General features: G+C 65.2%; 120 protein-coding genes, 3 tRNA genes and 1 pseudogene (2 of these 124 only partly in view). 49 read left to right on the top strand and 75 right to left on the bottom strand.

What is annotated here, in order from left to right; all coding sequences use genetic code 11:
* Positions 1–36, bottom strand: the 5' end (the start) of a protein-coding gene (locus tag NDI85_RS09545; protein ID WP_310915617.1) for a hypothetical protein. The gene continues 690 nt to the left of window position 1, outside the view; the window shows 36 of its 726 coding nt (coding positions 1–36); its start codon is at positions 34–36; its stop codon lies off the left edge, out of view.
* Positions 33–248 carry a hypothetical protein gene (locus NDI85_RS09540; RefSeq protein ID WP_310915616.1) on the bottom strand — a complete coding sequence of 72 codons (216 nt, stop codon included), beginning with the start codon at positions 246–248 and terminating at the stop codon, positions 33–35. Before NDI85_RS09540 ends, NDI85_RS09545 begins: the two co-directional genes overlap by 4 nt.
* 237 nt (positions 249–485) lie before the next feature.
* Between NDI85_RS09540 and NDI85_RS09535 the strand changes: the two genes are divergently transcribed.
* The 3 genes from NDI85_RS09535 (at position 486) to NDI85_RS09525 (ending at position 4,586) form a co-directional block, all read left to right on the top strand.
* Positions 486–558: transfer RNA gene (locus NDI85_RS09535), tRNA-Asp, on the top strand.
* A 230-nt stretch (positions 559–788) separates the two neighbouring features.
* Complete coding sequence (locus NDI85_RS09530) at positions 789–2,690, top strand: hypothetical protein (RefSeq protein WP_310915615.1); 1,902 nt, start codon at positions 789–791, stop codon at positions 2,688–2,690.
* A gap of 90 nt (positions 2,691–2,780) precedes the next feature.
* Positions 2,781–4,586: a DNA methyltransferase gene (locus NDI85_RS09525; RefSeq protein WP_310915614.1), complete on the top strand. Its 1,806-nt coding sequence runs from the start codon at positions 2,781–2,783 to the stop codon at positions 4,584–4,586.
* 60 nt (positions 4,587–4,646) lie between these two features.
* Here the strand turns inward: NDI85_RS09525 and NDI85_RS09520 are convergent, their stop codons facing one another.
* From NDI85_RS09520 to NDI85_RS09390, 27 genes are all read right to left on the bottom strand, one after another.
* On the bottom strand, positions 4,647–5,801 hold the full coding sequence (locus tag NDI85_RS09520) for a site-specific integrase (RefSeq protein WP_310915613.1): 1,155 nt from the start codon (positions 5,799–5,801) through the stop codon (positions 4,647–4,649).
* Positions 5,773–6,456, bottom strand: a complete 684-nt coding sequence (locus NDI85_RS09515) for a hypothetical protein (protein ID WP_310915612.1) — start codon at positions 6,454–6,456, stop codon at positions 5,773–5,775. The genes NDI85_RS09520 and NDI85_RS09515 overlap by 29 nt, the downstream gene beginning before the upstream one ends.
* A 138-nt stretch (positions 6,457–6,594) precedes the next feature.
* Positions 6,595–8,061 carry a preprotein translocase subunit SecY gene (gene secY / locus NDI85_RS09510; RefSeq protein ID WP_188998626.1) on the bottom strand — a complete coding sequence of 489 codons (1,467 nt, stop codon included), beginning with the start codon at positions 8,059–8,061 and terminating at the stop codon, positions 6,595–6,597.
* Positions 8,062–8,067: 6 nt separating this feature from the next.
* Positions 8,068–8,568, bottom strand: a complete 501-nt coding sequence (locus NDI85_RS09505) for an uL15m family ribosomal protein (protein WP_188998623.1) — start codon at positions 8,566–8,568, stop codon at positions 8,068–8,070.
* Positions 8,568–9,032 (bottom strand): 50S ribosomal protein L30, encoded by a 465-nt coding sequence (gene rpmD, locus NDI85_RS09500; protein ID WP_188998620.1) that lies wholly within the window; start codon positions 9,030–9,032, stop codon positions 8,568–8,570. Before rpmD ends, NDI85_RS09505 begins: the two co-directional genes overlap by 1 nt.
* Positions 9,032–9,670: a 30S ribosomal protein S5 gene (locus NDI85_RS09495; RefSeq protein ID WP_166971568.1), complete on the bottom strand. Its 639-nt coding sequence runs from the start codon at positions 9,668–9,670 to the stop codon at positions 9,032–9,034. The genes rpmD and NDI85_RS09495 overlap by 1 nt, the downstream gene beginning before the upstream one ends.
* A complete protein-coding gene (locus NDI85_RS09490; protein WP_188998617.1) occupies positions 9,667–10,230 on the bottom strand; it encodes a 50S ribosomal protein L18 in 564 nt (187 codons plus the stop codon). Before NDI85_RS09490 ends, NDI85_RS09495 begins: the two co-directional genes overlap by 4 nt.
* Complete coding sequence (locus NDI85_RS09485; RefSeq protein ID WP_166971566.1) at positions 10,230–10,679, bottom strand: 50S ribosomal protein L19e; 450 nt, start codon at positions 10,677–10,679, stop codon at positions 10,230–10,232. Before NDI85_RS09485 ends, NDI85_RS09490 begins: the two co-directional genes overlap by 1 nt.
* A complete protein-coding gene (locus tag NDI85_RS09480) occupies positions 10,679–11,530 on the bottom strand; it encodes a 50S ribosomal protein L32e (RefSeq protein WP_188998615.1) in 852 nt (283 codons plus the stop codon). Before NDI85_RS09480 ends, NDI85_RS09485 begins: the two co-directional genes overlap by 1 nt.
* Positions 11,530–12,066 (bottom strand): 50S ribosomal protein L6, encoded by a 537-nt coding sequence (locus tag NDI85_RS09475; protein ID WP_188998611.1) that lies wholly within the window; start codon positions 12,064–12,066, stop codon positions 11,530–11,532. Before NDI85_RS09475 ends, NDI85_RS09480 begins: the two co-directional genes overlap by 1 nt.
* A 2-nt stretch (positions 12,067–12,068) precedes the next feature.
* Positions 12,069–12,461, bottom strand: a complete 393-nt coding sequence (locus tag NDI85_RS09470; protein ID WP_166971560.1) for a 30S ribosomal protein S8 — start codon at positions 12,459–12,461, stop codon at positions 12,069–12,071.
* A 2-nt stretch (positions 12,462–12,463) separates the two neighbouring features.
* Positions 12,464–12,643, bottom strand: coding sequence for a 30S ribosomal protein S14 (locus NDI85_RS09465; protein WP_166971557.1), 180 nt, complete (start codon positions 12,641–12,643; stop codon positions 12,464–12,466).
* Positions 12,640–13,170: a 50S ribosomal protein L5 gene (locus tag NDI85_RS09460; RefSeq protein WP_310915611.1), complete on the bottom strand. Its 531-nt coding sequence runs from the start codon at positions 13,168–13,170 to the stop codon at positions 12,640–12,642. Before NDI85_RS09460 ends, NDI85_RS09465 begins: the two co-directional genes overlap by 4 nt.
* Positions 13,167–13,907: a 30S ribosomal protein S4e gene (locus tag NDI85_RS09455; RefSeq protein WP_188998604.1), complete on the bottom strand. Its 741-nt coding sequence runs from the start codon at positions 13,905–13,907 to the stop codon at positions 13,167–13,169. Before NDI85_RS09455 ends, NDI85_RS09460 begins: the two co-directional genes overlap by 4 nt.
* Positions 13,904–14,266, bottom strand: coding sequence for a 50S ribosomal protein L24 (rplX, locus tag NDI85_RS09450; protein ID WP_166971551.1), 363 nt, complete (start codon positions 14,264–14,266; stop codon positions 13,904–13,906). The genes NDI85_RS09455 and rplX overlap by 4 nt, the downstream gene beginning before the upstream one ends.
* A gap of 4 nt (positions 14,267–14,270) precedes the next feature.
* Complete coding sequence (locus tag NDI85_RS09445; RefSeq protein WP_166971550.1) at positions 14,271–14,669, bottom strand: 50S ribosomal protein L14; 399 nt, start codon at positions 14,667–14,669, stop codon at positions 14,271–14,273.
* Positions 14,669–14,995, bottom strand: a complete 327-nt coding sequence (locus NDI85_RS09440) for a 30S ribosomal protein S17 (protein ID WP_166971548.1) — start codon at positions 14,993–14,995, stop codon at positions 14,669–14,671. Before NDI85_RS09440 ends, NDI85_RS09445 begins: the two co-directional genes overlap by 1 nt.
* Positions 14,986–15,273, bottom strand: a complete 288-nt coding sequence (locus NDI85_RS09435) for a ribonuclease P protein component 1 (protein ID WP_166971546.1) — start codon at positions 15,271–15,273, stop codon at positions 14,986–14,988. The genes NDI85_RS09440 and NDI85_RS09435 overlap by 10 nt, the downstream gene beginning before the upstream one ends.
* Positions 15,273–15,491 carry a 50S ribosomal protein L29 gene (gene rpmC, locus NDI85_RS09430; protein WP_166971544.1) on the bottom strand — a complete coding sequence of 73 codons (219 nt, stop codon included), beginning with the start codon at positions 15,489–15,491 and terminating at the stop codon, positions 15,273–15,275. Before rpmC ends, NDI85_RS09435 begins: the two co-directional genes overlap by 1 nt.
* Entirely contained in the window at positions 15,488–16,399 is a 912-nt protein-coding gene (locus NDI85_RS09425) for a 30S ribosomal protein S3 (protein ID WP_188998596.1), read from the bottom strand. The genes rpmC and NDI85_RS09425 overlap by 4 nt, the downstream gene beginning before the upstream one ends.
* On the bottom strand, positions 16,399–16,860 hold the full coding sequence (locus NDI85_RS09420; RefSeq protein WP_188998591.1) for a 50S ribosomal protein L22: 462 nt from the start codon (positions 16,858–16,860) through the stop codon (positions 16,399–16,401). The genes NDI85_RS09425 and NDI85_RS09420 overlap by 1 nt, the downstream gene beginning before the upstream one ends.
* A 2-nt stretch (positions 16,861–16,862) precedes the next feature.
* Positions 16,863–17,285, bottom strand: a complete 423-nt coding sequence (locus tag NDI85_RS09415; protein WP_188998587.1) for a 30S ribosomal protein S19 — start codon at positions 17,283–17,285, stop codon at positions 16,863–16,865.
* Entirely contained in the window at positions 17,282–18,004 is a 723-nt protein-coding gene (locus NDI85_RS09410) for a 50S ribosomal protein L2 (protein WP_188998581.1), read from the bottom strand. Before NDI85_RS09410 ends, NDI85_RS09415 begins: the two co-directional genes overlap by 4 nt.
* Before the next feature lie 2 nt (positions 18,005–18,006).
* Entirely contained in the window at positions 18,007–18,264 is a 258-nt protein-coding gene (locus NDI85_RS09405) for a 50S ribosomal protein L23 (protein WP_166971534.1), read from the bottom strand.
* The gene (rpl4p, locus tag NDI85_RS09400; protein ID WP_188998578.1) at positions 18,261–19,001 is read right to left on the bottom strand and encodes a 50S ribosomal protein L4; all 741 of its coding nucleotides are present in this window, start codon (positions 18,999–19,001) and stop codon (positions 18,261–18,263) included. Before rpl4p ends, NDI85_RS09405 begins: the two co-directional genes overlap by 4 nt.
* A 3-nt stretch (positions 19,002–19,004) precedes the next feature.
* Complete coding sequence (gene rpl3p / locus NDI85_RS09395) at positions 19,005–20,021, bottom strand: 50S ribosomal protein L3 (RefSeq protein ID WP_188998575.1); 1,017 nt, start codon at positions 20,019–20,021, stop codon at positions 19,005–19,007.
* Between the two features lie 4 nt (positions 20,022–20,025).
* On the bottom strand, positions 20,026–20,871 hold the full coding sequence (locus tag NDI85_RS09390; RefSeq protein ID WP_188998572.1) for a putative RNA uridine N3 methyltransferase: 846 nt from the start codon (positions 20,869–20,871) through the stop codon (positions 20,026–20,028).
* 298 nt (positions 20,872–21,169) lie between these two features.
* Between NDI85_RS09390 and NDI85_RS09385 the strand changes: the two genes are divergently transcribed.
* Positions 21,170–21,241, top strand: a tRNA-Gly gene (locus NDI85_RS09385).
* A 211-nt stretch (positions 21,242–21,452) separates the two neighbouring features.
* On the opposite strand, the gene NDI85_RS09380 is transcribed toward NDI85_RS09385, so the two are convergent.
* On the bottom strand, positions 21,453–22,004 hold the full coding sequence (locus NDI85_RS09380; RefSeq protein WP_188998569.1) for a response regulator: 552 nt from the start codon (positions 22,002–22,004) through the stop codon (positions 21,453–21,455).
* Positions 22,005–22,094: 90 nt separating this feature from the next.
* On the opposite strand from NDI85_RS09380, the gene NDI85_RS09375 reads away from it, so the two are divergent.
* The 3 genes from NDI85_RS09375 to NDI85_RS09365 are packed head-to-tail and all read left to right on the top strand — an operon-like array spanning position 22,095 to position 23,860.
* Positions 22,095–22,427 carry an MTH1187 family thiamine-binding protein gene (locus NDI85_RS09375; protein ID WP_188998564.1) on the top strand — a complete coding sequence of 111 codons (333 nt, stop codon included), beginning with the start codon at positions 22,095–22,097 and terminating at the stop codon, positions 22,425–22,427.
* Between the two features lie 24 nt (positions 22,428–22,451).
* The gene (mch, locus tag NDI85_RS09370) at positions 22,452–23,384 is read left to right on the top strand and encodes a methenyltetrahydromethanopterin cyclohydrolase (RefSeq protein WP_188998561.1); all 933 of its coding nucleotides are present in this window, start codon (positions 22,452–22,454) and stop codon (positions 23,382–23,384) included.
* Positions 23,384–23,860 carry a hypothetical protein gene (locus tag NDI85_RS09365; protein WP_310915610.1) on the top strand — a complete coding sequence of 159 codons (477 nt, stop codon included), beginning with the start codon at positions 23,384–23,386 and terminating at the stop codon, positions 23,858–23,860. The genes mch and NDI85_RS09365 overlap by 1 nt, the downstream gene beginning before the upstream one ends.
* Before the next feature lie 112 nt (positions 23,861–23,972).
* Here NDI85_RS09365 and NDI85_RS09360 read toward each other — a convergent pair whose 3' ends face one another.
* From NDI85_RS09360 to NDI85_RS09350, 3 genes are all read right to left on the bottom strand, one after another.
* Positions 23,973–25,610, bottom strand: coding sequence for a GTPBP1 family GTP-binding protein (locus NDI85_RS09360; protein ID WP_188998553.1), 1,638 nt, complete (start codon positions 25,608–25,610; stop codon positions 23,973–23,975).
* 263 nt (positions 25,611–25,873) lie between these two features.
* On the bottom strand, positions 25,874–26,554 hold the full coding sequence (locus NDI85_RS09355) for a phosphoglycolate phosphatase (RefSeq protein ID WP_188998550.1): 681 nt from the start codon (positions 26,552–26,554) through the stop codon (positions 25,874–25,876).
* Positions 26,555–26,675: 121 nt separating this feature from the next.
* A complete protein-coding gene (locus NDI85_RS09350; RefSeq protein WP_166971514.1) occupies positions 26,676–27,230 on the bottom strand; it encodes a J domain-containing protein in 555 nt (184 codons plus the stop codon).
* Positions 27,231–27,314: 84 nt separating this feature from the next.
* Between NDI85_RS09350 and NDI85_RS09345 the strand changes: the two genes are divergently transcribed.
* Positions 27,315–27,515, top strand: a complete 201-nt coding sequence (locus tag NDI85_RS09345) for a hypothetical protein (RefSeq protein WP_166971512.1) — start codon at positions 27,315–27,317, stop codon at positions 27,513–27,515.
* Position 27,516: 1 nt separating this feature from the next.
* Here the strand turns inward: NDI85_RS09345 and pyrF are convergent, their stop codons facing one another.
* A complete protein-coding gene (gene pyrF / locus NDI85_RS09340) occupies positions 27,517–28,392 on the bottom strand; it encodes an orotidine-5'-phosphate decarboxylase (RefSeq protein ID WP_188998547.1) in 876 nt (291 codons plus the stop codon).
* A gap of 123 nt (positions 28,393–28,515) precedes the next feature.
* On the opposite strand from pyrF, the gene NDI85_RS09335 reads away from it, so the two are divergent.
* Positions 28,516–28,998: a hypothetical protein gene (locus tag NDI85_RS09335; RefSeq protein WP_310915609.1), complete on the top strand. Its 483-nt coding sequence runs from the start codon at positions 28,516–28,518 to the stop codon at positions 28,996–28,998.
* Here the strand turns inward: NDI85_RS09335 and NDI85_RS09330 are convergent, their stop codons facing one another.
* Positions 28,999–29,352 (bottom strand): hypothetical protein, encoded by a 354-nt coding sequence (locus NDI85_RS09330; protein WP_310915608.1) that lies wholly within the window; start codon positions 29,350–29,352, stop codon positions 28,999–29,001.
* The gene (locus tag NDI85_RS09325; RefSeq protein ID WP_310915607.1) at positions 29,352–29,792 is read right to left on the bottom strand and encodes a DUF2240 family protein; all 441 of its coding nucleotides are present in this window, start codon (positions 29,790–29,792) and stop codon (positions 29,352–29,354) included. Before NDI85_RS09325 ends, NDI85_RS09330 begins: the two co-directional genes overlap by 1 nt.
* A 248-nt stretch (positions 29,793–30,040) precedes the next feature.
* Between NDI85_RS09325 and NDI85_RS09320 the strand changes: the two genes are divergently transcribed.
* The 3 genes from NDI85_RS09320 to ppk1 all read left to right on the top strand — a co-directional run bounded on the left by NDI85_RS09320 (position 30,041) and on the right by ppk1 (position 33,920).
* Positions 30,041–30,412, top strand: a complete 372-nt coding sequence (locus NDI85_RS09320; RefSeq protein WP_188998534.1) for a 30S ribosomal protein S8e — start codon at positions 30,041–30,043, stop codon at positions 30,410–30,412.
* 344 nt (positions 30,413–30,756) lie between these two features.
* The gene (locus NDI85_RS09315; protein WP_310915606.1) at positions 30,757–31,467 is read left to right on the top strand and encodes a metallophosphoesterase family protein; all 711 of its coding nucleotides are present in this window, start codon (positions 30,757–30,759) and stop codon (positions 31,465–31,467) included.
* A complete protein-coding gene (gene ppk1, locus NDI85_RS09310) occupies positions 31,464–33,920 on the top strand; it encodes a polyphosphate kinase 1 (protein WP_310915605.1) in 2,457 nt (818 codons plus the stop codon). Before NDI85_RS09315 ends, ppk1 begins: the two co-directional genes overlap by 4 nt.
* On the opposite strand, the gene NDI85_RS09305 is transcribed toward ppk1, so the two are convergent.
* Positions 33,917–34,915, bottom strand: coding sequence for a phosphate uptake regulator PhoU (locus NDI85_RS09305; protein WP_166971495.1), 999 nt, complete (start codon positions 34,913–34,915; stop codon positions 33,917–33,919). The genes ppk1 and NDI85_RS09305 overlap by 4 nt on opposite strands.
* 308 nt (positions 34,916–35,223) lie before the next feature.
* On the opposite strand from NDI85_RS09305, the gene NDI85_RS09300 reads away from it, so the two are divergent.
* The 4 genes from NDI85_RS09300 (at position 35,224) to pstB (ending at position 39,883) form a co-directional block, all read left to right on the top strand.
* Entirely contained in the window at positions 35,224–36,249 is a 1,026-nt protein-coding gene (locus NDI85_RS09300; protein WP_396275527.1) for a phosphate ABC transporter substrate-binding protein PstS family protein, read from the top strand.
* Between the two features lie 92 nt (positions 36,250–36,341).
* Complete coding sequence (gene pstC / locus NDI85_RS09295; protein ID WP_188998521.1) at positions 36,342–37,349, top strand: phosphate ABC transporter permease subunit PstC; 1,008 nt, start codon at positions 36,342–36,344, stop codon at positions 37,347–37,349.
* Positions 37,350–39,002, top strand: a complete 1,653-nt coding sequence (gene pstA / locus NDI85_RS09290) for a phosphate ABC transporter permease PstA (RefSeq protein ID WP_310915604.1) — start codon at positions 37,350–37,352, stop codon at positions 39,000–39,002.
* Positions 39,002–39,883 carry a phosphate ABC transporter ATP-binding protein PstB gene (pstB, locus tag NDI85_RS09285; RefSeq protein ID WP_310915603.1) on the top strand — a complete coding sequence of 294 codons (882 nt, stop codon included), beginning with the start codon at positions 39,002–39,004 and terminating at the stop codon, positions 39,881–39,883. The genes pstA and pstB overlap by 1 nt, the downstream gene beginning before the upstream one ends.
* A gap of 24 nt (positions 39,884–39,907) precedes the next feature.
* On the opposite strand, the gene NDI85_RS09280 is transcribed toward pstB, so the two are convergent.
* Positions 39,908–40,753: a TatD family hydrolase gene (locus tag NDI85_RS09280; protein WP_188998512.1), complete on the bottom strand. Its 846-nt coding sequence runs from the start codon at positions 40,751–40,753 to the stop codon at positions 39,908–39,910.
* Positions 40,754–40,789: 36 nt separating this feature from the next.
* Complete coding sequence (locus tag NDI85_RS09275) at positions 40,790–41,254, bottom strand: NYN domain-containing protein (protein WP_166971483.1); 465 nt, start codon at positions 41,252–41,254, stop codon at positions 40,790–40,792.
* Positions 41,255–41,398: 144 nt separating this feature from the next.
* On the opposite strand from NDI85_RS09275, the gene NDI85_RS09270 reads away from it, so the two are divergent.
* From NDI85_RS09270 to NDI85_RS09245, 6 genes are all read left to right on the top strand, one after another.
* Positions 41,399–42,097 carry a DUF2071 domain-containing protein gene (locus tag NDI85_RS09270; protein ID WP_310915602.1) on the top strand — a complete coding sequence of 233 codons (699 nt, stop codon included), beginning with the start codon at positions 41,399–41,401 and terminating at the stop codon, positions 42,095–42,097.
* A 377-nt stretch (positions 42,098–42,474) separates the two neighbouring features.
* Positions 42,475–43,566 (top strand): glycine cleavage system aminomethyltransferase GcvT, encoded by a 1,092-nt coding sequence (gene gcvT, locus NDI85_RS09265; protein WP_188998505.1) that lies wholly within the window; start codon positions 42,475–42,477, stop codon positions 43,564–43,566.
* Positions 43,563–43,946, top strand: a complete 384-nt coding sequence (gene gcvH, locus NDI85_RS09260; RefSeq protein ID WP_188998502.1) for a glycine cleavage system protein GcvH — start codon at positions 43,563–43,565, stop codon at positions 43,944–43,946. Before gcvT ends, gcvH begins: the two co-directional genes overlap by 4 nt.
* Before the next feature lie 118 nt (positions 43,947–44,064).
* Positions 44,065–45,408 carry an aminomethyl-transferring glycine dehydrogenase subunit GcvPA gene (gene gcvPA / locus NDI85_RS09255; RefSeq protein WP_310915601.1) on the top strand — a complete coding sequence of 448 codons (1,344 nt, stop codon included), beginning with the start codon at positions 44,065–44,067 and terminating at the stop codon, positions 45,406–45,408.
* Positions 45,405–46,829: an aminomethyl-transferring glycine dehydrogenase subunit GcvPB gene (gene gcvPB / locus NDI85_RS09250; protein ID WP_310915600.1), complete on the top strand. Its 1,425-nt coding sequence runs from the start codon at positions 45,405–45,407 to the stop codon at positions 46,827–46,829. Before gcvPA ends, gcvPB begins: the two co-directional genes overlap by 4 nt.
* 54 nt (positions 46,830–46,883) lie before the next feature.
* Positions 46,884–50,360 (top strand): PAS domain S-box protein, encoded by a 3,477-nt coding sequence (locus NDI85_RS09245; protein WP_310915599.1) that lies wholly within the window; start codon positions 46,884–46,886, stop codon positions 50,358–50,360.
* On the opposite strand, the gene NDI85_RS09240 is transcribed toward NDI85_RS09245, so the two are convergent.
* From NDI85_RS09240 to NDI85_RS09230, 3 genes are all read right to left on the bottom strand, one after another.
* Positions 50,357–50,725, bottom strand: coding sequence for a response regulator (locus NDI85_RS09240; protein WP_310915598.1), 369 nt, complete (start codon positions 50,723–50,725; stop codon positions 50,357–50,359). The two genes, NDI85_RS09245 and NDI85_RS09240, sit on opposite strands and share 4 nt — an antisense overlap.
* 38 nt (positions 50,726–50,763) lie before the next feature.
* The gene (locus NDI85_RS09235; protein WP_188998487.1) at positions 50,764–50,970 is read right to left on the bottom strand and encodes a hypothetical protein; all 207 of its coding nucleotides are present in this window, start codon (positions 50,968–50,970) and stop codon (positions 50,764–50,766) included.
* Between the two features lie 73 nt (positions 50,971–51,043).
* Positions 51,044–51,214, bottom strand: a complete 171-nt coding sequence (locus NDI85_RS09230; protein WP_166971461.1) for a hypothetical protein — start codon at positions 51,212–51,214, stop codon at positions 51,044–51,046.
* Between the two features lie 105 nt (positions 51,215–51,319).
* Here NDI85_RS09230 and msrA point away from each other — a divergent pair, with 105 nt between their 5' ends.
* The 6 genes and pseudogenes from msrA (at position 51,320) to NDI85_RS09200 (ending at position 56,060) form a co-directional block, all read left to right on the top strand.
* The gene (gene msrA / locus NDI85_RS09225; RefSeq protein ID WP_310915597.1) at positions 51,320–51,988 is read left to right on the top strand and encodes a peptide-methionine (S)-S-oxide reductase MsrA; all 669 of its coding nucleotides are present in this window, start codon (positions 51,320–51,322) and stop codon (positions 51,986–51,988) included.
* 80 nt (positions 51,989–52,068) lie between these two features.
* A complete protein-coding gene (locus tag NDI85_RS09220) occupies positions 52,069–52,605 on the top strand; it encodes a cob(I)yrinic acid a,c-diamide adenosyltransferase (RefSeq protein WP_188998471.1) in 537 nt (178 codons plus the stop codon).
* A 47-nt stretch (positions 52,606–52,652) separates the two neighbouring features.
* The gene (locus tag NDI85_RS09215) at positions 52,653–53,507 is read left to right on the top strand and encodes a succinylglutamate desuccinylase/aspartoacylase family protein (RefSeq protein ID WP_188998468.1); all 855 of its coding nucleotides are present in this window, start codon (positions 52,653–52,655) and stop codon (positions 53,505–53,507) included.
* Positions 53,508–53,603: 96 nt separating this feature from the next.
* Positions 53,604–53,777: pseudogene (locus NDI85_RS09210) on the top strand (HVO_2922 family protein); the annotation flags it as partial.
* Between the two features lie 51 nt (positions 53,778–53,828).
* The gene (mvaD, locus tag NDI85_RS09205; protein ID WP_188998462.1) at positions 53,829–54,803 is read left to right on the top strand and encodes a phosphomevalonate decarboxylase MvaD; all 975 of its coding nucleotides are present in this window, start codon (positions 53,829–53,831) and stop codon (positions 54,801–54,803) included.
* A 60-nt stretch (positions 54,804–54,863) separates the two neighbouring features.
* Complete coding sequence (locus NDI85_RS09200; RefSeq protein WP_310915596.1) at positions 54,864–56,060, top strand: FAD-dependent oxidoreductase; 1,197 nt, start codon at positions 54,864–54,866, stop codon at positions 56,058–56,060.
* 6 nt (positions 56,061–56,066) lie between these two features.
* Here the strand turns inward: NDI85_RS09200 and NDI85_RS09195 are convergent, their stop codons facing one another.
* Together NDI85_RS09195 and NDI85_RS09190 are read right to left on the bottom strand one after the other, a co-directional pair.
* Positions 56,067–57,011: a chemotaxis protein CheW gene (locus NDI85_RS09195; protein ID WP_310915595.1), complete on the bottom strand. Its 945-nt coding sequence runs from the start codon at positions 57,009–57,011 to the stop codon at positions 56,067–56,069.
* A complete protein-coding gene (locus NDI85_RS09190; protein WP_310915594.1) occupies positions 57,008–57,901 on the bottom strand; it encodes a ParA family protein in 894 nt (297 codons plus the stop codon). Before NDI85_RS09190 ends, NDI85_RS09195 begins: the two co-directional genes overlap by 4 nt.
* A gap of 172 nt (positions 57,902–58,073) precedes the next feature.
* Between NDI85_RS09190 and NDI85_RS09185 the strand changes: the two genes are divergently transcribed.
* Both NDI85_RS09185 and NDI85_RS09180 read left to right on the top strand, forming a co-directional pair.
* Positions 58,074–58,571 (top strand): FlaD/FlaE family flagellar protein, encoded by a 498-nt coding sequence (locus NDI85_RS09185; RefSeq protein WP_188998447.1) that lies wholly within the window; start codon positions 58,074–58,076, stop codon positions 58,569–58,571.
* A 72-nt stretch (positions 58,572–58,643) separates the two neighbouring features.
* Entirely contained in the window at positions 58,644–59,708 is a 1,065-nt protein-coding gene (locus tag NDI85_RS09180; RefSeq protein WP_166971443.1) for a rod shape-determining protein, read from the top strand.
* On the opposite strand, the gene NDI85_RS09175 is transcribed toward NDI85_RS09180, so the two are convergent.
* Entirely contained in the window at positions 59,709–59,885 is a 177-nt protein-coding gene (locus NDI85_RS09175; protein WP_310915593.1) for a hypothetical protein, read from the bottom strand. It lies immediately after the preceding gene.
* Between the two features lie 205 nt (positions 59,886–60,090).
* Here NDI85_RS09175 and NDI85_RS09170 point away from each other — a divergent pair, with 205 nt between their 5' ends.
* Together NDI85_RS09170 and NDI85_RS09165 are read left to right on the top strand one after the other, a co-directional pair.
* Positions 60,091–61,977: a hypothetical protein gene (locus NDI85_RS09170; RefSeq protein ID WP_310915592.1), complete on the top strand. Its 1,887-nt coding sequence runs from the start codon at positions 60,091–60,093 to the stop codon at positions 61,975–61,977.
* 483 nt (positions 61,978–62,460) lie between these two features.
* Positions 62,461–64,626, top strand: a complete 2,166-nt coding sequence (locus tag NDI85_RS09165) for a GH32 C-terminal domain-containing protein (RefSeq protein ID WP_310915591.1) — start codon at positions 62,461–62,463, stop codon at positions 64,624–64,626.
* Between the two features lies 1 nt (position 64,627).
* Here the strand turns inward: NDI85_RS09165 and NDI85_RS09160 are convergent, their stop codons facing one another.
* From NDI85_RS09160 to NDI85_RS09150, 3 genes are all read right to left on the bottom strand, one after another.
* The gene (locus NDI85_RS09160; RefSeq protein ID WP_310915590.1) at positions 64,628–65,947 is read right to left on the bottom strand and encodes a glycoside hydrolase family 68 protein; all 1,320 of its coding nucleotides are present in this window, start codon (positions 65,945–65,947) and stop codon (positions 64,628–64,630) included.
* Between the two features lie 89 nt (positions 65,948–66,036).
* On the bottom strand, positions 66,037–68,346 hold the full coding sequence (locus NDI85_RS09155) for a cation-translocating P-type ATPase (RefSeq protein WP_310915589.1): 2,310 nt from the start codon (positions 68,344–68,346) through the stop codon (positions 66,037–66,039).
* A gap of 91 nt (positions 68,347–68,437) precedes the next feature.
* Positions 68,438–68,677 (bottom strand): hypothetical protein, encoded by a 240-nt coding sequence (locus NDI85_RS09150; protein WP_188998429.1) that lies wholly within the window; start codon positions 68,675–68,677, stop codon positions 68,438–68,440.
* Between the two features lie 162 nt (positions 68,678–68,839).
* On the opposite strand from NDI85_RS09150, the gene NDI85_RS09145 reads away from it, so the two are divergent.
* From NDI85_RS09145 to NDI85_RS09135, 3 genes are all read left to right on the top strand, one after another.
* Positions 68,840–69,886 carry a phytoene/squalene synthase family protein gene (locus NDI85_RS09145; protein ID WP_188998426.1) on the top strand — a complete coding sequence of 349 codons (1,047 nt, stop codon included), beginning with the start codon at positions 68,840–68,842 and terminating at the stop codon, positions 69,884–69,886.
* A 91-nt stretch (positions 69,887–69,977) separates the two neighbouring features.
* On the top strand, positions 69,978–70,355 hold the full coding sequence (locus tag NDI85_RS09140) for a hypothetical protein (protein WP_188998423.1): 378 nt from the start codon (positions 69,978–69,980) through the stop codon (positions 70,353–70,355).
* Positions 70,356–70,434: 79 nt separating this feature from the next.
* Positions 70,435–70,785 carry a TRAM domain-containing protein gene (locus NDI85_RS09135; protein ID WP_188998421.1) on the top strand — a complete coding sequence of 117 codons (351 nt, stop codon included), beginning with the start codon at positions 70,435–70,437 and terminating at the stop codon, positions 70,783–70,785.
* On the opposite strand, the gene NDI85_RS09130 is transcribed toward NDI85_RS09135, so the two are convergent.
* Positions 70,746–71,360, bottom strand: coding sequence for a hypothetical protein (locus NDI85_RS09130; RefSeq protein WP_310915588.1), 615 nt, complete (start codon positions 71,358–71,360; stop codon positions 70,746–70,748). The two genes, NDI85_RS09135 and NDI85_RS09130, sit on opposite strands and share 40 nt — an antisense overlap.
* A 134-nt stretch (positions 71,361–71,494) precedes the next feature.
* Here NDI85_RS09130 and NDI85_RS09125 point away from each other — a divergent pair, with 134 nt between their 5' ends.
* A complete protein-coding gene (locus NDI85_RS09125) occupies positions 71,495–71,776 on the top strand; it encodes a hypothetical protein (RefSeq protein WP_310915587.1) in 282 nt (93 codons plus the stop codon).
* 239 nt (positions 71,777–72,015) lie between these two features.
* Here the strand turns inward: NDI85_RS09125 and NDI85_RS09120 are convergent.
* A tRNA-Val gene (locus NDI85_RS09120) sits at positions 72,016–72,090 on the bottom strand.
* 50 nt (positions 72,091–72,140) lie between these two features.
* Entirely contained in the window at positions 72,141–72,410 is a 270-nt protein-coding gene (locus NDI85_RS09115; protein WP_188998412.1) for a hypothetical protein, read from the bottom strand.
* Between the two features lie 89 nt (positions 72,411–72,499).
* Between NDI85_RS09115 and NDI85_RS09110 the strand changes: the two genes are divergently transcribed.
* Positions 72,500–73,450 (top strand): MBL fold metallo-hydrolase, encoded by a 951-nt coding sequence (locus tag NDI85_RS09110; RefSeq protein ID WP_188998408.1) that lies wholly within the window; start codon positions 72,500–72,502, stop codon positions 73,448–73,450.
* On the opposite strand, the gene NDI85_RS09105 is transcribed toward NDI85_RS09110, so the two are convergent.
* The 14 genes from NDI85_RS09105 to NDI85_RS09040 all read right to left on the bottom strand — a co-directional run bounded on the left by NDI85_RS09105 (position 73,442) and on the right by NDI85_RS09040 (position 86,935).
* Positions 73,442–75,007, bottom strand: a complete 1,566-nt coding sequence (locus tag NDI85_RS09105; protein ID WP_310915586.1) for an NADH-quinone oxidoreductase subunit N — start codon at positions 75,005–75,007, stop codon at positions 73,442–73,444. The genes NDI85_RS09110 and NDI85_RS09105 overlap by 9 nt on opposite strands.
* The gene (locus tag NDI85_RS09100) at positions 75,008–76,537 is read right to left on the bottom strand and encodes a NuoM family protein (protein WP_310915585.1); all 1,530 of its coding nucleotides are present in this window, start codon (positions 76,535–76,537) and stop codon (positions 75,008–75,010) included. It abuts the gene before it with no gap.
* A complete protein-coding gene (nuoL, locus tag NDI85_RS09095; RefSeq protein ID WP_188998397.1) occupies positions 76,538–78,631 on the bottom strand; it encodes an NADH-quinone oxidoreductase subunit L in 2,094 nt (697 codons plus the stop codon).
* Between the two features lie 3 nt (positions 78,632–78,634).
* Positions 78,635–78,937 carry an NADH-quinone oxidoreductase subunit NuoK gene (gene nuoK, locus NDI85_RS09090; protein ID WP_188998394.1) on the bottom strand — a complete coding sequence of 101 codons (303 nt, stop codon included), beginning with the start codon at positions 78,935–78,937 and terminating at the stop codon, positions 78,635–78,637.
* Entirely contained in the window at positions 78,934–79,350 is a 417-nt protein-coding gene (locus NDI85_RS09085; protein WP_310915584.1) for a proton-conducting membrane transporter, read from the bottom strand. Before NDI85_RS09085 ends, nuoK begins: the two co-directional genes overlap by 4 nt.
* The gene (locus tag NDI85_RS09080; protein ID WP_188998387.1) at positions 79,347–79,616 is read right to left on the bottom strand and encodes an NADH-quinone oxidoreductase subunit J; all 270 of its coding nucleotides are present in this window, start codon (positions 79,614–79,616) and stop codon (positions 79,347–79,349) included. Before NDI85_RS09080 ends, NDI85_RS09085 begins: the two co-directional genes overlap by 4 nt.
* A 127-nt stretch (positions 79,617–79,743) precedes the next feature.
* Entirely contained in the window at positions 79,744–80,205 is a 462-nt protein-coding gene (locus NDI85_RS09075) for an NADH-quinone oxidoreductase subunit I (protein WP_166971403.1), read from the bottom strand.
* Between the two features lie 40 nt (positions 80,206–80,245).
* Positions 80,246–81,292 (bottom strand): complex I subunit 1 family protein, encoded by a 1,047-nt coding sequence (locus tag NDI85_RS09070; RefSeq protein WP_188998384.1) that lies wholly within the window; start codon positions 81,290–81,292, stop codon positions 80,246–80,248.
* On the bottom strand, positions 81,292–82,974 hold the full coding sequence (locus tag NDI85_RS09065; RefSeq protein ID WP_310915583.1) for an NADH-quinone oxidoreductase subunit D: 1,683 nt from the start codon (positions 82,972–82,974) through the stop codon (positions 81,292–81,294). Before NDI85_RS09065 ends, NDI85_RS09070 begins: the two co-directional genes overlap by 1 nt.
* Positions 82,975–82,976: 2 nt before the next feature.
* The gene (locus tag NDI85_RS09060; protein ID WP_166971396.1) at positions 82,977–83,669 is read right to left on the bottom strand and encodes an NADH-quinone oxidoreductase subunit B; all 693 of its coding nucleotides are present in this window, start codon (positions 83,667–83,669) and stop codon (positions 82,977–82,979) included.
* A complete protein-coding gene (locus NDI85_RS09055) occupies positions 83,662–84,075 on the bottom strand; it encodes an NADH-quinone oxidoreductase subunit A (protein WP_188998378.1) in 414 nt (137 codons plus the stop codon). Before NDI85_RS09055 ends, NDI85_RS09060 begins: the two co-directional genes overlap by 8 nt.
* A 117-nt stretch (positions 84,076–84,192) precedes the next feature.
* Complete coding sequence (locus tag NDI85_RS09050; protein WP_188998374.1) at positions 84,193–84,840, bottom strand: AIR carboxylase family protein; 648 nt, start codon at positions 84,838–84,840, stop codon at positions 84,193–84,195.
* Between the two features lie 49 nt (positions 84,841–84,889).
* Positions 84,890–85,282 carry a hypothetical protein gene (locus NDI85_RS09045; RefSeq protein ID WP_188998371.1) on the bottom strand — a complete coding sequence of 131 codons (393 nt, stop codon included), beginning with the start codon at positions 85,280–85,282 and terminating at the stop codon, positions 84,890–84,892.
* Between the two features lie 6 nt (positions 85,283–85,288).
* Positions 85,289–86,935: a solute carrier family 23 protein gene (locus NDI85_RS09040; protein ID WP_310915582.1), complete on the bottom strand. Its 1,647-nt coding sequence runs from the start codon at positions 86,933–86,935 to the stop codon at positions 85,289–85,291.
* A gap of 133 nt (positions 86,936–87,068) precedes the next feature.
* Here NDI85_RS09040 and NDI85_RS09035 point away from each other — a divergent pair, with 133 nt between their 5' ends.
* Both NDI85_RS09035 and NDI85_RS09030 read left to right on the top strand, forming a co-directional pair.
* Positions 87,069–88,331, top strand: coding sequence for a HEAT repeat domain-containing protein (locus NDI85_RS09035; protein ID WP_310915581.1), 1,263 nt, complete (start codon positions 87,069–87,071; stop codon positions 88,329–88,331).
* A 39-nt stretch (positions 88,332–88,370) separates the two neighbouring features.
* Positions 88,371–90,041, top strand: coding sequence for a phospholipase D-like domain-containing protein (locus NDI85_RS09030; protein ID WP_310915580.1), 1,671 nt, complete (start codon positions 88,371–88,373; stop codon positions 90,039–90,041).
* Between the two features lie 27 nt (positions 90,042–90,068).
* Here the strand turns inward: NDI85_RS09030 and NDI85_RS09025 are convergent, their stop codons facing one another.
* On the bottom strand, positions 90,069–91,982 hold the full coding sequence (locus tag NDI85_RS09025) for an OB-fold nucleic acid binding domain-containing protein (RefSeq protein ID WP_310915579.1): 1,914 nt from the start codon (positions 91,980–91,982) through the stop codon (positions 90,069–90,071).
* Between the two features lie 153 nt (positions 91,983–92,135).
* Between NDI85_RS09025 and NDI85_RS09020 the strand changes: the two genes are divergently transcribed.
* From NDI85_RS09020 to NDI85_RS09005, 4 genes are all read left to right on the top strand, one after another.
* Positions 92,136–92,633, top strand: a complete 498-nt coding sequence (locus NDI85_RS09020) for a Mov34/MPN/PAD-1 family protein (RefSeq protein WP_188998356.1) — start codon at positions 92,136–92,138, stop codon at positions 92,631–92,633.
* Positions 92,630–93,058 (top strand): adenylyltransferase/cytidyltransferase family protein, encoded by a 429-nt coding sequence (locus tag NDI85_RS09015; protein WP_220639388.1) that lies wholly within the window; start codon positions 92,630–92,632, stop codon positions 93,056–93,058. The genes NDI85_RS09020 and NDI85_RS09015 overlap by 4 nt, the downstream gene beginning before the upstream one ends.
* 94 nt (positions 93,059–93,152) lie before the next feature.
* The gene (locus NDI85_RS09010; RefSeq protein WP_188998350.1) at positions 93,153–93,866 is read left to right on the top strand and encodes a hypothetical protein; all 714 of its coding nucleotides are present in this window, start codon (positions 93,153–93,155) and stop codon (positions 93,864–93,866) included.
* A gap of 46 nt (positions 93,867–93,912) precedes the next feature.
* On the top strand, positions 93,913–95,199 hold the full coding sequence (locus NDI85_RS09005) for a PGF-CTERM sorting domain-containing protein (RefSeq protein ID WP_310915578.1): 1,287 nt from the start codon (positions 93,913–93,915) through the stop codon (positions 95,197–95,199).
* Here the strand turns inward: NDI85_RS09005 and NDI85_RS09000 are convergent.
* Positions 95,196–96,356, bottom strand: coding sequence for a pyridoxal phosphate-dependent aminotransferase (locus NDI85_RS09000; RefSeq protein WP_310915577.1), 1,161 nt, complete (start codon positions 96,354–96,356; stop codon positions 95,196–95,198). The two genes, NDI85_RS09005 and NDI85_RS09000, sit on opposite strands and share 4 nt — an antisense overlap.
* Entirely contained in the window at positions 96,353–96,757 is a 405-nt protein-coding gene (gene ribH, locus NDI85_RS08995; protein WP_188998345.1) for a 6,7-dimethyl-8-ribityllumazine synthase, read from the bottom strand. The genes NDI85_RS09000 and ribH overlap by 4 nt, the downstream gene beginning before the upstream one ends.
* A gap of 92 nt (positions 96,758–96,849) precedes the next feature.
* Here ribH and NDI85_RS08990 point away from each other — a divergent pair, with 92 nt between their 5' ends.
* The 3 genes from NDI85_RS08990 to NDI85_RS08980 all read left to right on the top strand — a co-directional run bounded on the left by NDI85_RS08990 (position 96,850) and on the right by NDI85_RS08980 (position 100,634).
* Entirely contained in the window at positions 96,850–98,787 is a 1,938-nt protein-coding gene (locus tag NDI85_RS08990) for a flippase activity-associated protein Agl23 (protein WP_188998343.1), read from the top strand.
* A gap of 66 nt (positions 98,788–98,853) precedes the next feature.
* On the top strand, positions 98,854–100,011 hold the full coding sequence (locus tag NDI85_RS08985; RefSeq protein ID WP_310915576.1) for a 5-(carboxyamino)imidazole ribonucleotide synthase: 1,158 nt from the start codon (positions 98,854–98,856) through the stop codon (positions 100,009–100,011).
* Positions 100,012–100,196: 185 nt separating this feature from the next.
* Positions 100,197–100,634 (top strand): plastocyanin/azurin family copper-binding protein, encoded by a 438-nt coding sequence (locus tag NDI85_RS08980; protein ID WP_188998338.1) that lies wholly within the window; start codon positions 100,197–100,199, stop codon positions 100,632–100,634.
* 21 nt (positions 100,635–100,655) lie between these two features.
* Here NDI85_RS08980 and NDI85_RS08975 read toward each other — a convergent pair whose 3' ends face one another.
* From NDI85_RS08975 to NDI85_RS08960, 4 genes are read right to left on the bottom strand one after another with little or no spacing between them, the layout of a single operon-like run.
* Complete coding sequence (locus tag NDI85_RS08975) at positions 100,656–101,300, bottom strand: 30S ribosomal protein S3ae (RefSeq protein ID WP_166971362.1); 645 nt, start codon at positions 101,298–101,300, stop codon at positions 100,656–100,658.
* Positions 101,293–101,532, bottom strand: coding sequence for a KEOPS complex subunit Pcc1 (locus NDI85_RS08970; protein WP_310915575.1), 240 nt, complete (start codon positions 101,530–101,532; stop codon positions 101,293–101,295). Before NDI85_RS08970 ends, NDI85_RS08975 begins: the two co-directional genes overlap by 8 nt.
* Entirely contained in the window at positions 101,529–102,647 is a 1,119-nt protein-coding gene (locus tag NDI85_RS08965) for a hypothetical protein (protein WP_310915574.1), read from the bottom strand. Before NDI85_RS08965 ends, NDI85_RS08970 begins: the two co-directional genes overlap by 4 nt.
* On the bottom strand, positions 102,647–103,117 hold the full coding sequence (locus NDI85_RS08960) for a 30S ribosomal protein S15 (protein WP_166971356.1): 471 nt from the start codon (positions 103,115–103,117) through the stop codon (positions 102,647–102,649). The genes NDI85_RS08965 and NDI85_RS08960 overlap by 1 nt, the downstream gene beginning before the upstream one ends.
* Positions 103,118–103,344: 227 nt before the next feature.
* Here NDI85_RS08960 and NDI85_RS08955 point away from each other — a divergent pair, with 227 nt between their 5' ends.
* The 3 genes from NDI85_RS08955 (at position 103,345) to NDI85_RS08945 (ending at position 107,646) form a co-directional block, all read left to right on the top strand.
* Complete coding sequence (locus NDI85_RS08955; RefSeq protein WP_310915573.1) at positions 103,345–103,890, top strand: DUF4382 domain-containing protein; 546 nt, start codon at positions 103,345–103,347, stop codon at positions 103,888–103,890.
* Between the two features lie 70 nt (positions 103,891–103,960).
* Entirely contained in the window at positions 103,961–105,670 is a 1,710-nt protein-coding gene (locus tag NDI85_RS08950; RefSeq protein WP_310915572.1) for a hypothetical protein, read from the top strand.
* A gap of 131 nt (positions 105,671–105,801) precedes the next feature.
* Positions 105,802–107,646 carry a hypothetical protein gene (locus NDI85_RS08945; protein ID WP_310915571.1) on the top strand — a complete coding sequence of 615 codons (1,845 nt, stop codon included), beginning with the start codon at positions 105,802–105,804 and terminating at the stop codon, positions 107,644–107,646.
* Here the strand turns inward: NDI85_RS08945 and NDI85_RS08940 are convergent, their stop codons facing one another.
* The 3 genes in view from NDI85_RS08940 to NDI85_RS08930 are tightly spaced (each overlapping or abutting the next) and all read right to left on the bottom strand, a layout consistent with a single transcriptional unit that may run on beyond the window.
* The gene (locus NDI85_RS08940) at positions 107,647–108,402 is read right to left on the bottom strand and encodes a hypothetical protein (protein WP_310915570.1); all 756 of its coding nucleotides are present in this window, start codon (positions 108,400–108,402) and stop codon (positions 107,647–107,649) included. It abuts the gene before it with no gap.
* Entirely contained in the window at positions 108,395–108,838 is a 444-nt protein-coding gene (locus NDI85_RS08935; RefSeq protein WP_310915569.1) for a hypothetical protein, read from the bottom strand. Before NDI85_RS08935 ends, NDI85_RS08940 begins: the two co-directional genes overlap by 8 nt.
* Positions 108,831–109,079: the 3' end of a hypothetical protein gene (locus NDI85_RS08930; protein WP_188998321.1), read on the bottom strand. 807 nt of this gene lie beyond the right edge of the window; 249 of the gene's 1,056 nt are visible here — the last part of the coding sequence; its start codon lies off the right edge, out of view — the gene reads right to left on this strand; its stop codon occupies positions 108,831–108,833. The genes NDI85_RS08935 and NDI85_RS08930 overlap by 8 nt, the downstream gene beginning before the upstream one ends.

Genomic DNA, 109,079 nt, shown 5'->3' with positions numbered 1-109,079 from the left:
TTGCGACGACCGGGCGACCCAGATAGCCCGGGTCATCGGTCAACACCAGAGTCACCCCCTCGGATGATTTCGAGTTCGATTTTGTTGCTGGACGAGCCCATTCCCCAGTCGAACTCGTCGCCCTGTTTGAGGCCGAAGAATTCGCGGATGTCTTTCGGGACGGTTGTCCGAGCTTGCTCAACGGTACGCGCGTCACCATCGTCGGTTTCGACCTCATTTGAGGTCACAGAAACTGTCGTTCTGGGCATATTGCGTTTAGTACTATCTTATAGGATACAAAATATGTTATCTCAGTGGGTAGTAGATGTGGTCACTTCTCGAACGCGTTCCGCCTATCGAGAAATTTGAAACAGACATTTTTCATTCATTCACACCTGTCAAATATCTGTTGACAACAGCAACTATGCTTTGTTTTCACAGGGCCACTACATTTGGGAACTCTTATGAACCTCATCCAGAAAAGGTTAATCGCATCAAGGCACGGTGCCCGGATGGTGTAGTGGCCCATCATACAACCCTGTCACGGTTGTGACGCGGGTTCAAATCCCGCTCCGGGCGTCTTCTGCTACTCGTCTGTGTCAAGCGCGGGTGTATGTTCTTTCGACATCGAGGTTTGAGCGTTCAGAATAAATCGTTCTGCTCCACAAATATGAGCAGATTCCATCTTGTGCTTGACTGTCCGCTTTCGAGTAGTACGCTGGTCAAGTACGGCAGAGAGGGCTATCTCACTGCAATAGATGCCTCATATTTGCGAAAGTCTTACCACCATCTCATGTTTGGTCCAGTCTATGGACAATTACTTTGACCGGAAGATTATTTCAATCCACGATGAAGACGAATTAACAGAGGCCGAGTTGATTTTGAAGCAGACCCTCCACACCACCGTTCGCAAGCTCCCGCTGGCGACGTTCCGACAACACGAAAAGCAGGGCGGCGAGGATGACGACGACGAAGCAACCGACCAGTTGACGAATCAGAGTGTCGGCGGGGTCCAGCGAGCGCGGCAACTAGCTGAACAGAATAGCGATGACACCCTCCCAGCAGTGTATGGAGGTCTGTTCACGGTCGCGGAGTATTTCACCCGGTCATTTGACGCAATCAAGGGCAAGTTCTTTGAGAAGGTCATCGCGGCTGAAGACCCGTCACATCGCCTTGACGTGGACCGAAATCTCGGGAAGCTCCCCCAATATCTTCTAGAACCCGAACTCTGCTGGAAGAGTCTCAGCTACACCCGCGAGACGCTAACGGATGAGGAAGAAGCTCGCCTCGAAGGCCTCTCCTCACTGACGCTTGACCTCGCACAAAACAACAAGCAGGCGAACGCTGACGCAACTTTGTTCAGAGGAGATACACTCGTATTCGGAGAACACCGAACGAGCGTCGTCTCCGGCGGGACGACCGCACGTCCCTCGTTGATGAGGAAGCCCCGGGCGCTGGTCAAGGAATTGGCAAAATCGAACGATGTGGTTACCATCGAGCGAGATGTGGCCGACGAATACGGACTCGAAGCGCGTTCGTACAGCCTCTCCTCGCTTCTGAAAGACATCGGCGTTGATAACATCCACATCCACATCGGGATTCTCTTCGACGAGGAGCGCCGTCCCGCAACTTGGGAGAATGACCCGCAACAGAGTACCAGTCATCGACTCATCGAGGAATTTGAAGACGACTTTCTCGGACAAGAGACGGGACATGTTCAAAACGTCAATCTCGACTCTGACAACCTTCGTCTGGAGTTCGACGTTCCGGTTGAGTCTGGGAGCGAGGAGAGCATCCATATCCACCTCTCGTTCCTCTATGGCGACAACTACCTGAATACCCTATATACGGGTTCACTGGACGCCGTTGGGAGGAACGGTTCTCCCGACGCGTTTGAGGACGCGACTGGCCTCAGAGAGATAATCAGTGACAACGAAGCGGACGACCTCTGGCTCGGGTTCAGTGTGGCCGAGCGCGAGAATAAAGCGTTCGAGATGAGTGCCGACGGGAGTAACAACGCGATGGAAATTGCGGACATGATATTAGATGATGAGGACCTTTCTCATCGACTCATCCGATTCCGTAAGATGTGTCGCAACGGGCCACGTGAGGCCATCGACAACGAACTCATCTCATTCGCAACCGACCTCGCCGAACGGTACTACAAAGAGCGTGACAATCAGTGGGCTGAGTGGGTGTACGGTGCCGACGCCGAACACTATCTTCGAGACGTGGCGCTACAAGTCCTCGTATATGATAATATCTCACTCCCAATCTTCCTCCGCCGCTTCCCCGAGGCGTCACCTCCAGAGCCTGTCGAAGACGAGGAAGACGAGACTGACCCGACACTCTCCGATGCCCGTTACACGTTCGAACAGTACCTATTCGACATCGATACTGACACGACAAAGAAGAAGAATATCTACCGTGTTGTGCGAAACAAAACGATGTATCACGGTAGTGGTACGAACATCCCCAGCAATACTGACGACGAGATTGACTGGGCGAATGCGCCAACGAAATCTGAAATCGGAAATATACTTGACATACGCACACCGACGCGAACCCTGAGGTCCATGTCTGAAGGCGTTTCGAGTACGAAGGGGGGAGTTCTCGTACAACGGGGCGATAAGTTTGCTGTGCCTGTCTCGGTCGCTCACACGATGGGTGAGTTCATGCGCGAACTACCTGAACACGCTCAGCCTGACTAATCCGGTGAAAATAGCCTCCTCATATTCTGAGCAGTGAAGAGCGCCTATTTCCATACTTTAAAACGGGATGGCGGGCCTATCATCGGGTAGATGAGCAACGAGGAACCATCAGGGCTATCTAGTTCCCAATATACCCAGCATGGCGACGTAGAAATGAAACGAGAAGGAGAAATTATGTATCCTGACTTCAGATTTGAGGAGAACCCGGGGATGAACGGGATACCCGATGAGGACATCGGCTACCCACTTGGCCCTGTTCCAAAAGGGGAAGGGGTTGAGTACTCTTTCCCGGGCGAACCGGAAGAGTATCCAGAGATGGATTTCCGGCAACTCGCCAACGAATTAGGGGATGGACGTACGATTCCGAACACAACGTATCTTACGCATGCGATTCATAAGCATCCTGCAATCTTTATCCCCCATATTCCGAGCTACATTATTCGCCAGTTCACGACGGCAGAGAATGAAGACGGAGACCGGCCTCTTATACTGGACCCATTCTCTGGGAGTGGCACATCGGGTCTAGAAGCTAAAATCAACGGTCGGGATTACCTCGGTGTCGAAATCAATCCCCTGTCACGACTCGTCTCGGAGGTTTCGACATCACCTATCCCGCCGACGACGCTTGATAACGCAGAGGAGCAGTATGTACGATTCCTCGAAGACACCGAGGACGAACTATACGAGGAGTACGACGCGGAATTCCTCGACCGGACCGGCAAGGAGCACTGGTTCGAGCCGGTAGCGATTCGCGGTCTTACCCGCGTGCGCAAGGCACTCGCAGAGTTCAAGACCAGCGATTTCAACCCGTTAGATGGCCTCTCGGATGGAGAGCGGGCGGCGGTAGAAGACCTCGAACTCGACGAGAACGAACTTCGTAACCGGGTGAATCGATGGCTCACGCTCCTCATCGCGAACACCGTGTTCGAGGTCTCGAATGCGGACCCCGGCGTCTCGAAGGCGTACAAGTCAAAGAAGATGCGGCGGAAAATAGAAGAGGGCGAACACCCGCCGGACGTACCCGAGACTCACAGTGAGCAGATAGCAGAGACGAAGGGGATGCTCGTAGAACTCTGGAATGACATCTACGGAACGAGCTACAGCGGTGGCACGGTTCAGCGCACACTGGGAGGGTACGCGGGCAACGACCACTCACAAGGGGAGGAAATCGACGGGAACAACGCTCACGCCGCACAGGTGGACATCCGACTTGGTGATGCCCGGACGTTCAGCTTCGACGAATACGAGGAGCAGGTGGACCTCGCAGTCACGTCGCCGCCGTACATCAACGCGATGAACTACTATCGAGGGTCGAAGCTCCGTCTGTTCTGGCTGTACGACTTCCTCGAAGATGACGAGAAGTTCGACGCAACCGAGCTACGGAAGTCCATCGTTGGGACGAACTCCGTCTCGATGAGCAAAGTTGACCGCGACCTTCCGGCGACACTCCGTAGTATCTGGACCGGAACAGACGAGGAGTTCGATGAGACGCGTCTGCCCCATCTCGACGAGGACATCGAGGAGATACACGAACTGGACCACAACGAGGCCGAGCGGAAGGCATACGTCACGTGGTCGTTCTTCGGACAAGATATGCTTCAGAACCTGTCCCGGGTGTATGAACATCTGAAGCCCGGTGGATACTACTTCTTCGTTATCGGAGAGAACACCATCGGTGAACGACTCATTCACTCGCATAAGTACGTGGCCGACATCGCGCAGAATCTTGGAAAGTTCGAGGGAACCGGTGGCGACTTTGACGAGGATGAGGGATTCCGGCTCGTTGGGTCTGCATGGGACAAGATTACGAATCGCGACCTGTTCAAGGGCCGCAAACACGAGGGAGGAGTCATCGAGTGCGAATGGGTGACCGTTCTACAGAAGCCGCGCGAGTGAGCATCGCATCGAAACCATAGCTTCGTTTCGCATCGCCCTTGTTCCGACGCGTTGATGTACTCAGACCGGCAGGTTGTCTTCCCGAACAGCTTTCTCGTATCGAGCGCGGGCCACGTCCCAGTCAGACATCACATAATCGAGGGTCGTGTCAAACTTAGCATGGCCAGCAGTCATTCTCAGCGCGTTCAAATCCATCCCTTCTCCGTTGAACGCGTAGTTGGCCAACCACGTGATTCTCGAATGACGTAATCGATGACTGGTGTATAGCCACTGCCTGACAGTGCCATCTGCATCCTTAACCAGAGGCTCTTGGATACCTGCATTATGTGCGGCGTCCTTGACTATACGGGAGATGGTACCCGGGTCCATCTGTGGGCCGTGTGTCGTGACGAAAAGATAGGAGCTATCATCGTCATCGTATTCTTCAGACTCGTCGTCCTCTTCTATGCTGTTTTCACCCGCATATTTCGAGAATCGGCTCCGATGCGATTCGTACCACCGGCGCATCAACAGGTCAAGAGATGGCTCCCACCAGATGCGCCGATGATATAGGTCAGGATGGTCTTCGAGGTTCAGCTTCGACGACCGGATTCTGATTTCTCGATTCTTCCAGTCGATATTTGAGTGGTGAATTCGACTTAGCTCATCTGCCCTGCACGCCGTCTGCCAGAGCAGTCGCACGATTAGCTCATTCCTCGTCCGGGTTTCGGGCCGGTCACCGGGCACAAAATCAACCAGTTTCGCGACCGACTCGGGTTGGACCGCCATGATGTCCTGTCGCTCTTCACGGTGGAGTACGGTGACGTACTCCGAGGTGTTCTTGATTTTGTAGTCCTTTCTGAGGTCGATGCCCGCAGTCGGATTTCGGTCGAGGTTCCATTCGGCATCGGGGTCGTTCTTAAGATGATGATAGTACTTCGAGACGCTAGCCACCCGGCGCGTAATCGTCGTCGGTGCGAAATTGTTGACGCGATTCCACTTTATATACCGACGTACATCGTTTTCAGATGCCGTGAGTGGGTCTACATCGTTGTTCTCGCACCAGTAGAGCCATAGACGTACTCCCGCCTGAAGCCGGTCGATGGTCGTCGTCTTCTCTGTGTTGAGAAGGACCCATTCGGAGTACAACTCGTACAGGTCTTCGTGCTTCTCAAGGTCGTATTTTCCCTGATACTGCCCCTTCTCATTACGATTCATTCGCTTGTTCCTCTTCATCAACCTCCTTGGCAGTCTTGAACGCTGTGTCGTAGTCCTCACCGCTGTGGTCTGGTCGCTGGACGTACCATCGTCGCTCACCATCGTCGATAATGCTGTGGACGTTCCGTTCCTCAGCTTCTAAAAATATCGCCGCCTCGCGTACGTGATACGGATGGCGTTCAAGACGCAGGACAAGGTCCTCAACTTTCCCTGTGATTTTGGACCTTTCTCGGTCAGTAGGTTGTGTATGTGCCTTCAAATCCGATAGCTCCATATCTCCCGCAATAACTGGGAGAGCGTCTTTTATTAAATTCGAGAGACTGAGTAGCTCGTCCCGATTGAGTTCGCGTATGCCACCGCCCGCATCCTCGCCTACAACCATCCCATCTAGTTTGCCGAGGATTGTACTCGTCTGGGATTTTAAATCGGCGATGTCTTCGTTAACCGACGAGAGGTCTACATCGATTGTCCCCGTCTCGGCATCGTCATTCTCTTCTCGGAATACCCAATCGCCGGAGATTGTTTTGTCCACCGCGTCAACGACGAGAGTGGAGAGGTTTCCCCGGTGGTGTTTCTGGGCGTATTTTAACCACTTACTCTTCTTCCCTTTTCCAATCTTCACGTGGACGTGTGGTGAGACCTCATCTTCCACCTCATCCTCGTCAGTGGCCATACACCACGTATCTGGTGCGTGGTAATGAGTATTGTTTGAGTGTTACCTGTCATCTGGCATATCTGCACAGATTCGGGTAATAGGGTCGAGAACGATGAAAGAAAGGTGTGTTATCGGATGTTGAAGACTTGTTGTTACTTATCCGAACATCTGGCGCATCATCGGGTGCATCTCCATGAGCTGCTCCTCTGCGATCTCCTCGTACAGTTTGTACGTGATGGAGACCGTCAGCAGCAGCCCCGTCCCGGAGACACCACCGATAGTGCCGAGCATGTTGGCCATGACGGCCAGCAACCCGACGAGGGCACCGCCGATGACAGTGACCTGCGGGATGTAGCGTTCGAGCACCTTCTCGATGACGCCGACGTTCTGTCGGAAGCCGGGAATCTGCATCCCGGAGTTGTGGATCTGCTTTGCGGTCGCTTCCGGCCCCATGTCGGTCGTCTCGACCCAGAAGACGGCGAAGATGGCGCCGCCGACCAGCATGAAGGTCAGGTCGATACCGACACGAATGAGTATCTGCCAGGCCGGCTGGCCCGTCGTCTCCAGCCACCACATCCAGTCACCGGGTGACTGGATGGGTGCCAGATAGTAGAACAGGCCACCAGTGGCCTGCCCGCTGTCGTAGGTCCCCAGCCACGCCGGGAGCGAGCCCAGCTGGGACTGGAGGATGCGCCCGAGGAACTGGATGTTCGCCTGCAGCGCCCGGACGAGGATCATCGGCAGGACGCTCGCGTAGATGAGCTTCACGGGGAAGCGACCACGAGCACCCTTGACCCGCGCGTTCGAGAGCGGAATCTCGACGCGCACGGACTCGGCGTAGACGACGACCGAGAAGATGAGGATGGTCGTGACGAGCGCCAGCAGTCGACCCTGTCCCATGAAGATGGTCTGGAGACCGGACGCACCGAGCACCTGTCCGATGGGCTCCTGTCCAACGGCAAACAGGTACCAGGTGTGCAGGATACCGCTCTGGCCACCGATGAAGGGCGTCGAGAGCAGGCCACCCAGCAGTCGCTGGCTCACGCCGGCGACGATGAACAGCCCGATACCGGAGCCGACGCCCCACTTCGAGATGACCTCGTCCATGAACAGGATGAGGACACCGCCGACGAATATCTGCGCGAAGATGAGCCACTGGACACCGGTCGTGCCGATACCCAGCGACTGCGCGACGGCCGTATCAGCCGGCAAGAAGCCGCCCGCAAAGACCATCGGGAGGCCCGTCAGACAGATCATCACCAGGACCAGCAGCTTCTGGAGGCCCTGATAGAGGATCTGATCGCGCGGGTCGTCCTGCGTGTTCAGCCCGAGCAGGTTCGCCCCACCGAGTAACTGCAACACGATGGACGCCGTGACGATAGGCCCGATACCCAACTGCAGGATGCTCCCCTGTCCCGATGCGAGAATCGACCCGAATCGGCCGAAGACGTCCTGACTGGCGTCGATGTCGAGGCCGAACAGCTTGACGTTCGTCAGGAAGAAGTACAGCATCAACACGCCGCCGGTCCACAGCAGCTTGCGCTTGAACGGGACGTGGCCCTCCGGACGCTGCACTGCCGGCATCCGGACGAGCAGCGGTTCGGCGGTGTCCTTCCAGCTCATTGGTCGTTATTCCTCGTCGTCCGCGTCGTCCTCGGCGGCTTCTTCGGCGGCTTCCTGCCGCTCTTCGCCGAGCTCGGTCAGTTCCGTCTCGCCACCGGCGTCCTCGATCTTCTCGACGGCACCGTCCGAGAAGTCGTCGGCGACGACGGTGAGTTCGTTCCGGACCTGTCCGGCGCCGAGCACCTTCACGACGTCGGCGTCGTCGGCGTCCTCGACGACCTCTCGGGCGTCGATGTGGTAGCCGTCGCCGTCCTCCTCCGCGAGGCCGTCGGCGACCAGCAGCGGCGCGTCCTCGTCGAGTTCGCGGACGTCGACCGTCGCGACCTCTTCCTGGACCTTCTGCGGGCGCTTGAAGCCGCTCTTGCCGAGCGGCTCGTAGTTGTGCATCTCGTGCTTGGCACGCCCGGCGGCCCCGCGGCCACCGCGGTGCCCGGCACCGCGTCGGTTCTTGTGCGAGCCGCCACCGTGCGTGCGCGAACCGCGCTGTCGTCGTTTCTTGCTCGTCATTATCGCATCGCCTCCAGAAGCGAATCGATGCCCTCGGTATCGTGTCGCCCGAGTTCACCGCCTTCCTTGGTGGGGTGCTTGATGCCGTCGTGGCCGCCACGCGGCGGGTGCAGACGGAGCGTCGGGGAGAGGCCCTGCTTTTGCAGCGTCGTCTCCTCGGAGACCAGCGCCCACGCCAGCCCCTCGATGTCGTCGTAGTCGGTGTGCTCGGCGACCCACTCGTCGTCGACGTCGGCGTCGCCCTCGGCGGGCTCTGCGCGCGTCTCCAGGAGCAGTTCGACCGTCTCCTGGCTGGGTTCGCCGAAGGCCACGAAGTCGTTGACCTTCGAGACCATCCCGTTGTACGTGTCCGTATCGGGGACGAACGTACAGTGGTTGACGTGATGGATGTTCAGCATCTTCAGCGTGTCGTGGATGTCCGTATCCATGTTCACGTCGCCGCGGATCTGAACGAGCGCTCGCATCACTCGATCACCTCACGCTTTTCGAAGGTGCGTTCGGGGACGCGCGCCTCGGCGGTGTTCTTGAGGGCGTTGAACGTCGCCTTCGCGAAGTTGACCGTGGTGCGCGTGTTGCCCGACGAGCGGGTCCAGATGTCCTCGATGCCGGCCAGTTCGAGCACCTTGCGGACGGTCTCTCCGCCCGCGAGGCCCAGCCCGCGCGGGGCGGGCTGGAGCTCGACCTCGACGCTCCCGGCCTTGCCCTCGGTGCGCAGCGCGACCGTGTGGGGACGGCCACAGCCACACTCCCAGGACCCACAGCCACGGGAGACGTCGATGAGGTTCAGTTTGGCCACGTCGATGGCCTTCTGGATGGCACCGCCGACCTGGTCGTCACGCCCTTCGGCGTAGCCGACGAGGCCGTCGCGGTTGCCGACTGCGACGACACAGCGGAACTTCACCCGCCGGCCGGAGTCGGTCATCCGCTGGACCATGTTGATGTCCAGCACTTCGTCTTCCAGATCGGGAACGAGCTGGTCGACGACTTCCGATTCTTTCAGGGGAAGCCCCGAGTTCAGCGCCTCCTGCATGGAGTCGATGTCGCCCTCGGCAACCTGCTTGCCGAGGCGTGTCCGGGGTTCCCAGCCGTTGTCAGCACTCATAGTTCGATGTCACCTTCCAGTAGGGTCTCCCGGATTTCGTCGAAGTGTTCCGGGAGGTCTTCGGCGTCGAAGTCCCCGCTGTACAGCGGGTCGTCCAGCTGCTCGGCGTACTCGGCGATGTGGGCACCGCGCGTGCGCTGCCAGTCGGCGAGGACGTCGTCGTTGTGGGGGACGTCGAGCCCGGCGTCGATAGCGCCTTCCTGTATTGCGAATACTTTGCTTCCGGGGGTCGGGGAGTTGAGGCCGATGTCGAGCACCGCTTCCTCGACGCCCGCTTCCTGTGCGCGAAGGCCGGCCAGCAGGCCGGTGAGGTACGCCGAGGGCATGTTGCCCGTCGGGGCCTCCCAGCCGTAGTCGGCCAGGTCGCTAGAGTGAGCGGACGCCAGCGTACGGTCGCCGTCGGGGCCGAGCGTCACCAGCTGCGCCCTGACGTGCTTGTTGCTCTTTCGAGCGACGAGGCGGGGCTTGCCGGATTTCAGCAGGCGCAACCGCTGATGGTAATCGGTACGGGCCTCGCGGCGTCGCCGCATCGGCACGTTGTATCGTGGTCCTGTCGCCATTATGCGTCACCGTGGTTTGCGTCGATGTATCGTTCGAGATCGGCGACACTGTCGAACTCGCCACCGCCTGCCTTGTCGTACAGGTCGCGGTACTGCGAACTCGAGAGTGTGCCGTCGTCGCGCAGTTCGCGCAGCTTCTTGCGCTGTGCGCGGATGCGCGACTCCCAATCCTTCTTGGGGTCCTGTCGCGCCCCGGCCTTGCCCTTCCGGGAACCGGCTCCCTTCTGGTGACCGTAGGCGCGCTTCTTCTGGCGTTCCCGGGCGCGGCCGCGGGAGTTGCCTTTCTTGTCTTTCGCCTGAATGGCGCCCTCATCTACCAGTTCGCGCACGTCCTCGCGGGTGATGGCGTCCGCGATGTCGCCCTGCCGGTCGGGGTTGAACCAGACGCGGTTCTTCCCGACGTCGAGGACGTCCGCTGCGAGTCGCTTCTGTGCGGAGAGGTCCGTCATTACTCGTTCACCTCGACTTCTTCGTAGGTGGGGTTGAGCACGCGGATGCCCGCGTCCTCGGCCTCCTCTTCGATACGCTCGCGCTTGCGAGCGCCGACCTTGGAGGCGATGCGGACCGCTTCGACGTCCCCGTCGACGCCTTCGAGGTCGTCCACGTTGTGGACGCGGACTTCCTCGAAGCCGGAGGGGTGCTTGCCACGGACCGCGGTCGGCGAGCGAAAGCCCGCCTCGACCGTGTCGCCCTTGCCCTTGATGCCGCGGCGCTGCTTCGAGAGCTGGCCGCGCGGGCGGCGCCACGACGTCGAGACGCGCTTTTTCTTGTGGTGGTCCTGCCGGTTGAACTGCGGCTTGCCGACGCGGTGTCGCTGTGCCAGCAGTCGAGCCTCCTCGTCGTCGAGGTCGGGCGTCTTATCGGCGAGCCCGCGAGGCTGGAGTTCCGTCTCCACGTCCTCGTCGGCCGCTTCCTCGGCGCCTTCCTCTTCGACTTCGGCCTCGGTCTCGGTGTCGACTTCGAGCCCACCGACGTCGGCCTTGATCCGGGCCGCGAGCGCGTTCCCGACGCCGCTGACCTCCGCGAGTGCGGACTGGTCTGCGGCGCGGACGTCGTCGACCGTCTCGAAGCCGGCCTCGCGGAGCGAGTCGGCCTTCGCGTCGCCGACGCCGCTGATGTCGGTCAGCTCCATCTCTTCGGCCTCGGAGTCGGCCTCTTCGGCTCGCTGGTCGGCGTCCTCGGCGGGTTCGCCGTCGAGTGGCTGCTCCGACTCGACGTCGTCCTCGGGGGCGCCGCCCTGCGTGAGTGCCTCTTCGTTGGCGTCGGCGTCGCTGCTCTTGTTGTCGGGGTTGTCTGCCATTAGGCGTCACCTCGGTTCGGTTTCTGGGTGATGTACACCCCGTCCTGAAACACGCGCACGTCCTTGTCGTTGATGCGCGTGAGCTGTTCGATGTCCGCGGCGGTCTGGCCGACGGCTTCGATGTCGGGACCAGACAGCGTCAGTTCCTCGCCGTCGACCTGCACGTCGGTCTCACCGTGGACGGTGGTGCGACGGGCGGCCTTCTCGCCGAGGAAGTTCTCGATGACGACTTCGTCACCTTCGACGCCGACCTGCATCGGGAAGTGAGAGTAGAAGACTTCCATCTCGTACTCCCAGCCCTCGGTCACGCCGTGGAACATGTTCTCGATGTGGCTCTCGAAGGTACCGATAGTCGACATCGTCTTTGCGTCGTCTTCCTCGGACTCGATGACGACGGTGTCGTCCTCGACCGAGACGTCGATGTCGGGGTACCAGAGCCGACGTGTGACGCTGCCGTTGGGCCCCTCGACGGTGATGTCGAGATGGTCCTGTTCGGCGGTCACGTCTTCCGGAATTTCCAGTTCTACTCGTGGCATTGTCAGTATACGTACGCGATGACCTGACCACCGACGCCCGCCTCGCGGGCGTCGTAGTGGCTCATGATGCCGTGGCTGGTCGAGACGACGAGTGTCCCGTAGTCTCGGGCGGGGAGGAACCGCTTCTCCCACTTCTCGAACTCGTCGGCACCCGCAGAGTAGCGGGGCTTGACCGGGCCACACTCGTTGATGGCACCTTTCAGTTCGACCTCGAACTCACCGGCTTTGCCGTCGTCGACGAAGGTGAACCCGTCTATGTACCCGCGGTCGTAGAAGACCTCGAGGACGGAGCCGATTTCGTTCGAAGCGGGCGATACCGTCTGCTCCAGATGCCCGACGCTCTCGGCGTTATCGATGGCCGACAGCGCGTTGGCGAATGGGTCGTTTCCTGTCATGGTTAGCTGTACTTCTTGAAGCCCATTCCCCGCGAGATCTCGCGGAAGCACTGGCGACACAGCCAGATGTCGTACTTGCCGACGAGTCCCTGTTCGCGACCGCAGCGCTGACAGGACTCGAGCTGGCCGGTCCGCTCTGCCTCGGCGGCGTCGGGCTCGTCTGTGGTTTCACTTTCGCTCATTCACTGACCTCCACGTCGAATGTCGACTCGACGAACGCGGTCGCGTCTTCCGGGTTGAGTCGGTGGTTCGACGGAATCGAGCGCGACGCCTTGTCGCGCTTGGCGACGCGGTACCCCGGGCGGACGAGGTTGACGGTGACGTCCAGCCCGTAGATTCCGATGCTCGGGTCGTACTCCTGGCTCGGGAACTCCGTGTGTTCCTCGACGCCGAAGCTGAAGTTGCCGGTGTCGTCGAACTGAGTGGCCGACAGGTCGGCAAGCGGCAGCGCCGTCTCGAGGAACGACTCGGCGACCTCGTCGCGAAGGGTGACCTTCGCACCGATGGGGTCGCCCTCGCGGATGTCGAACTCGCCGACGGTCCGCTTTGCCTTCGTCCGGACTGGGCTCTGGCCGGTGATCTCGCCGAGGATGTCCTCGGCGTTGGCCAGGTCACGGCCACCGTGGCCGATGCCCATGTGGACGACGACTTTCTCGACGCTCGGCTCCCGCATCTCGTGGAAGTCGGCGGATTCGCTCTCCGAGCTCATTCGTCATCACCCTCGCTCGCGTTTTCCGATGCCGTTCCGGCATCGCCAGTGAAGTTCTCGTCGATGACGACGACGTACTCTTCGACCGTCTCGAAGCCAGCGTCGTCGTCCTGTGAGACGATGACGTTGTTCTGGGCCGAGCCGGGGGTGACCTGAATCTCGTCGATGGTGCCGATTTCGCCGGCGTGTGCGCCGTCGACGGCCGTGACGAGTGCGCCCTCTTCGTACTCGAAGTGGGCGATGACCTCGCTCGACTCGTTGTCGACGACGATGGAGTCACCGCCGTCGTAGGTCTGGTCGTCCTCGACGATGAGCGTCTCGCCGTCGTGGAGGCCCAACTGGACGCGGCCACCGTCGACGTGAGTCTTGGTGACGATCTTGCCCAGTTTGGACTCCGCGGCGTCCGCTTCGATGGCGGTCAGCGCGAGCCGACCACCCTCGCCGGGGAACACGCGGTAGTACTCTTCGCGCTCGGTGAACGCGAGGATGTCGAACATCCCGACAGGGCGCTCCTCGTCGGAGACGGCCTTGCCGTTGATGAGGACGTTGTCCTCGTTGAGCGCGTAGCGTGCTTCTTTGCGGTTGTCGGCGTAGCCCAGCACGTCCCGCAGAACGATGAGCAGGGGGACCCCCGACTCACCGTGCGGGCCGGCGCCGGCCTTCACCGTGAACGTTGCCGTCTTGCGCTCTACGGGCCAACTGTTCGGGACCGAGAGACGCTTCTGGTGGTTACTCATGCGGAATCATCCTCCGATTCGAGACGCGACTCCCGCTTTTCGTCCTCGAGGTTCAGGTCCGTGACCCGAACGTTCGAGGCTTTCAGCGGGCGGGGGACCTCTTCGCCGTCCGTCTTCTCGAGGGTGACGTCCTCGACGTGGATGACGGCGTCTTTGAGGTCGACGTTGACGACTTCGCCTTCTTCGCCGGCGAAGTCACCGCGGAGCACCTCGACGGTGTCTCCGTTGTTGACGCGGACGTTGCGCTGGCCGTACTCCTCGCGGAGGTCGGCCGACAGCGTCGCCCGAACCTGCTTGTGTCGCTCGTGGAGCGGGGCGCGTCGTTGACTCGTTCGCTGTTTGTCTGGTTGCTCACTCATGGTTCTATACGATCATCGTCGCTGCGGAGGCGACACTCCCGAACCGCTCTGCGACTTCCCGCGAGATGGGGCCTTTCAGCTCGGTCCCGCGCGGGTCCTCGTTCTCGTCCACGATGACGGCCGCGTTGTCTTCGAACTTGACGCGGGTGCCGTCGGGACGGCGGATGGGTTTTCGCTGCCGAACGACCACGGCCTCGAGCACCTGACGACGCATCTCCGGCGTCCCCTTGGTGACCGAGACGGTGATCTTGTCGCCCAGACCGGCTTTCGGGTGTCGGCTCTTCGTCCCCGAGTAGCCGTGGACCGAGATGACCTTCAGCTCGCGTGCGCCCGTGTTGTCGGCACACGTGATGAGCGAGCCCTTCTCGAGTCCCTGGGTGACGTCTGCGTTCAGCGCCTCCATTATTGCTCACCGTCCTCGATTGCCACGACGACGTGGCTCTTCGTTTTCGAGAGCGGTCGACACTCTGCTATCGTGACCGTGTCACCGACCGCGAGGTCGAGACAGTCCGGTGCGTGAGCCGGAACGCGGCTCCGCCGCTTCATGAAGCGGTCGTATTTGGGCACCTTCACGTCGTACTCGCGCTCGACGACGACGGTCTTCTCCATGTCGGTGGAGGCGACCTCACCGTCCAGTGTCTGACCGCGCACGGAGAGCTCTCCGTGGAACGGGCAGTTCTGGTCGGTACAGGTCGTCTCCGGTTCCTGTACGTTCAGTCCTAGCGCCATTTGGAATCACCTGATTTCTCTGTGCGGCGAGCGGGACGGGCGACGAGTTTCGAACCGTCCACCCGGACTCGCTGTCCGGACGGCAGGTCGAAGGCGAACGTCGCGCTGTCCTTCGGCACGTGCCACACCCGGTCGGCTCCTTCGACGGCCAGCATCTGGGTCGTCTCCACGACGACCGTCCCGCTGATACCGACGGCGTCCGGGTTGGACGCGGCGACGACCTCTACGTCGAGGCCGACGAGTTCGTGACGTGGGAGCGTCTCGGGTGTCAGTGGCATTATTCGTCCTCCGGCTGGAGGTCGCCTTCTTCGCCCTGAATCGTCTTGATCCGGGCGATGGCCTTCTTCAGTTCTTTGATGCGACCCGGGTTCTCCGGGGCGCCACCCGCGGCCTGCACGGCCCGGGCGTTGAGCAGTTCCGTCTTCAGGTCGTCGAGTTCCGCCTCTCGCTCGGCGGGCGTCATGTCACGGATTTCTTGCACGTGGAGGACGGTCATTCTTCGTCAGCCTCCTCGTCGTCCATCTCGTCCATGAGTTCCTCCGCTTCGGCTTCGACGTCCTCGTCGAGTTCCTCGTCGACTGCGTCTTCGAGTTCGTCGACGTCGACGTCCTCGACGTCGTCGTCGGTCGGGACTTCGACGTCCTCTTCGACGATCTCCTCTTCGACGACCTCTTCGTCGACCTCGACGTCCTCAGGCTCGTCGTGGCCGACTTCGGTCGTCTCGGCTTCGCTCTCGTCTTCGGGTTCGCCTTCGAGGAGTTCCTCGACAGACTCGCCGTCGGTCTCGGCGACGTACTCCTCGACCTCGACGTCCTCGTAGATCTCGAAGTCGTCGGGGAGTTCGGCGTTCGGCGGGATGATCTTCACGCGCACGCCGATGGTACCGAGTTTCATCACTGCGACGCCGACGCCGCTGTCGACGATGTCCTCGGCGGGTTCGCCGTTGTGCTTGATGTAGCCGCGGTTGAACTTCTCGACGCGCGAGCGTGCACCGGTGACCTTCCCGGAGAGGACGATCTCGGCGCCCTTCGCGCCGGCTTCCATGATGCGGTCGATCGTCGTGTGACCGGCCTTGCGGAAGTACCAACCGCGTTCGAGGGCGTTCCCCAGACGGTCTGCGACGATGCGGGCGTTGAGGTCCGGTTCCTCGACTTCCTGCACGTCGATCTGCGGGTCGTCGAGGTCGAATCGGTCCTCGAGTTCCGTCGTGATCTTCCGGATGTTCTTCCCGCCCTTGCCGATGACCATCCCTGGCTTCTCGGCTTTCAGGACGATCTGGGTCCCCATCGGGGTCTTAGCGACGTCCATGCCGCCGTAGCCCGCTCGACCGAGCTCTTCTGCGAAGAACTCGTCGATCTGGGTCCGCTGGAGGCCGTCCTCGATGAACTGCTGTTCGTCAGCCATTATTCGCTGACCTCCTCGAGGATGAGTTCGACGTCGACCTGCGGTGTGTTCCAGGCGGAGGCACGCCCCATCGCGCGGGGCTTGCGACCCTGCTGTTCGCCGACCTTGTGGGCGGCGACGTGCATGATCTCCATGGCTTCACCGTCGAAGCCCTGGTGGTCGGCGTTGCCGATGGCGTTCTCCAGCAGGTCGATGAAGGCCTCCGAGGCCTTCTCGGGGTAGCGACCGGCGTCCCAGCCGTCGACCTTGCTCTTGTGGCCGACGCCCGAGTTGTGCTGCTTGAACGCGACAGGCTGGTCGCCCTCGATAACTGCTTCGAGGAACTCGACGGCGTCGCCCGCCGTCTTGCCCTTGATCTCTCGGGCGATGGCTTTGCTGTGCTTGTGGCTCATCTGCCGCTCACGGAGCATCGCTTTCGCGGTCGTGTCCGGATCGGCGTCGACTGAGTAGCTGATTCCCATGATTACTTGAGCGGTACGAACTTCGAGGAGCGTGTCGCTCCGATACCGGCCTGACCGTGTTCGACCGAGGTACGGGTGAGCTGGAACTCACCGAGGTAGTGCCCGAGCATCTCGGGCTCGACCTTCACGCGCTCGAAGCTCTGGCCGTTGTGGACAGCGAAGGTGATGTCGACCATCTCCGGAAGCACCGGCATGTCGCGCAGGTGCGTCCGGATGGGGTCGTTCGCCGTCGCCTCCTCTTCGGCCTCGCGGGCCTTCTCGAGGAGTTTCTGCTTTTCCTCGGTCAGACCGCGCTTGATACTTCGCCGCTGGCGTGCGGGGAGCAGTTCCGCGACTTCCTCGAGCTCCAGATCCTGCAGCTCGTCGAGCGTGTGGCCTCGGAAGGAGAACTCTCCTTCGTGGCCGATTTGATATTCCGAACTCATTCGTCACCACCCCGGCCGGTTCGTTTCGAGGCGATGTCCCCGACTTTCCGGCCTGGCGGAGCGTTGCGGGAGATCGATTTGGGCTTGCCGGGGTGCTGTCGGCCGCCACCACCGAACGGGTGGTCGACGGCGTTCATCGCGACACCACGGACGTTTGGCCACTTCGTCCCGCGGGCTTTCATCTTGTGATACTTGTTGCCGGCCTTGACCATCGGCTTGTCAGTGCGGCCGCCACCGGCGACGACGCCGATGGTGGCACGACACTGCGGGTCGAGGCGCTTCATCTCCCCGGAGGGGAGCTTCACGACCGCGACGTTGCGGTCGTGGGTCAGCAGCGTCGCGTTGACACCCGACGAGCGGGCGAAGCGCCCACCGTCGCCGGGGCTGGACTCGACGTTACAGACCGGGACACCCTCGGGAATCTCCGCGAGTGGGAGCGTGTTCCCGGGGGCGATCTCGGCGCTGACGCCGACCTGCAGTTCGTCGCCCACGCCGACGCCTTCCGGCGCCAGCACGAGGCGGTGGTCGCCGTCCTCGAACTCGACGGCCGCGACGGGCGCCGAGCGAGCGGGGTCGTGTTCGATGTCCACGACGGTCCCGGCGACGAGGTCGCCGTCTTCGACTTTCCGGTGCTGAAGATCGGCCTTGTAGCGGTGCGAGGGCGCCCGGAACGTGGACGTCCCGCGACCGCGTCGTTGTCCCTGAATTCGTCGTCCCATCGTTAGAACACCCCGATTCTGGAGGCGACTTCCTGGGCGTCGTCGTCCTCGGAGAGGCGAACGACGGCCTTCTTCTCGCCGTCCATCGTGTTCTGTGTGTTCACGTCGACGACGGTGACGTCGTACTGGGACTCGACGGCCTCGGCGACCTCGGGTTTCCCAGCGGCGTCGTCGACGACGAACTGGAGCTTGTTGTCGAAGTCCATGTCGTTCATGGCCTTCTCGGTGACGTGCGGGTACTTGATGACGTCCCAGCTCATCGGTCACCAACCTCCTCGAGTGCGGACTCGGTGAAGACGGTGAGTCGACCGGGCTGTGCGCCGGGTGCGAGGTCCTCTGCGTTGACCTCCCGGGCCGTAGCCACGTCGACGCCCGCGAGGTTGCGGGCGGCCTTCGACGGCTCGTCACTGGTCACGAACAGGATAGAAGACGGGCGGCGGTACTTCCGGCCGCGTGCCTTCCCCTGTCCGGCCTTGATCTTCGTGTCGTCGGCGCGCTCGATGTCGGCGTGAACGTCCAGCGCTTCCAGGAGGGAGACGACCTCCTGGGTCTTGACGAGGTCCTCGAAGTCGTCGGAGACGACGACGGGCACCTCGTCGCGGTCGAACTCGTGACCGCGTTCGGCGACGAGTTCGGCGTCCGTGGTGGCGGCGAGCGCCGAACGGACGGCGAGCTGGCGTTCCTTGTCGTTCAGGTCGAGCGACCGGTCCGTCTCGGCTTTCGGCGGGTGGGCGCGTCGCCCCTTGACCGCCTGCGGGACGCGGCGGGCACGACCGTCCTGTTTCGGGACGTGTGCCTGACCGCGACCGCTACCGAACGACTCGGCCGGCGTACGGAGGCCGGCGTAGTCGTCGGACCCGTAGTCCTGCTTCCGGTTTGCCTGGGCGGCGCGAACGGCCTTTCCGATGAGGTCGGGTCGCACGGGCGTCTCGAAGACGTCCGGCAGGTCGACCTCGCCGTCGGCCTCGCCGTCCAGAGTGTAGATAGTTGCCTGCATAGGTTATCCCTGGTTCGATTCTGTGGAGACGTAGCGCACCTCGGGGTCGAGGCGCGGCTGGTCGTTCGGACGCACCGCGGGCCGGAAGCGAACCAGACGCTTGTCCGGACCGGGCACCGACCCCTTCACGAGCGTGTAGGGGCCGTCGACCTCGCCGTAGTTGACGAAGCCACCGTCGACGGTCGCGTCGTCGCCCTCGCCGATGTCGATGAGGCGCTTGTTCAGTTCCGTGCGCTGGTGGTAGCCGGTCTGCCCCTGCTGGGGGACCGTCGAGCGCACGCGGGAGGGGTTCCACGGGCCGAGGTTACCGATTCGGCGCCGCCAACCCTGCCGGGCGTGCTTGCCCTTCCGCTTCTGGACGCCCCAGCGCTTGACGGGACCCTGGGTCCCTTTACCCTTCGTGACGCCAGCCACGTCGGCGTACTCGCCGGCGCGGAAGACGTCGTTCATCGAGTGCTCGCCGCCGTCTGCGACGAGTTCGAGGGCGTGACTGAGGCGGTCCTCGAGGGAACCACCGCCGACGCGAGTCTCCATCACGTCGGGCTTTTTCTTCGGGACGCTCGGGACGGCGTCGGGGACGGTGTGCGTGATGAGACGCACGTCCCCGAGGGTTCCGGCCTCGAGTGCGTCGCGTACCTGTTCCTCTGCAGCGTCCGGGTCGTGGTCCTCCGGCAGGTTCAGTGTCCGGTCGAGTTCCCCGTGGAACTCGTCCGTCCAGACCTCCGTCAGCGGACGCTTGCCGTACGGCGTATCTTCGTACGCTCGCAGGGCGACGGCGCGCATCGGCGGCGTCTCGACGACCGTCACCGGGACGGTCTCTTCCATCCCCTCGCGTGGGGAGTTGGGTTCGTCGTTGACGAGCACGACGTGAGTCATGCCCGCCTTGTAGCCGGCGAACCCTTGAACGCCGGGCTGGCCGTCGTCGGACGGCCAGCTGTTGAAGCGCGGCGTCTCGCTCGTCGAGCGCTTGCGCGGGCCGAAGCCCAGCGAGCCTTTGCGTGGTCTGCTTGATTGTGGCATACGTTTACTCCGTGAGGGTTAGACAGGCGAGGGAGGCGAACAGTGCTTCTTCCGTTCGCACGACCTCGCTGCCCTGGTTCGGAACCGTATTCAGCCAGAGGTCGAACCCTGTGGGGTCGTCGTCTGTCTGGTCTCGTCCGACGGAGCCCGGGTCCACGTCGAGTATCGACGGTAACCCACGCTCGGGGGCTCCGAAGGCGACTGTCATGCCGCCCTCGGCGTCCCGTCGCTCGGCCAGACGGCCGAGACGGTGTGTCGTTGCCGGCTCTCCGTACCTCGAAGAGGCGATGGTGAGCCCGGCGTCGTCACGCGAGAGTGCTGCATCGAGGTCCGCGGAAACGACGTCGAACCCCGGCGTGGGGTGGTCGACGAGTTTCGCCCGGACCGGCCGTCGCGAAGAGACCCTGACGGTCACGCGCTCCCCCTGACCCACGTCCAGACCGTCTGGAACGGGGAGGGAGATCGGGTGTTGCATGCCGCAATTGACCCGGACGCGCCCATCAGCTCCGACCTCGGTCACGATTCCCTGTCTTAACGACCCCGAACCCTCAGATCCGGAGCCGGTCTGTGAACGCACGCGGAGCGGCGGCAGGACGCCGACGTACTCTAGTTCGTCCCGCTTGCCCCACATCTCCTTTCGGAGGTGCGGGGGCGTCGCGGCGTACCGCAGGACGGTTTCGACGAACCCGTCTTCCCACTTTCCCGCCCCGTCTGGGTCGGGGAACACTGTCAGCCGGTCGACCCGGAACACCGTGGCCGCGCGGGCCACGTATCCGAGTTTGCGAGTCGCCTCGCGGCGGTCTTCGGCTTCCCGTGTGAGGGAAGACGGCACGAGTACGCTGGTCGTCATGCCGTGACGCTTCCACGTCACGCCACTAGACTGTGCCGATACTTCTCCGCCCCTACCGTAAAAAGACCCCGCTTCGGGCACGCGTTGAGACGCGTTCACACGGCCCGTCACAGCCCCTCGCCCGTGAACCGCCTGCACGGGCCTTGCCGGTTCCGAAAGGTCGTGGCGTGCTATTCACTCCCGGGAAATGTATGCGCCGAATGCCCTCACGTCCCACGATTGGGCTCGGAAAACGGAAGGCTTTTTACTATCACCCCCACCAGATTAGAATGCAGAGAGGCGCGGTGCGCCACGCTGGGCGCTGGTAGTGTAGTTGGTATCACGTGACCTTGCCATGGTCACAACCTGGGTTCAAATCCCAGCCAGCGCATTTCTTCGACGAACTATCTCGGTGAGCACCGCGTGGCGTGTGCTCGTCATCCGGTGAGCCGTGAAATCGCACTGGTTTGAAGCCTATCAGTCGCGCGCAGCGAAGCGAGCACGTCTGATTTCGGTTCAAATCCCAGCCAGCGTATCTCTCCAAATTCCAACCGATGAGCGGTCGCGCTACGTGCCATCACGCGAGCGCCGGTCCCGCGTGCCTACTGTTCTAGTTCGCGTTCTACGTCCGCACACTTGTCGGCTATCTCTTCGAGTTGGGCTTCTAAACGCTCGATGTCCGCCTGCAGGCGGCGGAACTCCTCGCTTTCGCCGAGTTCCGGCGGTGCTTTCTCCTGTTCGAGGACGTTGCGTTTCACGCGCTTCTGACTCAGCTCCCTGTAGGTCTCGTCGTATTCGGCCAGCGACAGCAGTCGTTCGACGGCGTCTCGAATCGCATCGGTGGTCACCGGTTTGACGAGGTAGTCGTCGACGCCCATGTCGATGATCTCGAAATCGGGCTCGACGGCGGTGACCATCGCGACGTAGCAGTGGTAGTTTCGGGCCTGAACCTCTCGGAGGACGTCTTCGCCGTCGGCGTCGGGGAGTGCGCGGTCGAGGAGGAGGATGTCGGTCCCGTCTCCGAGACGGTCGATAGCCATCGCTGCAGTCGCGGCGGTCGACACGTCGTAGGACTGTGAGAGGACGCGGGCGTAGGTCTCACGGAGAGGGGTGTCGTCCTCGACGACGAGGACAGTTGGGCGGGTATCGCTCACGACAGTGGTTTTTTCTGTCGGCTGTATAATAAATCTAGGTGCGAGGTCGCGAACGCCACTGTTAGGGTGTCCCCTACTTGATTGTCACGTATGACCTGTATCGGGTTCCTGTCCGTCGCACCGGTCGTCGAAGAGAGCATGGCTCCCTACGTCGCCGACGCCGTCGCGGCCTTAGAGGCGTTCGACGTCGAGTACGAGACGACGCCGATGGGGACAATCATCGAGGCCGAGGACAGCGAGGAACTGTTCGCGGCGGCCCACGCCGCACACGAGGCCGTCGGCGCGCAGTCCGACCGCGTCGAGACGTTCCTGAAGATAGACGACAAGCGCGGCGTCGACCAGCGTGCGAGCGAGAAGGTCGACGCCGTCGAATCGCAACTGGGGCGGGCGGCGCGAAGCGAGCGGTCCGAAGGTGGAGATTAAAAGGCAGGCTGCCAAAGGCGGCGTATGGACAGCCTCAATCGGATGGCCACGGAACTCGTCGACGAGGCCATCGACTTCGCCGACGAACTCACGATAGACGTACACGCACTCTCTGGCGACGCCGCGGTGCTCGACTTCGGCGTCGACGTCCCCGGTGCCGTCGAGGCGGGGATGGTGCTCGCAGAGATACAGACCGCTGGGCTGGCGACGGTCCAGTCGACGATGGACACCGTCGCCGGCGCGCCGCTGACACACGTCGAACTCTCGACTGACCACCCGGCGCTGGCCCTGCTGTGTTCGCAGAAGGGTGGCTGGGAGCTCTCGGCCGACGGCTTCGAGGGCCTCGGAAGCGGCCCGGCCCGCGCGCTGGTCGCCGAGGAGGAGGCGTTCCAACGTATCGGGTATCGAGAGGAGGCCGACTTCGCGGTCCTCGCCGTCGAGACGGACCAACTGCCCGACGAAGCCGTCGCTGCACAGGTCGCAGAGCGTACCGGCGTCCCCGAGACGGGTGTGTTCCTCCCGGCGTTCTCGACGGCGAGTGTCACCGGGAGCGTCGCCGCCGCCGCCCGCGCGGCCGAACTGGCCGTCTTCCGGCTGGCCGAACTTGGCTTCGATCCCGTCTCGGTGCTCTCGGCGAACGCACGCGCCCCCGTGGCACCCGTCGCCGGCGACGAGGCGACGGCGATGGCCCGGACGACGGACGCACTGGCCTACGGCGGCGAAGTCCACCTCACCGTCGACGAGTCGTTCGACCGGTTCGAGGAGGTGGCCTCCGTGGCAGGGGCCGAGTACGGTGAACCGCTGGCGGCCGTCTTCGAGGACGCCGACTGGGACTTCGCCGACCTCCCCGTGGGGCTGTTCGGGCCGGCACAGGTCACGATCGACGTCGTCGGCGGCGAGACACACGTCGTCGGTGAGACCCGCGAGGACGTGTTGGCCGAGAGCTTCGGGCTCTGATGCGGTACAAGGTGGCCCCGCCGGCGCGGTCGCTATCGTTTCTCGCGGACGCGCGGGCGGCGATTCCGCTTGTCCCGGACGACGAGGCGGACTGCTGTCGGGCTATCCAGCGGACGACAGACGTCCCGGACCGCGAGACGGCCCGCGAGTACCTGACGTTTCTGCGAGCGCTGGGCCTCGTCGAAGAGAGCGACAGAGGGTACTACCGGACGCGGACTGCTCTGGAGCGAGACACGCTGGCGGCGGCGTTCCGAGAGAACGTCTTCGGCGCCGCCGAGGTACTGGACGTACTCGGCACCGACCCACGAACGGCCGACGACGTCTTCGAAGCCGTCCGGAACATCGTCCCCCGATGGGAGCGCGAACGCCGCGCCAACTGGGAACCCGTCTGGCGCACGCGGGTCGAACACCTGCTGGCGTGGGCGGCAGTGTTCGGGGTGGCACGGCACACGGACGCAGGCTTCGAGGCACCGTAGTGTCCCGTCGGGCATCTGGGGCGGACAGACCAGCGTCCGCTCGCGCCGACGACGTGCATATCCACGCCACGGCGAAAACGACCGACGGATAACGGCGTCGTACCTAACGGAGTCAGTCTGTGACGATATCGGTGACGGTGCCGACGCCTTTCGACCGCCCTTCGCGGAAGACGAACTTCTGGCCCTCCTCGACGAGGTACGACCGGAACTTGAACTCGACGGTGGTCTCGCCGGCGTCGCCGGGGAGGAGTTGGCCGTCTTCAGGGTGGAACGCCGCCGCTTCACTGACCGTTTCGAGGTGGACGACCGGTTCGTAGCCGTCGCCGATGCGTGTCGGGTGGTTCAGCACCATCACTTCGGCCTCGAACTCGCGGACGGGCGTCGGGTCGGCGTCCCGCGGGAGTAAAACCATCCCGCGTTCGATGTCCGCCTCGCGGACGCCTTTGAGTGCGATACCGACGATGCGGCCCGCTTTGGCCTCGTCGACCCGGTAGTAGTGCATCTCGATGGATCGGACTTCTACCTCGCGGAAGGTCCCGTCCTGCATCGGTCCTAACAGGAGTTCGTCGCCGGCTTCGACCTCGCCGGACTTGATCGTGCCCGACGCGACGGCGCCGACGCCCTGTACGTTGTACGTGCGGTCGACGTACATCCGGAACTCACCGACTTCGCCGGCCGTCTTCGGGAGCGCCTCGAACATCGCGTCGAGGGCGTCGAGGCCCGCCTGTGTGACGGCACTCGTCGTCACGACTGGGACGACGGTCTCGGATATCTCCTCGATAGCGGCCTCGATGCCGTGGCGCTCGACCCGGAGTGGCGTCTTGTCGACATCGCGGAGCGCTCGCTCGACGCTTCGCTCGACCTCGGTCACTCGTTCGTCGGGGACGAGGTCGACCTTGGTGATGGCGACGATAGTCGGGAGGTCAGTCGCCAGCAAGATGCCTAGGTGCTCCCGGGTCGTGTCGGTCACGCCGTCGTCTGCCGCGACGGTAAGCAGGCCATAATCGAGTTTCTGGCCGACCAGTCCGCGGATCGTCGTCCGGAGCCACGGTTCGTGGCCGACCGTGTCGACGAACGACACCAGTCGGTCGGACTCCTCTACGACGCGTGCGCGGTCACTTTTCCGATGTGGGTTGTCCATCCGGACCGGTCCGTCCTCGTCGAAGCCGTAGACGCCATAGGAGAGGTCCGCCGAGAGGCCGCGTTCGACCTCGTGGGGCTGGACGTCGAGGAAGCCGCGCGTGTTACCCTCGCCGTCGTCGGCCTCGCCGGTGACGAGCGACCCGACGAGCGTGGACTTGCCGTGGTCGACGTGACCGGCGGTCCCGACGACGATGTGGTCGTCGTCTTCGAGAACGGCGCCCTCTCTGACGGTGGCGACCCCGACGATGCCTTCTGGCCCGTCACCACCGCCTGCCGAGTTCGTCTCCGGGACGCCGTCTGTGCCCCACGTCTGGACGTCTTCGATGTGGGCACCGGCCTCCTCGGCCAGTAGGCTCAACACGTCCATCGACTCAGAGAACTCCTCGGGAGCGATCCCGGCGAGGCCGCCGTCGTCGGTGACGCCGACGACGTAGGTCGCTTCACCGTCGCCCGAGAGGACGCGGTGGCGAAGTTGCGCAGTCAGGGATTCGAGCCGGCCCTCCGAGAGGTGCAGATCCTCTGTGAGCCGTTCTTTGAACTCGACGCTGCCGCCCTCCTGTTCGCCGCGCTCCAGCGCGCGCCGGAGGACAGCCCGGTCGGGGCTCATGCGAGTCCGTAACGGAGGACGAGATAAAAGCCTTCCCCGGGTTTGGGGCCGCTTACCGGTGTTTTGGCGGGTGAATGGGTCTGTCTCTCACAATAGTTTCGCCCGAGGATTTATGTACGTGTACGGAACGATGCCCGGGCCGTGCCCAGACTCGCCGCACGGAACTCGCGGGCGCGCGACACCCACTCGTGCGGACGGTAGCGGGGGACTCCCGTGACGACTCCGACGATTTCCGGGTGTCGCCAGTTCGCCCCTGAAGGCCGCTACGGGCGGTACGGAGCGACGGCTTCGAGAAACCCGTCGGCGTACCGGGCTTCGGTCACCCGGTCGGCTCGCGCCTTCGCCGTCTCGTCAGCGTTGGCCACGGCGATGGCCTCCCCGGCCACGTCGAACGCCTCGGCGTCGTTCTCGGAGTCGCCGACGGCGAGGAACGACGACGGGTCCATCTCCAGTTCCGCACAGATGGCCGCCAGTCCCGTCCCCTTGTCCACGCTCGGGTCGGTGACGTGATACGCGAATCCGGTGTCGAGGACGACGAGGCCGAACTCCTCGGCCACCCGCTCCAGTGGCTCGAGCGGTTGGTTCAGACTGACGACGATCTCCGTCTCGCGCCAGCGGTTCGCCAGATCGACGGCCCCGAAGCCGAGTTCGTGTCCCAGTTCGCGGTAGGCTTCCGCGACGGCGAGACTCGCCTCGTGGTCGCCGCGCAACTGGAGTTCGTCGGTCGCCTCGACGAACACCACGCCGCCGTTCTCCGCGACGACGGTGCGTTCGATGCCGAGGAACTCACAGAGCGCGATGGGGAACGGCATCGCCTTCCCGGTGGCGATAACGACGGTTTCGGGCCACTCGCGTAACACGGGGAACACGCGCGGGTCGATGGCGCGTGACTCGTCGGTGAGCGTCCCGTCGATGTCGACGAGCAACGGCGGCGTCTCGGACATACGCCAACTGACGCCCGAGGCGGTTTGGCCGTTGCGATTACACGGGTTGGCGTCGGTCACGACCGGGGGGGTCTCCCGACCGGTTCGGCGAACCGCCGGGACACAGTTACAACCACCCGTATCAGTCGTCGGTCAGCCTCTCGTAGGCGGCTTTGACCCGTTTAAACTCGGCCTCGCTCCCGGTGTCTGTGTCGGGATGGACCTCTTTGACACGTTCTCGGTAGGCCTGCTTGACCGCTTGCTCGTCCGCGCTGGGGTCTAGTCCGAGGCGGTCGTAGGCCTCCGACGGACTGGGGCCGCTCGACTGGCGGACGCGACGGTGCTGGCGTTGCTGGGTCCGCTGTCGACGCTGCTGCTGTCGGGCCTGCTGAGCGCGTCGACCGAACCCGTCTGCACGTCGGCCGTCCCTCGGCGGGGTCCACTCCTCGCGCGGCCCGGCACCGAACCCGCCTCGACGACTCCCGCGGGACTGTGTGGCAGCGCGCCGTTCGACTCGTTCGTAGAGGTTAGCGGCCATCTTGCCGCTTAGATGGTAGTACATGACGTACGTGGAGACAGCGAACATCAGGGCCAGAAAGAGCACGGCCGGGTTCACCAGTATCCCCACCACCGTCAGCACCGCTGTCAGTACCGCGAACACCGCGGCGACGCCCGTGATGAGCCGGTCGTACTGCACGAATCGTGGTTCGGTCCACAGGACTGTAAGCGTCTCGCCTGTCGCCCCCAAGCGTTCAAGACTCCGAGCGTGCTAGAGTGTAGCATGAGCGTCTCCGGGCTCTGTGACCTGTGTGACCGGCCCGACGTCGACCACGGCTGTGACCGTTGTGGCCGACTCGTCTGTGACCGCCACTGGGACGAGACTACAGGACTGTGCGTCGAGTGTAGCGTCGAGGCCGGAAAACCGGGCGAGCGAACCGACCCCGAGAACCTGCCGGACGGCGTCGACACCTACCGGTTCTGAGCTACCGGTACTGGTTGAGTTGGGCCTTGAGTCGCTTCGCCGACTGGCCAGCCGCTTCGAAGAACTGCTCGGGCGACCCGCGGCCGGCGGCGTCTCCCGGCCCCGTCGCTCGACTGTCCGAGGCGCGTCGCGCCTCGCTATCTTCGCCGGCGAAGATGATACCCCGCGAGGAGTTCACGAGGCCGACGCCGTCGGCCAGTCCGTACTCCACGGCGGCCTCGGCGTCGCCGCCCTGCGCGCCGACACCGGGGACGAGAAACGGGATGTCGGGGACGAGTTCACGTATCTCCTCGAGTTCTTCCGGTGCGGTAGCGCCGACGACGAGGCCGACGTTCCCGTTGTCGTTCCAGCGGTCCGCGAGGTGGACGACGCGCTCGTACAGTTTCTCGCCGGAGGCCAGTTCGAGGTCCTGCAGGTCGGCGCCGCCGGGGTTCGAAGTGCGTCCGAGGACGAACACGCCCTTGTCCTCGTGCTGGAGGAACGGTTCCAGCGAGTCCCGGCCGAGGAACGGGTTGACCGTGATGGCGTCGGCGGCGGGACCGTGGTCCTCGTCCAGAATCGTCGCGTACTGCCGGGCCGTGTTCCCGATGTCGCCCCGTTTGGCGTCCAGCAGGACCGGGACGTCCTTGCCGTGGGCGTACGCGATGGTCTCCCGAAGCGCCCGCCAGCCGTCGGGGTCCTCGTAGAACGCCGCGTTGGGTTTGTAGCAGGCGGCGTGTTCGTGGGTCGCGTCGATGATTCGGCGGTTGAACTGCCAGCGCGGCAGGTCGGCGTCCTGTACCGCCTCGGGCAGGCGGTCCGGGTCCGGGTCCAGTCCCACCGAGACGACGCTATCCGCGGCCACGATGCGGTCGTGGAGGCGGTCGAAGAAGTGCATAGGTACCGCGCCGACGGCGACGGATACAAGCGTTTCCCTCTGCCGCCGCGACCGGCGTCTTCTAAAATCAACGTTGAGAATCAGACCCCGCGTCTATTTCATACCGGACGTGGAACGGTAGCTATGGATCGATCCCTCGATGTCGGGCACGTCGCGGAGACGCTCCCGGACCTGTGGCAGGCACTCGAGGACCCCCGGTTACGGCCGTTCGGACTCGTCGGCGGCGTCGGACTGCTCGCCGTCGGTGCGGTGCTCTCTCTGGCACCGACCTCTGGTACGTCTGCGTTCTGGTCGAACGCGGTCGCTGCCACGCTCGTCTTCGTCGGGGTCCCGCTCTTCTGCCTCGGCCTCGCAGCACGGGAACCCGCGTCGGACTCGTGGTTTCACATCGGTGTCGACCTCTCGACTAAACAACGCCAAGCCGTCGCTATCGGCACGTTCTGTATCACGCTCGCTCCGATAGTGATGGTTCTTGGCTCGCCACTCGGACTCAAGACCGTGGTGCTCGCGACGGCGGCGACGATGACCTTCGTCGGGTCGGCGCTGATACTCACCGGGTTCGTCGCATGGACGGCCGAAACGCTGGCGGAACCGGGGTCGAACTGACTACCCGAGTCGGTCGGCGAGGACGTCGACGAGCGCTTTGACTGCGGCGCCGCTGTGTGCGACGACGACGGCCCCGTCGTCCGCTGCTTCGACCGTGACGTCCTCGCGGCCTACGTCGACGGTCACTGGTTCGGTCAGCGTCAGGCGTGCCGTCTCGGGCGTGACGTGGACCTCGCCGAGGCGAGTTCCGTCGGCCTCGATCCCGAAGGCGAAGGCGCCACCCGGTGTCGGGTCCACGTCCGGGTCGGCGTCGACCACCGACAGCGTCCCGAGCGCACCCCGTTCCAGTCCGGTCACCTCCGAGGCGAGCAACTGGCCGATGCGTTTCCCGTCGGTGATGCGATCGTCGACCATCAGATTTCCTCCCGCGCCTCTGCGGCGATGCTCTCTACGGTGACGCCCTCGCTGCGGGCGTAGACGACCGCCGCGGCCTCCAGCGTCACGCCGAGGGTCGACTGCAGCGAGTTGATCCCGGCGACGGCCGTCTGCTTTTCGACGCCGCTCTCGACGACGGCGTCTAACACTCGTTCGAACGTCGAGCGTGACTGGAGGACCGCTTCCCCCGGGGCGAAGCCGTCCGGAATCTCGACGTTGCCGGCGTCGAACGTGACGACGAGGGCGTCGTCCTCGCGTTCGACGAGGCCCTCGCTCGCCGCGACGTCGACCAGCGACTTCGCCTGATCCGGCGAGAACCAGTTCCGGTCGAGCGACAGGGCGACGACGAACTCACTCTCGGCCATCCGGTCGGTCCCCCGCTGACGGAACGGCGCGGCCACGGCCGTCTTCAGACTCATCGTTCGGGTAACCGTCTCGCCCCCGGGTAACGATTACGATCACTGCTCTCTCACCCTATAGTAACAATTGAAACGATTCACACACCGACCGCACCGCCGTCGTGCGGTCGGGTGTGCATTGATTTTCAATGGCTACTATAGACGGCCGTTGGCCCAGCGCCGATGCGGACTCAGAACGCCCGTCATATAGCTACACACCCCGGCCGGTCATCGAACGGTTCAAGTAGCCGCTGGTTTATGAATCGGGTATGAAAGACCAGGGACGCTCCCCTCGCAAGCGCACAGGCGGTCGACGACGCCCGAACCACAAGAAGAAAAAGCACGAACTCGGCCGTGAGCCGACCGAGACGCAGGTCGGCGACCAGAAACTGAAGGTCGTCGACTCCCGCGGCAACACGCAGAAGGTCCGTGCGGTCACGACCGACGTCGCGAGCGTCGCCGACGGCGCCGAGACCATCGAGGCGACCATCGAGAACGTCGTCGAGAACCCGTCGAACCCGAACTACGCCCGCCGAAACATCATCACGAAGGGCGCTATCGTCGAGACCTCCGAAGGCGAGGCCCGCGTCACCTCCCGCCCCGGGCAGGACGGACAGGTCAACGCTGTTCTCGTCGAGTAACCACTCTCCGAGCATTCTCCCGCATCCGACGGCCCGATACCGACTGGTACGTCAGGAGAGTCCTCGCGCTGCGAACCGTTGACGGCGGCTGGTGCAGGGCCGCCGTCGAGGTGACGTGCTCGAATCGACTGACGAAGTAGTGGCTGGTTGGGTGCCAACAGCACGTCACCGAGAACTACACAATCGGTCATGATAAAGAGCTAGGGCGGGTACCACGCGGTCACAGCGAGTGCTGCCGTGGACACGGTAGTGGTACGTACCGATATATACGGCTATTATAAAGCATCTAACTGGGATCCACCGTCCTGACTGGTAAGGCCAACCCAAGCGGTGGCTACTCGCACATGGTACTGCAACCGACACTGAACCCGACCATCGACGCCTCGCACCGACGCATCGACAGCGGCCAGTGGGACGACATCTACGTCGTCGGCGACGTTCACGGCTGTCGAGGAACGCTGGAGCAGTTGCTCGACGAACTCGACCCGGATCTCGACGACCTCGTCGTCTTCGTCGGTGACCTCGTCAGGAAGGGACCGGACAGCAAGGGCGTCCTCGATATCGTCCGCGACCGTCCGAACCTCGTCAGCGTTCGGGGCAACAACGAGCAGAAACTCGTCGACGGTCGCAAGACCATCGACGCGCTCACCGACGACGACGTGGCGTACGTCGAGTCGATGCCTGCGGCCGTCTCGTGGGACGACACACTCGTGGTCCACGGCGGCGTCGACCACCGGAAACCGCTGGTCGAACACTCCCTAACCGAACTGCTGAACAACCGCTCGCTCGTTCCCGACGCGAGTTACGAGCGACCGTACTGGTTCGAGACGCGGCGGGAGACCCCGCGCGTGTTCTTCGGCCACACCGTCCTCGCCGATCCGTTCGTCAGCGACTACGCCGTCGGACTCGACACCGGGTGCGTCTACGGCGGGCAGTTGACCGCATACGACTACCGCGCCGACGAACTGATCTCGGTCGACCCGCCGGAGACGTACGTCTCGCGCTCGTCTGACAGCATCGTGGAGCCACGACTTGCGTCGCCGACAGATCAATGACAGCGGAGGAAACTCTCGACATCTCGCCGTACGAGCCAGCTAGCGTCGATCTCTCGGACCCGGACCTGTACCTCAATCGCGAACTGAGCGAACTCGCCTTCCAGCGCCGGGTGCTCCACGAGGCCCTCGACGACCGGAACCCGCTCTTAGAGCGAGTTCGGTTTCTCTCTATCGTCACCCGGAATCTGGACGAGTTCGTCATGAAGCGCATCGGCGGCCTGAAACAACAGGTGGAGGCGGGCGTCACCGAGCGAACGGCCGACGGACGGACTCCGAAAGAACAGTGGGCGGAAGCCCACGAAACGCTCGGGCCGATGCTCACCAAACAGGCCAACTGCTACAGCGAGATGCTCCGCCCGGCGCTCGCCGAGGCGGGTATCGACGTCCTCGACTACGACGACCTGAACGCGGCCGAACGCACGGAGATGCGTGAGTACTTCGAGGAGTCCGTCCTGCCGACGCTGACGCCGCTCTCGTTCGACCCTGCCCACCCGTTCCCGTTCATCTCGAACCGGTCGCTCTCGCTCGCGGTGTTGACCCGACGACCCGACAGCGACGACCCGACGTTCACTCGCATCAAGATCCCGCCGAACCGGCCCCGACTCGTCCAGCTCGGCGACGACTCGCGGTACGTTCTCGTCGAGGACGTGGTTCGGCACAATCTCGACCTCCTCCTCCCGAACGTCGATATCGTGGACACGGCGCTGTTCCGCCTGACCCGTAACGCCGAGGTCCGGCGCAACGAGGAGGTCGCAGAGGACCTCATCGACATGATAGAGGAGGTGCTCGAACAGCGCCGCTTCGCCAGCGTCGTCAGGATGGAGATAGAGAGCGACGCGCACCCGCGTATCCGCGCGACCCTACGGAACCAACTCGACCTCGACGAGCGCGAGATATACGACCTCGACGGACCGCTCGACTACCGGGAGTTCGCGTCGCTGACGGACCTCGAACGACCGGATCTCAAACTGGAGTCGTGGACGCCACAGCCACACCCACGGCTTCGGGACCGCCGACCCGCGGCCTTCGAACGCGACGAACACGACCACCACCAGAGCGTCTTCGACGACATCGACGAGGGCGACATCCTGTTGCACCACCCGTACCACGACTTCGGGGACACCGTCCAGCGGTTCCTGAGCGAAGCCGCCAACGACCCCGACGTCCTCGCGGTGAAGGCGGCGATCTACCGGACCGCGAGCGACTCGCAGATCATCCAGTCGCTCATCGAGGCCGCCAAGAACGGCAAGCAGGTGGCCGTGATGGTCGAACTGAAGGCCCGCTTCGACGAGCAGAACAACCTCGAATGGGTCCGTAGACTAGAGGAAAACGGTATCCACGTGGCCTACGGCACCATCGGGCTGAAGACCCACACGAAGACGGCGCTGGTGGTCCGCGACGCCGAGGACGGCGTCAACCTCTACTCCCACGTCGGGACCGGCAACTACCACTCCGAGACGGCAAAGGGGTACGTAGACCTCGGCCTGTTGACGGCCGACCGCGACGTCGGGCAGGACCTCGTCACGCTGTTCAACTTCTTCACCGGGCCGGGACTGGACGAGGAGTTCAGGAAACTACTCATCGCGCCGGTGACGATGCGACCCGAGTTCACTCGGTGCATCCGACGGGAGGCCCAACACGCACAGGCCGGTCGGCCCGCCCGCATCGTGGCGAAGGTTAACGGACTGGAAGACCCCGACATCGTCGCAGAACTGTACCGGGCGTCGATGGCGGGGGTCGACATCGACCTCATCGTCCGCGACATCTGCCGACTTCGGCCGGGACTGGAAGACGTCAGCGAGAACATCACGGTCCACTCGGTCGTGGGACGGTTCCTCGAACACTCTCGCGTCTTCTACTTCGAGAACGGCGCACGCGCCACGGACTGTGAGACGACCGGCCCGGAGTACTACATCGGGAGCGCCGACTGGATGACTCGGAACCTCGACTATCGCGTCGAGGCGGTCACGCCGGTCGAAGACCCCGCTATTCGTCGGCAGTTGCGCTTCGTACTGGCGCTCATGCTGGCGGACAACCGCAAACGCTGGACGATGAACGCCGACGGAAGCTACGACCAGCAGTATCCGAAAGACGGCGAGGCCGTCGTCAACACGCAGGAGATTCTGATGCGTGAGACGCTGAAAGCGAGTCGCCGGGAGGACGCCGAGACGGGGATACTCGCGGACTACCCGGTCGACAGCGACCTCCTCGTCCAAGCGAGTCGTGGCGAGAGCGAAAGCGCGGGGACGGCGTCCGCTGACCGGACGGACGCGCCGGTCCAGAGTTTCGATGGCGGACAGTTGCTCTCGGACCCGCTCGACCGCTATCCTGAGAAGTGGTACCGACCAGACAGCGACGTCTACGACTACGCCGTCCGGACACCGGACGGTGAGCGGCGATACCTGAAAACGAGAGACGGCGTGGCGTCGCTGCTGGAACGACTCTACGACTAGGGGCGCGGGGCTGCTTTCTGGAGCGCGCTCTCGGCGATGTTACCGCCGTAGTCGGCCGTCCGGGAGAGGGAGTCGACGACGCGGCCGAGAATCTGGGCGCTCTGTGGGTCCTGTTCTCGGACGTCGGTATCGACTTCCCGGGCCGTCTCGTCGACGCTGGGTATCTGGCTGCGTGCCTCGTTCGCCAGTTCGACGGCGTCGTCGGAACTCTCAGCGAGGAGTGCGTCCATCGCCGTCTCCGAGACGGAGGTCGCTTCCTGCTCTAGCTGTCGGAGCAACTCGGCCGTCTCGCCGGTGATCTCGCCGATCTCCTGGGACAGGCCGGCTATCTTCGTCGCGTGGTCGGCGATGCGTTCCAGTTGCCGGGCGCTGGACTGGTAGTCGAACACCGTCTCGCGGGGGAACCCGATCTCGTTGGCCGCCGTCGGGTTCCGGAGGACCGTCCGAAACACCCGAGAGACCATGTACCAGAGGCGGTCGACGTCGTCGTCGCGTTGCATCACGTCCGCTGCGAGGTCGTCGTCGTCCTCGATGAGCGCCTCGACGGCGTCCGAGAGCATCGTCAGCGAGACCAACCGCATCCGAGTGATGGCGTTGTGGACCGACAGTTCCGAGGAGTCGAGGAGGTCCTGTAACACGACGCGGTCGGACGTCTCCTCGATGACTTCCAGCCCCACGAGCCCCTGTGTCGCGTCCCGGATGATACGCCGCTGTTCGGCGGTGATACGTGGTGCTTCGAGGCGGATGACGTCGAATCCACTGACGTACATCGTCATCACCGCACGCGTGAGTTCGTGTTTGTTGTCCAGACCGCCCACGTCAAGCGTCCCCTCGACTCTGTCGTCGTCTCGCTTCGGTGCGAGCAACAACAGGTCCTCTTCGGCGTGGAACTCGACGACGCTGCCAGCGCTCACGTCGTTCTCTGTCGCCCAGTCTTTCGGGAGCGAGACGGTGTACGTCGAACCACCAGTCACCTGCACCTTGCGGGTCTCCATGTACGTCCGTATCAGCCCCCCTTTGACATAAATCCACCCCCATCTATATATCCGGAAAATATTTCACCTTCAACGGGACGAATGCCATCCTGAAGGGCTCTATAGTCGTTTTCTACCTCCGAGCGCGTTCCCACAACTGGTTTCAGAACGCCCGTCGAGAGTCGCGCGCTACCGGCAGAATTCCGCTGTTAGACGTATATTCGGCACTAATTTCGATACCCTTGACACACACTCCCAACATTTGACTATATAGATAACGTAGCAATCTATACACGTCATAGTAGAGTACTTATTTATCACTGGCCTCGATTGGGGCGATGACAGACTCACCGAACGGCGGCGTCTCGCGTCGTAGTTTTCTGGCAAGTACCGGTGCAGTCGGAGCACTCGCTCTCGCAGGCTGTACGGAAGGGCCCTCCAACGGTGGCTCCGGTGATGGTAGCGGTTCCAGCGGTGACAGCGGTTCGAGTCAGCTCTCCGGCGAGATAAACATCACGGGGAGCAGTACGGTCTACCCCATCGCGTTCGCCGTCGCGAAGAAGTTCCAGAGCGCCCACTCGGGCGTCGATATCAGCGTGAGTCCGACCGGGTCCGGTGGCGGGTTCAGCAACCACTTCTGTGTCGGCAACGCCGCGTTCAACAACGCGTCCCGGCCCATCACGAAAGAGGAAGAGCAACTCTGTAGCGACAACGGCGTCGAGTACCACGAGATTAACATCGCCACGGACGCGCTGACGGTCATCGTCAACTCGGAGAACGACTGGGTCGACTGCATGACCCCCGATCAACTGAAACAGATCTGGCGCGCCGACGGGGCTTCGACGTGGGCCGAGGTCAACAGCGATTGGCCCGACGAACCCATCAGCCGCTTCGGGGCCGCCGAGACGTCCGGGACGTTCGACTACTTCAACGAGACTATCCTCGGCGAAGAGACGAGCCACACCACGAAGTACGAGGCCACCGAGAAGGACAACCTCATCCTCCAGGGCGTCCAGAAAGACCAGTACGGCATCGGCTACTTCGGCTTCGCCTACTATCAGGGCAACAAGGACGCCGTCAAAGCGCTGGGCATCGACAACGGCGACGGCTGCGTCAAGCCGTCGCTGGAGACGGCCAAGTCTGGCAAGTACAAGCCCCTCTCGCGCTCGCTGTTCACGTATCCGAAGAAGAGCGCCCTCGCGGAGGAACACGTCGCCGAGTTCGCCCGCTACTACGTCGAGCAGAGCGCCAACTCCTCGCTCATCGCCGACGAAATCGGTTTCGTCCCGAAGACGGAGGAGGACATGCAGGCCGAACTGGACGCGCTGAACGCGGTCATCGACGAGGTCCAGTAACCGTCACATAGGCGAGTATTGAGAGACAATAGAACTATAGATACAATCCGGGTACTTTTTCCCGAGATACAGTATATGACACAACGACCACGATGAGCAACGAGGGACAGACTCCCGACCTCACAGGGGACCGGGGGTTCAGGACGGTTCGGGAGTCGACGTACAGATACGCCCTTGCCGGGTGTGCCGTGTTGTCCGTCCTGACGACCGTCAGTATCATCGCGGTGCTGGTTCTCGACGCGGCCGACTTCTTCTCGGTCGTTCCCATCGCGGAGTTCCTGACCGCGACGGAGTTCAGCGCCAGCGAACCGACGACGTTCGGGGTCCTGCCGCTGGCGCTCGGGACGATGCTCATCACCATCGGTGCGGCCGTCATCGCGCTCCCGGTCGGACTGCTGACGGCCATCTATCTCAGTGAGTACGCGACCGAACGGACGCGCTCGGTGCTGAAGCCGATGCTCGAAGTGCTGGCAGGCGTCCCGACGGTCGTCTACGGCTACTTCGCTATCGTCTACATCACGCCCGCGCTCAACGTCGTTATCGGCTGGCTGAACGGGGCACTGGGCCTCGGCTTTCCGAATCTGGGCCTGTTCAACGGGCTCTCGGCCTCGCTGGTCGTCGGTATCATGATCATCCCGATGGTCTCCTCTATCAGCGAAGACGCGATGAGTTCGGTGCCGGACTCGCTGCGACAGGCCGGCTACGGGCTCGGTGCGACGAAGTTCAACGTCTCGCTCCGCATCGTCGTCCCGGCCGCCATCTCCGGCATCGCCTCGTCGTTCATCCTCGCTATCTCGCGGGCCATCGGCGAGACCATGGCCGTGGTGCTCGCCGCCGGGTCACAGCCACCGGACATCCCGGCGGTCCAGTCGGCCTTCGGCATCCCCTACGTCGCACCGGGTGACCTCATCGGACTCTACACCGAGAGTTCCGCGACGATGACCGTCGCGATGATTAACATCGCCAGCGGGGACATCTCCGGGGGGTCGACCGCCTACAAGTCACTGTTCGCCATCGGCCTCACGCTGTTCGTCATCACGCTGGCGATGAACGTCGTGAGCGACGTCGTGGCGAGCCGCTACCGGGAGGAGTACGAGTAAATGGCGACACAAACACCGACACAGACGGAGTTCGGCGAGGTCAGCCGGCTCAAGGGCATCGCGTTCAAATACATCTCGTTCGGGGCGTCCATCGTCGGTATCCTCGCGCTGGGTGTCCTGCTCGCGTACGTGTTCTGGGACGCCTTCGGGCTGGAATCGGCTGGCACGACGTGGTACCTCTCTTACACCGCGACGCTGCTGGTGCCACTCCTCGCGTTCTTCGTGTACGCACGCACGAAACCCGACATCGTCGCTGGCGCCTTCGAACTGTTCAGTATGACGCTGGGCGGGGTGATGCTCACCGTCGCGACGGTCATCATCCTCTCTGTCATCGCCAGCCCGCCGGTCTGGTTCGCCTACTTCCTGACCGTCGTCGGCCCGACGCTCGGCCTGTTCGTCTACGGGCAGTACAACCGCGAGGCGACGTGGGTCGGGCTGGGGATGCTCGCCGCCGTCGTCCTCGGCCCCGTGGCCGGGACGCTCGGGTTGGGCGTCCTCAGTTCGCTCGGCGGGATGCTGGGCGCACCGGGCGTCTACTTCCTGTCGCTCGTCCTCCCCGCCGCGGGACTGGCTGCCTTCCTCGCGCACGACCGACTGGAACTCTCGAAACGACAGAGCATCGGCATCGGCGTCGGCCTCCCGGTGCTGGCTATCGTCGGCGTGCCGGTCGTCGACATGGTTCCCCAGATAGCTCGCTCGGTGTGGCTCATCGGCCTCGTGATGTTCGGCCTCCCGGTCGGGTTCGCCGCCATCGACACGGCGCGCCACCGCGAGCGCTGGGCCGCCTTCGCGTTGCCGGCCATCGCCGTTCTCGGCTTCCTGCTCGGTGAGTTCATCGTCGGCGCGCTCGGTGCGACCGAACCGACGCCGTGGCTCACGTGGCAGTACGTCACCAGCCCGCCAGCGATTCAGGCCTCGAACGCGCGAGAAGCGGGGCTGTACCCGGCCATCATCGGGTCGGTGTTCCTCATCGTGCTGGTCAGCGTGTTCACCTTCGTCTTCGGCGTCGGCACGGCCATCTATCTCGAAGAGTACGCGCCGACGAGCGGCCCGTTCTCTAGCGTCTCCCGAATCATCAAGGTCAACATCTCGAACCTCGCTGGCGTCCCGTCGGTGGTCTACGGACTGCTGGGCCTGGGTATCTTCGTCAACGTCGAAGCCAGTCTCGGTCCGGTTACCTACGGCGGGTTCGGGGTCGGGACGGTGCTCACGGCAGCGCTGACGCTCTCTCTGCTCATTCTCCCGATCGTCATCATCTCCGCGCAGGAGGCGATTCGGTCCGTGCCGGACTCGCTCCGGCAGGCCTCCTACGGAATGGGTGCGACCCGCTGGCAGACCATCCGGAACGTCGTCCTCCCTCGGTCGATTCCGGGCATCCTGACGGGGACGATTCTGGCGCTCGGCCGCGCCATCGGCGAGGCGGCACCGCTCATCATGATCGGCGTGGCGACGACGAAGTTCTCGCCGCCGTCGGGGCTGTTCAGCCAGTTGACCGCGATGCCGTTGCAGATCTACGCGTGGGCGTTCCAGCCCTCGCCTGACTTCCGGTACGGCGTCGTCGCTGCGGGCGTGGTGACCCTGCTCATCGTGATGCTGACGATGAACAGCGTGGCGATTCTCGTGCGGAACAAATACCAACAGGAGGCTCATTAATGACCACAGAGGACATGGCGACAGAGACCGAGGCACAGGACGAGGTGGCAGACGAGGAGTCGCTCATCAGCACCGACCCCGGCAAGGGCGGGTTAGACGAGAACGCCGAACGCGGCGGCGTCACGTCGGGTAAGACCGTCATCCGCTCGCGGGACCTCGACGTGTTCTACGGGGAGACGCAGGCGCTCCAGCACATCGACCTCGAAATCCCCGAAAATCAGGTGACCGCGATGATCGGCCCCTCCGGGTGTGGGAAGTCGACGTTCCTGCGGTGTATCAACCGCATGAACGACCTCATCGATATCGCCCGCGTCGAGGGAGAACTGACCTTCAAGGGCAAGAACGTCTACGACGACGACGTCGACCCGGTGGCGCTCCGCCGGCGCATCGGGATGGTGTTCCAGCACCCCAACCCCTTCCCGAAGAGCATCTACGACAACGTCGCCTACGGCCTGCGCACGCAGGACAAGACCGAAAATATGGACGAGGTCATCGAGGAGTCCCTGAAGAAGGCGGCCCTGTGGGACGAGGTCAAAGATCGCCTCGACGAATCCGCACTCGACCTCTCGGGTGGCCAGCAACAGCGACTCTGCATCGCGCGGGCCATCGCCGTCGACCCCGAAGTCGTGCTGATGGACGAACCGGCCTCGGCGCTAGACCCCATCGCCACCTCCCAAATCGAGGACCTAATCGAGGAACTCTCCGAGGAGTACACCGTCGTCATCGTCACGCACAACATGCAGCAGGCGGCCCGCATCTCCGATAAGACGGCCGTCTTCCTCACCGGCGGCGAACTCGTCGAGTTCGACGACACGGACAAGATATTCGAGAACCCCGAGAGTCAGCGCGTCGAGGACTACATCACCGGGAAGTTCGGATAACGTCCCAACCGCTTCGTTCTGTCCTCACTCGGTGAGCGTCGCTTCGGTGTCGATACCGTACACCGCACGCGGCGTCTCGACGTGTGCGGTCCGCACCGCCTCCTCGTGCCCCGCTTCTAACAGCCACCGGACGCGCCGTGGCACCGTTTTCGGCCCCAGTACTGCGCCGGGTCGGTCCGGATCGTCGATGTAGTCCGTCTCCATGAGGAACGGGTCGCCCTCTTCGATAGCGATCTCCAGTTCGTCCTTGTCCGCGAGGACGGACTTCGTGGGGCCCTGCAACCGGCCGCCGGAGTAGTGCTTGACGACCTGTCGGCGGTCCATGCCACGTTCCTCGGCCCACTGTGCCACCTGCTCGAAGTCCTCGCCGCCTTCGGTGTGCAGCTGGACCGCGAAGTCCCCGTCGGCGGCCAGTTCGAAGGCGTGACACATCACGGCGTTCGAGGCGTCCCACACGTCCTCGTCGACGTCGTAGTGGGGTCGCCCCGACTTGATGGCCAGCGCCGGGCCGTCTCTGACGTACTCCGCGGCCACGTCCAGCCCCGTCTGCATGATGTCGCGGGCCGCCGCGGGCGTGTAGCCGTCTTCGACCAACTTCGAGACGAGTGCCGGGTGGACCCCCAGCACCGGCCACGCCCGGCCGGGCAGTACCTCCGTCGCGGACTCGACGGCGCCGACAGTCAGGTCGAACGCCTCGCGGAACGTCGACTCGTCGGTCGCGGCCTCGACGAGGTGCCACGACGGTTTGTTGAGGACGAGCAGGTGGGTGCCGCCCTGTTCGGCGAACTCCTCTACGGCCTCGACGTTCCGGCCCTGCACCGGGTCCAGATGCATGTGGTTGTCGAGTACCGGCGTCTCCTCGATGTCCATATCCGGTGGTCCGGTGCCCGCACAAAAAGGCGTTCGCTATTCGACGTCGGCTTCCAGCGAGAGGGCGTCCTGGGCGGCGTTCTGGAGTGCATCGGACTTCCCGTGTTCGCCGGGTGCAAGCGCGACGGTCCGGACGTCGTTCCGGGCAGCGACCTCCAGTGCTGGTTTGAAGTCCGTATCGCGCGAGGCGACGACGAGCACGTCGATACGGTCGGCCGCGACGGCCGCCGTCGCGTCGACGGCCAGACGCACGTCCACGTCGCCGCTCGTGGTGACGACTTCGAAACCGCGGGCTTCGCCGGCCTGAATCAGCCCCGGCGAGGCGTTCTCGTCGAGGTACAGTCTGGTCGTTGCTAACGGCCCGTACGATTCTGCGATAGTCCGAACCTCGTCTAAGTCGACGTCGAACTCCGAGCGCAACACGTTCGGGCCGTCGACGTACAACCCGACGCGCGTCCGGTCGTCGGCGTCGTCACCGACGAGGCGACGAAACAAGTTCATGCGCCCTCTCGCCCGCCGCTGGGCTTATGTGTGGCGTTTCGGGTCTCGGAGGTCGTTCGAGTAATAAATCAAATACCGCTATATCGAATCGAGTACTTGGCCCGCTGCCCAAAGGGATTTTCCTCCGGACCGCAGAGTGGCTCTATGGTCCTCCCGCTGGAGATGGGATGGCGGCACCTTCTGTTCGAGAACTGGCCGGTCGACCCGGCGGTGATGGACGCACACCTCCCCGACCGGTTGGTGCCCGACGTGTTCGACGGGTCGGCGTGGCTCTCGATCGTGCCGTTCACCAACGTCGCCGTCCGGCCGAAGGGCCTTCCCGAAGCGTTCGGTATCCGGTTACCCGAACTCAACGTGCGGACGTACGTCACACGCGAAGACGTCCCGAGCGTCTACTTCTTCAGCCTCGACGCGCAGGGTATCTCGAGCGTCGTCGGCGCGCGCCTGTTTCATCACCTCCCGTACTACTACGCGCGCATCTCGCTGTGCTGGGACGACGGCCGAGTGCGGTTCAGCGGCCGCCGTCGACATCCGGGCTCCCGCCCCGCGCAGTACGCGGGGACCTACTGGCCGACCGGCGCGCCGTTCTCGGCATCCGACGACCCGTTCGGCGAATTCCTCGTCGAGCGCTATCGGTTCTACACCGAAGCACAGGACGGGTCGCTCAGATACACCGACGTCGAACACGACCCGTGGACGCTGTACCCCGCCGCCGCCGCCGTCGAGACGAACACCTACCTCTCGGCACACGGGTTCGTACGACCCGACGGCGACCCAGTCTACTACTACAGCCCCGGCCTCGACGTGGTCGCATCACGGAGCAAGCACGTTCGCGACGACTAGGTCTCGTCGGTAGGGTATCGAAGGTAGCGACGCGAGGCGGAACAGTCTGCGGCCGACGAACCTCGCGGCGACGAGCCAACCACCGGTCCGCGGCCCCGTGTGTCGCTTCATCGCCGCCCCGAGGAACGTCATCTCGCGCCCACACGAGAAGAGACGGGTCCACGGCTCCGTAGACGCCGTCTACCGCTACGACTCTCCGTCTGGTGTCGTCACCGCCGTATACCGAACCGCCGTTCTATCGCTCCGCTCCGCAGGCCGCCCGTGACGCCACGAACGTGATTTGATATCGCGATATATGATTTATGAGTTCTGTCGAAACCGTCCCAGACCGCGACCAGAGGCCAAGTAGTAAGGTGACCGGGGGCGATTTCTCGGCTATGTCACTGCGGACACCCCCGCTCTCGGGGGTCCACGAGGAGGCCGGTGCCAGCATGACGGACTTCGGCGGGTGGGAGATGCCCGTCGAGTTCGAGTCGATTCGCGAGGAACACGCCACCGTTCGGTCCGCCGTCGGGAAGTTCGACGTCTCGCACATGGGCGAGGTAACCGTCGACGGGCCCGAGGCAGAACGCCTCACCCAGCGGTTGACGACCAACGACGTGGCGGCGCTGGACCCCGGAGAGGCACAGTACGCCGCGATAACGGACGGCGACGGCGTCATGCTCGACGACACCGTCGTCTACCGATTACCGGCGGAAGCAGACGACGAGTTCCTGTTCGTTCCCAACGCGGGCCACGACGAGGAGATGGCCGAGCGGTGGACGAGCCACCGAGAGCAGTGGGGCCTGGACGCGACAGTCACGAACCGGACCACGGAGTACGCCATGATCGCACTTCAAGGGCCGGACGCGCCGGATCTGCTGGCCGAGCGAACCGATATTCGCCTCGCCGAGATGGACCGGTTCGGCGTCGAACGCGGACCGGTCGCTGGCGTCGACTCGCTGGTCGCGCGAACGGGCTATACGGGCGAGCGCGGGTTCGAGATACTGTGTCCGTGGGACGCGGCCGAGACGGTGTGGACAGCACTGGAGTGTCCGCCCTGTGGCCTCGGTGCGCGGGACACCCTTCGTCTGGAGATGGGGTTTCTCCTCTCGGGACAGGACTTCGACCCCGAGGACGAACCGCGGACGCCATACGAGGCCGGCATCGGCTGGACGGTCAAACTCGACACCGAGTTCGTCGGCCGCGACGCGCTCGAACAGCAGGACGCCGAGGGCATCACGGAGAAACTGGTCGGCATCGAACTGGTCGACCGAGGGATTCCGCGCCACGGCTACGAGGTGCAGACTCCGGACGGCGAGTCGATAGGCCACGTGACGAGTGGGACGATGAGTCCGACGCTCGGCGAGGCTATCGCGCTGGCGTATCTCCCCGTCGAGTACCGCGACCCCGGCACGTCGCTGCGCGTCGTCGTTCGCGGCGAACCGAAGAAGGCACGTACCCGGGCCCCCCCATTCATCGACAGATGAGCTTCGACGTTCCCGACGACCTGCGATATCTGGAGTCCCACGAGTGGGTGCGCGTAGACGACGCGACCGCTCGTGTCGGCATCACCGACTTCGCTCAGGACGAACTGGGTGACGTGGTCTTCGTCGAACTGCCCGACGACGGCGAGGAACTGACCGCCGGCGAGGAGTTCGGCGTCGTCGAGTCGATAAAGGCCGTCTCTGACGTGTACGCCCCGGTTTCGGGGACGGTGACCGCCGTCAACGACGCCCTGTTCGACGAACCGGAACTGGTCAACGAGGACCCCTTCGGCGAGGGCTGGATGCTCGAAGTCGAACTGGCCGACGCGGGCGAACTCGACGACCTGCTCTCGCCCGAGGAGTACGGCGACCAGATCGCGTAGTCGAGCGTTCGACCGCGTGGGACTCTCTCGCGCGGACCGGGGGAAGGAGTAGGCTAATGTACAGTCGGTTGCTAGCATCAGCCATCATGTCCACCCGTGCGGATGGGCGTTCCTACCAATGAGCGAGAGTGACGTATCCACGACTGGCAGTCCGTACGCACCGCACACGCCGGCCGAGACGGCGGCGATGCTGGAGGCGCTGGGAGTCGACGACGTCGAGGCACTGTTCGACGTGCCCGACGCCGTCGCCTTCGACGGCGACTTTGGCATCGACGCCCGGGGCGAGCGTGAGACACGCCGGGAGGCGGCCCGTCTCCTCCGGCGCAACGACGACCTGACGGAATTTCTCGGTCGGGGCCACTACGACCACTACGTGCCGAGCGTCGTCGACGACCTCTCGAAACGGTCCGAGTTCCTGACCTCCTACACGCAGTATCAACCCGAAATCGCACAGGGGTTCCTGCAGACGCTGTTCGAGTACCAGTCGATGCTGGTCGAGTTGACTGGACTGGGGGTCGCCAACTGCTCGATGTACGACGCCGCGACGGCGCTGGGCGAGGCGGCGACGCTCTCCCAGCGGGTCCGCTCGGTGTCGGGCGACCGGATTCTGGTCCCCGAACACCTGCGTGACGGCAAGCACGCGGTGCTGGAGAACTACGCGGATGGCCCCGGCCTCTCTGTCGAGTCGTATCCGATGGACGACGGGCAAGCCGACGTCGCCGCCCTCGCCGAGATGGCCGACGAGGACGTGGCGATGGTGTACGCCGAGACGCCCAGCGTGCGGGGCGTCGTCGCGGAGAATCTCGCGGGCGTGGGCGACGTGACCGACGACCACGACGCCTTGTTCTGTCTCGGGTCGGACCCGGTCGCACTGGCCCTGCTGGAGCGCCCGGCCGACGTGGGCGCCGACGTGGTGGTCGGCGACGCCGCCTCGCTGGGTATCGGCACCGCATACGGCTTCGGTCTCGGGATGTTCGTCACCCGCGAGGAGTACCTCCGGCAGGTCCCCGGCCGTCTCGTCGGCGCCAGCGAGGACGCCAACGACCGCCGGGCCTACACGCTGACGCTCCAGACGCGCGAACAACACATCCGCAAGGAGCGTGCCACCTCGAACATCTGTACGAATCAGGCGTGGGTCGCGCTCCGCACCGCGATGCACGCCGCGTGGCTGGGTCCGCAAGGACTGGTCGACCTCGCCGAAGAGTGCGTGACGCGCGCCGAGGGTCTCGCCACCCGACTCGACGAAGTCGTGGGCTTGCAGGCGCCGGTCCACGACGGCCACCACTTCCGAGAGTTCGTCGTCCGCACCGACCAACCGGCGCGGGCGGTCGTCGAGGACCTCGCCGCGCGCGGCTACGCCGTCCACGCCGTCGACGAACACCTGTTACAGGTGTGTACCACCGAGGTGACCGCCGACGAAGAGGCGGCGTTCGTCGAGGCGATGGCGGAGGTGGCCCGATGAAGTACGATCAGGCCCGGTGGACGGACGACGACGACGAGCGCTACGAACCGCTCCTCTCGGAGAAGGCAAACCGCGAGGTCGCCGTCGAAGATTCGCCCCTGCCGGACGACCTGACGCGGGACTCGCTGGAACTGCCCGACCCGGCCGAACCGGAACTCGCCCGACACTACACGCGCCTCTCGCAGATGAACTACGGCGTCGAGAGCGGGCCGTTCCCGCTGGGGTCCTGTACGATGAAGTACAACCCGTCGTTCACCGAGGACATCTCGCGCCGTGCCGACGCCGCCGTCCATCCGGACCGACCGGACAGTACTGTACAGGGGACGCTCGCGCTCTGTCACCGCCTCCAGGACTATCTCGGTCGCATCGGCGGGATGGACGCCGTGACGCTCCAGCCACCGGCCGGGGCGGCGGGTGAGTTCACCGGCATCCAGATAGCGAAGGCTTACCACCAGCACAACGACGACGAGCGCTCGGAGGTCGTCATCCCCGACTCGGCCCACGGCACGAACTTCGCCACGGCGGCGATGGCAGGGTACGACGTGGTCGAACTCCCGAGCGGCGAGGACGGCCGGGTCGACATCGAGGCGCTCGAAGCGGCCGTCGGCGAGGAGACGGCGGCGCTGATGCTCACCAACCCCAACACGCTGGGCCTGTTCGAGCGCGACATCGAGGCGATCGCCGACGTCGTCCACGACGCCGGCGGTCTGCTGTACTACGACGGCGCGAACCTCAACGCCCTGCTGGGGAGGGCGCGCCCGGGCGACATGGGCTTTGACGTGATGCACTACAACGTCCACAAGACGTTCGCGACGCCCCACGGCGGCGGTGGGCCGGGTGCCGGCCCCGTCGGCGTGACCGAGGACCTAGCCGGGTTCCTGCCGGACCCGCACGTCCGCTCGAAGGACGGCGGGTTCGAGTACTACACGCCCGACCACTCCGTCGGGAAGGTCCACGGCTACTACGGCAACTGGCCGGTCCTCCTGAAGACGTTCGCCTACGTCACCCGTCTGGGCGATGCGGGACTGATCGACGCCAGCGCCAAAGCGGTGCTGAACGCCAACTACCTCGCCGAACAGATTCCCTACGAGGTGCCCTTCGGGCCGTTCCACCACGAGTTCGTCGCCAGCGCTAGCCCGCAGGACGCCGCCGACGCGGCCAAGCGGATGCTCGACCACGGCGTCCACCCGCCGACGACGAAGTGGCCCGAAATCGTCGACGAGGCGCTGATGACCGAACCGACGGAAGGCGAGAGCAAGCGCTCGCTGGACCAACTGGCGGCCGCCTTCGAGGCCGTCCACGGCGAGGACGACGAGACGCTAGCGTCGGCCCCGGAGCGCACGGCGGCGGGGCGCATCGATCAGGTCGGCGCGGCGCGGAACCCGCGGCTCTCGTGGCAGGCGCTCGATTCTGAAACCTGATAATCTGGGCCGAGTTTATTAGTTCCCGGCCCCCGGTTACGACGTACCACCAGCATGTCCGAGCAGTCCGTCGTTTTGCACGTCCGTCCCGCCACCGTGGCCGACGGTGTCACCTCGCTCTCACTCTCAGGGGGCACCGCCGTCGAGGTGACGTCGGTCACGTCTCGCGATGCAGCCCTCGACACTGCGGCCGCCATCGACCCCGACGTCGTCGTCTGCGACCACGTCCCCGGCGCCGGCCTCGACGGCCTCGCCGTTCTCGACGCACTCAGCGACCGGCACCCCGACGTTCCGGTGTTGCTGTGTACCCCCGACCCCGACGGCAGCGTGGCCGCCGAGGCGACGCGCCGCGGCGCCACCGAGTACGTTCCCCGGAGCGAGACGGACCCCGCAGAGCGGGTCCGGGCGGTGCGAACGGGAGGGGATGGCCCCGAGAGGGCGACGGACGACACCGGGCAAAAAGAGCGGGAACGCGAACTCCGGACGAACAACGAGGCCCTGCGGGACCTGACACGGCTGGCGACCCGGGACGACCTCACGAACGCGGAGACCATCGACGCGGTGCTCGAACTCGGCGCAGAACGGTTGAACCTGTCGCTGGGGTACATGAGCCGCATCGAGGGACAGGACTACGAGGTGGTACAGGTCGTCGGTGACAGCGAGGTCATCCAGCAGGGCGCGACCACGGACCTCGCGAACACGTACTGCAAACGTATCGTCGAAACGGGGGAGACCCTCGACGTCCTCGACGCGCCGGCAGAGGGGTGGGCCGACGAACCCGCCTACCAGACGACCGGGTTCGCCTGTTACTTCGGCGGCGCGATTCACGTCGACGGTGACCTGTACGGGACGCTGTGTTTCGCCGACGCGGAGTCCCGGACCGAACCGTTCAGCGAGGCCCAGCAGACGTTCGTCGAACTGCTCGTCGAGTGGGTCAGCCGGGAACTCGAACGCCGTCAACGAGAGAGCGAACTCGAACGCTACGAGGGCATCATCGAGGCGGTCGACGACGGCGTCTACGCCCTCGACGACGAGGGTCACTTCGAGTTCGTCAACAGCGCGATGACGGCCCTCACGGGGTACGACGAGGACAGCCTGTTGGGTGCGTACACCGGGGCCGTCAAAGACGATGCGAGCGTCACGCGCGCGGAGTCGGTCATCCGGGAGATGCTGTTCGGTGACCGCGACGACGAGGCCACCTTCGACCTCGAAATCCAGCGGGCCGACGGCACGGCGTTCCCCGCCGAGGACCACATGACGCTGCTGTACGGCGACGACGGGGAGTTCGTCGGCAGTGCAGGCGTCGTCCGGGACGTCACCGAGCGAAAAGCGCGCGAACGGGAACTCCGCGAGGCGCGCCGGCGTATCCAACAGATACTCGACCGCATCGGTGCGGCCTTCTTCGCCGTCGACGACACGTGGCAACTCACCTACTGGAACCACCGTGCCGAGGAGGTGCTAGAGCGGGACGCCGAGGACGTACTCGGCGAGAACCTCTGGGAGATGTTCCCCGAGGCCGTCGGGAAGACGTTCCACGAGGCCTACCGCGAGGCGATGGCGACGCAAGAACCGGTCTCGTTCGAGGAGTACTACCCGCCCGTAGAGAAGTGGTTCCGGGTCAACGCCTACCCCTCCGAGAACGGCCTCTCGGTGTACTTTCACGACGTCACCGACCAGAAGGAACGCGACGAGAAACTCTCTGGACTCCTCGAAACCACGCGGTCGCTGATGCAAGCCCACACCGCCTCCGAGGTGGCCGAGACGGTCGTGGCGGCCGCGGAGGCTCAACTCGAGTTCGACCTCAACCTCGTCAGACTCCACGACCCGGAGACGGACGTCCTGCGGCCGGTGGCCGGGTCCAGTTCACTGCCTGACCGGCCGCTGTACGACGCCGACGAGGCGTTCCCCGGCGAGGCGTTCCAGCGCGGCGAGACCATCCGTGTCGACGACTTCGACGACGTCGAGCGGTACGACAACCGCGACGCCAACGCCGCGATGTACGTCCCCCTCGGCGACCACGGCGTGCTGAGCGTCGCCGCCGTGGAGACGCCCGAGTTCGACGACGCCGACGTCTCCGTGGCCGAGATTCTCGCCTCGAACGCCGCTGCCGCGCTGGACCGCGTCGAGCGCGAGGAGGACCTCCTGCGCTACGAGACGGCCGTCGAGAACGTCCGTGACATGGTGTACGTCCTAGACGAGGACGGCACCTTCCAGCTCGTCACCGAACCGCTCGCCGAATGGCTCGGCTTCGAGCGCGAGGAGATGCTCGGCGAACACCCGCGGTCGGTGCTCGACGACCGCTCTGTCGCTGCCTTCGAGCAGCGCATCCGTGACCTCCGAGCGCAGACCGACGACGCGTCGATGCAACTGGAGACGTCGCTGGTCACCGCTGCGGGCGTCGAACGTCCCGCCGAAATCGAGGTGTCGCTCATCGACGACGACGTGTTCCGCGGGACCGTCGGCGTGGTCCGGGACCTGACCGAACTCAAACAGGCCCGCGAAGAGCTCCGCGACGAGCGCGACCGCTTCTCGTATCTCTTCAACAACCTCCCGGACGCGGTCGTCGAGACGGAGTTCGTCGACGACCAGCAGGCGGTGCGTTCGGTCAACCCCGCGTTCACCGAGGTGTTCGGGTACGACCACGCGACGGTCCTCGACCGGGAACTGACGGACCTCATCGCCCCGCCGGACGAGGCGGCCCGGGCAGAGGCCGACCGTCTCGCCGCTGTCAACGCGACCGGGGAGTCCGTACAGGCCGAGATTCGACGCCGGACCGACCAGGGGTTCCGTGACTTCCTCTATCGGGGCGTTCCCTACCGGCGCGACGACGGACGGATGTGGGGCTTTAACATCTACACGGACATCACCGACCAGAAAGAACGCGAGCGTCGACTGGAGGTGCTCAACCGCGTGTTGCGCCACAACCTCCGGAACGACCTCACCGTGGTGATGGGGCTTGCCGACGAACTGGCCGAGCGACTGGACGATACCGACCGACTCTCGCTGGTCGAGCGACTCCAGCAGAAGGCCGCCGACGTGGCCTCGGTCAGTGACCGGGCCCGCGACATCGAGCGTGCCGTCCGCCGGGACGACGCCGGGACGAAACCGGTCGACGTCCCCGACGCCGTGGCCTCGCTGGTCGACACCTACGACGAGGCCGACGGCGCTATCGAGACTGCCATCCCGCCGGTCGACGCGGCGGCCGCCGACGGGCGGTTCACGCGCGTCGTCGCCGAGTTACTGGAAAACAGCCTCGACTACGCCGGCCCGGACCCGTCCATCACCGTCGACGTCAGCGTGGCCGACGAACGCGTCTCGGTGACGGTAGCCGACGACGGGACGGGAATCCCCGAGTACGAACTGGACGTCCTGACTGGTGACGAGCCCATCACGCAGTTGAGTCACGGCAGCGGCCTCGGCCTGTGGCTCGTCATCTGGGTGACGGAGTCCTACGGCGGGATGGTGACGTTCGAAGAATCGGACGCCGGCGGTGCGTCGGTCACGCTCACTCTCCCACGGACGGACGTCTAGACCGCGTCCCGGATGCGGTCGGCGAGGACGCTGTACTGTTCGGTCCCGGTCCCTTTCTGGACGAACGCGGTCACGCCGGCGTCCGCAGCCGCCGGCTGGACGTCCTCGGGTTCCCGGGCACTGAACAGGAAAAACGGGAGCGACTCGTCGTGTTCTCGAATCGCCGTACAGAGCTCTACCCCGTCGAGTTTCGGCATCTTGAGGTCGCTGACGACGGCGTCGTAGTCGCCAGTCAACGCCATCTCCAGCGCCGCTTCCGGGTCAGGCTCGCTCGTCACGGAGAGATCGTCTTCTTGGCCGAGGAACGTCGCTACGATTTCGAGTACGTCATGGTCTTCGTCAACCAGTAGGACCTCCACACTCATCATATAATGCTTTCGGCCCGAGGTGGTAAAACTCCCGGTCACCGCATCTCGTCCAGCGCGACGAACGCCGACCGGTCGGCAGTGAGCCACGTCGACATCCGCGGCACGCCGGACAAACCGGGCGGATAAATCGTACACCGGTCGGGGCCGTCGGAGTACTGCACGACCGTCAAGGACAGTTCGACGTCGGGGTCGCCGGGACCGCTCCGAGTCTCGGCGGTCTCCCAGTCCGGGTCGAGGCTCATTGCGTCTACGTGACGTTCCACTGACCACCGATAAAACGGCTGCTAAGAACACTCTATACGGCTATTGAGGCGTCTATGCCGTCTGTCCGGTGTCGACTTCGCCGTCGATACGGACGAACCCGTACTCACACTCGGGGCAGTGCCACTTGACTTTCGTCCCGAGGTGCATCGTGGTGCTTGCGACCTTCCAGAAGTTCCGGTACTCTTCGCACTCCGGGCAGTAGTGCTCCAATTCGAGGCTCATACACCCCGATTCTTCACGGGCCCAATTGAAGGTCCCGGTTTCCGCCGGTTCGCGGTCGTCTCGCCGGTCCCGAACACGCAAACCGCTCGCGCCCCTGTCGTCCGTATGGGACTATCGGACCGAGAGTCGACGCGACCGACGGCACTGGGCGTAGACGCCGAGGCGCTCCCGCCCGAGGAGACGGCGACGGCGACGTTCGGAATGGGCTGTTTCTGGGGACCCGACGCCCGCTTTGGCGCGATGCCGGGCGTGGTCCGTACGCGTGTCGGCTACGCGGGCGGGAGCGACCCGGACCCGAGTTACTACGCGCTCGGCGACCACACCGAAGTGATACAGGTCGAGTACGACCCCGCGGAGCGCGCTTACGAGGACCTACTGGGCGTGTTCTGGGCGAACCACAGTCCGTTCTCCGCGCCGCACAAGCGCCAGTACCGCGGCGTCGTCCTCGCACACGACGACGCCCAACGGGAGGCGGCAGCGGCCTCGAAGACGGCCCTCGAGGAGCGAACCGGCAAGACGGTTCAGACGCCCGTCGAGACGCTAGCGCGGTTTCACCGGGCGGAAGAGTACCACCAGAAGTACGAACTCCGGTCGACGCCGGTCGTCGCCGACGAACTCGAAGACGTCTACGGGCCGGCGTTCGTCGAGTCGACGGTCGCCGCCCGCCTCAACGGCTTCGTCGCCGGCCACGGCGACGCGGACCAGCGACGGGAACTGCTCGCCGAGTTGGACCTCTCGCCGGCGGCCCTCTCGGAGGTCCGGCGACGACTCTGACGCCACGGTCGTCCGGTCGGTTCGCCGCGCCCCAAACGGTTCGCCCACGGCTATAAGAGCGTGGCAGACCCACCTCCTGTATGACCATCTACACCGGCCGCGGCGACCAGGGGCAGACGGACCTCCGGACGATGGAACGAGTCTCGAAGGACTCCCGCCGCATCGAGGCCTACGGCACCGTCGACGAGGTGAACGCCCTCGTCGGCGTCGTCCGACCGACGGGCTACGACGACTTAGACGACCACCTCCGGGCGGTGCAGAACCACCTCCACATCGTGCAGGCCGACTTCGCGAATCCCCAACCCGACGAGGACGACCCGCAGATAACCGAGGGACACGTCGAGGAGATAGAGGCCATTATCGACGAGGCCAACGAGGAACTGGACCCGTTGGAGTCGTTCATCCTCCCGTCGGGGTCCGAACCCGGCGCGAAACTCCACCACGCGCGAGCGGTCTGTCGCCGGGCGGAGCGACGGTCCGTCTCACTGGCCGCCGAGGAGGCCGGCGTCAACGAGACGGCGATCGTCTATCTGAACCGCCTCTCGGACGCCCTGTTCACCCTCGCGCGACTGGTCAACAAGCGCGAGGGCGTCCGCGAGGAGAGCCCCGAGTACTGAGCGAGTGCCCCACGTTTTTCGACGTCCAGCCCGGTAGGTCAGCGTAGATGTCCCAGATAGAGTCCCCCGAAGTGACGGTGCGTGGCCCGGACGGCGACCCGGCGGTGACGGTCATCGCGGGGGTTCACGGCGACGAACCCAGCGGCGTGCGAGCTATCCAGCGGGTCCTCGACGCCGACCACGAGTTTGAGCGCCCGGTGCAGTTCGTCTACGCGAACCCCGCCGCGCTGGCGGCCGACCGTCGGTACGTCGACGTCGACATGAACCGGGCCTTCCCCGGCGACGCGGAGAGCGACGAACTGGAGGAGCGCCTCGCGGCCGAACTGCTCGACGTCGTCGGCGAGACGCCGACGCTCTCGTTGCACGCGACGCACTCCCAGCCGGAACCGATGGCGCTGGTCTCCCGGGAGTATCCGACGGCGCTCGAAACGTCCGCGGCCCTCCCCACGCCGTCAGTCGTCGACACGAGTCAGACCGTCGATGGGACGCTGAACCGATGCGCGCCGGTCGTCACTGTCGAGTCCGGCCGACAGCGGACCGAGGACGCGACGGACACGGCCACGATGGTCATCGAGACGTTCCTTCGGCTCCACGACGCGCTCCCCGGCACCGTCGCAACCGGCGACCCGAGGTTCTACGAACTCGACGACGTCGTCGAGAAACCCGAGGACGCCCCGCCGGGGACCGCCTCCAGCGAACTGTACGACCTCGAGGCCGAGAACTTCGAACTGGTCTCCGAGGGGGCGGTCTGGGCGACGATAGAGGGTGAGGAGGTGACTGCCGACGAACCGTTCGTCCCTATCCTGATGTCCGAGTGTGGCTATCAGGACATCTTCGGCTACAAGGGCGTCCCCGTCGGCGAATCGCTCGCTGACGCACGCGAGTACTGGGGGATGGGCTGACGCCTCTCGGCGTCGACGGTGCCCGCAGTGCCCCGTCGTCTCGGTTGGCCCACACTTTCTTGCCCGTCGGTTACGTGTTCGGTGGTAGTCATGGCAGCGACCTTCGAACTGTACACCGACAAGTCCGACCAGTGGCGGTGGCGGCTTCGCCACTCGAACGGGAACATCATCGCAGACAGCGGCGAGGGATACGCCAGCAAGGCGAAGGCGAAGCAGGGCATCGAGAGCGTGAAGTCGAACGCGCCGGACGCCGACGTCGAAGAGCAGTGACGACCGGCGCGGGTTCGCAATAGCAAAGTGACCGGCCCGGAAGGGTGAGGTATGAAAGCGACCGCGAAGGCCCACCCGATTCAGGGCTTGGTCAAGTATCACGGGATGCGCGACGAGGAGCTTCGGCTCCCCTACCACGACAGCATCTCGGTCTGTACGGCGCCGAGTCACTCGAAGACGACCGCCGAGTTCGACCCGGCCCGCGAGGACGACACCTACGTCATCGACGGCGAGGCAGTCGAGGGTCGCGGGGCCGAGCGCATCGACGCCGTCGTCGACCACGTCCGCGAGTTGGCGGGCATCGACCACGGCGTCCGCTTCGAGTCGACGAACAACTTCCCGACCAACATCGGCTTTGGCTCTTCCTCGTCGGGCTTTGCCGCCGCGGCGATGGCGCTCGTCGAGGCGGCCGGACTGGACATGACTCGCCCGGAGATTTCGACGGTCGCCCGCCGTGGCTCCTCGTCGGCGGCCCGCGCCGTCACCGGCGCGTTCTCGCACCTCCGGACCGGGATGAACGACGAGGACTGCCGGAGCGAGCGCATCGAGACCGACCTCGAAGACGACCTGCGAATCGTCGCCGGGATGGTCCCCTCCTACAAGGAGACGGAGGCCGCCCACGAGGAGGCCGCCGACAGCCACATGTTCGAGGCCCGGATGGCCCACATGCACGGCCAGATCTCCGACATGCGTGATGCCCTGTACGACGCCGACTTCGACCGGGCGTTCGAACTCGCCGAGCACGACTCCCTCTCGCTCGCGGCGACGACGATGACCGGCCCCGCAGGGTGGGTGTACTGGCAACCGCGCACCATCGAGATTTTCAACGCCGTGCGGGACCTCCGCTCCGAACACGACGTGCCGGTGTACTTCTCGGTCGACACCGGTGCCAGCGTCTACATCAACACCACCGAGCAGTACGTCGACCGCGTCGAGGAGACGGTCGCCGACTGCGGCGTCGACACCCGCGTCTGGGAGGTCGGCGGCCCCGCCCGCGTCCTCGACGAGGACGCCGCGCTGTTCTGACCCGACTTCTGACCGACGGGCTGGAACAGGATTATCCCGCTCCGGACCCAACCAGCGGCCATGCGCGTCGCCGTTCTCGGTGCCGGATACGCCGGCCTGACACTCGCACGGTCGCTCGAACGGACACTCCCCGAGGCCGTGGACCTCGTCGTCGTCGACGAGCAACGTGATCACCTCGTCCAGCACGAACTCCATCGAGTCGTCCGACGGCCGTCGCTCGCCGACGACATCACCGTCCCGCTGACCGACGTGCTCGACTGTGAGGTTCGGCGGGCCGAAGTCACGGGCCTCGACGCCGACGACGGGCGCACGACGCTCCGGGCGGCCGACGGGGAGGAGACGCTGGACTACGACGTCGGCGCGGTGTGTCTGGGTGCCGAGACGGCCTACTACGACCTCGACGGGGTCCGGGAATACGCGACGCCGCTGAAGCGCCTCGACCACGCCGAGACAATTCGCGCGGACTTTCTCGAACTCGGCGACGGTGACAGGGTAGTCGTCGGCGGGGCGGGCCTCTCCGGCGTGCAGGTCGCCGGCGAACTCGCGGCGCTGGCCGACGAGGAAGCCGTCGACGTGGCGGTCGTCCTCGTAGAACAGGCGGCCCACGTCGCGCCGACGTTCCCCGAGTCGTTCCAGCGAGCGGTCCACGACTCGCTACTCGACGCCGGCGTCACCGTCCACACGGGCACCGGTGTCTCGGGGGCCGACGCCGACGCCATCGCGCTCGAATCCGGCGCGGACCTCGCCTACGACCAGTTCGTCTGGACGGGCGGGATTCAGGGGCCGGAGGCGCTGCACGACGAGCGACCGGTCGTGCGGGCGGACCTCCGTCTGGGCGAGTCGACGTTCGCCGTCGGGGACGCCGCCCGTGTCGTCGACAGCGACGGTGAAGCGGTGCCAGCGAGCGCCTCGGCCGCAATCCGTGAGGCCCGCGTCGCGGCGGACAACGTCGCGGCACTCGTCGACCACCGTCGCGACGGCGACGACGGGTTCGAACCGCGCCTGACGCAGTACAACTTCGACATGCCGGGGTGGCTCGTCTCCGTGGGGAACGACGCCGTCGCGAAAGTCGGTCCGACGGTGTTGACCGGCCGGGCGGCGCTCGCGCTGAAGACGACGGTCGGTGCGGGCTATCTCGGTAGCGTGGGTGCCATCCAGAACGCGACGGACCTCGTCCGGGAGGAACTGAACGTGGCCGTCGACGAGGCCGACGTCGACGCGGACGTGCCGGACGTCGTGGACGTCTCGGAGAAGTAGGCCGCTTCAGTCCTCGCCGGTCGCCGATTCGAGGGCGTCGTCCGGTTCGACCCAGATGACGAACTGGTCGTGGTCTTCCCGGTCGACGACGCCGCGGACGTACTCGGCGTCGACCGGCGGGTCGTTGACCTCGGATTCGGCGACGGGGACGACCTGCCGAACGTTGTCGACGACCCATCCGACCGCGCCCTGTTCTTCGAACATATCGGGGTCGAAGACGACGATGAGGTCCTGACTGCCGTCCGCGTCGATGTCCATCATCTCTTTCGGTTCGAGGATGGTCGTAATCTGCCCGCGCAGGTCGACGACGCCCTCGACGTAGTCGGGGGTGTTCGGGACTCTGGTCACCGCGTCCCGTTTGACGATCTCCTCGACGTACTCGATGTCGAGACAGTAGTACTCCTCGCCGAGTGCGAACTCGAGGACCCGGACGAGTTCCTCCGTCTGTGTCGATTCCTCTTCCAGTGCGGCGGCGCGGGCCCCGCCCTCGGTTCGGCCGACGTCGCCGGTCGCCATCGCCTCCTCTAGAAGTTGCTGGTCCGGGAGTTCGACGCCGGTCGGCCCCTGCATCGGCGACGCCGTCGCGGAGACGTCGCCGGTCTGTGTCGCGGGCGTGGCGTCGGCGTCGCCACCCGTAATCTCTTCGGCGGCGGCCGCCGCTCGCTGGGCGACTTCGGCCGGGTCGACCTCGGCGTCCGACTCGTCGGTCACCGCCGCCTCGGTGCCGGTTCCGTCGACCGATTCGTCGGCAGGTTCGGCCGCCGTGTCCTCGGCCGTCTCCGTCGTCGGTTCCTCGGACGCCGACTCGCCGTCCGACTCGGCCTCGGCCGCTCCGTCGCTCGCGGCGTCGGCCTGTTCGTCCGTCGGCGCTGCCGATTCGTCGTCGTCCCTGTTCCCCGCGCGCATCTTGCTGATGCGCTCTGCTCGGTCCATGCGGTCGTCGTCACTCATGCTGTTACCTCTGTGTAGCCGAACTGCTCGTCGAACGTCGCGGCGACGTCGCTGAAGACCTCGGCCATGTCACAGCGCTCGTCGGTCGCGAAGATGGATTTGCCCTCGGTGTAGGCCCGCTGGAGCGCGACGCGCTTGCGGACCTCCCACACGGGACTGTCCGGGAACGCGGCGTCGAACCACTCCAGCATCATCTCGTCCTCGGACGTCGTCTCGATACGGTTCGCGACGACACCCAGCGTCCCGACGGTGGTCCCGGTCTGGCGCTCCATGGCGGCCATCTGGTCCATCAGGAGTTCGATGGCTCGCTCGGAGGTGGCTTCGGCCAGCGCCGGGATGAGGATGTGTCCCGCGGCGAACACCCCGGTGTCGGTCAGTTTGCCGTAGAACGGCGGCGAGTCGATGATGACGTAGTCGTACCCCGACACCGTCGAGAGCGCACGGTCCAGCGTGTCCAGCGCGTGGTCGCCGGTCACCGTCTCCGGCGTGACGTTGAGGGCGAACCCGGCCAGCGCCGCCGGGTCGACGCCGTGATCCTGCGTTCGGACCCGGGCGATGAGGTCGGCGATGGTCAGTTCGTGTTCCGCCTGGAGCATGTCGATGCTGGAGGGAATCACGTCCATCTCCTCGTGTTCGACTACGAGGTCGCCCAGCAGCGAGGGGTCCCGCGTCAGCGCGTCGAACAGTGTCGGTGGCTGGGCGTCGTAGGCGTCGGTCAGCCCCAGTCCTTCCGTAGCGTTGCCTTGCGGATCGAGGTCTACGAAGAGGACGTCCCGACCTCGGTCGTTCAACGCACCGGCTACGTTGATGGCTACCGTCGTCTTACCGGTCCCGCCCTTCGCGTTGGTCACGCAGATACGGGCCGGGTCGGTCGTTGCGTGCCGACTCATCGTCGAAGTGGCTCCACCTCGGTCGTGGGTCCCTATAAAAATACGCCCCCGATTATCAACCGCGTAATTCGGGTATCAGCGACGGAATCGACTGGCAAGGGGCGTGAGCGAGTGTCTGACGGCCGTCAGACGGGTGCAAGATTTAACTTGACGTAGGTGAAACAGTTGTGCCATGACTATCAACCCGCGCGACTACGATCTAGACGAGTTGCGCAAGATGGCCCGCAAGCGCGGCGATCGTAACGGCGGGCTGGGTGAGGACGAGGAGGTGCCCGACCCATCAAATCTCGAAATGGGACTCGAAGACGCCGACGAAGAGGTACTGGCCGGCAGTTCCTTCCGGTCGGGGCTGTACCGCGAACTGCTCCCGTTCCTCGCGGGTGACAGTCAGGAGAAACCGTATCTCGCCTCGCTCCCGGAGACGTACGCCGCCGAGTTCGTCGTTTTCGAGTGGCTCGAGTTCCTGTTGATGCACTCGGGGTATCAGGGCGCAGACGAGGCACTGGCCTACTACGAGTCCATCGATTGGATAACCGAGACGGTCGAGTCGGACCTCTCCGATTACCTGCTGGGCATCGATGAGTCCGCCACCAACGACGGCAACGACCTCAGCGTCGACGACCACATGCTGAGTCTGGTGTACATCGCGAAACTCACCGCGATGACGTAGGGCCGGGTCGCTATCAGCGCTGATTCTTGACGTGAGGTTATATACCGAGGCGGCGACAACACGCCATCGTACATGAGTGACGACGACGCGGAGGCAGGCGGTGGGAGCGGCCGTTCGGTGCCGATCGGTGTGAAACTGGGTAGCACGCGGACGGTCATCGCCCTCCCCGACGAACACGGGACCGAGAACCGCATCATCAAGACCCTGACCTGCATGGCCACCTACGAAGACGCGCTGACCGGCGAGGAGAAGATCCTCTACGGCGAGGAGGCGGCCCGCGAGTACCCCGACCGAGTGCAGTACATGCTCCGGTCGGGCCTCCCGGAGGACGAAGACCGCGCGGCGATGACCAAGACGTTCTTCGAGGCGCTCATCGAGGAGAACGACATCCCGGCCGACAGCGGCGTCGTCTACGCCATCCCGACCATCGACAACCCCGCTGGATTGGACAACCTCAAAGACGTCATCGAGGGGTCCTCTATCGGTCTGAGTATGGTCGAGAGCTATCCCGAGTCGCTGTGTGGCTCGATTCCCGCCTTCGGCGACGACCTAGAGGCCATCGACGAGATATTCATCTCGGTCAACATGGGGTCGACCAACCTCGAAGCCTCCGCGTACCGCCGGGGCGAGCAACTCGCTCCCTTCACGACGGGCGCGGTCACCGGCAACGAAGTCGACCGGATGATAGCGAACTACGTCGAAGAAGAGACGCAGGGCCGGGTCAACATCGACACCCAGACCGCCCGCGAGTACAAGGAGGCCCACGCCGACTTCGTGGAGTTCGAGCCGTTTACGGACATCATCCAGCAACCCGGTGGCGGCACCCACGAGTTCACCATCGAGCGCTCGGTGATGGACGCCGTCGACGAGTATCTGGACGACGCCGTCGACGAACTCGCCAACACGTTCCTGCCGGAGCTAGCAAACGACTACATGAAGGTGTACCAGTTGGCACTGGACCGTCCCGTCGTCCTCACGGGCGGGATGGCCTGCATCCCCGGCATCGTCGAGGAGTTCGAGCGGCGACTCAGCGAGGAACTGAACCGAGAAATCGAGGCGACGGCCGCGGACGAACCGGACGTCGCACCGACCGTCGGCGCACAACGTATCGCCGCACGACTCGTCGAGAACAGCTAATCAGCCGCTCCAGCAGTCGAGCCACTGCTCGATGACCGGTCGCATCGCTCGGTCGCGCCGTGGGCGCTTCCCCGAGAGAATATCGAACACGTCGGTGTCGATTCGGACGGCGAGTCGCCCCTCGACACGGTTCTGTCCCCCGCTGTGGTCCGTGGTATTCAGCCGTACCCGTGGCATGGAACTGGCTATGGTACCCTGAGTTGTAAACCTCAGTCAGACGCCCGTCTGCCGTCTCGGCGACGAGCGGACGACACGAAATTGTGAGACGGGCCCGGCTCTCGCGACCGAACTGTCAGGTCACTGATTAATCCGAAAAATTCCACCTAGTATTATCGGATTAGATGAGTGAGTATCATAGTCACCGACGCTGTAGGCCGTATCGATGGGTCAGGTTATCAAGGTAGATAATCGAGGGGGTACGCTGCCAGACGTACTCACTCGGACCGGACAGGGTGGGTTCCTGTCCACGGGCTATCTCCGCGACCAACCGGCAGCGGCGGTACTCGACGACGACGAGACACCACAGTTCGTCCTCACGAACCGCAAGAACGGCGTCACTATCGAGTCGCCGGATTCGACCGACCACGTCACGCCCGGAAGCGGGTATCGGACGGTCGCCGTGCTGACCGACCGCCGCGTCGTCGTCTTGGTGGGCGACGCGGACGGCGACACGCAGTTCGTGGTGCCGCTGGTCGAAATCGAACAGGTCGAACACACCACGAGTATCCGGCGTGGTCGACTCACCTTCCGCCGCGAGGGCGGGTCGACGTGGCACGTCCACACCGGGACCGACGGACTGGCCGAGGTTGCCGACTACCTCGCCGCCGCGTCACAGGCGTGGATACGCGTCGAGAACGAATGCAACAGGGTCACACAGACGCTCGTCACCGCCACGGACTACAGAGACGACGGCGAGTACGACGAGGCGCTTTCGACCGCTGAGAGTGCCGAGGACCACCTCGAAACTGCGCGGGCGACGGCGCTCCGGTTCTCGACGGCCCGGCCCGGCGATGCACTCCGGAAGCGACTGGACCCCGTCGAATCGCGCTGTGTGAACACTGTCGCAGAGATCCGGGTCGGCCGCGCCAGACAGGCCACGGACGAGGGCGAATCCCTCTGGCGCGAAGACGACTACGAGGCCGCCTACGAGGCCTACGAGCGGGCCCGTGAGGAGTACGAAGCGGCGCTGGCACTCGATCAGACCCGTCTCGACGACGTCGACGGGATACGCGAGGAACGGGAGCGCCTCGACCGCATCGTCGGCCACCTCGAACAGTCCCCGCTCCGCCACGCCGTCAGGGCCGACAACGCGGCCGTCGACGCGGACGACCCGGCGGTCGCGGCCGACCGCTGGACAGAGGCGATGGCTCACTACCGGCGCGTGCTGGAACTGGACTGGGGTAGCGGTGACCGGCGCTTCGCGGGTGACCCCGAGAAGGTGCGCGAGCGACTCGGGACCGTCGCGGAGCAACTGACCGGGGCCCAGCGAGCGATCGCCGTCGACGCGATGCGGGCCGGCGACTGGTACAGCGACGCCGAGCAGTACGATGCGGCCCTCACGGAGTTCGAGGCCGCTGCAGAGGCTTTCGAGACGGCGCTGGCGACCGCCCGAGACTGCTACCCGGACGCGGTCGACCACCTCGAAACCGAACGGGACGCGGTCACACAGCGTATCGAGCGAACCGAGGCGATACTGGCCGGGGACGAGGTCACGGACCACATCGAGGGCGGCGTGGAACCGGCCGATTCGGTGACAGCGACCATCGGTGATCCGGTTCCCGACGACGACGGTCCCACGGCCATCGAGGCGGCTATCGAGGCCGCGGAGTCGGAGTTCGGGCCGTCGCTCACCGGACAGGGTGCGCCCGAGTCGACGACGGAGCGCCTTCGATCGCTCGACCGGCAGGAACTGACGGCGGTGGTCGCCGACGCACTCGACGAGACGGTGTGGTCGACCCAGCGCGGGGCCGGCGAGTCGCCGTTTGACCTTCTGGTCCGGCGGGACGACGGCGACGTGATGGGTGTCGTCGTCGAGGACCCCGAGGCGGACTCGGTCGGCGCGGCCACACTCGACCGCTGTGCCGACCTCGCGTCCTCGGACGACGCCGACGCGGTGTTGCTCGCGGCGGCGGTCCCCTTAGAACAGGAACACTCCTCGCTCGCGGGCGACCGGGAGGTTCGAGTCCTCGATGGCGACTCGCTCTCGGCCATCGTCGACGCGCAGGACGTCGCCTTACCCGAGTCGACGCGGCGCATCCTCGAAGAGTGACTGGCGGGTACTCCCCGAATCCGCGCGAGCGGGTGGCCAGACCAGAGACCAGACAGACGAGTCGACCGCCCGCTGTCCCGTCGAAGTCCCGGGATTCGGACTGCGCAGGACCGCGATCCGGCGTATAGGCCCGACCCAGCCCGGTTTGCCGATATGGGGGCGTTAAATTAAACGGAATTTGCATGGGGGAAGCAACGCTTAATACCGCCCAAAGACCATCATCAACTATAATGTACTGTTCGAACTGCGGTACACGGATGACGTACAACGACGAGACGACGAAACTGACAGAGTTCGTCTGCCCGAACTGTCACGACACGCTCATCGACTGGAAGGCCGAGGCTCGGAACGCGCGTATCGACTGACGGGACGGCACCGTCTTCGCCGGTAGGACGGTGCTTCCGCCGACCCACTCACGATCGGTCAGTAACAGACACGAACGATTGCCGAATGTTTTTATATTTGAGAGGGTGAGTACCTCCAATGGTAGAGTCGCGACGCGTCGGCTGCCTGTTCGTCGACTCCTGTTCCGACGAACAAACGGCAGCGTACGAATGGTGCGAGGAGGCGTTCGACGACGTCGAGCGGTGTTCTCTCGCAACTGTCGACCCGACCGACTACGACGTGCTCTGGTGGCACCGTGACGACCCCTTCGACGGGGCGGCCGTTGCGGGCCCCCAAGGGGAGGCACTCGCCGCCTACGTCCGGTCCGGTGGGTCGCTCCTGCTGACTCTCGGCGCGATGGCCGCCGTCGAACCGCTCGGCTTCGACGCGGTCGGTCCCGACGCGGTGGGCTGGGAGGAGATTCCGGAACCCACGGGTCCGCTCTGGAAGACCCTCTATGCCGACCACCCGGTCGCAGAGGGGTTCGACACGCTCAGAGTCCACACCCGCGGCCCCGGGATAACGGTGCCCTACGCGCGCTATGAACACGTCGCGCCGATGGAGGGTGACGTTCTCGCCAGCACGGTGCGGGGCGACACCGACGTGGTGAAAGGAATGGCCACTGTCGTCTGGGAACCCGGCGACGGCCACGTCCTCGGCATCGGTTCGGCCGTCTCCTTTCGCCAACCGACCCACGACATCTGTCACCGTAACCGCGAGACGCTGGTGTCGAACGCGCTGGGGTACCTCGCCGACGGCGACGGTGTTCGGTTCACCGGTCGTCCGAAAGACGTCGAGACGCTTACCGCGATGCGCGAGGGGCTGGCCGACGACCCGCTCCGGCCGACGTTCCACGTCACCCCGCCGGCCAACTGGCTCAACGACCCGAACGGACTCATCCACTGGAACGGGCGCTATCACCTGTTCTATCAGTACAACCCGACCGGGCCGTTCCACAACACGATTCACTGGGGCCACGCGGTCAGCGACGACCTGATACACTGGGAGGACCGGCCGGTGGCGCTCTCGCCGTCGCCGGACGGTCCGGACCGCGACGGCTGTTGGTCCGGGTGTGCGGTGGACGACGACGGCACCGCGACCATCCTCTACACCGGCGGCCGGGACAAGAAACAGTTGCCGTGTATCGCGACGGCGGCCGACGAGACGCTCTCGTCGTGGGTCAAGGACCCCGCGAACCCCGTCATCGAGGAGACGCCCGCCGAACCCGAGGTCCTGCGGACCGAGGACTGGGAAGGCGAGTTCCGCGACCACTGCGTCTGGCGCGAGGACGGCGTCTGGCACCAGCTCATCGGCGCCGGCATGGAGGGCGGCGGCGGCGCGGCCCTGCTGTACGTCTCCGAGAACCTCCGGGACTGGGAGTACCGCGGTCCCATCCTCAGCGGCGACCGCGACACCGCCGGCACCGTCTGGGAGTGTCCCGAACTGCTGGACTTCGGGGACCGACACCTCCTGCACGTCTCGAACTACGAGGACGTGGTGTACTTCCTCGGTACCTACGACGACGGCGAGTTCACCGCCGAGCGCCGGGACAAACTCGATCACGGCGACTTCTATGCACCCCAGTCGATGTGGACGGACGACGGCCGCATCCTCACGTGGGGCTGGATTCCCGAGGCGCGTGACGTAAGCGCCCAGTGGGACGCGGGCTGGTCCGGGACGATGTCGCTCCCGCGCGAACTGACGCTGGCCGACGACGGCGGCCTCTGTCAGCGGCCCGCGCCGGAGCTGACGGCCCTCCGCGGGGCGAACACCCACCACGACGAACTCCGCCTGTCGAGCGGCGACCGACAGCGCGTAGACGTCGAGAGCCGGGCGTTCGAACTGCGCGCGACTGTCCGACTGGAGGACGCCGAGGCCGTCGAGCTCTCCGTGCTGGAGACACCGAACCGGGCCGAGCGAACGCCGATTCGCTACACGCGCGACAGCGAGATGTACGTCGACCGCACGGAGTCGAGCCACGACCCGGAGGCGACCACCGCCACCCAGCGGATGCGGGTCACGCCGTACGATTCGCCGCTCTCGCTGCGCGTGTTCGTAGACGGCAGCGTCGTCGAGGTGTTCGCCAACGAGCGCCACTGCCTGACCAGTCGCGTCTACCCGACCAGCGAGGACGCCACGGGCATCTCGCTTGCGGCCGACGGCGGGCGTGCGACCGTGGCGTCGCTCGACGTCTGGGAGATGCAGAGCGCGTGGGACGCAGAACGCGAGCCGAGTGTCCGCGAAAAACCGTCGACCCGTCCCTGAGTCAGTCCTCGGAGACGTAGCCGCCGCGGCCGTCCTCGTCGGTCCGCGCTCGACGAATCAGTTCTCGCTCGGTCGGCGGTAGTTCCTCACCGGCCATCGGGACGTGCCAGTGACCGAGCTTCCCGATGATACGCGTCTCCGTTCCCTGCACGTCCAGTCGGAGCGTCGGCCCGAGCGTCCCGCCGAACCGGCGCATCTGTTCGGACTCCGGGAGGTGAGCGATCTCGTCGAGCGTCTCGCCCGCGAAGTCGAAGTAGTTGAAGAAGCTCTGTACGAGCACCTCGTCGTCGTGAGGGAACGCCATCCACGAGTACGACTGGAACGGTGCGTTCTCGGGGTTAGTGACGACGAGGCCCGACTCGTTCAGCGGGACGTAGTCGCCGCGCAGTTCCTCGGCGACGAAACCATAGAGCGCGTCGTACCCCTCGAGTCCCGGCGCGAACGTATGGAGGTGACTGGAGACGAAGAGGTAGTACAGGTCGTCCTTGTAGACGATGTGGGGGCGTTCGAGTTCCTGATTGACGCCGACGGCGTCCAACAGCGGGTCTTCGAGTTCCCACGAGAGCGGGTCGCCCGTCGGCGAGCGTGCGATGCCGACGCTGCCGTTGTACCCCTGCTGGGCGGCGTCGCCGTCACAGACGTCGCTCCCTTCGGGCACGGGGGAGTTGGCCTCGAAGAGGAGCCACGTCTCGCCCGTCTGGGGGTCCTCGAAGAACCACGGGTCGCGGAACGTGTAGATCATCGCGCGCGATTGATCTTCGCGCTCGTACCGGTCGCCGTCCGGACGGAGCAGTTCGTGGTGGGTCCACGGGCCGCGAAGGGCGAACCCCTCGCTCGTGTCGACGGTGCCACCGCCGGCCCCGACGATGCGCTGGGAGTACGTCAGGTCCTCGGCCCCTTCCTCACCAGCGGCGGTGTAGAACAGGTAGACCGACCCGTCGTCGTACAGCGCGGAGCCGGCCCACTGGCGCTGGCCCAGTGCGTCCTCGAAGACGGGGCCGCCGTCGTGCCAGTTGCGGCCGTCAGCAGAGTAGAAACAGCGGACGCTCGCCACGTCGTGGCGCTTACCCGGCAGGAGGTCCGATGGCGCGGTCAGCGAGAAACAGACGCGGTAGCCGTCGACCTCGGCGAGGGTGCCGTCCCGGTTCCGGAGGAACCACGTATCCCAGATGTGGAGATGGGGTATCTGGTCGCTCTCGGGCGGGTAGACGATGGGCCCCACCGTCTCGTCGGTCCGTTCGATGCGTGCCGCTTGCTCACGTGTCCAGCCGGCGCGGGCTCTGAAACCGGGTACCCCGTCGCCGAGCGAGTGGTCGTCCATGCATCCGTGTGCGTCCACGACCGGGATAAGGGTTTCTGGATGACTACAACTGCTGTTGTATACGCGTTTCTGATCGGTTCTCCGTGTGCCTACTCACGGGCCTCGCCGAACTCCTCGGCCTCGACTCGCGAGAGACGCATCGCGTTGCCGGTGACTCCGACGGTCATCCCCGCGTCGCCCAGCAACACCGCCAGCGCGACGCCGACGTATCCGGTGACCGCACCGACCGCCAGCAGGAGTTTCAGGCCCAGACTGGACCAGACGTTCTGCCGGATGACGCCGGTGGCCTTCTTCGAGAGGGTGGCGAGATAGGGCAGTCGCCCGATGTCGTCGCCCAGCAGGGCGATGTCGGCCGTCTCGATGGCCGCGTCGCTGCCGGCCGCGCCCATCGCGATACCCACCGTCGCCGTCGCCAGCGCCGGCGCGTCGTTGACACCGTCGCCGACCATCGCCACGCTGTCGTACTCGCCTAGCAGTTCCTCGACGGCGGCCACTTTTTCGTCGGGCATGAGTCCTGCCCGGTAGTCGGTGATACCGACCTGTTCGGCGATAGCGCGGGCCGTGCGCTCGTTGTCGCCGGTGAGCATCACCGGTTCGATACCGAGGTCGCGTAGACGCGCGACCGTCTCGGCGGCGCCCGGGCGCAGTTCGTCGGCGACGGCGACGATACCCTCTAGCGAGTCCTCCGTCCCCACCAGCACGACGGTCTTGCCCTCGTCCTGCAGTCGGGGGATGGTGTCCTCGACGAGGTTGAGACAGCCCTGTCGGTCACACATCTCCCGGACCTCGCCGGCCAACTCGCCGGAGGGGTCGACGACGTGGGCGTGGTCGAGTTCGAAGCCGAGGTCGTCGAACAGGCCGGGCTTGCCGGCGTAGTGGCGCGTCCCGTCGAGCGTCGCCTGCACGCCCTCGCCGGTCAGGCTCTCGAAGCTCGTCGGTTCGGTGACTTCGACGGCCGCCGCCTCGGCATGGGCGACGATGGCCTCGCCGATGGGGTGTTCCGACCGGGCTTCGAGGCCCCGCGCACAGCGCAGGACGTCCGTCTCGGTCCGGTCGCCGACGGGGACGACGTCGGTGACGGAGAGTTCGCCCTTCGTGAGCGTCCCCGTCTTGTCCAGCGCTATCGCGTCGACGCCGCCCATCGCTTCGAGGTGGGTCCCGCCCTTCACGAGGACGCCGTGGCGGGCGGCGCTGGTGATGCCCGCGACGACGGTGACAGGCGTCGAGATGACGAACGCACAGGGGCAGGCGAGCACCAGCAGGGTGATACCGGTGACGAACCACTCCAGCCACGGTGCGCCCAGCAAGAGGGGCGGGCCGACGGTGACGGCGATGGCCAGCGACACCATCAACGGCGTGTAGTAGTTCGAGAACCGCTCGACGAACTGCTCGCGGTCGGTCTTCTTCGCCTCGGCGTCCTCCACGAGGCGGATGACCTGCGAGAGGGTGTCCTCGCCCGGCGGCGCGGTCACTTGCAGTTCGAGGTAGCCCCCCTCGTTCATCGTCCCGGCGTAGACGGCGTCCCCCGGTTGCTTGTCGACGGGGACGGACTCGCCGGTGACGGGCGATTCGTCGACGGCGGACTCGCCTTCCAGAACGTCGCCGTCGGTCGGTATCTTCTCGCCCGGCCGGACGACGACACGGTCGCCGACGGTCACCTCGTCGACGGGGACCGTCACTTCCTCGCCGTCCCGCACGACAGTCGCCTCGTCGGGTGCGAGGTCGACCAGTTCCCGGAGGGAGTTGCGTGCCCGGTCCATCGCGTACCCCTCCAGCAACTCGGCGATGCTGAAAAGCACTGCGAGCGTCGCCGCCTCGACGTACAGGGTCTCGTCGCCGACCAGCGAGGCGGTGATGGCGCCGACGATGGCCGCCGACATCAGGAAGTCGATGCCGAGGTTGCGCTGCCGGGCGGCGACCACTCCCCCGCGCAGGATCTCCTGTCCGGCCGCGGCGACCGCTCCCAGAAAGAGGAGGTCCGCGAGGACGAACTCGACGAGGCCGACCGGTCCGACCGGACCGACGGTGGCGACCGGTATCGGGGCCAGACCGAACTCGGCGACGAGGCCGACGGCGAGCAACACGCCGCCGACGGCCGTCTTCTTCGCGCGGGCCGACCGCCAGACCGAGGCGCGGGCCTCGCTTCTGGGCACGTCCGCCTCGTCGTCGTCGCTCGCGCCCTCGACGGCGTAGCCCGCCCGTTCGACGGCCGAGACGAGCGTCTCTCGCTCGACGGCGCCGGGGTCGTAGGTCACTACCGCGATACCGCTCCCCGGCCGCGTGTCCACGGATTCGACGCCCGGCAGGTCGGTCATCGCCGAACCGACCGTCGTCGCACAGGACGAACAGTCCATCTCCGGGACACGGAGGCGGAGCGTGCGCGTATCCTCGCTGCTCATATGCGAGGGTAGACGACGGTGTCTTATTAATCCAACTGCTACAAAACGGGGTACAGTTGGTCGAAATTATTAAAAAATCCGCGATGAGTTATTATCGATCTTCGACGGCGTCCTCGTCCTCGGGCAGGCCCACGCCCTCGGGGGCGCTGATGTCGAGCGGCCGGATCCACTCGTACCAGATGTACACGACCCCGAGGCCGTAGCCCAGCGCCCAGACGGCGCTGCCGACCCACGGATACCCCATCTGGCTCAGGAACCCGTTCGCGAGGCCGGGGACGATTACCACGGCGGCGATGGTCACGGCGAGCGCTATCGTGTCGTCGCGGTTCATCGACCCTTCACCACCGCACGGAGGACAGTCATGGGTTATCGTACGTACTTGCTCGGCTTAGGCGTGGCGTTTGCCGCCACGCCGGTGACTACCGGACCGTCTCTCGGCCGCAACATAGCCGCCCCATTTTTATCACAGTACGCCCTACGCCGGGTGACGGGAATGTCTCAGAACCACACTGGCCGGTCGTCACAAGAAGATATTGAGTGGTGCTACGACGCCGTCCACCGGGTCTCGCGGACGTTTAGTTTGACAATTGCGGAACTCGACGAGCCGATGGCACGCGACATCTGTGTCGGCTATCTCCTCTGCCGCGTCGCCGACACTATCGAGGACGCCGGGCACATCCCTCCGGGGGTACAGGCGGACCTCCTCCGACTGTACAGTCGGACGCTCGATCCCTCTGCCGACGCCTCGGTTCGCGCGTTCGACGAGGCGGCGTCGGAGTGGCTCCCCGCCACGATGACCGACGACTGGGAGGTCGTCGACAACGCCGGTCGTGCGGTCGGTGTCTTCCGTTCGCTCGACAGTCACTCGCTCGACGCGATTCGCGGCCCGGTCCGCGAACTCGTCGACGGGATGGCGATGTTCGTCGACCGCTACGCCGACGAGGGTGGCCTGCGCATCAAGAGCCTCGAAGAACTCGAAGAGTACTGCTGGTACGCCGCCGGTACCGTCGGGACGCTGGTGACGGGGCTCGTCTCCCACGAAGCCACCGACGAGCAGGTCCAGCGGATGGAGGAGAACGCACGCTCCTTTGCCCTCCTGCTCCAGTTGGTCAACGTCGCGAAAGACGCCGCGACCGACATGGAGGAAGAGAACAACGTCTACCTCCCGCTGGAACTGCTCCGCGAGGAGGGCCTCGACCACGGCGACGTGGGCGACCCGAGCAACGTCGACTCGCTGGTCCCGGTCATCGAGCAGGTGACCGCTCGGGCCGAGAGCTACCTCGACGGGGCCCAGACGTGGCTTGACGCCATGCCCGAGACGCGGGGCAACTCGCTGTCGGCGTGGGCCATCCCCTTCCTGCTCGCCGTCGGCACCATCCGCGAACTCCGCACTCGCCCGGCCGACGTCATCGAGCAAGGCAACGTGAAGATAACTCGCGAGGAGGTTCACGCGGTGTGCCAGCAGTTCGTCGGCGACGGCGACCCCGCTATCGGCGACCTGCGGAGCAAGATTCGCCAGCGACCCCTCCACGAGTACTGATCCGGCGACCGACCAGCCGACTCGACATTCCTCTCTCGGGCCGAGCGTGGTCCGCACAACCCTGAAACGTCGCCCACACGTACTGCCGTCCATGAGCGAGACGCTCGAACTCCCGAACGGCGACGAGGTGTCGCCCGACGACGTCTTCCTGTACAACGATTACCCCTACCGACTCGTCTGGCTCGATAGCGAGACGCACGCCTTCGAACTGTCGCCGCTGTACTGGGGCGACAGCGGCATGGACATCCCGTTCCGTGACCGAGAAGCGCTCGTCGACCAGTGGGAGTCCGACTCCAGAGGCCTGCTCTCGGCCGAGGAATGGGCTGGCTGGCTCGACGACGCCACAGCGGACCCGCGGTTCGGCGAGGAGGAAGTGGCCGAACTGGCCGCGGAACTGCCGACGGAGTGGGAACCGCCCGGCAGTGACTCGTCGTCGACCGGCGGCCTCCGCGACAAACTCGGGCTCTGAACTCGGGCGGTTCGCCCGGTCGACGCGACGCCGTACCGACTCTGTAACCTATTAGAACGCGGAACCTGAGACACCGCACATGGAACTTATCTGGTTCGCGGCCGGCGGGGGATTGCTCGCTCTCGTACTGGGTGTAGCGGCGCTCCGGCATCGCGGCACCTCGGACGCACGTGCGTCTAAGCGTGCCCACGACGAAGCCAAAGCGCGTGCGCCACCGGTCGACATCGGCGAGACGTACGCGTTCGGTATCACGGAGTTTACCGACCACCACTCCGGTGAGCGCGTCGCCGTCGGGAAAGTCGAGGGGTTCGTCCTCTTCACCGAGGACGTCCCGTCGTCGCTCTCAGAGGGCGACGTCGTTCGTGCGCAGGTGCTGTCGTTCAACCGCGGTCACACCTCCGCCGACGCGAAGTTCGTCGAGACGGCGTAGCACGGCGCGAACAGTGCCCCCCAGTACCGAGCGACGTTTTCGTCGGTGGACACTCGACCGTCGACGATGTCCAGCGTCGCCAGTCGACTGAGGCGGTCGGCGGCGTCGCTCCGCTCGACGCCCAGTTCCGCGGCGCGTTCGAGGACTGTCTTACGAGACGGCACCGACTCGATGAACCCGTCGGCGTCCATCACCGTCGCCTCGGCGACGATCGCCTTCAAGATAGCCCCGTGTTCACGCTTCGATGGCGTCCGGTCGTCGCCGGTCCACTCGATACCCAGCGACCCGTCGTCGTTGACGTTCGAGACGACGAAGCCTTCCGGGAGGCTCTCGGTCAATCTCGCGACCAGTGCAGCCCTATCCAACCGCGCTGTGAACCGGTAGCGGTGTCCGTCAGCGGACCGGTCGAGTGGTACCACGTTGGTTCCTTCGACTTCGACTGCCTCGGTAATCACGTCGGCGAGAGCAGCGCCGACCTCGTTCGCTACTTCGTCGCGCTTTCGCTCTGCGTCCGCCGCCTCGGCGGCCAGCGTCTCGTAGCGGTCCATCCGTTCGTGGAGTGGTTCCTCGGCCATACTGTGTTCCCCGGACCCAGCGGATTACGTGTTCCGCTGATCGGCGGGCCGCCGGCTCTGCCCGTCTCACCACCGAGCCACCGTAATTATAATAGTACTAATATTTATCCTCGTGGTTCGTAGGCGGATACGGTATGGTACAAACACTCACCCGGACCGCCGTCACGCTCGCCGTCCTCGCCATTGCCGTCGTGGGCCTCCCGATGCCTGCCGCTGCCGTTCCGCTGGACGGCGACGACGGCGACGTGGCCGTGATACCGGGGGACAACGTGCAGGCCCCCGGTCAGGTCGGGGTGATGCCCGGCGACAATCCGCAGATTCCCGACGGAACGTTCCTGAAAGCCAAGAAGGCCTTCGACGAGAACGTTCCCAAGACGAGTGCGTGGACCGCTCGAGACCGACTCTTTACCGAGTGACTGGGCGGCTTCCCGCCGTCTCGACGCACGCTACGGTACTCCCAGCGTGAGTCGGGGCGGAGTTGAACCGACGCGAGATTCGCCGTGTTCGTCCCGCAAGCTGCTCGCTCGTCGCGTCGTGCCGGCAGACTATGGGTTGGGGCGGATTCGAACCGACTGAAGACTCGCTCTGCTCGTCTTCCGGGGTTCGAATCACCCAGACCATACCAGTCGCTCACGGATTCGTTCGCGACAGGATATGGGTTGGGGCGGATTCGAACCGCCGACTTCCTCCGTGTGAAGGAGGTATCATAACCGGACTAGATCACCAACCCCGGCTACACCCGAGGCTATTCGACCGGATACATTAAGAATTGCGTTCCGACTACGCTTCCGTCTCGTCTTTCTGCCGGTAGGAGTCGATCTTCTCGCGGGCGTCGGCGATGGCCTGTTCGGCCTCGCCCTCGGCGTTCTGCTGGAGTTCCTTCAGGTCAGATTTGACCGTATCGAGGCGTCCGGCTTCCGGTTCGCTCTCCTTACCGGTCAGTTCTCGGAATCGCTGCTCGACGGGTTCGAGTTCCTCTTTGACGCCCTTGCTCGCGGTTTCGCCCGCGCGCTTGAGGTAGTACCGAGCGTCTTCGAAGTGCTTGTTCATATCTGTCCCTTGGCGGACAACGAATAAATCCTTTGTGCCCGACTGGGCGTGTACGAACTGTTTTCCATCCTGCCACACATCATCGTGGTATGTTCACACGTGTATCTATTCCGACGCCGTTTCAGGTCGGGGCGGTCAACGCGTACGTCGCCGGTCGAACCGTCGTCGACCCGGGACCCGACAGCGAGGAGGCGTGGTCGCGGCTGCTGGAGACGCTGGAGGCACGCGAACTCACGCCCGCTGACGTCTCGCAGGTCCTCGTCACCCACCCCCATCCCGACCACTTCGGACTCGCGGCCCGCCTGCGCTCGGAAGGGGCACGTGTCATCGCCAGTCCCGACGCCGCGGGCATCATGCACGACTTCGCCACCCGTCTGAAGTACGAGCAATCGTACTTCTCGGATTTCTTCGAGCGCTGTGGCATCTCCCGAGAGACCGCGGAGGCGGTCACACAGCTTCCAGAGGCGTTTCTGGCGTACGCCCAGAGTGTTGCCACCGACCGCGAGGTGACGGCCGGTGATACGCTTACCGTAGACGACGAGCGACTCACGGTCGACAGCGTCGCCGGACACGCCGTTGGGGAACTCATCTTCTCGTACGACTGGGACGGCCGCCGCGAGGCCATCGTCGGCGACAACGTGCTGGGCGACATCACGCCGAACCCGTTCCTCCAGCCACCCGAGGACCGCGGCGGTCAGCGTCCGCGCGTCCTCCCCGCGTTCAACGAGTCGTTACGCTGGCTCCGAGAGCAGGGTCACGACCGCTTTCTCACCGGCCACCGAGAACCCGTCGAGTCACCGACGGAGCGTATCGACGCCATCCTCGCCGAACACGACCAGCGAAGCGAGGAAGTCACCGACATCGTGAGCGAGGGCGCGACGACGCCCGCGGACGTGATGACGGCGCTGTTCGGTGACCTGCCGGCGACGGAGTACTTCTCGGGGATGAGCGAGGCTATCGGGCATCTGGACGTGCTGGAAGCACAGGGTCGCGTCGAAAAGCGGGAGAGCGGCGGCGTCTTCGTCTACGAGTTACAGTAGTTCGACGGCCCGGAACGCGAGACTGGAGACGTAGTCGAACCCGGGGACCAGCAGCACCGTCACGACGGCGGCCGAGACGATAGCCGTGTAGAGACCGGTCGGGTACGACTCGATGGACCGGTCGCCGGTCGGCTCCTCGATCCACATCGCCTTGACGACCCGGGAGTAGTAGAACAGCGACAGCGCGCTGTTGATGACGAGCGCGGCCGCGAGCGACCACGCGCCGACGTCCAGCGTCGCCGAGAACAGGTAGAACTTCGAGAAGAACCCGCCGCCGATGGGCAGGCCGGCCAGACTGAAGAGGAAGATCGTCATCGCGGCACAGGCCAGCGGGGCCTGCCGGCCGAGGCCGTTGTAGTCCTCGAAGCGGCGGCCGACGCCCCAGTACTCGGCGAGCGCGATGAACAGGAACGCGCCGGTGTTCATGAACCCGTAGACGAGCAGGTGGGCCATCCCGGCGCTCATCGAGAGGGCCATCCCGTCACCGGAGGCCGACAGTGCGGCCAGGCCGATGAGGATGTAGCCGGCGTGGCCGACGCTGGAGTAGGCCATCATCCGCTTGACCTTCTCCTGGGTGGCCGCGGCGAAGTTCCCGATGAACATCGTCGCGATGGCCAGCACCTGGAAGACGACGAACCAGTTCAGCGCCTCGCCGCTGGAGACGAGCGCCCCGATGGGGAACGCGACGGCGAAGGCACGGAAGGCGAGCACGAACCCGGCGGCCTTCGAGGCCGACGAGAGGAACGCCGAGATGGGTGCGGGCGCGCCCTCGTAGGCCTCCGGCGCCCAGAAATGGAACGGGACGGCGGCTATCTTGAACGCGACGCCGCCGATGACCATCATGATGCCGACGCCCAGAATCGACATCGGGACGGCGGGCGACCCGGACTGGGCCTGCACCGTGCCGTCGACGATGGTCTGAACGGTACCGCTCTCGATGGCCGTCGCGATGCCGTCGAACCGGAGGACGCCCGTCGCGGCGTACACCAGCGAGATGCCGTAGGCGAACACCGCCGAAGACACCGCGCCGATGAGGAAGTACTTGAGCCCGGCCTCGACGCTGCCACGGTTCTTCTTGAGGAACGCGACGAGCGCGTAGGAGGGCAGCGAGACGAGTTCCAGTGCGACGAACGCCGTCGCCAGACTGTTGGCCGCACTCAGGACGGACATCCCCGTCGCAGCCAGCAAGACGAGGGCGTAGAACTCCGCCTGATAGGCGTGTTCTCGCACGTAGTCCGTACTGGCGAGCGTCACGAGCGCCGTGACGCTCGCGACGATGATCATGAAGAACAGGGCCATCTGGTCGACGACCAGTTGCCCGTTGAACAGCACGGGCGTGCCGACCCCGCCCTCGCTGGTGGGGATGCCGGTGCCGCCGAAGATGAACCACACGGCGAACGCCAGCGACGCCAGCGATCCGACGACGGAGACGCCGCCGAGGAGACTCGTGTTCGTCGTATCGGGGTCGACGCTGTCGATCAGTAGCAGGACCAGCGCCGTCACGGCGAGTGCAAGCGCAGGTGCAAGCCCCGCCCAGCTAGGTAGCTGATGAACCATCTATGCACCACCTCCAGTGAGCGGCGTAATCGCGTGTTGAATCATATCGTAGGAGAGGTCAGGGGCGACACCGAGTGCGATGACTAGCAGGAGGAGGACCGCGAGCGGTGCGACGTCGTGGAACGCGGCCGGACCGACCTCGTAGTCCGTCTCCAGACTGAAGCCACCGAACAGCGTGCGCTGCATCGCCCACAGCAGGTAGCCGGCGACGACGACGATACCGAACATGGCCAGCGAGGTTAGCACCGGCGCGGCGCTACCCAGCGTGGCCGCGTCGAACGCGCCCTGGAAGATGAGGAACTCTCCGGCGAACCCAGCCATCAGCGGCAGGCCCATGTAGCCGAACGCGGCGGCCACGAAGATGCCGACCGTCCACGGCATCCGGTCTGCGAGGCCGGACATGTCGCCGACCATGCGCGTGTGTGTGGTGTTGTAGATGACGCCGACGGTCATGAACATCAGCCCCGAGATGAGGCCGTGTGCGACCATCTGGAAGGTCGCACCGCCCATGCCGTGGGGCGTGAACGCGACCAGTCCGAGGATGACGTACCCCATCGACGAGATGGAGGAGTACGCGACGATGCGCTTGAGGTCGCGCTGTGCCAGCGCCAGCATCGCGCCGTAGATGACGCTGACGACGCCGACGATGGCCAGCGGGACGGCGAGTGCCTGTGCCGTCTCCGCGAGCATCGTGAAGTTGAACCGCAGCAGTGCGTAGGTCCCCATCTTCAGGAGGACGCCCGCCAGCATCACCGACACCGGCGTCGGCGCCTCGACGTGGGCGTCGGGCAGCCACGTGTGCAGCGGGAAGACGGGCACCTTCACCGCGAATCCGAAGAACATCAGGACGAAGGAGATGGTCGCCAGACTGAACCCGGCGATGGTCGGCAGTCTGGAGGCGTTGCGGAACGCTTCGGCCATCGCCGGCAGGGCCAGCGACGTGAGGTCGGTGTTGAACACCAGCGCGAACAGGCCCGCGAACATGACGAGCGAGGCCACGTTCGTGTAGACGAAGAACTTGATCGCGGCGTACTTCCGCCGGGGGCCGCCCCAGACGCCGATGAGGAAGTACATCGGGATGAGGACGCCCTCCCAGAAGACGAACCAGAGGAAGAAATCGAGCGCCGCGAAGACGCCGATGAGGCTCGTCTCCATGAACAGCATCAGCCCGTAGAACTGGGACTGTCGCTCGTCGATGGGCGTCCACGCCGAGACGATGGCCAGCGTGGTCAGGATGGTCGTCAGCGCGAGCAGCGGCATGCTGACGCCGTCCAGCCCGACGTAGTAGGCTATCTGGTAGCCCGCGAGGTCTATCCACGGGATCTGCTGGCCGAAGGCCACCTCACCGGGCGAGAGGAGCGCGTTGCCCGCACCGCCGTTCTGGGTGAGGAACACGTAGTACATGTACACCGACGCCAGCGCCGGGACGGCGCTGACGGCGGCGGCGAGTTTGCCGGCGTAGCGGTCCGGCGAGAGCATGACCGCGGCGCTCCCGAACAGTGTCACCGCGAGGAGTGCAGCGACCCACATTCAGAACCACCCCCCGGCGAGACCGAAGATAGCCAGCAGGAGCACCAGCCCCAGCGTCAGCAGCGTCGCGTAGTTGCTGACGACGCCCGACTGGATGCGGCGGATGCGACTGCCACCGAAGAGGCTCACGCTGGAGATGCCGTTGACGACGCCGTCGACGACACCCTGATCGAACTTGTCCATCGCGCGTGCGAGCGGGTACGTGAGACCCGTCGCGAGCCACACCTGATACTCGTCTTGGTAGTAGTTGTGCATGAGTAGCGTCTTCAGACTGCCCAACTTGTCCGTGTGTTCGACGGGGTCGGATCCGCGGTACAGCGCGGTCGCGGCGCCGGCACCGGCCAGCGCCAGCCCCAGCGAGACGGCCGCCGAGGCGAGCAGCGTCGGCGTCTCGTTGAGCGGGTACCCCGCGGTGACGTGGGCCACGTCGTGCAGCAGTCCCTCGTAGTGGTGGGAACTGGTCACGAGTGCGGCCGGCCAGCCACCCTCGTCGGGCCCGGCGAGCCACGCGTGCAGGAAGTCGATGTGCGCGCCGGTCAGTTTCGCGACGGGTTTCATGTTGATGAACCCGACCGTCGCGGCCAGCACGCCCAGCACCGCGAGCGGCCCCTTGACGTTCCAGCGAACGCCGTGGGGGTTCCGCGCGGTGTCGGAGCGAGCGTCGCCGTGGAAGGTGAGGTACACCATCCGGAAGGTGTAGAAGCCGGTGAAGAAGACGGCCAGTAGCCCCATGGCGTACGCGACGAGGTAAGCCGTTCCGAGACCGCCCTCAGTTCCGAACCCGTGGATGAGCGCCTCGTACAGCACTTCGTCTTTCGACCAGAAGCCAGCGAAGGGAACGATGCCGGCCAGCGCCAGCGACCCGGAGAGGAACGTCCAGTAAGTCACCGGCATCTTCTCTTTCAGACCGCCCATGTCCCACATGTTCTCGTTGTGGTGCATGGCGATGATGACCGACCCGGCACCGAGGAACAGCAGCGCCTTGAACACGGCGTGGGTGGTCAGGTGGAAGACGGCGGCGATGTAGCCACCCGAGCCCAGCGCGAGCATCATGTACCCGTACTGGGAGATGGTGGAGTACGCGAGCACCTGTTTGATCTCCTGTTTGACCAGCCCCATCGTCGCGGCGAACAGGGCCGTGAAGCCACCGATCAGCGCGATGACCGCGAGCGCCGTCGGCGAGATGGCGTAGAACCCGTACATGCGCGCGACGAGGTAGACGCCGGCCGCGACCATCGTCGCTGCGTGGATGAGCGCGGAGACGGGCGTCGGGCCCTCCATCGCGTCGGGGAGCCACGTGTGCAGCGGGAACTGTGCGGACTTCCCGACGACGCCACCGAGGACGAGCAGTCCCAGCACCGTGAACCACGCCTGCGCGGAGAGGCCGACGGTGTCGAGCATCGCGATGGCCTCCGTCTCGCCGTCGACGACGGCGTGCTCTGCGAGCACGGGGAAGCTCTGGGCGACCACCTCGCCGTTCTGCGTGATGGGGGCGAAGAGGCCAGTACCGAAGGTGGCGAAGATGCCGACGACGCCGATGAGGAAGAAGTAGTCACCGAAGCGGGTGACGAGGAACGCCTTCTTCGCGGCGCTCGGCGGGCCGTCCTCGCGGAACCAGAACCCGATGAGCAGGTACGAACACAGGCCCACCAGTTCGAAGAACATGAAGGCCATCAGCAGGTTGTTCGCGACGACGAACCCGAGCATGCTCGCCGTGAACAGGCCGAGGCCGGCGTAGTAGCGCGGCAGGCCGGTCTCGTCCTCGTCGTTCATGTAGCCCAGCGAGAAGATGTGGACGAGGAACGAGATGAGCGTCACGATGAGCAGCATGAGCGCCGACAGCGGATCGAGCAGTAGCCCGAACCGGAGGGTGACCGACTCGACGCCGGCGACCCACGTGTAGACGAACTCGTTGTGGTAGCCCCCACCGGCGACGGTGAGCGCGACCCAGATAGAGAGCAGCAGCGACCCGCCCGTCGCGGTGATGCCCGCGAGCGCGCCGCCTTTCGGCATGCGGTCGCCCGCGAACAGTGCGACGAGGAACGATACGAACGGCAGCAGGACGATCGCCGGAGCGTATGTGAATGCAGCCATCTGTTACCACCTCATCGTCGTCGCCTTCGTCACGTCCACGTCACTGAAGTTACGGTACAGCACGAGGATGATACCGATGCCGATAGCCACCTCGGCGGCGGCAAGGGCCATCCCGAACAGCGCGAACACCTGCCCGGTGAGGTTGCCGTGCTGGAGCGAGAAGGCGACGAAGTTGATGTTCGCCGCGTTCAACATTAGTTCGACGGACATCAGGAAGACGAGCGCGTTCCGTCGGGTCAGAATGCCGAACAGGCCGATACAGAACACGGCAGCCGAGAGCAGGAGGTACGTCTCGGCGGGGATCACGCACCGTCACCTCCGTGACTGTCGTCGGACTCCGCACCGCCGTCGGCCGCGACGGCCGGTTCGTCGGTGTCCGTGTTGTCGACGCCGAGGTCGACGATTTCGCCGGCCTCCTCGCGGCGGGCCAGCATGACGGCGCCAACCAGCGCCGCGACCAGCACGACGTCGATGATCTCGAAGGCCACGAGGAACCCTTCGGAGGGGACGGCGGCCTCGTTCTCACCCATTATCGCGCTCGGCGCGATGTCGAACATCGCCGCGCCCAGACTCTTCGTAATCGCGGCGGACTCGCCGAACCCGGCCGGGTTCGGGAACGAGACGCCGAGGAACACGACGCCGAGGACGACGAACAGCGCGATCGCCGCCAGTCCCGCGACGAAGTTCCCCTCGGTGTTGAGTCTCGGTTTACTGGTCATGGTGTCACCTCGACCACCGACTCGTCCTCCCGAGTGAGCATCACCGCGAAGGTGATGAGGATGAGGACGCCGCCGACGTACACCAGAATCTGCATCGTTGCGACGAACGCCGCCTGGTTCATGATGTAGAACACGGCGACGCTGACCAGTGACACGCCCAGTAACAGCGCCGAATGCCAGACGTCCCGAACTAACACGACGCCTGCCGCGCTGCCCACCGTCACCAACGCGAACAGCGCGAACGCGATTGACTCGTACAGTGCCATCTTACTTTGAGACTCTTTGCGGCGCCCCTTTGAAGATTCCTCTTTCGTCTCGCGTGAGCGCGGGTCCGCACGGGGGACCATCGGCTACCGACGGCCCGAATCGGGCGTGAAAAGAACGGCCGGCAGGTTACTGGTAGTCCACTTCGCCGTCGCCCTCGCCGATCCACGCGCCCCGGTCGGGTTCGCGGGATTCGAGCGGGTCGATGTCCTTGTACCACGGCACGTTCTTGAGTTGCTCCTTGTCGTAAGCGAACTCGTCTTTCGTGTCCGCGGTGAACTCGAAGTTCTGGGTCAGCAGGATGGCGTCGGTCGGGCAGACCTCCTCGCACAGTCGACAGTAGATACACTGGCCGATGTGGAGGTTGTACTGCTCGCCGTTGCGCTGGTCGTCCATCACGATCTGGATGGTGTTGTTCGGGCAGACGTTCTCACACTGCCGACACCAGATACACCGCTCTTGGCTCCACTTGTGGACGCCGCGAAAGCGGGGGCTCACCTCGGGGGCGACGTCCGGGTACTCCACCGTGAACGTCTCCCCGTCGAGGGCGTGTTTCATCGTCGTCGCCATGGACTTCAGGATGCCAATCATTGTCAGTTTCCTCCAGCGGATTCGGTCGTGAGTGCGGTCATCAGGCGATCACCCCGACGATGACCGCGGTCAGCAGCAGGTTCGCCAGCGAGAGGACGAGCATTCCCTTCCAGCCGATCTCGATGAGCTGGTCGATGCGGACGCGCGGAACCGCCGAGCGGGCCCACTGCGTGAACAGGAACACGCCCCAGATCTTGATGAAGAACCAGACGATGCCGAGACTCGCCGGTCCCGGACCGGCCGGGCCGCCGAGGAAGATGGTGGCGATGATGGCCCCGCCGAGGAAGATGTGGATGAACTCACCCAAGTAGACGAGGACGAAGTACACCGAGGAGTACTCGGTCTGGTACCCGGCGACAATCTCTGTCGGCGCTTCGGGAATGTCGAAGGGGTTACGGCCGACTTCGGCGAGGTTCGCGATCATGAACAGCACGAACGCGAAGGGGTTGACGAACGCGTACCACGAGGGCAGCGGCCCGATGAGGGTCTGTTGCTGGGCCGCGACGATTTCGCTCATCTGGAGCGACCCGGTGAAGATGACCACCGACGCGCCGGTGAGGATGAGCGGAATCTCGTAGGCCACGTTCTGTGCGACGGCGCGCAGACCGCCGAGGAACGAGTACTTGTTGTTCGACGCGTAGCCGGCCATCACCAGACCGACCGAAGCCATCGAGGCCGTCGCGAACACGTAGGCCAGACCCACTTCGGGGTCGGCCAGGTGGATACCGCTGCCCATCGGAACGACTGCGAACCCGAGCAAGGCAGTGCTAGCGATGACGAGCGGCGCGAGGTCCCACGCGGGGCGGTCGACACCGTCCGGAACGATGAGTTCCTTCGAAAGCAGGCGCACTGCGTCGGCCACGATGATAAACAGGCCGTACGGTCCGATTCGGTTGACGGCGATGCGGTCGGTGAACGCCGCCGTGATCTTCCGTTTCGCCCACGGGCCGGCCAGGGCCGTGTTAGTCATCATCAGCGTCCCGATCAGCGCCGCGCCGACGAGACTCATCAGGATCATGACCGGCGTGCTGTTGGGGTCGAGTCCGACGAGGTTCGCCAGCGTCTCCGGGAGCGGTGCCGACTGCATCAGCGGTCCACCTCCCCGAGGACGATGTCGAGGCTACCGAGCGAGGCCACCATGTCCGGGACGTACTCGCCCTGTGACATCTCGGGCAGCGTCTGGAGGTTCGAGAAGCACGGACTCCGGATCTTGAACCGGGCGGGCTTGTCGGTGCCGTCCGACCGGATGTAGATACCGAGTTCGCCCTTCGCACCCTCGACGGCGCGGTAAATCTCCGTATCCGGGTCCGGACGCAGCGTCCGTGGGACGTTGGCCTGAATCTCGCGTTCGTCTTCGGGCCACTGTTCGAGGAGGTTGATACACTGTTCGATGATGCGGGCCGACTCCTCGACTTCGCGCATGCGGACGAGGACGCGACTGAAGTTGTCGCCGCCCTCCTCGGTGACGACGTTCCAGTCGAGTTCGTCGTAGTAGCCGTAGGGGTCGTCACGGCGAAGGTCGTAGTCGACGCCGGACCCGCGTGCGACCGGGCCGGTGGCGCCGTACTGCTTGGCCTCTTCGGGTGAGAGGACGCCGGTGTCGACACACCGCATCTGGAATATCTCGTTGCCCGTGATGAGGTCGTGGTACTCTTCCAGTTTGTGCGGCAGGTCGTCGAGGAAGTCGCGGGTCTTCTCGAAGAACTCCTCGCGGGGTTCCGGGAGGTCCCACGCGACGCCACCCAGCCGCAGGTAGTTGAACATCAGGCGCTGGCCGGTGAGGTCTTCGAGGATGTTCTGGACGACCTCGCGGTCGCGGAACGCGTACTGGAAGATGGCGGTGAAGTCGCCGAAGACGTCCAGCGCGAACGTCCCGAGTGCGAGCATGTGCGCGGCGATGCGGCACAGTTCGGCGGACATCGTCCGGATGACCTGTGCGTACTCGGGCACCTCGATGTCCGCGAGGTCCTCGGCCGCGCGGGCGTACGCCCATTCGTTGAGGATGCCGGCCGAGACGTAGTCCCACCGGTCCGGGTACGGCATGATCTGGTGCCGGTAGGTGCCCTGCTGGCACATCTGCTCCTCACAGCGGTGGAGGTAGCCGATGTCCGGTTCGAGGTCGGCGATCTGCTCGCCGTCGAGCACCGTCTTCACGTGCAGGACGCCGTGGGTCGCCGGGTGGTGGGGACCGATGTTGACGAACATCGTGTCCGAGTCGTCCTCGCTACGGTGGTCGGCCTCCAGCGGGTTGGCGTTCTCACGCAGCGTGACGATCTGTGGCTGGTCCTGATTGAAGTCCTGCGAGAGCGGGTGGCCCTGCCACGTCTCGGGGAGGAGGATGCGACGCAGGTCGGGGTGGTCGTCGTAGTTGATGCCGACGAGGTCGTAGGCCTCTCGCTCGTGCCAGTCGGCCGTCGAGTAGACGCGAGCGGCCGACTCGTTGTGCGGGTCGTCCTTCGGCGAGGGCACGATGACGGACAGTTCCTGCGTCGGGTCGTCGAACTTCCGGAGATGGTAGATAGACTCGTACCGGTCGTCGTACTCCTGTGCCGTGACACACGCACAGTGGTCGAACCCGGCCTCGTTCTTCAGCGTCGAGAGGACCGCCTGCACTTCGTCGGGACGGATGACGAACCCCTCGGCGTTGACGTGTTCCTCGCGGTCGAGGACGTGCCCGCCGAGCAGGTCGGCCAGTGCGTCGTAGTCGAGGCCGTCCTCGGTGACACCGACCTCGGCCGCCGTGTCGGGTGTGGGTTTTTCCAGACTCATGGTTATGGGGAGTTGTCCCAGTTGTACCGCATGACGAGGTCGTCTTCGTCGATCTCGTCTGCGAGTTTGTCGACGAGTTCGTCCTGTTCTAAGTCACCGAACTGTTCGAGTTCGTACGGTTTGACCGTCACCGGCGAGGACTCGCCGTTGGCGATGCGCTCCTGTAGTTTGGCGACGCCGTAGACCAGCGCCTCGGGGCGCGGCGGGCATCCGGGGACGTGGATGTCGACGGGGATGACCTCCTCGGCGCCCTTGACGACGTTGTACCCTTCCTGGAACGGGCCGCCGGAGATGGTACACGACCCCATCGAGACGACGAACTTCGGTTCGGGCATCTGGTCGTAGACGCGCTTCATCCGCGGGGCGAACTTCGAGACGATGGTCCCCGGGACGATGATGACGTCGGCCTGCCGCGGCGACGCGCGCGGCACCCCGGCGCCGAACCGGTCGAGGTCGTGCTTGATGGCGTAGGTGTGGATCATCTCGATGCTGCAACAGGCGATACCGAACTGCAGCATGAACATCGAGGACCCCCGGACCCAGTTCATGAACTTGTCGAACTTGGTCAGGATGAACGGCGTCGACCCGAACGCCTCGCGCAGCGTCGAGTTGAACCGGTCGTCCACGCCGTCACCCATGCGGGCTTCTTGCGTCGATACATCTTCGACCGCCGGCGGTGTCTGGTCACTACTCATATGTGTCTGCCCCCTTCGTGGCACGCGGACTGCGCACCCATCTGACTGCGCCGTTACGCCACGCCCAGCCGAGTCCGACGACGAGCACGCCGATGAACACGACCATCGGCAGCAGGACCTTCGTCATCCCGACCGCGCCGACAGCGTCGCGGTAGATGACCGTCCACGGGAAGATGAGGACGGTCTCGATGTCGAAGATGACGAACAGCAGGGCGACCATGTAGTACTGGATATTGAACTTGATCTGCCTGCTGCTGCCGGTCGGCACCTCACCGGACTCGTAGGTGGCGGTTTTGCCTTGTTCGGGCACGCGCGGACGCAGAAGGCTCGACACGGCCATCATCGTGATGGGGATAGCGAGCGCCACGACCGCGAGTGCGCCGATGGCGATCCATGGATTACTCATTCCGAAATCTCCTATCGTACGACGGTTAGAAGTACTGGCATATAAGGGTTGATAACCACTACGGCGCCGGATTTCGGGCGGTTCGGGGGTCTTTAAAGTGGCCGGACAGAGCGTCGGTTAGTCCCAGTACGCCGCTTTGAACCCGGGGGTCCCGAGTTCGTGAAGGTCCCGTGACACCTTTCCGACCTCCTCCTGCAGACCCTCGTGATACTCGACCAGACGGTCGCGGAGTTCGTCGTGTTCTCTGGAGAGAATCTGGACGGCGGTGAGCGCCGCGTTGAACGACTTTCCGGCGTCGACGGCCGTGATTGGCGCACCTTGGGGCATCCCGATGACGGAGTCGACGGACTTCTCCTGGACGGGGACGCCGATGACCGGCAGCGGGTAGGCGATGCTCGCGGTCATGTTCGGGAGGTCGGCGGACTTCCCGCCCGCGCCGGCGATGATGACGTCGACGCCGCGAGCCTCGGCCGTCTCCGCGTACGCGTACATCAGGTCCGGAGTGCGGTGGGCCGAACAGACGAACGTCTCGAAGGTGAAGCGAGCGTCGGGTGCGTCGGTGTAGTCGGTCTGTTCAGCGAAGCCGAGTTCCTCGGCCAGTGCGGCGTAGGCGCCGGGTCGTTTCCCCTTCCCGCCGGCCATCGTCGGCAGGTCCGAGTCGGACCCCATCACGATTCCGACGTCCGGCGTCGCTTCGTCCGGGCGGTCCATCGCCGCTTCCTCGTGCAACTGGTCGACGAGCGACTGGACGCTGTCTGCGGTCATACGAGAGCGTCCGAACGCTGGGGGTGTAAGTGTAGGCGGTTTCGCTTCGTCACTCGGCGTCGAGCACGGTCGCGAGCGCGTCGTAACACGCCCGCGGGTCGGCGGGAAAGAGCTTGAGAGGACGGGTCTCACCCGAGATGCTGACCCGAAGCGCTCCCCGTTTCCGGTAGGTGAGCGCGGTGCTACCGATTCCGGCGACGACGAACAGTACCGCGAACAGGAGGTTGCGCCCGACCGACGCGAGGCCGAATCCGACGAGGCCGAGACTCATCACGACGAGGAACCAGTCGACATCCTGTAAGGTCACGTCCACGACGCCGGACAACGGGACGGCGACGGACTCGCCGTCCGGGCGGTCCACCAGCAGTCGGTCGCGAGTGACGGTAATCCGGCCACCGCGTCGCAGGACGCCGTCGTACACTGTTTCGCTCTCGTCGGACATCGCGACTCAGTCGTCGCCCGAGACTGGCGGTCGGTCGCCGCCGCGACCCCGGAGGCGGTCGAACGCCGAGACGAACTCGTCGTCGTCCTCGGTGAGTTCGGCCCACGCGCTGAGGCCGCGTTCCTCGCGGGTGCCGGGGATGGTGTTGTCGAGGACGAACGCGACGATGCCGCCGACGACCATCCCGGTACCGCCGACGACGAACAGCGTCGTCGCCACGACGTCCGTTCCCAGTATCGCGCCGAGGACGGGGACGCTCGCGAGGCCCTGTTGGAGTGCCGTCGCACCGGACGCCTCCAGCCCCTGCCCGACCTGACTCATGTACTCGGGGATGGCGAGGCCAGCGAACAGCGCGAAGCCGACGATGAAGATGTTGCGATTGGCGTCTAAGTCGACGTACTTCAACTGCGAGAGGCCCACGGCGGCGATTTGCCCGAACATGACCATGTAGAGGCCGCCGATGATAGGCGCGGGGATGGTAGCGAACAGTTCCCCCATCGGGCCGAAGTAGCCGACGACGATCATCACCGCGGCACCGATTTGGACGACGTAGCGGGAGGCGACGCCGGTGATGGCGATGGCGCCGACGTTCTCGGTGTAGGACGTACAGCCGTTCCCGGTGCCCATGATGCCGGCGAAGACGTTACCGACGCCTTCCATGCCGATGCCGTGGTCGATGCGCTTCGCGCTCGGGGCGCCCTTGCCGGCGATGCGGGCGACGGAGTGGTAGTCGCCGAAACTCTCGACGACGGACGCGAGCATCCCCGCCATCATGCCGACGACGAACCCGGGCGTGAACTGCGGGAGGCCCCACTGGAACGGGTAGATAGGCTGGAGCAGCGGGGCACTCGTAACGCTCCCGAGGGCGACGTAGCTCACCGACCCCTCGGCGAAGACGCCGGTCACAGAGAGGACGGCGGCGACGCCCCACGCGACGGCGATGCCCAGCAGGACGGGGAACAGTTTGAACGCCCGATGTCGACGGTCGAGGTACTGCGAGAAAACGACGATAGAGAGCATCGTCAGCCCGAGCAACCACCAGTTCTGCCCGGTACCGGGCGCACCGAAGTTCGGGTTCGAAATCTGGGGGACGTTGAACAGCGCGAGGCCGATGAGCGCGATGACGGGCGCGATGACGACCGGCCCCATGTACCGCTTGAGTTTGCCCATCACGCCGGTGTAGCCGATGCCCATCTCGACGAGGCCGGCGACGATGACCGCGCCCTGTAACTCGACGAGCATCGTCTGCCAGTCGGCCCCCTGCTGGGCCAACACGCCGACGATGGCCAGTCCGGGCGCGAGCATCGAGAACGTCCCGCCCTGCACGATGGGGTAGCGGTTCCCGATGGTCGTCTGGGCCAACGTCGCGATACCGGAGACGACGAAGAACGTGCCGATGAGTCGGCCGACCTGTCCCGGTGCCGCCTCGAACATCCCCATCGCACCCGCGAGACCCAGCGGAATCGCGACGGATGCCCCTATCATCGTCAGGTAGTGCTGGACGCCCAGCAGCATCGACGCGCCTCTCGGTGGTCTGTCTTCGATGCCGTACTCCACGAACCCGGCGGCCGACGTTTCGCCCCCGGCGTCGGGCCCCTCGGGTGTGAAGTCTTCTTTCACTTCCTCGAAGTCGTCCGCGCTGTCAGAGCCCATGTGCCAACTACGGTGGACGTGGCTACGACGCCACTAATCTCTTGCCAGTTAGGTCGCTCTCAGCCGCACGAGAGCGCTGGGCGCCCACACCGAAAGGAAAACGCTCTTAGCCCGGACCGACACATCTGCGTACATGAGCAACGGGGACGACGAGACCGCCGAGGACGCCCCTGCCGAGGAAGACGGCGACGGCGTCGGTAGCGAGGAACTTGAATCGCGACTCGACGAGGCCAGCGAGGCGCTAGAGGCCGCCGAGACGGAAGCGGACCTCGACGAGGTCGAGACGACGCTCGACGACGTCGAGAGCGACCTCGAAGCCGCCGACCTGCCCGAACCCGACGAGGACGACGAGGACCCCCGCGAGGAACTCGAATCGCGCCTCTCGGACCTGCGTGACGACCTCGAATCCCAGCGCGGGCCCTACGCCGAGGACGTCGTCGACGTCGTCGAGACCGCACAGGGAACCGTTACCGACAGCGAGTGGACCGACGACGGCGAGGACGAGGCCCACGAGGCCGTCGATACGTTCCTCGCGGCAAGCGAGGAGTACGTCGACCACGGCGCCGACGCCGGTGCCGACCTCGACGCCGCGGCCGACGCCCTCGCCACCGTCGCGGACGCTATCGAGGGTGCGGCCCTCGACGCCGACGACGACGAGGAGACCATCGCCGGCCTCCTCGAAGCGGCCGAGACCCTCGAAGACGACCTCGAAGCAGCGGAGGTCTGGGACGACCTCACCGTACGAGAGCAACTCGACGCCAAGGGGTTCTACGACGTCCTCACCAACGAGAACCGCAAGGACTTCCCGGCCGAGTGGAACGCCGCGAAGATCCACGCCAAGGAGGGCAACCTCGACATCGTCCTCTTCGCGCTCGACAAACTGGGCTCTGAGTTCATCGAGGAGTACTTCATCGACATCCTCTATCACCTCGGGAGCGACGCCGCACCCGCCTTCGACGTGATGCACCAACGCGCACAGAAGCGCGATAAGGGACCGATCAAGGTCCTCGGGAAGATCGGCGACGACCGTGCCACCGAGACGCTCCACGACTTCATCGACGGCGACGGCGACCCCGCCCTCCAGACGGTGACGATGCGCTCGCTGGGCGCTATCGGGAGCCCCGAGTCGGTCCAACCGGTCGCGAACCGACTCGACGCCGACGACGACGAGATCCGCTCGGTGGCGGCCCGGTCGCTGGGACTGCTCGGTGACACCCGCGCGGTCGACCCCCTCGCTGACGTCCTCGAGAGCGACGAGAGCGACGAAGTCCGCGCCTCCGCCGCGTGGGCGCTCCGACAGATCGGGACACGGGAGGCCCTCGACGAGGCGGCGAAGTACGCCGACGACCGCGCCTACCTCGTGCAGGCCGAAGCGGAGAAAGCCGAGAGCGCGTAGGCCGAACCCTTTTGTCCGAAGGGGCGACCAGCCCCGCCGATGCGGTTCCCCGTCGACGTTTCAGATTCGACTGCTCGTACCCCGCTCGCCCAGCGACTCGCGTCGCTGGCACTCGTCTCGCTCGTCCTCGTCAGCAGCGTCACCGCCGGCGGGATAGCGGTCGGTACCCCGACAGCAGGTGGTCCCTCGACGACGACACCGACCATCCACGCCGTCTACCCGGACCCGGTTGCCGGCGGTGATCGGGGCGAATTCGTCGTCCTCGACGTCCCCGCGGCAACCGATCTCGGTGCGTACACGCTCACGGACGGCCACACCACTGCTCCGCTGCCGGACCGGGTCGTGCGGGGACGGATCGTTCTCACCGCCCATCCCGACCGGGTACAGAACCTGACCGACGAGTCCGTCTACGGTCTCGATTCAGCCGTCGCTCTCGCGAACGGCGGTGACACGCTCCGCCTACGCCACAACGGCAGCGTCGTGGACCGACTGCGGTACCGCGACGCCGACGAGGGTGCGGTCGGCGTCGTTCACGGCTCGACGGTACGGTGGCGTCCGCTCGGCGCGACGGACCGCCCTGTCGTCACGGGCGGTCCCGGGTCAGTCCGGGTTTTCACCCTCCCGGACGCGCCGAGCGCCCCGGTCGAACCCCTCGGTGACGCCGACGAACGGCTCTATCTGGCAGGCTATACGCTTTCGTCGACCCGCGTCGCGGACGCACTCGTCGCCGCCCATCGACGAGGGGCCGACGTGCGCGTCCTGCTGGAGGGGTCACCGGTCGGGGGCCGAACCCGCGCGGAAGCCCAAACGCTCGACAGACTCGTCTCGGCGGGCGTGAGCGTGCGACTCGTCGCTGGCCCACACGCTCGATACACCTACCACCACGCGAAGTACGCCGTCGCGGACGAGCGCGCGGTGGCCCTCACCGAGAACTGGAAGCCCGCCGGGACGGGCGGCAACAGCAGTCGCGGGTGGGGCGTCACGACGAGACAGTCGCGGGTCGTTGCGGGTCTCGCGGCGACGTTCCGTGCCGACGCTGGCTGGCGGGACGCCGTTCCGTGGTCCCAGTACCGACGCGGACGGCAGTTCGAACGCGGCGAACCCGCCGACGCGACGTATCCGTCGCGGTTCGAGGCGCGGTCCGTCGCCGTCGACCGAACCGACCTGCTCGTCACGCCGGACAACGCACAGCGGGCGCTCGTCGACGAACTCGACGGCGCGGACGACTCCATCGCGGTCGTTCAGCCAACTATCGGCGGATGGAACGAACCACTGCTCCGGGCACTCCGGCGGGCCGCCGACCGCGGCGTCGAGGTCCGTCTCCTCCTGAGTTCGGCGTGGTACGTCCGCGAGGAGAATCGACGGACCGTCGAGCGGTTCGAGGCGTGGGCCGACCGGACCGGCGCTCCGCTCTCGGCGAAACTAGCCGACTCCGGCGGTCGTTTCGCGAAGATACACGCGAAGGGGGCCGTCCTCGACGGTGACCGGGTCGTCCTCGGGAGCCTCAACTGGAACGAACAGGCCGCGACGACGAACCGCGAGGTGGTGCTGGTCCTCCACGGCACCGAGGTGGCAGCGTACTTCGGCCGCGTGTTCGAGGCGGACTGGTCCGGCGGTCGACCGGCGGTACCGGCTGGGCTTCTCGGTGCCGTCTTGGGCGTCCTCGTCGTGGGCGCACTCGCCGCTCGGCGGGTTCGGTTCACGAGATAGGGGTTCGAGAAGAGGGTGTCGCGCCGCTCAGACTTCTTCGGGGAGCGCCGTCGAACTGCCGAGGTCTTCGTCGATCTCGGCGTCGGCCATCTTCTCTACCAGCGCGTCGATGACGGCGTCGCGCATCCCCGAGACGAACTTGATAGAGCCGACGACGAGGTGGCCGCCGCCGGAGACGCCGCCGCCGTCGACCTCCTCGGTCAGTTCGGTGACCATCCGCGGGATATCAAGACGGACGCCGTCGCTCCGGAGGACGGCGAAGTCGGGGCCGTAGCCGATGGTGATGACGGGGTCGCCCGTCTCGGCGACCTTCCGGTCGTGTATCTCGCCGGTGGTCTTCCCGGGCGCGGGGTAGGTAAAGCGGTGGGCGTGGTTCTCCACGTCGATGCGGTAGAGGTGTGCGCCGTTGTCGAGTCGCTCGTGTTCGACGTGGCTCATCGCCGCGTCGAGTTGCTCGTCGACGTCGCGTTCGGCCTTCTCGGCGAGGACGTCGACGAGTTCCCCGTGGCGCTCGCGGTTCTCACAGTCGACGTTGAGCACGTCGCTGATGAGTTGTTCACCGGAACTGTAGCGCAGCCAGTGGGTGGCGTAGTCGAGCGCTTCACCGATGTCTCGCAGGTCGGTCTCGTCGTACCCCTTCTCGCCGGCCAGTTCGAGGTAGTCGCTCATCGCTTCGGCCTCCGAACGGTCCGAGAGGCCGGCCACGGCGGGGACGTGCTTCAGGTCCTCGGTGAGGTCCGGGTCGATCATCCGGGCGAGTTCCACACACAGCATCCCCGTCGTGATGCGGTAGTCCTCCCCGTGGAGGTACGGGTTGACGTGCTGTTCGATGAGGGGTTCGACGGCCTCCGGGTCAGGGTGGTGGTGGTCGACGACGACCACGGGGATGTCGTAGTGCCGGAGGTTGCGGTAGGCCGGCGTGTCCTCCTCGGTCGACCCGTTGTCGAGCATCAGGACGAGGGGGAGTTTCTGGCCGTGGCGGGTGCGGTCCTCCAGCGCGAAGTTGAGGTCGCGGGTGACGTCCTCCATCTCGTAGTAGGGCGCCTTGCTCGGGAGGCGCTTGAGGAGGTGCTGGGGCGCGTCGCCGTCCTCGTAGTGGTCGGCGATGAACCGTTCGAGCGCGACTTGCAGGGGGACGCTGGCACAGAGACCGTCGCCGTCGGCGTGGTGACGCATCCGGATGGGTCGCCCTTCCAGAACGGTCTTGCGAAGTTCCGTGGCGACGTCACGCAGGTCGTCCCACAGTTTCTCGAAGGCGGGCCACTCGACCAGTGGGTCGATGTCCGTCGGTTCCGCGGCAGCGGCAAGCGCCTCGTCGAGGTCGTCCCCGACAGCGGCGGCCTCGTCACCGTCGAGAACGGTCAGGGAGTCGACTTCGACCTGCACGCCGCCGTCTCGTTCCTCGGCACGGCCGGAGACTCGAATCACGTCGTCCATCTCCACGTCGGGGTAGGCGCGGACGCCGGCCTCCTCGAAGGCGGCGCAGGGGACGACGCCGGTGCCGTCTCGGACCTGAAAGACGGTCGGGCCGCCGGTCTGTTTGATCTGGACGACCTGCCCCTCGACGACGACGGTGTCGCCCGTCTCGTCGTCGAGGTCGGTGACGTCCGCCGCGGTCCCGTGTGGCACGTGTTTTTGCTCGTAGTCGGTCAGGCGGACCTCCTCGAAACTGAGGTCGCCGTCGGGACGGATCTCACCGAGTTCGACGACGAGGTCGTCCCCGACGTCGTAGTTACCCAGGAGGTTCGACCTGTGGACCAGCCCGGACACTTTCTCGGAGAGGTCGACGAAGGCGCCGTAGTCGACGACGCCGTTGACCGTCGCTCGGTAGCGGGCTCCTTCCTCGACGTCGTCAGCGGTACACTCAGCAGCGAGATCGTAGACGATGGTTCCCCCGTCGGGAACCGCGGCACCGTCGTCGGTGCCAGTTGGCGGAGACATTTAGCGTCTCTTCGGCACTCCCCGGTTTGTACTCTTCGAAATCGCTGGCTAGACGAGACGCGCGTGTCTGGCGTTCGCGCTTGCGCACACGGCGGCGAAGGTGGACTGCCGAGAGCGGAACCCTTAGAAAGCGCCCGACCCCACCGTATAGATATGGGGCTGTTTCGTTCGGGCGGCATCCTCGGCATCGCCGAGTCGGCGCTCGACTTCGCGCGGGCCGCGTCCGAGGAATCCCATCCGAACGAGTACATGGGACTGCTTCGCGGCGACGACGCCGCCAAACTGGGGCTCGACGAGGACGGCACCGTTCTCACGGACGTACTGGTCATCCCGGGGACCGAATCGAACCCGGTGAGTGCGACGGTCAAGACGAGTATGGTACCTAACGACATGCGCGCCGCGGGGTCGATTCACTCACACCCCAACGGGGTCCTCCGGCCGAGCGACGCCGACCTCGCCACGTTCGGTCGAGGCGACGTCCACATCATCGTCGGCTACCCGTACGGGCCCGACGACTGGCAGGCCTTCGACAACGACGGCGAACCGGTCGACCTTCCGGTGCTGGATGTCGAACCGCCCGAAGAGTCCTTCTTCGACTTCGACCAGAGCGACATCGACCGCGAACTGCGCGAGGAGGAGTTCGACTCGTGACACGCGTCGTCGCACAGGGCACGTTCGACATTCTCCACCCCGGCCACGTCCACTATCTGCGAGACGCCAAAGCGATGGGCGACGAACTCCACGTCATCGTCGCCCGGTCGGTCAACGTCACGCACAAGGAACCGCCGGTAGTGCCGGACGACCAGCGTCGCGAGATGGTCGCCGCGCTCAAACCCGTCGACGAGGCTCACCTCGGCCACCCCGAGGACATCTTCGTCCCCATCGAGCGCATCGACCCCGCTATCATCGCGCTGGGGTACGACCAGCACCACGACGAGGAGCGACTGCAGGCGGCGCTTGCAGACCGCGGCCTCGACTGCGAGATTCGCCGCGCGAGTCCGCTCGACCGCGACGACTCGGATCGCCTGCTCTCGACGGGCCGTATCATCGACAGAGTCCTCGAAGAGCGGTCGTAGCCGGCCTCCTCGGCAGAAGTGCGGGTTTCGGCCGATCAGAACACTTTTTACCACGACATTTGCAGATGCGGTAACCTCGAACGGGTGGGGGAAAATGCAGAGAGCTACCGTCAACGACGTCGAATCGCTGTCGTACCGCATCATCGAAGTACTGCTGTTGCTGCCGACGGCCGCTTGGGGGCTGTTCGGTCTGGGGGCTATCTTCCTCGGTATCACGGGCGGCGTCGGGGGGTTACAGGGGCCGGCCGGTATGGTCGGGATCCTGGGAACGTTCGGCCTCGGGTACGTCGCGCTCCTCGTTTTGGCCGTCGTCTCGTGGCTGGTGACGCCCGTCGTGTTGTATCTGGACACCAGCCGTATCGCCGAGACGGACGTCGACTGGGACCCGAACCCGATTCTCTGGGCCGTCGGCGGCTTCTTCCTCGGCCACCTGATGAAGTTAAACCACCTCTACTACCGCCACAAGGTCGTCGTCGACTGGGTCGACCGAGACTGGTGGTGGGTCTTCGTCACCGTCGGAGCGGTCTGTCCGCTTACGTTCCTCGCACTCGGAGTCGCCCTCGCGGAGACGCTCGGGACCGCGGTGACCATCGTCCTCGTCGGCCTCGGCATCCTCTCGGCCGTGCCGTTCGCGCTCGCAATCTACCGGGACGCGACGTACGTCCGCCTCAACTCGGCCGAGTGGCGACCCAACCCCGGTACCTACGTCTCGCTGGGACTCATCTTCCTGCTGCTGGCACCGGTCGCGTACCCGCTCGTCGGTGGGTACTATCTGGTCCGGCGGTACGGGGCCGTCGGCTTCGAGTGATACCGCCGTCCCAAAGCATATGATTGGATGGGTGCTGTCGTAGCCCATGCCCCTCCGTCGCCGCTCCCTCCTCGCTGCCATCGCCCTGTCACCGCTGGCCGTCAGCCCCGCCGACGCGGCCGACCCCGTTTCTCTCGCCGTCAACTGGCGGACGACGGTCGGTGACGGCAGACTGCTAGACAGCGCCCGGATCGACGGTCGGACGCTGTTGCTCACCGACCACTCCGACCAGACTGCCACGCTCCACGCCGTCGCCGACGACGGGACGAGCGTCTGGTCCCGGCAGTTCGACGACGCCCCCTCGCCCGAGACCGTCACCGGAACCGACGACGGTGGCGCTCTCGCCGCCGGGCGCACGGAGACTGACGACCGGGTGATGGTCGCACGGCTGTCGGCCGACGGGGCACTGTCGTGGCGACACCGCGTCCCGGTGGGGTATCACGACGATAAACTCGGCGTCCAACCGCTCGATGGCGACCGGGTGGCGGTCGTCTCGAACGACATCACGACACACGCCGTCTCGGCCCGCATCCAGTGTCTCGACTCGTCGGGGACCGTCCGCTGGGACCACACTCGCGACGGGTTCGGGGCGACCATCACCGACGCTCTCGACGGCGACTTGGTGACCGGTGGCTACGCGTACGAGTCGGCGTTCGACGGCTGGTTCGACCGAATCGACGCCGAGGGACAGCGGGTTTGGGAACACCGATGGACGGAGGAGTACACGGACGCCGCAGGGTTCGGACCCGGCGGCGGCGTCGCCGCGTCCGGCATCTACGAGGACGACGGCACGGACGCGTGGCGCATCAGCTATCTCTCGGCCGACGGCCGGATGCAGCGCGAGTGGACGCACAACTTCGCGGACGACGACCGAGCGAACCCGCGGGCGGCCCTGCGACTGGCCGACGGGAGCGCCGTCTTCGTCGGCGACCGAGACGACTCGTCCCGAGTTCGACTCCTACAGACCGGGTCGGCAGGGTCGCCCGACACCGTCACGTTCGAACCGTTCGACGCCGCCGTCGCGCCCCACGACCTCTTCGCCGTCGACGGTGGGGTCTTGCTGACCGGCGATTTCGAGTCCGCTTCGGACGGCGGGAGTTGGGTGGTCCGCATCGCCGAACGCGGGGCAGACGCGACAGCGACGCGGACTGACACACGGACGACGCGGACGGGAACCGACACCGAGGTGACGCCCTATCCACCGCCACCGACGGACGTGACCGAGACGACGACCGGGGACAGCGGCCCCGGATTCGGGCCACTGGCGGCGCTAGCGGGACTCGGGGCCGCGTCCCTAGCGCGACTTCGAAACGGCGAGAAAGACGCTGATTAGATGAGGTCGTGTTCGGCCAGTCGGTCGACGGCTTCCTGCAGGCGCTCCTTGCTGTTCGCGTAGGAGATGCGGGCGTAGCCGGGCGTCCCGAACGCGCTACCGGGGACGGTGGCGACCTGTGCGTCCGAGATCGCGGCGTCACACCACTCGGTGTCGTCGCCGTCCGGGGCGACTTCGGGCATCATGTAGAACGCGCCCTGCGGTTCCGGGACGTGGACGCCGTGTTCTTCGAACAGGCCGATGAGGAACTCGCGGCGCTCGGCGAAGGCCTGACGCATCTCCTCGACGGCCTCGTCGGTGTTGGTGAGCGCCTCGATGCCGGCGTGCTGGACGAAGTTGACGGCACAGGAGACGGAGTGAGAGTGGACCTTCCCGGCCTGCGAGACGAGTTCTTCCGGCGCGGCGAAGTAGCCCAGCCGCCACCCGGTCATCGAGTAGGCCTTCGAGAACCCGTTGAGCGTGATCGTGCGGTCCTCCATGCCGTCGAGGGTGCCGAGGCTCGTCGCCTCGACGCCGTCGTAGGTGATCTCCTTGTATATCTCGTCGGAGATGACGGTGATGTCGTGTTCGACGGCGAGGTCGCGGACGCCTTCGAGGGCCGCATCGGAGTAGACGGCCCCGTGGGGGTTACCCGGGGAGTTGACGACGAGCAGTTCGGTGTCGTCCGACACCGCGTCGGCGAGGTCGTCGAGCGCACCCGCTAGCTGGAAGTCGTGAGCGGCCGTGTCGACGCGGGTGAGTGACCCGCCGGCGAGTTTCGCCATCGCCTCGTAGGAGACCCACGCGGGGTCGAGCAGGGCGACTTCGTCGCCGTCGTCGATGAGGGTCTGGAAGATTTCATAGAGGGCCTGTTTGCCACCCGGCGTGACGATGAGGTTCTCGGTGCCGTACTGGGTGAGGCCGTCGTCGTGGAGTTTCTCGACGAGGGCCTCCTTGAGTTCGGGGATGCCGTTCGACGGCGTGTACCCGGTGTGGCCGGCGTCTAGCGCGTCCTTTGCGGCCTGCTTGATGTTCTCGGGCGTGTCGAAGTCGGGTTCGCCGACCGAGAGGTCGACGACGTCCTTGCCCTCGGCTTCGAGTTCGGCGGCCTTGTTGCTAATCGCGAGTGTCGCGCTCGGTTCTACACGTTCGACGCGGGAAGCGAAGTCCATAGTCATAGGTTTGCGAGTTCGATGGCGCTCGTGACGGCCGAGCCACCCTTCTGCGTGCGTGCCTCGGCTTCGTCCTTGCTCATGCCCGGACCGATGATGCCCAGCGTGACGGGGGTGTCCCGTTCGAGCGAGACGTCGGTCAGGCCCTGTGCGGCGGCGTCGGCGATGACCTGGTCGTGGTCGGTGTCGCCTTCGATGATGACCCCCAGCACTGCCACGGCGTCGACGTCCTCCCGACGCGCCAGTCGGTCGGCCGCCAGCGGCGTGTCGTAGGCCCCGGGCACGGTCACCGTCTCGACGATATCTGCGTCGTGGTCGGCCGCGGCAGCGCTGGCCGACTGTCTCATCGCCTCGATGACGGCACCGTGTTTGTCGTACTGGGCGACGACCAATCCGAGCTGCACCATACCTGTGTGGGTGGCTGTTATCCCTAAAGAACTACCGTTCCGGCACGGCGAACCAGAAGGGTTCTAATCCTGCCCCTGCTTGCCACCACCATATGGCTACGTCGAGCGGTGTACTGCCCGTCCTCAAGAACACGCGCCGCCGCGTCAGTTCGTGGGCACGATCCGACGAATACGCGACGATCAAACTCGTCGTCGGCGTCACGCTCCTCGCGCTCGTCTTGCGATTGGTCTCGCTCGGACAGCGCGTCGCCCACTTCGACGAGGGCCGGGTCGCCTACTGGGCATGGCACTTCGGCGACACCGGGTCGTTCGCCTACCGGTACATCATCCACGGACCGTTCATCCAACACGTCGACCGGTGGCTGTTCGCCGTTATCGGCCCCTCCGACTTCGCGATGCGCCTCCCCGTTGCGGTCATCGGCGGCCTCATGCCACTCATCGCGCTCCTGTTCCGCCGGCATCTCCGCCGGACGGAAGTCGTCGCCGTCGCGCTCTTGCTCGCGGTCAACCCGGTGTTGCTGTACTACTCGCGGTTCATGCGGAGCGACGTCCTCGTCGCCGCGTTCATGTTCGCCGCGTTCGGCTTTCTCGTCCGCTTCTACGACACCCGCAAACCGCGCTACCTCTACGCCGTCGCCTTCTTCATGGCACTCGGGTTCGCCTCGAAGGAGAACGCCCTCGTCTACGTGCTGACGTGGCTCGGCGCGACGGGGCTCTTGCTCGCGAAGGTGCTCGTCCTCCCGAACGGGTTCCGCGACGCCGTCCTGTTCGTCACCGACACGCCCTCGGCGGGCGAGATTCGGGACCGGGTCGTCGGCCGCGTGAGAGGCGATATCGCCCTCGTCGTGGAGACTGTCCGGTCGTTCCGCGCCCGCCACGACAGCCCCCTCGGCGTGTTCGGCATCTACGTCGGCCACGTCGCCCTCGGCGTCGTACTGTTCGCCGCCGTCTCGCTGTTCTTCTACGCGCCACGCGGTGCCGGCGTCGCCGGTATCCAGCACCCGCCCGCCCCGCCGTCGGCTGGCTCCGTCGGCTTCTGGGAGGGCGTGACCAACCCGGCGCTGTTCGGCGAGATGCTCCAGACGACCGTCGACCGCGTCGTGAACCAGTGGGGCGAGTGGCTCAACCCCGCCTCCGAGAAGACCCTCGACGACTACGAGCGCCACCTCGGCGTGTTCGTCAAGGCGATGGCGTACGCCTCGGCTCCGCTGACGGCCTTTGCCGGCCTCGGCTACGTCCTCGACCGACTGGGGTACACCGCACCGCGCCACCTCGTCCCGTTCCTCTTCTACGGCGGGTTCGTCTCCATCTTCGGCTACCCGCTGGGAACCGACATCGGCGCACCGTGGATCGTCACCCACGCCGTCGTCCCGCTTGCTGTCCCGGCGGGCGTCGCCCTCGCGGCGGTGTTCCGCTGGGGGGTCGAGTCGCTGTCGACCGACGACGAGACGGGCGTCGCCATCGCGGCCGTCGTCTTCCTCCTGTTGACGGTGCTCGTCGCCAACGTCGCCGTCACCCGCGTCTACACCAACACGACCGCCGACAGCAACGAACTCGTCCAGTTCGCCCAGCCAGACCAGTCTGTCAGACAGGCACTGACCGAGATGGACCGCGTCGCGACGGCCCACGACGGCGGCCCCGACGTCGTCGTCTACCACGGCGAGTCGGGCGACGCCTACGACGACAACAACGCCTACGTCGAGGAGAGCAGGGACACGTGGGACGACGCGTGGTGGAACCTCCAGCCGACCTGTCTGGAGTGGCACAACACGCTCCCGCTACCGTGGTACTTCGCGGCCAGCGACGCGAACGTCGCCTGTGAGAACCAGGAGACGGCGCTCGGCGTGCGAGCGATGCAGAATCAGCCACCTATCGTCATCACGCAGGTGTACGACTCGACGGTGCCCAGAGAGCGCCTGCGGTCGGCGGGCTACACGAACGAGAGCTACATGATGCGCACCAGCGGCTACAAGAACACTTTCACCGTCTGGACACACGAGGAGTACGCGGACAACGCGACGGTCGAGTGAGGCCGACCGTCGCTCTCGTCGGCCCAGAAATCAACGCTTAAGCGCTCGCCAGCGAAAGCGCGGCACATGACACGTACGTCGCCCGGCCCGACCGTCGGTGTGGTCGGCGGTGGGCAACTCGGACGCATGATGGGAGAGGCGGCCGCGCCGCTGGGCGTCGAACTGGTCGTCGCCGACCCGACGCCGGACTGTCCGGCCACGCCGGTCGTCCGCGACCAGTTGGTCGGCGACTTCGACGACGAGGAGACGTTCCGCCGACTGGCCGAGCGCGCGGACGTCCTCACCTACGAGATAGAGCTGGCCGACCCCGACGTCCTCGAACGAGTCGCCGAGGAGACGGGGACGCCGGTCCACCCCGATCCCGAGACGCTCCGGACCATCGAGGACAAACTCGTCCAGAAACGGCGGCTCTCCGAGGCCGGGGTTCCGGTCCCGGCGTTCCGCGCCGTCGAGACGGCCGAGGACTTGCGCGAGGCCTGCGAGGAACTCGGCTACCCCGCGATGCTGAAGGCCCGCACTGGCGGCTACGACGGGCGCGGGAACGTCCCGGTCTCCGGTCCCGAAGACGTCGAGGCGGCCGTCGACGACGTCGCCGGCCCGGCGATGGTCGAAGAGATGGTCGACTTCGAGCGTGAACTGGCCGTGATGGGTTGTCGCGGCGACGGCGAACGCGACACGTTCCCGGTCACCGAGACCATCCACGAAGAAGAGATCCTCCGCGAGAGCGTCGCGCCGGCCCGCGCGAGCGAAGCGGTCCGTGACCGCGCCCGCGAGGTGGCGCTGGACGTCTTAGACGTGATGGACGGCCGCGGCGTCTTCGGCATCGAACTGTTCCAGACGGCCGACGACGAGATTCTCCTGAACGAAATCGCCCCGCGGCCGCACAACTCCGGCCACTGGACTATCGAGGGCTGTCACACCTCGCAGTTCGAACAGCACGTCCGGGCGGTGCTGGGGATGCCGCTGGGAACGACCGAGCAGCGCGACCCCACCGTCTCGACGAACATTCTGGGCGACGTCGACGAGCGTCAACCAGCGGTGCTGTACGGCGACGACGCCGTGTTCGACACTGACCGAGCGCACCTCCACTGGTACGGCAAGCACGAGGTGTACGAGTTGCGGAAGATGGGCCACGTCACGATGCCCGGTGACGGCGAGCGCGACGTCGACGAGTTGCTCGCCGACGTCCGCGAGTTGCGCGACGGACTCACGTTCCGGGACTGATACTGGTGGCTGTACGTTCGTAACGATATTCGCCGCCCCGGGGTGGCGAATTACTTCAGTTTGTTACAGCCACCAGTATGAGAACTCGCCCCTCGACAGCGGCGCCCCGCTCACGGCCCGCTACTCACTCTCGCTCACTCGTACCGAACCGAGTCGTCTTTGTCCGTCCGGTACCGAGCGAGGCTATGGACCGACGAGCATTTCTCCGGGCAGTCGGGCCGACCACGGCAGTCGGTCTGGCCGGGTGTATCGGTGGTAGGAGCGCCAACACCGACTACGACGTCGGGATGGGCGCGAAGGTGTTCCGGCCACAGGAACTGCGGGTCGAACCGGGCACCACCGTGACGTGGCTCAACACGAGCAAACAGGGCCACACCGTCACCGCCTACGAGGACACCCTCCCCGAGGGCGCCGACTTCTTCGCCTCGGGCGGGTTCGAGTCGGAACAGGCCGCCCGAGACGCGTGGGGGAACAGTTCGGACGGGACGCTGTTCGAGGGACAGTCCTTCGAACACACGTTCGAGGTGCGCGGCGAGTACCCGTACTTTTGCATCCCGCACGAACGCGGCGGGATGGTCGGCACCGTAGTCGTCACTGACGACCCGGAAACGACCGAAGAATAGTCGGCTATGTGCCGAACGGAGTTAGGCTTCTTCGACTTCGACGTCTTCCTCGTCGACGTCGACGGCCGTCTCCTCTTCGGCGGCGACTTCCTCGGGGCGAGCCTCGAGGGTGGTCTTCTGGATCTCGACGCGGCGGAGGGGGTAGATCTCCTTGGCCTCGCCGTAGATGGCCGAGGAGAGACGCCCCTCGACGACGCTGTCGACGAGTTCCTCGAAGGTGCGGTCCTTCGCGGTCTCCTCGACGAGGTCGATCATCGTGCGGCGGATGGCTTTCTCCTGGGAGGCGTCGGCCTTCTTCGTCGTGACGGCGACCGGCTGAATCTGGACGCGGTAGTCGTCCGTCGTCAGCACGGTGATGAAGGCCTCGACCTTCGAGGAGCCGCGGCGGACGAGCGAGCGCAGGTAGTCCCGCGTTAGCTCGTGCTTGACGAACTCCGTGTACGCGGAGTCGCTGGCGACCTCGTTGATCTTGAAGGTCAGCTTCGTGTTGTTCTCGCTGGCGTCCTTGTTCAGTTCGCCCAGCGTCGTTTCGATGGTGCGACCGAGCACCTGGTCCGGTTCGTCTGCGGGTGTCTCACCGAGAACCTCCCGGTCGAACTGTTCGGGAGCCTGCACGGTGTACCACCGCTTTTGCTGTTTGCGCTTTGAGACGCTTCGTTCACTCATGGTTGGATTGTATGGATTGGTCGGATAGCTGTGCTGCGACCCGGAGGTTGACGACGTAGTCGTCGACGGTCGACTGCAACCCGCCCGTCGAGTCGCGCTCGACGGTGGTGACCACGGCGTCGTCTTCGACGCGGGTGGTCATCTCGTCGGTGTTGTCCGGCCGGAGTGCGGCCGCGATGCGTGCCGCGCGGGCTGGCGAGCCGTGTGTCGTGCGGATCTCGGCCCGTCTCATAGTGCCTCCCTGAACGCTTCGATGAGGTCCGCGGTCGGCACGTCGAATCTCGCGCTGGCGCGGGTACCGTGCCCAACCGCCTCGCCGTCGACGGCGTCGGCGGCGGCCCGCATCGCCGCGGCCACGTCCCGGCCGTCGGTGGCGCGGGCGGCGGCTTCGCCGTCCGTGACGACGAGCGTCACGGGTTCGGGCGCGCGGAAGTCGGCCACGAGACGGGCGACGGTGCCGACCGGCATCTGATCGCCGCGGGCGACGAACAGGCCGTCGTATCGGCCGGTCGTCGCGTCGTCGACGGCGGCGTGGGCCCGGCGGGCGTGGGTTCGCCACGCCGAGAGGGCGTCCTCGCGGACGCTGTCGTGCCCGAGCGCGAGTGCGACGCCCGTTCCCGGTCGCTCCCGGGCAACGGCGTCTAACACGTCGGCGTAGCCGCCGATCGTCTCGAACGGCCCGCCCACGTAGGGGTGGAGGACGCGACCGAGGGCGTCGGCGGCCCGCGGCGGCGCGTCGTCCACGCCGGTGACCGACAGTGCGACCAGCGACGCGACGCGCCGGTGGTCGTCGTCGGTCGGGTCGGCGGGCAGGGCCAGTTCGGCCAGCGTCGCTCGTGCCTGCTCCTCGTCCCCCGAGAAGGGGCCCGAAAGCAGCGTCGAGTGGGCCAGTCCGTCGGCGAGGTCCGCGACCGGTACCGCGAGTCCGGGGCGGCGGTCGAGGCCCGCCTGTTCGGCGGCGCTCTCGACCGACCCGTCCACGTCGCCGCCAGCGATCGTGCCGGCGAGCGCGAGGGTCGGACTGGTCGCGGTGCCGAGTTCGCGCGCCACCTCGAAGGCGGCCGCGGTCGGCCGGTCGGCCAGCGTGTGGTCGGCAGTCGGGAGCGAGCGACCGAGGGCGACTGTCGCGTCGGCCTCCGTCGTCCGGTCGGGGTCGGCGAAGGGGGCGACGACGCTCGCCTGGAACGGCGTTCCGGCGGCGTCGAGTGCCCGTGCCAGTACGCCCGTCGCGGCCAGCGAAGCGCCGGTCGCGTCGCTGACGAGCCGAACGAAGTCGGCGGCGCCGAGCGACGCGGCGACGTCACTGGGGGCGGGGGCTGGCGGCTGTTCCCGACCGGTGGTCGACATCAGTCTTCGTAGAGCAGCGCGACGGCCTTGTCGTAGCTGTAGGTGAAGTCCTCGTCGAGTTCGTCACCGCGGTAGTAGTCGACGAGTCGGCGAATCTTCGACTGCGTGTTCTGGAGTGCACGCTTGTTCTGGTGGTCGCCGGGGTTCTCGTCCATGTGGTCGCGCAGACGCACTGCGCGCTCCATCAGGTTCCGGAGGTCCTCGGGGACGTCGCCGTCGGCGTCGTTCTCCTCGAGAATCTCGGTGACCTTCTTACCGGTCGCGAGTTTGACGTTCGGGACGGGCGTGCCCTGAACACCTTCGTCGCGTAGTTTGAGACCGATTTCGCTGGGCGAGTGACCCTGCTCTGCGAGTTCGACGACGCGCGCTTCGACGGCGTCGTCGTCGACGTCGCTCCACTCCGGGGGTTCGTCTGCCGCGGGCTTGTCCGAGTCGGACGAGCCGCGACGGCGTGTGTGCATTCGTGCCATTGTTGTCGATTGGAACCGCACGAACCGCTCGTCGCTGCCGGTAGCGAGGCGTATCGGCATCGGACGATGCCAAACACGGCCGCAATCCCGAGCCGTGGAAGCCCACGGCGTGTCAGATTTGCGGTCGTGCTGTTCCCGTAGAGGCGTCGTCGGTCACGCGACTAAACCGTTTCCATCTCGTCTCCGTGGCCAGTAGACATTTGTACTGGTACATCCACGGTGGGTGCATGGATAGGCGTGCGTTCCTGCAAAGCGGCGTCGCGGTCACCGGCGCCGTCGTCGCCGGGTGTGCCAGCGACGGGCCGACGGGGACGCTCGCCACGTACGTCAGTGACCAGCCCGGCGACATCGGCGATTTCGAGTCCTGTGTCGTCTCCGTCGACGAGATTCGCGTCCTGCCGGCGGCGTCGGCCACCGGGACGGCAGACCACGACGGCGACGAACTGACCTTCAGCGTCAGCGGCGTCACCCTCGACCTCGTCGACCTGACCGGCGAGGCGGCCACACTCGCCGAGACAGTAGAGCTCCGAACCGAGGAGTACGCCTACCTCAAACTCGGTATCTCGACCGTCGAAGCGTCGCTCGCGGACGGCGGCATGGCGATGGTCACGACGCCCGGGAACGCCCGCCTGAAGTTCCCGCAGTCGTTCGAGATTCGCACCGGCCGGACGACGCGCTTTACTGCGGACTTCACGCCGGTGGCTCGGGGCGGGACCGGCCGGTACGTACTCAAGCCAGTCGCCGAGGAGACTACCGTCAGCTACGGTGAGTAACGGTACCGAGCCACATTCAGTGTTCGATACCACGCCAAGAGTATTATGTCAGAAGCAACTGTAATAAACCATGCCGGGAAGGGGTGGCAGCGTCGGGTCTCGGGGGCAGAGTGCGCCGTTGGGAGTCGTACTCGTCCTCGCGGTCATGATCGTCTCGACGACGGCTGTCGTCGCGCTGGGTGCCGACGCCATCGCGAGTACGCAGAGCCAACTGGACACCGAGCGGACCAATAAAGTACTGACGCAACTGGACTCACAAGCCGCGCTCGTCGCGCTCGGTCAGTCGGAGGTCCAGCGAGTCGACCTCTCGGCGGTTGGGTCGAACAGATATCGGGTGGTCGATGGGACCGACGGCGGGGAGATACGTGTCGAAGTCGACGGCGTCGCGACGCCCATCATCGAACAGGAGATGGGCAAAGTCGTCTACGAAGGTGAGGGCGGAACGAGGGTCGCGTATCAGGGTGGTGGCGTCTGGCGGACGAACGCGGACGGGCAGGGAGTGATGGTCTCGCCACCTGAACTGCACTATCGGAACGCCACGCTGACGCTTCCGCTAGTGACGGTCTCCGGCGATTCGTCGCTCAGTGGGCAGGCCACCGTCACCGACAACGGGTCGATGCAGGCCTATCCGAACACGACGCTCGGTCGGACGAATCCCCTACAGAGCGGTCGCGTCAACGTCGTCGTCCAGAGCGAGTACTATCGAGCGTGGGGCGACTATTTCGAGGAGCGGACGGACGGCGGGGTGGCGTACGACCACGTGAACGAGGAGGTGACGCTTACCCTCTCTGTTCCAGCGACGAACCCCCCAGTCGCCGGCGGTATCGTCTCGGGGGCGCCCGGCACGTCGATGACCATCAAGAACAACGCCGAGGCAGACAGCTACAACTCCTCGAACGGCGACTACAGTGCGACGGTAGCAGAGGAGACCCGAATCATCGCTGCCGGCGACGTCGACGTCGAGAACAACGCCGTGATCAAGGGGAGTCTGGAGGCTGGCGGTGACGTCGATATCGCCAACAACGGTGAGATTCGTGGCAACCTCTCGTACGGCGGGACGGCCTCTGGAGGGGGGTATCCGGGCGGCGTCGACGGCTGGGACGAACAGAACGCGTCCGTCACCTCGCCGGACTCCGTGGAACTGCTCATCGACAATCGGCGAGTCGGCGCCGACGACAGTAGCGAGAACGACAACGACGACCCGAGCGTGGACATCGACGAGAGCACGAACACGCTGGAGAACTGCGGGTCGACCTGTGAGGTGACTGCCGGGACGTATTACCTAGATTATATGAACGTTCCGGGGACCCTCCGAATCGACAGCAGCGGTGGGCCAGTGAATATCGTCGTTGATGGCGACGTCACCCTTCCGAACAACGCGAACATCGAAGTCGTCGGTGGCAACCGCGTCAACCTCTACGTCGAAGGCGACGTGACTTACGGGCAGAACGCCTACAACTCCGTTACCGGTGACGAGGCCCCGAACTTCTGGGTGTACACGAACCCCGGCGCGAGCGCCACGTTCGACAACAACGCCGTCTTCGTCGGAGTCCTGTACGGTCCGGGGGACGGTGCCAATCCCGGGACGTCTGCGACGCTCGACAACAATGCACACGTCTATGGCGGTATCGTCGGCGACGTCTCGTTCATCAGCAACAACTACGGCGTCCACTACGACGAAGCGCTGACGAACGTCCAGAGCGTCCAGAACGCGCGAACGATACCTGCACTGACCTACCTCCACGTCTCGGTCAACCGAGTCAACGTCACGGCGTCGTAATCAGCGCCGTGCGGGAGTGACAGTTCGGTTTCTCCGACGATACTCTCACCGTAGGCGGTCGCTCCGATGAAGCTATCAGTTCTCACCAATCGGCCATCGTGCTTATCACGGATGATATCTAAGTCGTCGCAATGCGATCGCCAATCGACTCCGAGGATGGCCAGCGGCGCCAACGCGCGCAGTCTGCGCCACTCGGGGTGGCACTGATGCTCGCCGTGATGATCGTCGCGACGACGACGGTGGTCGCGCTCAGTGCTGGCGCAATCACCGGCACGCAGTCGGAACTCGGCACAGAACGGACACAGAAGGCGATGACCGAACTGGACTCCCGGACGGCCCTCGTCGCACTGGGCCAGTCCGGCGTCCAGCAGGTCAGCCTCTCGGAGCGCGGCAGCCAGCAGTACCGCGTCGAGGAGGGCGCTGGGTGGATGAACCTCTCGTACGAGAACACGACGACGGGCACCCAGACCACGATCTACAACGAGACGATGGGCGCCGTCGTCTACGAGAGTGAGACCGACCGGACGATAGCGTATCAGGGCGGCGGCGTCTGGCAGTCAGGTCGCGGCGACCGCTCGGTGATGATCTCGCCACCGGAGTTCCACTACCGGAACGCGACGCTGACGCTCCCGCTCGTGACCGTACAGGGCGAGTCGTCGCTCGACGGGAAGGCGGTCGTCACCCACAACAACACCACGCGGTACTTTCCGAACAAGAAACTCAACACCCAGTTCCAGAACCCGCTGAACAACGGCCGCGTCACCGTCACGGTCAGGAGTCGATACTACCGTGCGTGGGGGGCGTTCTTCGAGACGCGAACAGACGGCGACGTTGAGTACGAACACGCGAACAACGTCGTCACCGCGGAACTGGTCGCCCCCGTCGACAAGCAGCGGCTCACCTCCGCGACGTCTAGCCTCTCGGCGAGTGGGGGGTTCACCGTCAACGGGGGTGCGACGCACAACGACACCTGTGGGGCCGCGACCGACGTCTACACGGACAGCTACAACTCCAGTGGCACGACCAACGACTACTGTACGCAAGCGAGCAACGGGAACCTCGGGGACGACGGGGACGTCGTCTACGGTCGGAACATCGATATCAGCGGTGGCGCCGCCGGCGAGGACTTCAACGGTGACCTCGTCTCCGGTCGGAGCGTCGTCGTCGGGAACGGGGCCGGGAAACCGGACGTCGACGGGAACATCAGCTACACGGACAACTGCAGTCCCAGCGTAAGCGACTGCCAGAGTCGCATCGTCGACCCCGACGGGGGCGTCAAGCAGATCAGCGGCGTCGACCAGGCCGCAGCGATAAACGGCATCGTCCGCGACCGACTCGAAACGGCCGCCAGCGACAACGACAACGCCGGGACGCCGGCAGACGGCGCGAGCATCGATTACACCTCCGGCACCGCGGAACTGGAGGACGGGACGTACTACCTCACAGACCTGACCGTCGCGTCCGGCGACACGCTGACGCTCGATACGACGGGCGGCGACATCGTCCTCGCGGTGCAGGAGAACGTCGAACTGGGCGACGGTGCGACCATCGAGGTCGAAGGTCCGGGCACCGTCAGCCTCTACGTCGGCGGGACCGGCGGACACACGGACCACGTCTTCTTAGACGACGACGCCGCGGTGACGAACCTCGGTGACGACGCACCGCAGTTCCGCGCCTACGGTCGCGACAACCTGACCGTGACAATCGGTGGCGGGAGTAGTTCTCACCCGGCGAAGTACGTCGGCGTCATCTACGCGCCCCCGGGCGTCACTGGCACCGGCAGCGTGACTATCGACGGCGGCCTCGTCTACGGCGGTATCCTCACCGGCCAGACCACCATCGAAAACAGCGGAAAGGGCGGCATCCACTACGACGAGGCGCTACGGACCCAGAACATCCTCTCGCGGGACGACTCCGTCGTGAAGGTCACGTACATTCACGCGTCGGTCAATCAGGTCAACGTCACCAGCACCTGATCACGTATCGATGTTGACCCTGATGTCGTGATAGACGACGTAGACGCGGTCGATGTTGCCCGGATTGTACGTACACTGCACGTTCGTCCCGCCCGGTGGAACGCTGGAACAGGAGAATCCGTACTCCTTGTACACCTCGGCCCAGAGCGACGCTCGCGGCGTCGAACTCATCGTGATCTGGACGCTGTCGACGTCGGCAGACCGGTTCCGGTAGAAGACGTTCGAACCGCGGTGGTTCATCCGGACGAGTACCGTCGACCCGCTGAGACTCTGGACGTTGGGTCGGTTGACGCCCACTACCGTCACGAGCATCCGTTTCTCGTCGACGACGAGTGGCGGTTCGCGGACGACCACGCCGCCGTCGCGGTTCGTCCGGAACACGGCACCGGCCTCGTAGACGATTTTCCGGTCGTCGTTGCCCTCGTAGACGACCGGTCGGATATCTTTCGTTAAGGTCGTCGGTAGCCCGCCACTACCACCATCGAGTTTCACTTCCATCGTCACGTTGTCGCCGGTTCGAAGCTGGGACTCGCCGAGGCTGATCTCGGTCGCGCGACTCGGCGCACCGCGCTGGTGGATGTCCGCGACGTTGTCCGCGAGCACGTCGAAGGCGCGCTCTGCGCTCTCCAGTTGCTCGACGTCGCGAACGTCTTGCAGGCTCCCGAGGCCGCCCACCGAGATGAGCGCGATAGAGGCGACGATGAGCGTAAAGACCAGCGTGAAGCTCAGCACCTCGCTCACGGCGCGATCAGACATCGGTTATCACCAGTTCACTCGGGCTTGGACCTTTGTCGTACCAGATCTGGACGACGCCACCGTCGGCCGTCGACCCGGACCTGAGGTCCGTCTTGACCTCCAGACTGACCGTGACAGACACCTCGGGCTCGGTCGACGTCAGGACGAGCGTCTCCTGATTCTCGACTGCGACGTCGTAGCTACTGCCCGAGACGCGGTCCGGGAACGTCTGGTTCATCCGGACCGTCGGACTCTGTCCGGCCCGGACCAACCGGTCGGCCCGTGAGAGATCAGACGCCACCTGATGTCCGATGATGGTGAGTTCCTCACGGACGACCTGTTCCCGTCGGTCGTTGACGTAGTCGGTGCCGGCGACGAGGAGGCCGGTTATCAGCAACGCCGATATCGACAGTGTCAGCGTGTACGACAGCGTCGTCGAGACGGCGCGATTATGCATCTGGCTCACCCGGTGCGACCCTGATGTCCGTCACGTACCGCAGGTTCGGTGTATCGTAGCTGTACTCGACGGTAATCTCGTAGTATGCGTCGGTCCAGTAGGGGTCGCCCGGTGTGATACCGAGCGCTCCCTCGTCGACGTTGGTGTTGAGCAGGCTCGACCCGCGGACGACCATCGAGTAGTTGCCGTGCATCGCCGTCGCGTTCTTGAACCGAATCTTGTAGTCCTCGATGGGGCCGTC

Source organism: Haloarcula sp. S1AR25-4, from assembly GCF_031624555.1.
In the GTDB taxonomy this organism is placed as follows: Archaea; Halobacteriota; Halobacteria; order Halobacteriales; family Haloarculaceae; genus Haloarcula; species Haloarcula pellucida.
The sequence above is the reverse complement of the archived record's forward strand: the minus strand, read 5'-3'. Positions and strand labels throughout refer to the sequence as shown.

Excerpts from the sequence above, each read along its gene's own strand:
- NDI85_RS09060 (WP_166971396.1), bottom strand. The coding sequence starts at position 83,669 with ATGAGTAGTGACCAGACACCGCCGGCGGTCGAAGATGTATCGACGCAA.
- NDI85_RS09315 (WP_310915606.1), top strand. The coding sequence starts at position 30,757 with ATGGTACTGCAACCGACACTGAACCCGACCATCGACGCCTCGCACCGA.
- NDI85_RS09070 (WP_188998384.1), bottom strand. The coding sequence starts at position 81,292 with ATGCAGTCGGCACCGCTCCCGGAGACGCTGGCGAACCTCGTCGGACTC.
- NDI85_RS09080 (WP_188998387.1), bottom strand. The coding sequence starts at position 79,616 with ATGGCACTGTACGAGTCAATCGCGTTCGCGCTGTTCGCGTTGGTGACG.
- NDI85_RS09000 (WP_310915577.1), bottom strand. The coding sequence starts at position 96,356 with ATGACTATGGACTTCGCTTCCCGCGTCGAACGTGTAGAACCGAGCGCG.
- NDI85_RS09375 (WP_188998564.1), top strand. The coding sequence starts at position 22,095 with ATGACCTGTATCGGGTTCCTGTCCGTCGCACCGGTCGTCGAAGAGAGC.
- NDI85_RS09335 (WP_310915609.1), top strand. The coding sequence starts at position 28,516 with ATGGATCGATCCCTCGATGTCGGGCACGTCGCGGAGACGCTCCCGGAC.
- NDI85_RS09105 (WP_310915586.1), bottom strand. The coding sequence starts at position 75,007 with ATGGTTCATCAGCTACCTAGCTGGGCGGGGCTTGCACCTGCGCTTGCA.
- NDI85_RS09065 (WP_310915583.1), bottom strand. The coding sequence starts at position 82,974 with ATGAGTCTGGAAAAACCCACACCCGACACGGCGGCCGAGGTCGGTGTC.
- NDI85_RS09445 (WP_166971550.1), bottom strand. The coding sequence starts at position 14,669 with ATGGAGGCGCTGAACGCAGACGTCACCCAGGGACTCGAGAAGGGCTCG.
- NDI85_RS09170 (WP_310915592.1), top strand. The coding sequence starts at position 60,091 with ATGGGTCAGGTTATCAAGGTAGATAATCGAGGGGGTACGCTGCCAGAC.
- NDI85_RS09125 (WP_310915587.1), top strand. The coding sequence starts at position 71,495 with ATGGTACAAACACTCACCCGGACCGCCGTCACGCTCGCCGTCCTCGCC.
- NDI85_RS08940 (WP_310915570.1), bottom strand. The coding sequence starts at position 108,402 with ATGTCTGATCGCGCCGTGAGCGAGGTGCTGAGCTTCACGCTGGTCTTT.
- rpmD (WP_188998620.1), bottom strand. The coding sequence starts at position 9,032 with ATGCGAGCGCTCGTTCAGATCCGCGGCGACGTGAACATGGATACGGAC.
- NDI85_RS08990 (WP_188998343.1), top strand. The coding sequence starts at position 96,850 with ATGGCTACGTCGAGCGGTGTACTGCCCGTCCTCAAGAACACGCGCCGC.
- NDI85_RS09155 (WP_310915589.1), bottom strand. The coding sequence starts at position 68,346 with ATGAGCAGCGAGGATACGCGCACGCTCCGCCTCCGTGTCCCGGAGATG.
- NDI85_RS09440 (WP_166971548.1), bottom strand. The coding sequence starts at position 14,995 with ATGGCGCTAGGACTGAACGTACAGGAACCGGAGACGACCTGTACCGAC.
- rplX (WP_166971551.1), bottom strand. The coding sequence starts at position 14,266 with ATGAGTGAGCAACCAGACAAACAGCGAACGAGTCAACGACGCGCCCCG.
- gcvH (WP_188998502.1), top strand. The coding sequence starts at position 43,563 with ATGAGCTTCGACGTTCCCGACGACCTGCGATATCTGGAGTCCCACGAG.
- NDI85_RS09020 (WP_188998356.1), top strand. The coding sequence starts at position 92,136 with ATGGGGCTGTTTCGTTCGGGCGGCATCCTCGGCATCGCCGAGTCGGCG.
- rpl4p (WP_188998578.1), bottom strand. The coding sequence starts at position 19,001 with ATGCAGGCAACTATCTACACTCTGGACGGCGAGGCCGACGGCGAGGTC.
- NDI85_RS09305 (WP_166971495.1), bottom strand. The coding sequence starts at position 34,915 with ATGGAGACCCGCAAGGTGCAGGTGACTGGTGGTTCGACGTACACCGTC.
- NDI85_RS08945 (WP_310915571.1), top strand. The coding sequence starts at position 105,802 with ATGCGATCGCCAATCGACTCCGAGGATGGCCAGCGGCGCCAACGCGCG.
- NDI85_RS09360 (WP_188998553.1), bottom strand. The coding sequence starts at position 25,610 with ATGAGCCCCGACCGGGCTGTCCTCCGGCGCGCGCTGGAGCGCGGCGAA.
- mvaD (WP_188998462.1), top strand. The coding sequence starts at position 53,829 with ATGAAAGCGACCGCGAAGGCCCACCCGATTCAGGGCTTGGTCAAGTAT.
- NDI85_RS09185 (WP_188998447.1), top strand. The coding sequence starts at position 58,074 with ATGACTATCAACCCGCGCGACTACGATCTAGACGAGTTGCGCAAGATG.
- NDI85_RS09050 (WP_188998374.1), bottom strand. The coding sequence starts at position 84,840 with ATGACCGCAGACAGCGTCCAGTCGCTCGTCGACCAGTTGCACGAGGAA.
- secY (WP_188998626.1), bottom strand. The coding sequence starts at position 8,061 with ATGAGCTGGAAGGACACCGCCGAACCGCTGCTCGTCCGGATGCCGGCA.
- NDI85_RS08950 (WP_310915572.1), top strand. The coding sequence starts at position 103,961 with ATGCCGGGAAGGGGTGGCAGCGTCGGGTCTCGGGGGCAGAGTGCGCCG.
- NDI85_RS08980 (WP_188998338.1), top strand. The coding sequence starts at position 100,197 with ATGGACCGACGAGCATTTCTCCGGGCAGTCGGGCCGACCACGGCAGTC.
- NDI85_RS09520 (WP_310915613.1), bottom strand. The coding sequence starts at position 5,801 with ATGAAGAGGAACAAGCGAATGAATCGTAATGAGAAGGGGCAGTATCAG.
- pstA (WP_310915604.1), top strand. The coding sequence starts at position 37,350 with ATGGCGACACAAACACCGACACAGACGGAGTTCGGCGAGGTCAGCCGG.
- NDI85_RS09195 (WP_310915595.1), bottom strand. The coding sequence starts at position 57,011 with ATGAGTGACGACGACCGCATGGACCGAGCAGAGCGCATCAGCAAGATG.
- NDI85_RS09025 (WP_310915579.1), bottom strand. The coding sequence starts at position 91,982 with ATGTCTCCGCCAACTGGCACCGACGACGGTGCCGCGGTTCCCGACGGG.
- NDI85_RS09220 (WP_188998471.1), top strand. The coding sequence starts at position 52,069 with ATGACCATCTACACCGGCCGCGGCGACCAGGGGCAGACGGACCTCCGG.
- pstC (WP_188998521.1), top strand. The coding sequence starts at position 36,342 with ATGAGCAACGAGGGACAGACTCCCGACCTCACAGGGGACCGGGGGTTC.
- NDI85_RS09245 (WP_310915599.1), top strand. The coding sequence starts at position 46,884 with ATGTCCGAGCAGTCCGTCGTTTTGCACGTCCGTCCCGCCACCGTGGCC.
- NDI85_RS09480 (WP_188998615.1), bottom strand. The coding sequence starts at position 11,530 with ATGGCAGACAACCCCGACAACAAGAGCAGCGACGCCGACGCCAACGAA.
- msrA (WP_310915597.1), top strand. The coding sequence starts at position 51,320 with ATGGGACTATCGGACCGAGAGTCGACGCGACCGACGGCACTGGGCGTA.
- NDI85_RS09330 (WP_310915608.1), bottom strand. The coding sequence starts at position 29,352 with ATGGTCGACGATCGCATCACCGACGGGAAACGCATCGGCCAGTTGCTC.
- NDI85_RS09475 (WP_188998611.1), bottom strand. The coding sequence starts at position 12,066 with ATGCCACGAGTAGAACTGGAAATTCCGGAAGACGTGACCGCCGAACAG.
- NDI85_RS09180 (WP_166971443.1), top strand. The coding sequence starts at position 58,644 with ATGAGTGACGACGACGCGGAGGCAGGCGGTGGGAGCGGCCGTTCGGTG.
- ppk1 (WP_310915605.1), top strand. The coding sequence starts at position 31,464 with ATGACAGCGGAGGAAACTCTCGACATCTCGCCGTACGAGCCAGCTAGC.
- NDI85_RS09460 (WP_310915611.1), bottom strand. The coding sequence starts at position 13,170 with ATGAGCTCGGAGAGCGAATCCGCCGACTTCCACGAGATGCGGGAGCCG.
- NDI85_RS09345 (WP_166971512.1), top strand. The coding sequence starts at position 27,315 with ATGAGCGTCTCCGGGCTCTGTGACCTGTGTGACCGGCCCGACGTCGAC.
- NDI85_RS09165 (WP_310915591.1), top strand. The coding sequence starts at position 62,461 with ATGGTAGAGTCGCGACGCGTCGGCTGCCTGTTCGTCGACTCCTGTTCC.
- NDI85_RS09010 (WP_188998350.1), top strand. The coding sequence starts at position 93,153 with ATGCAGAGAGCTACCGTCAACGACGTCGAATCGCTGTCGTACCGCATC.
- NDI85_RS09045 (WP_188998371.1), bottom strand. The coding sequence starts at position 85,282 with ATGTCCGACGAGAGCGAAACAGTGTACGACGGCGTCCTGCGACGCGGT.
- NDI85_RS09530 (WP_310915615.1), top strand. The coding sequence starts at position 789 with ATGGACAATTACTTTGACCGGAAGATTATTTCAATCCACGATGAAGAC.
- NDI85_RS09425 (WP_188998596.1), bottom strand. The coding sequence starts at position 16,399 with ATGGCTGACGAACAGCAGTTCATCGAGGACGGCCTCCAGCGGACCCAG.
- NDI85_RS09135 (WP_188998421.1), top strand. The coding sequence starts at position 70,435 with ATGGAACTTATCTGGTTCGCGGCCGGCGGGGGATTGCTCGCTCTCGTA.
- pyrF (WP_188998547.1), bottom strand. The coding sequence starts at position 28,392 with ATGCACTTCTTCGACCGCCTCCACGACCGCATCGTGGCCGCGGATAGC.
- NDI85_RS08965 (WP_310915574.1), bottom strand. The coding sequence starts at position 102,647 with ATGTCGACCACCGGTCGGGAACAGCCGCCAGCCCCCGCCCCCAGTGAC.
- pstB (WP_310915603.1), top strand. The coding sequence starts at position 39,002 with ATGACCACAGAGGACATGGCGACAGAGACCGAGGCACAGGACGAGGTG.
- NDI85_RS09215 (WP_188998468.1), top strand. The coding sequence starts at position 52,653 with ATGTCCCAGATAGAGTCCCCCGAAGTGACGGTGCGTGGCCCGGACGGC.
- NDI85_RS09160 (WP_310915590.1), bottom strand. The coding sequence starts at position 65,947 with ATGGACGACCACTCGCTCGGCGACGGGGTACCCGGTTTCAGAGCCCGC.
- NDI85_RS09270 (WP_310915602.1), top strand. The coding sequence starts at position 41,399 with ATGGTCCTCCCGCTGGAGATGGGATGGCGGCACCTTCTGTTCGAGAAC.
- NDI85_RS08935 (WP_310915569.1), bottom strand. The coding sequence starts at position 108,838 with ATGCATAATCGCGCCGTCTCGACGACGCTGTCGTACACGCTGACACTG.
- NDI85_RS09200 (WP_310915596.1), top strand. The coding sequence starts at position 54,864 with ATGCGCGTCGCCGTTCTCGGTGCCGGATACGCCGGCCTGACACTCGCA.
- NDI85_RS09275 (WP_166971483.1), bottom strand. The coding sequence starts at position 41,254 with ATGAACTTGTTTCGTCGCCTCGTCGGTGACGACGCCGACGACCGGACG.
- NDI85_RS09130 (WP_310915588.1), bottom strand. The coding sequence starts at position 71,360 with ATGGCCGAGGAACCACTCCACGAACGGATGGACCGCTACGAGACGCTG.
- nuoL (WP_188998397.1), bottom strand. The coding sequence starts at position 78,631 with ATGGCTGCATTCACATACGCTCCGGCGATCGTCCTGCTGCCGTTCGTA.
- NDI85_RS09085 (WP_310915584.1), bottom strand. The coding sequence starts at position 79,350 with ATGACCAGTAAACCGAGACTCAACACCGAGGGGAACTTCGTCGCGGGA.
- NDI85_RS09355 (WP_188998550.1), bottom strand. The coding sequence starts at position 26,554 with ATGTCCGAGACGCCGCCGTTGCTCGTCGACATCGACGGGACGCTCACC.
- rpmC (WP_166971544.1), bottom strand. The coding sequence starts at position 15,491 with ATGACCGTCCTCCACGTGCAAGAAATCCGTGACATGACGCCCGCCGAG.
- NDI85_RS09145 (WP_188998426.1), top strand. The coding sequence starts at position 68,840 with ATGTCTCAGAACCACACTGGCCGGTCGTCACAAGAAGATATTGAGTGG.
- NDI85_RS09435 (WP_166971546.1), bottom strand. The coding sequence starts at position 15,273 with ATGCCACTGACACCCGAGACGCTCCCACGTCACGAACTCGTCGGCCTC.
- NDI85_RS08970 (WP_310915575.1), bottom strand. The coding sequence starts at position 101,532 with ATGAGACGGGCCGAGATCCGCACGACACACGGCTCGCCAGCCCGCGCG.
- NDI85_RS09320 (WP_188998534.1), top strand. The coding sequence starts at position 30,041 with ATGAAAGACCAGGGACGCTCCCCTCGCAAGCGCACAGGCGGTCGACGA.
- NDI85_RS09415 (WP_188998587.1), bottom strand. The coding sequence starts at position 17,285 with ATGAGTTCGGAATATCAAATCGGCCACGAAGGAGAGTTCTCCTTCCGA.
- mch (WP_188998561.1), top strand. The coding sequence starts at position 22,452 with ATGGACAGCCTCAATCGGATGGCCACGGAACTCGTCGACGAGGCCATC.
- NDI85_RS09540 (WP_310915616.1), bottom strand. The coding sequence starts at position 248 with ATGCCCAGAACGACAGTTTCTGTGACCTCAAATGAGGTCGAAACCGAC.
- NDI85_RS09035 (WP_310915581.1), top strand. The coding sequence starts at position 87,069 with ATGAGCAACGGGGACGACGAGACCGCCGAGGACGCCCCTGCCGAGGAA.
- NDI85_RS08975 (WP_166971362.1), bottom strand. The coding sequence starts at position 101,300 with ATGAGTGAACGAAGCGTCTCAAAGCGCAAACAGCAAAAGCGGTGGTAC.
- NDI85_RS09235 (WP_188998487.1), bottom strand. The coding sequence starts at position 50,970 with ATGAGCCTCGACCCGGACTGGGAGACCGCCGAGACTCGGAGCGGTCCC.
- NDI85_RS09100 (WP_310915585.1), bottom strand. The coding sequence starts at position 76,537 with ATGTGGGTCGCTGCACTCCTCGCGGTGACACTGTTCGGGAGCGCCGCG.
- NDI85_RS09230 (WP_166971461.1), bottom strand. The coding sequence starts at position 51,214 with ATGAGCCTCGAATTGGAGCACTACTGCCCGGAGTGCGAAGAGTACCGG.
- NDI85_RS09485 (WP_166971566.1), bottom strand. The coding sequence starts at position 10,679 with ATGACGGACCTCTCCGCACAGAAGCGACTCGCAGCGGACGTCCTCGAC.
- NDI85_RS09420 (WP_188998591.1), bottom strand. The coding sequence starts at position 16,860 with ATGGGAATCAGCTACTCAGTCGACGCCGATCCGGACACGACCGCGAAA.
- NDI85_RS09005 (WP_310915578.1), top strand. The coding sequence starts at position 93,913 with ATGCCCCTCCGTCGCCGCTCCCTCCTCGCTGCCATCGCCCTGTCACCG.
- NDI85_RS09075 (WP_166971403.1), bottom strand. The coding sequence starts at position 80,205 with ATGATTGGCATCCTGAAGTCCATGGCGACGACGATGAAACACGCCCTC.
- NDI85_RS09140 (WP_188998423.1), top strand. The coding sequence starts at position 69,978 with ATGAGCGAGACGCTCGAACTCCCGAACGGCGACGAGGTGTCGCCCGAC.
- NDI85_RS09280 (WP_188998512.1), bottom strand. The coding sequence starts at position 40,753 with ATGGACATCGAGGAGACGCCGGTACTCGACAACCACATGCATCTGGAC.
- NDI85_RS09390 (WP_188998572.1), bottom strand. The coding sequence starts at position 20,871 with ATGACGACCAGCGTACTCGTGCCGTCTTCCCTCACACGGGAAGCCGAA.
- ribH (WP_188998345.1), bottom strand. The coding sequence starts at position 96,757 with ATGGTGCAGCTCGGATTGGTCGTCGCCCAGTACGACAAACACGGTGCC.
- NDI85_RS09405 (WP_166971534.1), bottom strand. The coding sequence starts at position 18,264 with ATGAGCTGGGACGTCATCAAGTACCCGCACGTCACCGAGAAGGCCATG.
- NDI85_RS09465 (WP_166971557.1), bottom strand. The coding sequence starts at position 12,643 with ATGAGCGAAAGTGAAACCACAGACGAGCCCGACGCCGCCGAGGCAGAG.
- NDI85_RS09495 (WP_166971568.1), bottom strand. The coding sequence starts at position 9,670 with ATGAGTGCTGACAACGGCTGGGAACCCCGGACACGCCTCGGCAAGCAG.
- gcvPB (WP_310915600.1), top strand. The coding sequence starts at position 45,405 with ATGAAGTACGATCAGGCCCGGTGGACGGACGACGACGACGAGCGCTAC.
- NDI85_RS09525 (WP_310915614.1), top strand. The coding sequence starts at position 2,781 with ATGAGCAACGAGGAACCATCAGGGCTATCTAGTTCCCAATATACCCAG.
- gcvPA (WP_310915601.1), top strand. The coding sequence starts at position 44,065 with ATGAGCGAGAGTGACGTATCCACGACTGGCAGTCCGTACGCACCGCAC.
- NDI85_RS09490 (WP_188998617.1), bottom strand. The coding sequence starts at position 10,230 with ATGGCGACAGGACCACGATACAACGTGCCGATGCGGCGACGCCGCGAG.
- rpl3p (WP_188998575.1), bottom strand. The coding sequence starts at position 20,021 with ATGCCACAATCAAGCAGACCACGCAAAGGCTCGCTGGGCTTCGGCCCG.
- NDI85_RS09455 (WP_188998604.1), bottom strand. The coding sequence starts at position 13,907 with ATGAGTAACCACCAGAAGCGTCTCTCGGTCCCGAACAGTTGGCCCGTA.
- NDI85_RS09115 (WP_188998412.1), bottom strand. The coding sequence starts at position 72,410 with ATGAACAAGCACTTCGAAGACGCTCGGTACTACCTCAAGCGCGCGGGC.
- NDI85_RS09110 (WP_188998408.1), top strand. The coding sequence starts at position 72,500 with ATGTTCACACGTGTATCTATTCCGACGCCGTTTCAGGTCGGGGCGGTC.
- NDI85_RS09505 (WP_188998623.1), bottom strand. The coding sequence starts at position 8,568 with ATGACGAGCAAGAAACGACGACAGCGCGGTTCGCGCACGCACGGTGGC.
- NDI85_RS09240 (WP_310915598.1), bottom strand. The coding sequence starts at position 50,725 with ATGAGTGTGGAGGTCCTACTGGTTGACGAAGACCATGACGTACTCGAA.
- NDI85_RS09175 (WP_310915593.1), bottom strand. The coding sequence starts at position 59,885 with ATGCCACGGGTACGGCTGAATACCACGGACCACAGCGGGGGACAGAAC.
- NDI85_RS08985 (WP_310915576.1), top strand. The coding sequence starts at position 98,854 with ATGACACGTACGTCGCCCGGCCCGACCGTCGGTGTGGTCGGCGGTGGG.
- NDI85_RS09150 (WP_188998429.1), bottom strand. The coding sequence starts at position 68,677 with ATGAACCGCGACGACACGATAGCGCTCGCCGTGACCATCGCCGCCGTG.
- NDI85_RS09470 (WP_166971560.1), bottom strand. The coding sequence starts at position 12,461 with ATGACAGGAAACGACCCATTCGCCAACGCGCTGTCGGCCATCGATAAC.
- NDI85_RS08960 (WP_166971356.1), bottom strand. The coding sequence starts at position 103,117 with ATGGCACGAATGCACACACGCCGTCGCGGCTCGTCCGACTCGGACAAG.
- NDI85_RS09365 (WP_310915610.1), top strand. The coding sequence starts at position 23,384 with ATGCGGTACAAGGTGGCCCCGCCGGCGCGGTCGCTATCGTTTCTCGCG.
- NDI85_RS09040 (WP_310915582.1), bottom strand. The coding sequence starts at position 86,935 with ATGGGCTCTGACAGCGCGGACGACTTCGAGGAAGTGAAAGAAGACTTC.
- NDI85_RS09410 (WP_188998581.1), bottom strand. The coding sequence starts at position 18,004 with ATGGGACGACGAATTCAGGGACAACGACGCGGTCGCGGGACGTCCACG.
- NDI85_RS08955 (WP_310915573.1), top strand. The coding sequence starts at position 103,345 with ATGGATAGGCGTGCGTTCCTGCAAAGCGGCGTCGCGGTCACCGGCGCC.
- NDI85_RS09325 (WP_310915607.1), bottom strand. The coding sequence starts at position 29,792 with ATGAGTCTGAAGACGGCCGTGGCCGCGCCGTTCCGTCAGCGGGGGACC.
- NDI85_RS09190 (WP_310915594.1), bottom strand. The coding sequence starts at position 57,901 with ATGAGTCGGCACGCAACGACCGACCCGGCCCGTATCTGCGTGACCAAC.
- NDI85_RS09055 (WP_188998378.1), bottom strand. The coding sequence starts at position 84,075 with ATGAGTAATCCATGGATCGCCATCGGCGCACTCGCGGTCGTGGCGCTC.
- NDI85_RS09030 (WP_310915580.1), top strand. The coding sequence starts at position 88,371 with ATGCGGTTCCCCGTCGACGTTTCAGATTCGACTGCTCGTACCCCGCTC.
- NDI85_RS09515 (WP_310915612.1), bottom strand. The coding sequence starts at position 6,456 with ATGGCCACTGACGAGGATGAGGTGGAAGATGAGGTCTCACCACACGTC.
- gcvT (WP_188998505.1), top strand. The coding sequence starts at position 42,475 with ATGTCACTGCGGACACCCCCGCTCTCGGGGGTCCACGAGGAGGCCGGT.